The organism is Modestobacter sp. SSW1-42 (assembly GCF_046635825.1).
Classification (GTDB): domain Bacteria; phylum Actinomycetota; class Actinomycetes; order Mycobacteriales; family Geodermatophilaceae; genus Modestobacter.
In genome coordinates, this window is record NZ_JBISCA010000002.1 from 56,079 (window position 1) to 168,909 (window position 112,831).

Genomic DNA, 112,831 nt, shown 5'->3' on the forward strand with positions numbered 1-112,831 from the left:
GGGCAGCGGCTCGGGCGCGTCGGGCAGCAGCTCGCCCGGGTCGTCCGGGATGGGCGTGCTCGGGTCGATGAGGGGCTCCGGCTCAGGGAGTGGCGACACCATCCCGGCAGTCAACCAGCGACCGGGCGTCGGCGACAGGCTCAGCCGACGACGACGCCGCGCAGCACCGTGAGCCGGGGACCGGCCAGCGTGTCCAGGTCGGTGCGCGGGTCGGCGTCGTAGACGACGAGGTCGGCGGGCGCGCCCTCGCTGATGCCGGGCAGGCCGAGCCACTCGCGGGCGGCCCACGACCCGGCGGCGAGCGCGGCCTCGGCGGGCAGCCCGGCGTCGTGCAGCGCCCTGATCTCGTCGGCGACCAGGCCGTGGTCGATGCCGCCGCCGGCGTCGGTACCGGCGAACACCGGGACGCCGGCCTCGTACGCGGCCCGCACGACCGCACCGGAGCCGGCGTACAGCCGCCGCATCGTCGAGGCGTAGGCCGGGAACTTCGTCTCCCCCGCCGCGGCGAAGCCGGGGAAGTTCTCCACGTTGACCAGCGTCGGGACCACGGCGGTGCCGCGGTCGGCCATCTGGCCGACGAGCTCCTCGGTGAGCCCGGTGCCGTGCTCGATGCAGTCGATGCCGGCGGCGATGAGCGCGGGCAGCGCGTCGGTGCCGAAGGTGTGCGCGGTGACCCGGGCGCCCTCCTCGTGCGCGGCGGCGATCGCGGCGGCCAGCACGTCGTCGGGCCACTCCGGGGCGAGGTCGCCGACGCTGCGGTCGATCCAGTCGCCCACCAGCTTGACCCAGCCGTCACCGGCCCGCGCCTGCACCCGGACCTGGTCGGCGAGCTCCTCGGGCGCCAGCTCGATCGCCAGGCCAGGGAGGTAGCGGCGGGTCGCGGCGAGGTGCCGGCCGGCCCGCACGATCCGCGGCAGGTCGCCGAAGTCGTCGAGCGCCCGGGTGTCGACCGGCGACCCGCAGTCGCGCAGCGCCAGGACGCCGGCGGCCCGCTCGGTCAGCGCCTGCTCGCGCAGCCCGGCCAGGTCGGTCACGTGCCCGCCGCCGCGGGCGATGCCCACGTGACAGTGCGCGTCGACCAGCCCGGGCAGCAGGTACCCGCCCCGGCTGACCGTCTCCGCCCCCGGCACCCGCTCGAAGGTGAACCGCCCGCCGGTGACCCAGAGGTCGCGGTGCTCGCCCTCGGGGAGGACGACGCCGGCCAGGTGCAGCGCGGGGGCGGTCACCGGCTCAGCGGCCCTGGTCCTTGAACTGGCTGAAGTCCAGCTTGCTCAGGTCCGGCAGCGCCTGGCCCGGCGGCAGGCCCGGCACGCCACCGGGCATGCCGCCCGGCATGCCACCGGGGAAGCCCGCGCCGCCCATCGCACCCGGGGCGCCGATCGCGCGGCGGGCCGGCGGCTTCTTGGCCCCGCCCTTGCCCTTCTTGCCCTTGCCCCGGGAGGCGGCGGCCTGCTGCTGACGACCGCGGGCCTTCTTCGACATCGGGCCCATGCCGGGCATGCCCATGCTGCCGGCCATCTGGCCCATCATCTTCTGGGCCTGGCCGAAGCGCTCCAGCAGCTGGTTGACGTCGGTGACGCTGACCCCGGAGCCGTTGGCGATGCGCACCCGGCGCGAGGCGTTGATGATCTTGGGGGTGACCCGCTCGGCCGGGGTCATCGACCGGATGATCGCCGCGGTGCGGTCGAGGTCGCGGTCGTCGACCTGCTTGAGCTGCTCCTTCATCTGCCCGGCGCCGGGCAGCATGCCGAGCAGGTTCGCGATCGGGCCCATCTTGCGGATGGCCAGCATCTGCTCGAGGAAGTCCTCGAGGGTGAAGCCCTCGCGGCTGGCCAGCTTGCCGGCCATCTTCTCGGCCTGGTCGGCGTCGAAGGCCTGCTCGGCCTGCTCGATGAGGGTGAGGACGTCGCCCATGCCGAGGATGCGCGAGGCCATCCGCTCGGGGTGGAAGACGTCGAAGTCGGCCAGCTTCTCACCGGTCGAGGCGAACATGATCGGCTGGCCGGTGACGTGGCGGACCGACAGCGCGGCACCACCGCGGGCGTCGCCGTCGAGCTTGGTCAGCACGACGCCGGAGAAGCCGACCCCGTCCTGGAAGGCCAGCGCCGTGTTCACGGCGTCCTGGCCGATCATCGCGTCGACGACGAACAGCGTCTCGTCGGGCGAGACCGCGTCCCGGATGCCGGCGGCCTGGGCCATCAGCTCGGCGTCGATGCCCAGCCGGCCGGCGGTGTCGACGACGACGACGTCGTGCATGGTGCGCCGGGCGTGCTCGATGGACTCGCGCGCGACGGCGATCGGGTCGCCCACGCCGTTGCCCGGCGCCGGGGCGAAGACGTCGACCCCGGCCTGGCCGGCGACCACCGACAGCTGCTGTACCGCGTTGGGCCGCTGCAGGTCGCAGGCCACCAGCAGCGGGGTGTGCCCCTGCGCCTTGAGCCAGCGGCCGAGCTTGCCGGCCAGCGTGGTCTTGCCGGCGCCCTGGAGGCCGGCCAGCATGATCACCGTCGGTGACGTCTTGGCGTAGCGGATGCGGCGGGTCTCCCCGCCCAGGATGTCGACGAGCTCCTCGCTGACGATCTTGATCATCTGCTGCGCGGGGTTCAGCGCACCGGAGACCTCCGCGCCGCGGGCCCGCTCCTTGACCGCCGCGATGAACGACCGGACGACGGGCAGCGCGACGTCGGCCTCGAGCAGGGCGATCCGGATCTCGCGCGCGGTGGCGTCGATGTCCTCGTCGGAGAGCCGGCCCTTGCCGCGCAGACCGGTGAAGACCTTGTCCAGGCGGTCGGAGAGGGTCTCGAACACAGCACGTCCTCACAGCACTCGGGCGTGCAGCCGGCTGCGGCCCCACGGGGCCGGCGGACCGGCTCGGGCTCCCGGGGCCACCCCGGGGCCGTCACGCCACCTGTGTCCAGGGTAATGGCCCGCCCCGGGGAGCGGTCCGCCGTCAGGCGGCGCGGTGGTGGACCTCGGCGCGCGGGGTCGGCGACCACCCGACGACCAGGGCGGTTCCGCACTCGGTGCACGCCCACTCGGGGCAGGCGCTGCCGTCGGCGGTGTGGCCGTCGACGCAGGTGGGCTGCTCGAAGTCGGTGTCCTCGCCACAGGTGGGGCAGGGCAGGGTCTGCAGGTCGCTCATCGGGGGCCCCTCTCGTCTCGGCGCCGGTCGTCGTCCGGCACCTCGAACGTCTCACGGGGGTACGACAGGAACGGGGAGCCACCCGCCGGCGTGTCGAGCTCGCGCCCGGGCCCGGCCTCCTGCTAGCGGCCGGCCGGGTCGGGGACGTCACCGCCGGCGGCGGCCACCAGCGCCCGCTCGGCGTGCCGGCGCTGCACCGGGTCGATCGCGGTCCCGGCCGGGTCGCTGACGTAGAAGGCGTCGACGGCGTCCCCGCCGAGGGTCTCGACGGTCGCCGAGGTGACGTCGAGCCCGGCCTCGGCCAGGGCGGCGGTGAGCCGGTGCAGCAGCCCGGCGCGGTCGGTGGCGCGCACCTCGACCAGCCCGGTGATGCCGGTGGCCTCGGCGTCGAACCAGGACACCCGGGGCGGGCGCACACCGGCGGCGTCCTGGCTGTAGTCGCGCTCACGCTGCCGCAGCCGCTCGGCCAGCGGCAGCGTGCCCTCCAGAGCGGCACGGACCCCGTCGGCCAGGATCTCGGGCACCGGCGCGCGCCCGAAGTGCGGCCGCACCGCGAACACCAGCGTGCCGTGCCCCTCGGCGACGCTGACCCGGGCGGCCCGCACGTCGAGCTGGTTGAGCGCCAGCACGCCGGCGCACAGGCTGAACAGGCCCGGCCGGTCGGGGGCGCCAATGGTGACCTGCTGACCGTCCAGGACGTCCTCCACCCCGACCGTGACCGGCTCGGTGTGGCCCTCGAGCACCGGCGCCGGTGCGGTGACCTGCGGGGCGGTGGGCTCCAGCACCGGCTCGGGGACCGGCGCGCTGCCCAGCCGGGCGGCGACCCGCGCGACGAGGGCGGCCACCAGGTGGGCCTTCCACGGCGACCAGGCCGAGGTGCTGGTCGCCGCACCGTCGGCCTGGGCCAGGGCGTGCAGCAGCTGCAGCAGCGCGGCGTCGGCGCCGATCGCCTCGACCACCCGGTCGACGGTCTTGGGGTCGTCGAGGTCGCGGCGGGTGGCCACGTCGGGGAGCAGCAGGTGGTGCTCGACCATCGCCGACAGCGTCGTGACGTCGACCGGGCTGAACCCCATCCGGGCCGCCATCTCGGCCACCACCACCATGCCGACCTCGGTGTGGTCGCCGGGCCAGCCCTTGCCGATGTCGTGCAGCAGCGCGCCGACCAGCAGCAGGTCGGGCCGGTCGACGTCCCGGGTGAGCTCGGAGGCCGCGGCGGCGGCCTCGACGAGGTGCCGGTCGACGGTGAACCGGTGCCACGGGTGCCGTTGCGGCAGCGACCGCACCCGGTCCCACTCCGGCAGCATCCGGGCCAGCAGCCCCTCCTGGTCCAGCTGCTCGAGCACCGGGACGGCGCTGCGCCCGCTGGCCAGCAGCCGCAGGAAGGACCAGCGGACCTCCGGCGGCCAGGGCTCGGGCAGCGGCGGGGCGTGCACGGCCAGCACCTTGAGCGTGTACGGCGACAGCAGCAGGTCCGCCCGGGCCGCGGCGGCGGCCCCGCGCAGCACGAGGCCGGGGTCGGCGGCCGGGCGGGCGTCGCGGGCCAGCACCACCTCGTCGCCCTGGCGGACCAGCCCCTCGGCCAGCGGCTCGCGGCGCACCCGCCGGTAGCGGGCGCGGGGCCGGCGGACGAGGGCGCTGTCGACCCGGCGCCAGGTCTCGTCGGCGACGAACGCCAGCCGCCGCCCGGCCAGGCTGACCCGGCGCAGCAGCAGGTCGTCGTCGGGGACGCCGTCGGTGACCAGCCCCAGGGCGCGGGCCACCGGTGCCTGCTCCTGCCGCACCAGCGCGTCGTTGGCCCGCCCGGTGCTGGCGCGGAGGGCGTCGCGCACGTCGAGCAGGAACGCGTAGGCCTCCCCCGCGTCGGCCGGCGCCTCGTCGGCCAGCTGGGCGGCGGCCAGGGCGCGCAGCACCTGCCCCTCGCGCAGCCCGCCGTAGGCCTCCTTGAGGTCGGGCTCGAGCAGGAAGCCGAGCTCGCCGACCTGGCGGCCGCGCGCCCGGCGCAGGTCGCGCAGCTGGGGCAGCAGCCGGCCGGCGTGCTGCCGCCAGGAGGCGAGCGTGGCGGTGCGCAGGCCGGCGGTCACCGCCGGGTCCCCGGCCACGTGCCGGGCATCGAGCAGGCTCAGCCCGGCCTTGACGTCCTCGGCGGCCACCGAGACCGCCTCGGGCACGGTGCGCACCGAGTGGTCCAGCCGCAGCCCGGCGTCCCAGATCGGGTACCAGACGGCGTCGGCCAGCGCGGCGATCTCCGGCCGGCCGTCGTGCACCAGCACCAGGTCCAGGTCGCCGTGCGGGGGCAGCTCCCGGCGTCCGAGGCTGCCGACGGCCACCAGCGCGATACCGGTCGAGGCCGGCTCGGACGGCGGGCCGCCGCGCCGCCGGTCGGGGCGCGGGGTGCCGGCGAGGGCCTCGGCCAGCAGGCCGGCGAGCCACTCGTCGACCACCCGGACGCGCTCGGCGCGGGGCAGGGCGGGCAGGGCTGCGGGGTCGAGCACGGGCACCTCTCCGGAGTCCGACGGCGGGAACGGCGTCGGCCGGGGCAGCGGGTCTCCCCCACCACCCCGGCCGACGTCAGGTCACCGGGCGCGCGTCAGCGCGTGCGGCCTTGCCAGCGCCGTGCCTCAGAGGGCGTCGGCGCCGCGCTCGCCGGTGCGGACACGGACGATCTCGTCGATCGTCGTCACCCACACCTTGCCGTCGCCGATCTGGCCGGTGGAGGCGGACTCCACGACCGCGTCGACGACCCGGGCGGCGTCGGTCTCGCTGACGACGACCTCGATGCGCACCTTGGGGACGAAGTCCACCTGGTACTCCGCACCGCGGTAGACCTCGGTGTGGCCGCGCTGGCGGCCGAAGCCCTGGACCTCGCTCACGGTCAGACCGGCGATGCCGATCAGCTCCAGGGCGTTCTTGACGTCGTCGAGCTTGAACGGCTTGACGATCGCGGTGATCAGCTTCATGCGCGGGTCGCTCCTTCGGTGTTACGGGCCTCGGCACGCGCCTGGCCGGTCAGGGTCGCCGCACCACTGCCGCCCCCGAGGGAGACGAAGTCGTAGGCGCTCTCAGCATGCTCGACGGTGTCGATGCCGGTGACCTCGTCCTCCTCCGAGATGCGGAAGCCCATCGTCTTCTGGATGGCGAGGCCGATCACGTAGGTGAGGACGAAGGAGTAGGCCAGCACGGCCACCGCGCCCACCACCTGCCGCCAGAGCTGGTCGACGCCGCCGCCGTAGAAGAGGCCGTCGATGCCGGCGGGTGCGTCCTCGGTGGCCAGGAAGCCGATCAGGATGGTGCCGACGAGGCCGCCGACGAGGTGGACGCCGACGACGTCGAGCGAGTCGTCGTAGCCCAGCTTGAACTTCAGCCCGACGGCCAGGGCGCAGAGCGCACCGGCGACCAGGCCGACGACGATCGCGCCGATCGGCGACACCGAGGCGCACGCCGGGGTGATCGCCACCAGGCCCGCGACGACGCCGGAGGCGCCACCGAGCGAGGTGGAGTGGCCGTCGCGGATCTTCTCCACCAGCAGCCAGGCCAGCGCCGCGGCACCGGTGGCGACCATGGTGTTGACCCAGGCGACGGCGGCGGTGTTGTTCGCGGCCAGGGCGGAGCCGGCGTTGAAGCCGAACCAGCCGAACCACAGCAGCCCGGCGCCGAGCATCACCAGCGGCAGGTTGTGCGGGCGCATCGGGTCGCGGCCGAAGCCACGGCGCTTGCCCAGCACCAGCGCGAGCGCCAGGCCCGCGGCACCGGCGTTGATGTGCACCGCGGTGCCGCCGGCGAAGTCCAGGGCGGCCAGGTCGTTGGCGATCCAGCCACCGGTGTGGGTGACGGTGCCGTCGTCCTCGGTGACGGTGAAGTCGAAGACCCAGTGCGCGACCGGGAAGTAGACGACCGAGCTCCAGATGCCGGTGAAGACCATCCAGGCGCTGAACTTGGCCCGGTCGGCGATCGCACCGGAGATCAGGGCGACGGTGATGATGGCGAAGACGGCCTGGAAGCCGACGAACGCCATGACCGGGTAGCCGCCGGCCTCGCTGGTGGTGTCCTCCATCAGGCCCTTGAGGCCGAGGAACTCGTTCGGGTCGCCGATGAGGCCGAGGCCGGCGTCGTCGCCGAAGGCGAACGAGTAGCCGTAGAGCACCCAGAGCACGCTGATGAGCGCCAGCGCCCCGAAGCTCATCATCATCATGTTCAGCACGCTCTTCGCGCGGACCATGCCGCCGTAGAAGAGCGCGAGGCCTGGGGTCATCAGCAGCACGAGGGCGGCGCTGGTGAGGATCCAGGCGGTGTCGCCGGTGTTGACCACGGCAACCTCCTGAGGGTGTCGTCGGCCAGGGGCCGCAAGCGGGGACCCGAGGGACCTCGGGGGACGAACGCCGCCCGGAGGCGGTCAGGGCAAGACGGTGCCGACACCGTGTTTCCGCGAGCGACCTGGACGTGTTTCGCGACCGTGAACTCGCGGTCGCGTGTCGGTCCCGGATGTTCCGGCCGTGTTGCCGGTGCGCCGGAGGGGACCGTCCGTGACCGTCCGGGTGGGTCAGGTCACGCCACCCGCCGTTCACCGGAGCTTCTTGCAAGGCATGTGCAGTTGCCAACGCTGTGCAATAAGGTCGCCGCGAGCGCTGCGGGCCACCCCGCCGGCAGCCTGCGTCCACCCCACGTCCGGAGGTCCCGCGTGCACGTCCCCGATGGCTACCTCGACGCCGCCACCACCGCCGGCACCGCGGCCGTCGCCGCCGCCGGCGTGGCCCTGGCGCTGCGCGGCGCCCGCCGCGAGCTCGACGAGCGCACCGCCCCGATGGCCGGCCTCACCGCCGCCTTCGTCTTCGCGGTCCAGATGATGAACTTCCCGGTCGCCTACGGCACCAGCGGCCACCTCATCGGCGGCGCGCTCACCGCCGTGCTGGTCGGCCCGTGGACGGCGGTGCTGTGCATGACCGTCGTCCTGATCGTGCAGGCACTGGTCTTCGCCGACGGCGGGCTGACCGCGGTGGGCACCAACGTCGGGCTGATGGGCCTGGTCGCCGTCGCCGTGGGCTACGGCGCCTTCCGCCTGCTGCGCGCGGTGCTGCCGGCCACCCGCACCGGGTTGCTCGCCTCTGCCGGCGTCGGCGCCTTCCTGTCGGTGCCCGCCGCCGCGCTGGTCTTCGTCGGCCTGTTCGCCCTCGGCGGCGTCGCCGACGTCTCCGTGACCTCGGTCGCCGCCGCGATGGGCGGGGTGCACCTGCTCATCGGGCTCGGCGAGGCGGCCATCAGCGTCGCCGTCCTCGGCGCGGTGCTCGCGGTGCGGCCGGACCTGGTCCGCGGCGCCCGGCACCTGCAGCAGGCCCGGGCCCTCGCTCCGCGGCCCGAGACCGCCGGTCGGCCGGCCGCGCCGAACACCGTCGCCCCCGTCACCACCCCGGTCGACGCGCGATGACCCGCACCCGCACGTTCGTGCTGATCGGCGTGGTCGTCGCCCTGCTGATCGCCGGGGTCGGCAGCTACTACGCCAGCTCCTCCCCCGACGGGCTCGAGGCGACCGCCGCCGAGCAGGGCTTCGGCGACACGGCGCGCGACAGCGCCGCCGCGGGGTCCCCGCTCGCCGACTACCAGGCCTCCGGCGTGGACGACGAGCGGCTCTCCGGCGGCCTGGCCGGGGTGACCGGCGTGCTGCTCGTGCTCGTGCTGGCCGGCGGCCTCACGCTCGTGCTGCGCCGCCGCTCGACCGAGCCGACGACCGCGCAGCCCACCGACGCGACCGCCGGGACGCACTGAGGTGGGCGCCGGGCACGGCCCGGGCGGCGGTGGCATCTCCGCGATGTACGTCCCCGGGCACAGCCCGGTGCACCGCCTGGAGCCGCACACCAAGCTCGTCGCCGTCCTGGCGTTCGCGCTCGTGGTGGTCCTCACCCCGGTGCACGCCGGCTGGGCACCGTGGGCCTACCTGGCCTTCCTGCTGCTGCTGTTCGGCGTCGCCGCGATCGCCGGCATCCGGCCGCGGCGCATCCTGGGCGGCCTGGTCGTCGAGGTGCCGTTCGTCTTCTTCGCCGCGCTGCTGCCGTTCGTCTCCCGCGGGCCCCGGGTCGAGGTCCTGGGCCTGTCGCTGTCGGAGAACGGGCTGGCCGCCGGCGGGAGCATCCTGGCCAAGGCCACCCTGTCGGTGCTCGCCGCGACCCTGCTGGCCGCCACCACCGACCCCCGCGCCCTGCTGCGCGGGCTGGACCGGCTGCGGCTGCCCTCGGTGCTGGTGCAGATCCTCACGTTCATGATCCGGTACGCCGACGTCGTCGGCGGCGAGCTGCGCCGGATGAAGGTGGCCCGGGAGTCCCGCGGCTTCCGAGCCCGCCGGGTGGGTGCGCTGAAGGTCCTCGGCCCGGCCGCCGGGTCGTTGTTCATCCGCTCCTACGAGCGCGGCGAGCGGGTGCACCTGGCGATGCTGTCCCGCGGCTACACCGGCCGGCTGCCCACCGGCCCGGTCGCGGTCGTCGGGGGACGGTCGTGGGCGGCGGCGCTCACCCTCCCCCTGGCCGCGGTCGCCGTCCTGGCGGCAGGTTCACTGCTGGGGTGAGCACTCCCCCGCCGTCCCTCCTGGTGGACGACCTGGCGTTCGCCTACCCCGACGGCCACCAGGCGCTGTTCGGCGTCGACCTGCGGCTGGAGCCCGGCGAGCGGGTGGCGCTGCTGGGCCCCAACGGCGCGGGCAAGACCACCCTGGTGATGCACCTCAACGGCATCCTGCGCGGCGGCCGCGGCCGGGTGGAGGTCGCCGGACTGCCGGTCGAGGAGCGGAACCTCCAGGAGGTCCGCCGCCGGGTCGGCATCGTGTTCCAGGACCCCGACGACCAGCTGTTCATGCCCACGGTCGGCGAGGACGTCGCCTTCGGCCCGCGCAACCTCGGCCTGCCCGAGCCCGAGGTGGCCCGCCGGGTCGCCGACGCGCTGGCCGCGGTCGACATGGCCGGCGCCACCGACCGGCCGCCGCACCACCTGTCCTTCGGCCAGCGACGCCGGGTCGCGGTGGCCACGGTGCTGTCGATGCAGCCCGAGGTGCTGGTGCTCGACGAGCCCAGCAGCAACCTCGACCCGGCCGGGCGCCGCGAGCTGGCCGAGGTGCTCGCGTCGCTGTCGGTGACGCTGCTGATGGTCACCCACGACCTGCCCTACGCGCTGCAGCTGTGCCCGCGCTCGGTGGTGCTCGACGCCGGGGTGGTGGTCGCCGACGGCTCGACCCGCGAGCTGCTGGCCGACCGCGAGCTGCTCGCCGCCCACCGGCTGGAGCTGCCGTTCGGGTTCGACCCCAGCGCCGTCGCCTGAACCGGGCGGGTGTCCGCGCCCACGTTGCGACCGGCCCGGCCCGCCGGGTACCACTGGACGGCGCCGAACGAGCGACGCGCAGCACGAGCAGGACGGCAGGCGACATCGTGGTCGAGGGACGACGTCCCGGGCAGGACCCGTCGGACGGCGGCGGCGCCGCCCTGCCCACACCGGACTGGGCCCGGGTCTTCGACGCGGCGCCGGCACCGTTCCTGCTGCTGACCCCCGACCTGGTCATCGTCTCGGCCAACCGGGCCCGGCTCGACGCGACCGCCACCACGCTCGACGGCACGGTCGGGCGGCACCTGTTCGACGTCTTCCCGCTCAACCCCGACGACCCGGAGGGCGACGGGATCGCCAACCTGGGCGCCTCCCTGGCGCAGGCCCGCGACAGCGGCCAGCCGGTCACCATGCCGATCCAGAAGTACGACATCCCGATGCCCGACGGGACCTACGAGGAACGGTTCTGGGCCCCGCGCAACGTGCCGATCACCGACGCCGACGGGCGCGTGGTCCTGCTGCTGCACCGCGCCGACGACGTCACCGGCTACATCCGGGACCGGGACGAGGCCCGGCGCGAGGCCGCCCGCGGGCAGGACCGGGTCGAGCAGGTCGAGTCCGACCTCTTCGACCGCACCCGGGAGCTCGAGCGCACCAACGCCGAGCTGCGGGCCAGCTGGGAACGGGAGCAGCGCACCGCCCGCGCCCTCGCCGGGCTCGCCGCCACCGTCTCCGCGCTGGCTGCGGCCGAGACCACCGAGCAGCTGCTGGAACTGCTCTTCACGCACGGCCGCTCCGCCCTGCGCACCGACGCCGCCGCCGTCGCCCTCCGCGTCCCCGCCGCGACCGACCTGCGGCTGACCGCCACGGACGGCGACGGGCTGCGCTCGACCGCGCTGCCCGGGGCCTCACCCCTGCCGATGGCCCGGGCCGCCGCGGGCGAGCGGGTGCTGGTCGAGGACGTCGCCGGCGCCGGACCGGACGACGCCGCGCTCGCCGACACGCTGGGCGTGCGGTCGTGGGCGGCGCTGCCGTTGCGCGCCGGCGGCCGGCTGCTGGGCTCGTGGACGGTCGGCTGGGCGGACCGGCGCCCCTTCGAGGACGACGACGTCCGGGTGCTGGAGGCCTACGCCGCCCAGTGCGCGCAGGCCGTCGACCGGGTCGCCCGGCTGGAGGACGAGCGCCGCCGGGCGCTGGCCACCCGCAGCCTGGCCGAGAGCCTGCAGCGCTCGCTGCTGACCGACCCGCCGCAGCCGGACCACCTGCGGATCGCCGTCCGCTACCGGCCCGCCGCGCAGGAGGCTCAGGTCGGCGGCGACTGGTACGACGCCTTCCTGTCCCCCGACGGCGCCACGACCCTGGTGATCGGCGACGTCACCGGGCACGACCGCACCGCCGCGGCCGCGATGGCGCAGCTGCGCAACGTGCTGCGCGGGATCTCCTCCGCCCTCGACGGCGGGCCGGCGCCGCTGCTCGGCGCGCTGGACCGGGCGCTGCCGGCCCTGCAGATCACCACCCTGGCCACCGCGGTGCTGGCCCGGGTCGAGCAGCCCACCGGCCTCCCGACCGGCGAGCGGGCGCTGCGCTGGTCCAACGCCGGGCACCCGCCGCCGCTGCTGCTGCGGTCCGGCGGGACGGCCGAGCTCCTCGAGCGCCCGCGGGACCTGCTGCTGGGCGTCGTCCCGGAGGCGCCGCGCACCGAGCACGCCGTCCCGCTGCGCCCGGGCGACACCGTCGTCCTCTACACCGACGGCCTGGTCGAGCGCCGGGACGCGACCCTCGACGACGGCCTGGACCGGCTGGTCACCGCCGGCGGTGCGCTCGCCGGGCGGCCGGTCGAGGAGCTGTGCGACGCGCTCCTCGACCGGATGGCGCCCGACCACGCCGACGACGTCGCCCTGATCGCGCTGCAGGTCCTGCCCGGCTAGACGTTCCCGACGAGGGCCTCGGCGAAGGCCTCGGGCTCGAACGGCGCGAGGTCGTCGGGGCCCTCGCCCAGGCCGACCAGCTTCACCGGGATGCCCAGCTCGCGCTGCACGGCCACGACGATGCCGCCCTTGGCGGTGCCGTCGAGCTTGGTGAGGACGACGCCGGTGACGGTGACGGCCTCGGTGAACACCCGGGCCTGCACCACGCCGTTCTGGCCGGTCGTGGCGTCGAGGACCAGCAGCACCTCGTCGACCGGGCTCTGCTTCTCCACCACCCGCTTGACCTTGCCCAGCTCGTCCATCAGCCCGGACTTGGTGTGCAGCCGGCCGGCGGTGTCGATCAGCACGGTGTCGACCTCGCCCTCCGCGCCGGTGCGCACCGCGTCGAAGGCCACCGACGCCGGGTCGCCGCCCTCGCGCCCGCGGACGGTGAGCACGCCGACCCGCTCGCCCCAGGTCTCCAGCTGGTCGGCGGCCGCGGCGCGGAAGGTGTCGGCGGCGCCCAGGACGACGCTCTTGCCGTCACCGACCAGCGAGCGGGCGATCTTGCCCACCGTCGTGGTCTTGCCCGCGCCGTTGACCCCGACGACCAGGACGACGGCGGGGCGGCCGTCGCGCCGGTCGGTGGCCAGCGACCGGTCCAGGTCCGGCCCGAGGACCGCGGTCAGCTCCCGGACAACGAGGTCGCGCAGCTGGGTGCCCGAGGCGGTGGCCAGCACGAGGGTCTGGGTGCGCAGCCGCTGCACGATCTGGGTGGTCGCGGCGAGGCCGACGTCGGCGGCCAGGAGGGTCTCCTCGACCTCCTCCCAGTCGTCCTCGGTGAGCTTCTCGCGGGACAGGACGGTCAGCAGGCCGCGGCCCAGCGAGGACTGCGACCGGGCCAGCCGGGAGCGCAGCCGCACCAGCCGGCCGGCCGAGGGCGGCGGGGTGTCGAAGACCAGGCCGGGCTCGGGCTGGGCCGGCGGCAGCTCGACCGGCGGGGCCGGCGCCTCGGCCAGGGCGGCCGGGTCGACCGCGGTGGCGCCGGACTGCGCGGCCGGGTCGGCGGTGGTCGCCGGCGGCCGGGGACGGGTGAGCGTGGTGCCCGCCGCCGCGTCGGTGTCGAGCCGGGTGGTGCGCCGGCCGCGGCCGACGAGCAGGCTCACCCCGAGGACGAGGGCGACGACGAGGATCGCGACGGCGATCAGCACGAACTCCATGTCCACAGTCTCCCAGGAGGATGGGGCAGGCTGTGCCCCATGCCCGAGACCGTCGGCACCCGCCCGCTCCTGCTGCTCGGGCCGCTGCTGCGCCACGTCGACCCCGTGTCGGCCACCCTGTGGGTCGAGACCGACCGCCCGTGCGAGGTCGAGGTCCTCGGCCGCCGCGCGCGCACCTTCCGCGTCAACGGACACCACTACGCCCTCGTGCTGGTCGAGGACCTCGAGCCCGGCAGCGTCACGCCCTACGAGGTGCACCTGGACGGCGAGCAGGTGTGGCCGCCGGCCGGGTCGGGCTTCCCGCCCAGCCGCATCCGCACCACCGGCGGGGAGGGTGCGTTCCGGCTGGCCTTCGGCTCCTGCCGCTACGCGACCCCCACGACCGTCGACGTCCGGGACGGCATCCCGCCGGACGCCCTCGACGGCTACGCCCGGCGGCTGGCCGAGATCCCCGAGGACCGGTGGCCCGACGCCCTCGTGCTGCTCGGCGACCAGGTCTACGCCGACGAGGTCACCCCGGCGACGCGGGAGTGGCTGGCCTCCCGCCGCGACCTGGACGCACCGCCGGGGGCGCAGGCCGCGGACTTCGAGGAGTACACCCGGCTGTACGCCGAGTCGTGGGGCGACCCGGAGGTGCGCTGGCTGCTGTCGACCGTCCCGTCCTCGATGGTCTTCGACGACCACGAGATGATCGACGACTGGAACACCTCGGCGGCCTGGCGCGCGGAGGTCACCGGCTCGGACTGGTGGCAGCGCCGCATCTCCGGCGGCCTGGTCAGCTACTGGGTCTACCAGCACCTGGGCAACCTCTCGCCCGACGAGCTGGCCGGCAACGCCACCTGGCAGGCGATCGTGGCCGCGCCCGACGAGGACGCCGGCCCGCTGCTCGACGCGATGGCCCGCACCGCCGACAGCGAGCCGCACACGGTCCGCTGGAGCTACGTGCGGCACTGGGGTCCGGCGCGGCTGATCATGGTCGACACCCGGGCGGGCCGGGTGCTCACCGAGGACGACCGCCGGATCCTCGACGACGAGGAGTTCGACTGGGTCGAGGCCGCCGTCGCCCGCTCGGTCGAGGACGGCGTCGAGCACGTGCTGCTCGGGACGTCGCTGCCGTGGCTGCTGCCGCACTCGGTGCACGACCTGGAGCGGTGGAACGAGACGCTGTCGGTGCGGCACCACGGCCGGCCGGTCGGGCGGCTGGCCGAGAAGCTGCGGCAGGCGGCGGACCTGGAGCACTGGGCGGCCTTCGGGCAGTCCTTCGAGCGCCTGGGCCGGCTGATGGTGTCCCTGGGCCGCGGCGAGTTCGGGCGTGCGCCGGCGACCGCGCTGGTGCTCTCCGGTGACGTCCACCACGCCTACGCCGCGGAGCTGGTCGACCCCGGCGGACTCGACACCCGGGTCCACCAGCTGACCGTCTCGCCGCTGCACAACGCCGCCCCGCACGCGATCGAGATCGGCTTCAAGGTCGGCTGGAGCCGCTGGGCACAGGCGCTCACCGGTGGGCTGCGCCGGCTGGCCCGGGTGGAGGGCAGCGAGCTGCGGTGGCGCAAGCAGGCCGGCCCGTTCTTCGGCAACGAGCTCGGCGAGCTGGTGCTGGACGGCCGGGACGCCCGGTTCCTGCTCTGGGCGACCAGCCGGGACGACGACGGGACGCCGCACTTCACGCAGGTGCTGGACACCCGGCTGTCGTGACGGGGGTCCGGCTGGTCACGTTCAACGTCCACCACGGGGTGGGCGTCGACGGCCGACACGACCTGGACCGGCTGACCCGGCTGCTGGCCGGCACCGACGCCGACCTGATCTGCCTGCAGGAGGTCGACCGGCACTTCGGCGCCCGGAGCCAGCACGCCGACCAGGCGCAGGAGCTGGCCCGGGCGCTGGACCGGGAGCTGACCTTCGCCGCCTCCCTCGACGAGCCGGCCGACGGCCCGGGACGCCGGCAGTACGGCAACGCGCTGCTGTCCCGGCTGCCGGTGCTCGACAGCCGGGTGCACCGGCTGCCCGGCTCCGGCGAGCCGCGGACCGCGCTGCGCACCCTGGTGCAGGTCGCCGGCGGGGCGCTGTCGGTCACGACGACCCACCTGGCCAACCGGTCCCGGGCCGACCGCGCCGCGCAGGCGGCCGTGCTCGCGGAGCTGGCCGGCGCCAGCGGCGTCGTCGTCGGTGACCTGAACGCCGACGCCGGTGCGCCGGAGCTGGCGGCGCTGCGCGCCCGGCTGACCGATGCCTGGACCGCCGCCGCCGACCGCGGCGACCAGTCCCGCCGGTTCTCGCTGCACCGGGGGCAGGGCTGCACGCACCCGGTGCGGCGGCCGCGGGTGCGCATCGACCAGGTCTGGGTGCCCCCGGGCGTCGCGGTGACCGCCGCCCGGGTGCTGGACGGGTCGGCGGTCTCCGACCACCACCCCCTGCAGGTCGACCTGTCGGTCACCCCCCGCTGACCCGCAGGGCCATCTCCGCGAACATGGCCCGTCTCCCCGGCCCCTCGTCGGGGCCCACGGCGCGCGGAGCGTGCCGGGGCAGGGCGAAGGGGACCTCCCGCTAGGCGGTCTCGAGCTCGCGGAGCCGCTGGCTGATCACGCCGGTGATGCCGTCGCCGCGCATGCTCACCCCGTACAGGGCGTCGGCGATCTCCATCGTCCGCTTCTGGTGGGTGATGACGATCAGCTGCGAGGTGTCCCGCAACTGCTCGACGAGGGTCAGCAGCCGGCCCAGGTTGACGTCGTCCAGCGCCGCCTCGACCTCGTCGAGGACGTAGAACGGCGAGGGCCGGGCCCGGAAGATCGCCACCAGCAGCGCGACCGCGGTCAGCGAGCGCTCGCCGCCGGACAGCAGCGACAGCCGCTTGACCTTCTTGCCCGGCGGCCGGGCCTCGATCTCCACGCCGGTGGTGAGCATGTCCGCGGGGTCGGTGAGGAAGATCCGCCCCTCCCCGCCGGGGAACAGCGTGGCGAAGACGGTCTCGAACTCGCGCTGGGTGTCGGCGAAGGCCTCGGCGAAGACCTCGTGGATGCGGGCGTCGACCTCGCGGACCACGGTCAGCAGGTCGCGGCGCGTGGTCCTGAGGTCCTCGAGCTGGGTGGCCAGGAAGGTGTGCCGCTCCTCCAGCGCCGCGAACTCCTCCAGCGCGAGCGGGTTGACCTTGCCCAGTGCGGCCAGGTCGCGCTCGGCGCGGGAGGCCCGCTGCTCCTGGGCGGCCCGGTCGTAGGGCACCGGCTGCGGCTCGGGCTCCCCCGCCGCCTCGGCCGCGGCCACCTGGACCTGGGTGGGCGGCACCGGCGCGGCGGGCCCGTACTCGGCGATCAGGGTGGCGAGGTCGACGCCGTACTCCTCGGCCGCGCGGGCCTCCAGCGCCTCGATGCGCAGCCGCTGCTCGGCGCGGGCGACCTCGTCGCGGTGCACCTCGTCGGTGAGCCGGTCGAGCTCGGCGGTGTGCTCGCGCACCCGGGCGCGTACGACCAGCAGCTCCGCCTCGCGGCCGGTGCGCGCCTCGGCCAGCGCGTCCCGCTCGGCGGCGGCCCGGGCCAGCGAGGTCCCGAGGTGGGTGAGCGCCTCTTCCGCGCCCGCGCGCACGGCCGCGGCGACGCGGGCACCGCGCTCGCGGGCGACCCGGGCCGCGGCGGCGCGCTCGCGGGCCGCGCGCTCCTGCCGGGCCTGACGGCGCAGCGACTCGGCGCGGCCGGACAGCGACCGGGCCCGCTCCTCGGCGGTGCGCACGGCCAGCCGGGCCTCGGTCTCGGCCTGCCGGGCGGCGGCTGCCTCGGCCCGCAGCCGGTCGCGGACCTCGGTCGAGGGCTCCTCGGCCACCGGCGCGGCCTCGGCGGCGGCCAGCCGGTCCTCCAGCTCGCCCAGCCCGGTGAGCGCCTGCTCGCGGGCCTGCTCGGCCCGCACCCGGGCGGCGTCGAGCCGTTCGGCCTCGGCGAGCGCGGAGCGGGCCGCGGCACCGAGCTCGGCCAGCTCCGCGGCGGCGGCGGACCGTGCCCGGTCGGAGGCCTGCCGTGCGGTCAGTGCGGCGTCGACGTCGGCGGAGCGGGCGCCGGCGGTCTCGCGCGCCGCGGCCAGCTCGTCGGCCAGCCGGGCCGCGGTGGCGGCGGCGCGCTCGAGCCCGGCCGCGGCCTCCTCGACCCGGGCCCGCACCTCCAGCCCGGAGGGGGCGTTGGCCTGCCCGCCCACCGACCAGTCGGCGCCCAGGAGGTCGCCGGCCCCGGTGACCGCCCGCACCCGCGGGTGGACACCGACCAGCGCGACGGCCGCGGGCAGGTCGGCGACGACGGCGACCCGCTCGAGCGCGCGGGCCAGCGCGGGCCCCAGCTCGGCCGGGGCGTCGACGAGGTCGAGCGCCCAGCGGGCGCCGTCGGGCAGCTCGGGCCAGCCGTCGCGGGACACCGGGGGCAGCCCACCGGTGACCAGCAGCCCGGCGCGGCCGCCCTCGGTCTCGGCCAGGTGGGTCAGCACCCCGGCGGCCTCGGCGACCCCGGAGACGACGACGGCGTCGGCGAGCCCGCCGAGGGCCGCGGCCAGCGCGACCTCGGCACCGGGGGCGACGGTGAGCCGGTCGGGCACCGGCCCGACCACGCCCGGCAGCCCGGCGGCCAGCACGGCCGCGGCGCCGTCGGCCGGGGCGAGCCCGAGCGCCAGGGCGTCCCGGCGGGCCTGCCAGCCGGCCCGGTCGCGCTCGGCGGCGCGCTCGGCGGCGATCAGCTCGGTGACCGCGGCCGCCGCGGCGGTGTGCGCGGCGCGGGCGGCGGTGTGCGCGGCGGCGAGGTCGGAGTCGCCGCCGGCGTCGGTGTCGAGCTGGTCGCGCCGGGCGGCGAGCCGCTCCTCGGCGGCCTGTGCGCGGTCGGCGGCCTCGGCGGCGGCGACGGCCAGCCGGTCGATCTCGGCGGCGCCGGCCGCGGCGCGGGACCGCCCGGCGGCCACCTGGCCGGACAGCCGGGCCAGCTGCTCGCGGCGGTCGGCCAGGGCCCGGGCGGCGGCGACCAGCGCCCGCTCGGCCTCGGTGAGCGCGGCCTCGACGTCGGTGCGGGCGGCGACCGCGGTGGCCAGCCGTTCGCGCTCGGCGGCCAGCGAGGCGGCCAGCTCCTGCTCGGTGGTCTCGATCCGGTCGGCCTCGGCGTCGAGCTGGTCGGGGTCGCGGCCGCCGGTGGCGGCCGGCGGCGCGGCGGCCAGGTGCCGGTGCCGCTCGGCGGCCAGCTGCCCGACCCCGCGGAACCGCTCGGCCAGCGTGGACAGCCGGTACCAGCTCTCCTGGGCCGTGGCGAGCACGGGGGCGTCGACGGCCAGCTGCCGCTCCAGCGCCGACTCGGAGCGGGCCGCCACCCCCAGGGCCGCCTCGACGGTGGCCCGGCGGGCGCGGGCGGCGGTCTCGTCGGCGATGTCGGCGTCCAGGGCGTCGCGCAGGCCGACCAGGTCGTCGGCCAGCAGCCGCAGCCGGGCGTCGCGCAGGTCCGCCTGCACACCGGCCGCGCGCCGGGCCACCTCGGCCTGCCGGCCCAGCGGCTTGAGCTGGCGGCGCAGCTCGGCGGTGAGGTCGGCGAGCCGGTCGAGGTTGGCCTGCATCGCGTCGAGCTTGCGGAGCGCCTTCTCCTTGCGCTTGCGGTGCTTGAGGACCCCGGCGGCCTCCTCGACGAAGGCGCGGCGGTCCTCGGGGCGGCCGGAGAGCACCGCGTCGAGCTGCCCCTGGCCGACGATGACGTGCATCTCCCGGCCGATGCCGGAGTCGCTGAGCAGCTCCTGGACGTCGAGCAGGCGCACCTTGTCGCCGTTGATCTCGTACTCGCTCTCGCCGGAGCGGTACATGCGGCGGGTGATCGACACCTCGGTGTAGTCGATCGGCAGGGCGCCGTCGGCGTTGTCGATCGTCAGCGTCACCTCGGCCCGGCCGAGCGCCTGGCGACCGGCGGTGCCGGCGAAGATGATGTCCTCCATCTTGCCGCCGCGCAGGCTCTTCGCGCCCTGCTCGCCGAGCACCCAGGCGATGGCGTCGACGACGTTGGACTTGCCCGAGCCGTTGGGCCCCACGACCGCGGTGATGCCCGGCTCCAGCCGCAGCGTCGTGGGCGACGCGAAGGACTTGAAGCCCTTGAGCGTCAGGCTGGACAGATGCACGCAGCGACCCTAGCCACACCCACCGACAGCAACCCGGCGGTACGGCCCCCTCGCAGGGCCCCGCCGCGAGCGGAGCGAGTGGTGAGGGGCGAGGGGGCCCTCGTTCAGGCGAGGACGGCGGAGGCCTGCTCGTCGGCCATGGTCAGCAGCTCGCGGGCGATCGCGTCGTCCCGCTCCTCGCGCAGGGTGGCCAACTGCGTCTCCAGACGGCGCACCTGGGCGCGCAGTGCTGCGATCTCCGCCGCCATCCGCTGCTCGTGCGGCGCGACGACGGAACCGAACAGGGCCTTGGCCATGACTGCGCGGCCTCTCACTGGTGGAGGTGGGTCCCGTCGCACCGCCGGACGGCGGTCTGCGCGGGAGCTGACGACCTCAGGGTGACACCGGTCCCCGCGCCGGTCAACGCCGCACGGGGCCGGCTGCCGTGTCGGGGGGATGTCGTCTTGGTCACCCGGTGGTGAACCCGGACTGTCCCCGCACCGGCTCCTCGGCGCTCTCCACGCCGGTCACCGAGCCGGGCGCGGACGGACCGGTGACCTGGGCCAGCACGGCCCGGACGTCGTCCTCCGCCCCCTCCAGGACCACCTCGACCCGGCCATCCGCGCGGTTGGTCGCGGAGCCGGCCAGTCCGCGCGCGGACGCGGCCTGCTGCACCGACCACCGGTACCCCACGCCCTGCACGTGCCCGGAGACCAGGGCGACGACCCGGACGGTGCTCACGGACGGCGGGCGCGCGGCCGGGGCTGGCAGTGCGGGCAGGAGTAGCTGGAACGGTTCATGAACGACTCACGGCGGATGGGGGTGCCGCAACGCGGGCACGGGCGGTCGAGCTGCCCGTACACGGCCAGGTGCCGGGAGAAGTAGCCGCTCTGGCCGTTGACGTCGACGTAGAGCGAGTCGAACGACGTCCCGCCCTGGGCCAGGCTCTCGCCGAGCACGTCGCGGATGCCCTCGAGGAGGTCGCTGACCTGCGTGCGGGTCAGCTTGTCGGTGGGGCGGGCGCCGTGCAGGCGGGCGCGCCACAGCGACTCGTCGGCGTAGATGTTGCCCACCCCGCCGATCAGCGTCTGGTCGAGCAGCGCGCGCTTGACCTCGGTGCGCCGGCGGCGCAGTGCCGCGCTGAACGCCTCGACGTCGAAGCCGGGGTCGAGCGGGTCGATGGCGATGTGCGCCAGCCGCGGCGGGACGTCGTCACCGCCCGGGGCGTCCTCGACGGCCAGACCGCCGAACGTGCGCTGGTCGACGAAGCGCAGCTCACGGCCGCCGTCGGTGAACCGGAACCGGGCCCGCAGGTGGACTTCGTCGGGCTCGTCGGGCTTCTCGACCAGCAGCTGCCCGCTCATGCCCAGGTGGGCGACGAGCGCGCGGGCCGACGGGGTGCCGTCGGCCTCGGCGAGCGGCAGCCACAGGTACTTGCCACGCCGGTGGGCGGCGGTGAACGTGCGGCCGGTCAGGGTGGTGACGAAGTGGTCGGCGCCCTCGAGGTGCCGGCGCACCGCACGCGGGTGCCGCACCTCGACCTCGGCGACGGTGCGGCCGGCGACCCAGCGCGCCAGCCCCCGCCGGACGACCTCGACCTCGGGCAGCTCGGGCACGGCTCAGCCCGCCGTCGGTCCGCCGTCGGCAGGCGCGACCGCGTCGGGCACGGCGGACAGGGCCCGCCAGGCGGCCTCGGCGGCCTCCTGCTCGGCGGCCTTCTTGGTGCGGCCGCGGCCGGAGCCACGGACCCGCCCGGCCAGCAGCACGTCGGCGGTGAACGTCTTGGCGTGGTCGGGGCCCTCGTCGGCGACGTCGTACACCGGGGCGCCGAGCCCGAGGGACGCCCCGAGCTCCTGCAGGCTGGTCTTCCAGTCCAGGCCGGCGCCGCGGGTGGCGGACTCGGCCAGCAGCGGGTCGAACAGCCGGTGGACGATCGCCGCGGCGGTGTCCAGGCCCTGGCCCAGGTGGATCGCGCCGAGCAGCGCCTCGAGGGCGTCGGCGAGGATCGAGTCCTTCTCCCGGCCGCCGGTGGCCTGCTCGCCGCGGCCGAGCAGCAGGTGCGGGCCGATGCCGCCCTCGCCGAGGGCGCGCGAGACGCGCGCCAGTGACGTCATGTTGACCACCGAGGCGCGCAGCTTCGCCAGCTGCCCCTCGGGCAGGTCGGGGTGGCTGCGGTACAGCTCGTCGGTGACGACGAGGCCCAGCACCGAGTCGCCGAGGAACTCCAGGCGCTCGTTGGTGGGCAGGCCGCCGTGCTCGTAGGCCCAGGACCGGTGGGTCAGGGCCAGCTGGAGCAGGTCGGCGGGGATCTCGACGCCCAGGGCGTCGGCGAGCCAGGCGGTGGCCCGACCCAAGTGCTCACCGTCCGCGGACGCGCGACCACCGGCGTGCCCGGACCGGGCGCCCCCGGGAGGGGCGCCCGGTGCCGGGGACGCCGGTGCGGTGGTCGACTGCGCCACGCTGGAGGTGCTCCGGATCAGACCGCGAGGACCTGACGACCGTCGTGCTGACCGCAGGTCGGGCAGGCGATGTGCGGCGGCTTCAGCTCACGGCAGGCCGGGTTGGGGCAGGGCGCGAGCGTGGGGGCCGTGGCCTTCCACTGCGACCGACGGGCCCGGGTGTTGGACCGGGACATCTTCCTCTTCGGAACGGCCACGTCAGTTCTCCTCTGGGTCGGTGCGGCTGGCCGACCCCGGCTGGGGTCGATCCGCGCTGTCGGTGGTGTCGGTGTCGGCGAGGCGAGCGGCGAGCCCGGCCCACCGGGGGTCGATGACCTCGTGCGAGTGGTCGGCCGGCAGGTCGTCCAGCCGCTCGCCGCAGTCGACGCACAGGCCGGCGCAGTCGGGCGTGCAGGTCGGCGACAGCGGCAGGGTCAGGACGACGGTGTCCCGGACCAGCGGGGCGAGGTCGAGGGACTCGCCGTCGATGCGGCGTACCTCGTCCTCCTCGCTGGTGGCCTCGGTGGTGCTCCCGGCGTAGGCGTAGAGCTCCTGGACGTCGAGGGTGAGCGTGTCCTCGAGCGGGTCCAGGCAGCGCGCGCACTGGCCGGTGACCGGGACGTCGACCTGGCCGGAGACCAGGACGCCCTCCATCACCGACTCCAGCCGCAGCCGCAGGTGGACCGGGGCGCCCTCGGGCACGCCGATCATCTCCACGCCCCAGCCGGCCATCGCCGGGAGGGTCTTGTCCCACTCGCGCATCGTGCCGGCGCGGCGGCCGAGTTCACGGAGGTCGACCTTCCAGGCCTTCTCCAGCGCCTTCTCGGCGGCGGTGCGGGGAGCCTGGTCGGTCGCGTCGACGGGGTCGCCAGCGGGGCGCCGGGCGTCGGAGGACGCGGCGCCGTGGGCGGGCGAGGGAGCAGCAGGCATGTCAGTACTCGTCGTCATCGTCGGTGGGTTCGCCGGCGCGGGGCACCGCGCACGGAGGGCGCGCGGCACGGCAGCAGCCGGACAGAGGAACAGACTACCCGACGCCGTCACGCCGTCCGTCGACGGCGAGGCGGTCAGGGGTGCCCGGGTCCGGGGGCTGCCACGTCACCGGTCACGGTGAACGCAGGTTGGTGCGCGCCTTCTCCACCGAACGCGTCATGTGCGCCAGCGTGTTCCCGAAGTCGGCGAGCCGGGTGTCGACGTACTCGTCGACCTCGGCCCGCATCCGGGCCACCTCGGCGGCGGTCTGCGCGCCGAGCTCGTCGGCCCGGTCGACGGCGCTGCGGTACACCTCGGTCTCGGCCAGCAGCCGCTCGTGCTCGGCCTCGGCGGCGGCGATCAGCTCGGCGTGCTGCGCATGGGCGTCGGCCAGCAGCTGCTCGTGCAGCTGGCGGGCCTCGGCGACGATCGCCTCGGCCTCGGCCTCGGCCTGCCGCAGCAGGTCGTCGGCCTGGGCCTGCGCCTGGCTGAGCACCTCGTCGCGCTGGCGGCGGGCGGTGCCGATCAGCTCCTCGCGCTGCCGGCGGGCGGTGGCGACCACCTGTTCGCTCTCGCTGCGCGTGCGGCCGGTGAGCCGCTCGGCCTCGGCCTGGGCCTGCTGCAGGATCTCGGTGCGCTGCTCGACGATGGCGCCGGCCTGCTGCACCTCGTCGGGCAGGTTCTCGCGCAGGTCGTCGAGCAGGTCGAGCAGGTGGTCACGGGGCACCATGCAGGAGGCCGACATGGGCACGCTGCGGGCGTTCTCGATGACGGTGGTCAGCTCGTCGACGGTCTCGTAGAGCCGGTACACGACCTCGGTCACGGCTGCTCCCCCTCCCGGGACCGGGCCACCAGCCGGTCGTTGACCGCCGGGGGCACCAGCGAGGACACGTCGCCGCCGAAGCGGGCGATCTGCTTGACCAGGCTGGAGGACAGGTGCCCGACCTGGGGTGCGGTGGGCATGAACAGCGTCTCGATGCCGGCCAGCTCGCGGTTCATCTGGGCCATCTGCAGCTCGTACTCGAAGTCGCCCACCGCGCGCAGCCCCTTGACGATCACCGGGACGTCGTGACTGCGGCACCAGTCGACCAGCAGGCCCTCGAAGCTGGCGACCGTCACGTTGGGGCACGCCTCGACCGCCCGGCGCAGCAGCTCCATGCGCTCGTCGACGTCGAACAGCCCGGCCTTGCCGGGGTTGACCAGCACGGCCACGACCAGCTCGTCGTACAGGGCGGCGGCGCGCGTGATCACGTCGACATGGCCGTTGGTGACCGGGTCGAAGGAGCCGGGACAGACCGCACGCCTCACGGGAAGCGACCGTACCGGAGCACGGCCTCCCCGTAGCGCCGATCGCGGACCCCCTCGAGGGGTGTCGGCCACGCGAAGGCCTCCTCCCGGCTGGACCGCTCCACGACCACGACGGCGTCCGGGGCCAGCCAGCCCCGGGCGACCAGGGAGCCCAGGACGTCGAGCACCTGCTCGACCGGCGTCACGTAGGGCGGGTCGGCGAAGACCAGGTCGAAGGGGGCCGACGCCGCACCGGCCACCACGGTGGGGACGCTGCCGGGCAGCACCACCGCCCCGGGCAGCCCGACGGCGGCGATGTTGGCCCGCAGCACCGGCAGCACCCCGGCGCCGTTCTCGACGAAGACCGCCTCGTCCGCACCGCGGGACAGCGCCTCGAGCCCGAGCGCGCCGGAGCCGGCGTAGAGGTCGAGCACCCGGGCGCCGTCGAGGTCCAGCAGCGAGCCCAGGGAGTTGAACAGGCCCTCCCGGGCCCGGTCCCCGGTCGGCCGCACCCCGGTCCGGGGCACCTTGAGCGTGCGCCCACCGGCCACGCCGGAGATCAGTCGCGTCATGTCACCAGCCTCGTCCGCCGGCCCGCCCCGGGCACGCGAGGGGTGCGGAGGACGGGGTCCGTCACGCCTTCTCCAGGTACTCGGCGCGCTCGTCGAGGCTGAGCGCCGCGACCGCGGCGGCCAGCTCGGGGTGGTCGGCCAGGCCGCGGCCCCGCTCGACGAGCGCGGTGGCCTCGACCCGGGCCTCGGCGATGAGGTGCTCGTCGTCGACGAGCGACAGCAGCCGCACCCCGGAGCGACGACCGGACTGGGCGGCGCCGAGGACGTCGCCCTCCCGCCGGGTCTCCAGGTCGAGGCGGGCGAGTGCGAACCCGTCGGTGGTGGAGGCGACCGCGGCCAGCCGCTGCCCGGTGGCCGAGCTGCTGGGCGCCTCGCTGACCAGCAGGCACAGCCCGGCGTGCTTGCCCCGGGCCACCCGCCCGCGCAGCTGGTGGAGCTGGCTGACGCCGAACCGGTCGGCGTCCATGACGACCATGACGGTCGCGTTGGGCACGTCGACGCCGACCTCGACCACCGTGGTGGCGACCAGGACGTCGACCTCGGCGGCGGCGAAGGCCTGCATCCGCGCCTCCTTGTCCTCCGGGGTCATGCGGCCGTGCAGCACCTCGACCCGCAGCGACGACAGCGGCCCGGCCCGCAGCGCGTCGGCCACGTCGAGCACCGCCAGCGGCGGGCGCTTGTCGCTCGTGCCGCCCTTCGGCTCCGGCGGCGGGGCGCCGTCCTCGCCGTCGGGGCCGTCGTCGCCCTTGCCGCCGTCGTCGAGGTCGCCGATCCGTGGGCAGACGACGTAGGCCTGCCGGCCGGCGGCGACCTCCTCGCGCAGCCGGGCCCAGGCGCGGTCGAGCCAGGCCGGCTTCTCCCCCACCGGCACGACCGAGCTGGAGACGCCGCCGCGGCCGGCGGGCAGCTGGCGCAGCGTGGAGGTCTCGAGGTCGCCGTAGACGGTCATCGCCACGGTGCGCGGGATGGGGGTCGCCGTCATGACCAGCACGTGCGGCGGCCGGTTGCCCTTGGCGCGCAGGGCGTCGCGCTGCTCGACGCCGAAGCGGTGCTGCTCGTCGACCACGACCAGGCCGAGGTCGGCGAACTCGACACCCTCCTGGAGCAGCGCGTGGGTGCCCACGACGATGCCCGCGCTGCCGTCGGCGACCGCGGCGCGGGCCTGCCGGCGCACGGCGGCCTTCTGCGACCCGGTCAGCAGCTGCACCCGGGTGCCGGCCGCGTCGCCGTCGAGCTCACCCGCCCTGCCCAGCGGACCGAGGATCGCGGCCAGGCTGCGGGCGTGCTGGGCGGCGAGCACCTCGGTGGGGGCCAGCAGTGCGGCCTGCCCCCCGGCGTCGACGACCTGGGCCATCGCCCGCAGCGCCACGACGGTCTTGCCCGAGCCGACCTCGCCCTGCAGCAGCCGGTTCATCGGCTGCTCGCGGGCGAGCTCGGCGGCCAGCTCCTCGCCCACCTCGCGCTGCCCGTCGGTGAGGGCGAACGGCAGCGCGGCGTCGACGGCGTCCAGCAGGCCGCCGCTGCGGCGTGGCCGGGCGATGCCGGGCTCCAGGGCGGCGGCCCGGCGCCGGGCGGCGAGGGTGGCCTGCAGCACCAACGCCTCGTCCCACTTGAGCCGCTCGTCGGCCTGGTCGACCTGCTCCTGGCTCTCGGGCCGGTGCTTGTGCCGCAGCGCGGTGGGCAGGTCGACCAGGCCGTGACGCGCACGGACCGCCGCCGGGATCGGGTCGTCGAGCATCTGCTCCAGCGACCGCGGGTCGTCGAGCAGCAACTTGACCGACTTCTGGATCACCCAGCTGGAGACGTCCTTGCTGGCCGGGTACAGCGGCACCATCGCCCGGGCCCAGTCGTCGTCGTCACCGGTGATGATGTGGCAGTCGGGGTGGGTGAACTGCTTCTCGCCGCGCCACAGCCCCACGGTGCCGGCGAACAGGCCCCACTCGCCGACGTCGAGGTGGGCGTGCCGGTTGTTGAAGAAGACCAGCCGCATGCTGCCCGCGCCGTCGCCCACGGTGACCTCGGTGAGCGTGCCGCGGCGCTGCTGCATCCGCCGGGTGCTCACGTTCTTCACCTGCGCCAGCACGGTGACCCGGTCGCCGACCTCCAGGCCGTCGAGCCGGGTCATCTCCCCGCGCCGGGCGTAGCGCCGCGGGTAGTGGCGCAGCAGGTCGCGGACGGTGTGCAGCGACAGCTGGGTGGCCATCACCTCGGCGGTCTTGGGGCCCAGCACCCGGGTGAGCGGGGTGCCCATGGTCAGCGCCACGTCACTCCACCCCGACCAGCAGCGGCACCGCCCCGGCACCGCCGGCGTAGCGGACGACGTCGACCGTGGGGTGCACCGCGGCCAGGTGGGCGCAGACGGCGTCGCCCAGCGCGGCGTCCTCACCCACGACGACGGTGACCATCTCGCCTCCGGCGGACAGCAGCCGGTCGAGCAGGTCGCGGGCGACCGTGGCGAGGTCGGGGCCGATCACGACGACGTCGCCCTCCGCGCTGCCCAGGACGTCGCCGGCGGCGCAGCGGCCGGCGGAGGTGAGGGCGTCGTGGGCGGCGACGGTGACCTCGGCCCAGCGGGTGGCGGCGGCCGCCTCGGCCATCGCGACCACGTCGTCGCCGAAGCGGCGGGCGGGGTCCGCGACCGCCAGCGCGGCCAGGCCCTGCACCCCCGACCGGGTCGGGACGACGACGACGTCGCGGCCGTCCTCGCGGGCGCGCTCGGCGGCGCGGGCGGTGACCGCGGTGGCCTCGGCGTCGTTGGGCAGCACCACGACCTGCTCGGCGCCGGTGCCCAGCACCGCGGCGAGGACGGCGTCCTCGGTGACCTCGCCCGCCGGGGCGGTGAGCACCGCGACGCCCTCGCCGGCGAACAGGTCGGCCAGCCCGGCGGAGCAGGTGAGCGCCACCGACGCCCGGGTGCCGGCGGCCGCGGCCGGCGGACGGACCGGGGCCAGGGCGGTGACCGAGATGCGGTGCGGGCGCCCGGCCTCGATGCCGGCCTCGATGGCGGCGCCGACGTCGCCGACGTGCACGTGCACGTTCCACTCCCGGCCGCCGGGGGTGTCGACCCCGACCACGACCAGGCAGTCGCCCAGCTCGGCCAGCCGGCCCTGCAGCCGGGCCACCGCCGCCTCGTCGGAGTCGGCGAGCAGGAACTGCACCTCGCTGCCCGGCCCGGGCGCGGGGGCGGTGGGCGCGGGGACGCCGCGGTGCCGGGCCGGCCGGCGGTCGAGCGGGGCGCGGGTGGGCACGGTGCCGGTGACGGTGCCGACCAGGGCGTCGAGCACCAGGCACCAGCCGGCCCCGCCGGCGTCGACGACCCCGGCGTCGCGGAGCGCGGCGAGCTGCCCGGGGGTGGCCTGCAGCGCGGTCAGCGCGCCGTCGGCGGCGGCCCGGACGACGTCGGCGAGCAGCGCCCGGCCCCCGGAGACCGCGGCCGCGGCGGCCTCGGCGCCGGCCCGCGCGACGGTGAGGAACGTGCCCTCCTCGGGGTCGGCGACAGCGGTGTAGGCGGTGCGGGAGGCCGCCGACAGCGCCTCGGCCAGCACCCGCCCGTCGACCCGCGCGGCCCCGGCCAGGCCGTCGGCGAGCCCGCGCAGCAGCTGGGCCAGGATCGCGCCGGAGTTGCCCCGGGCACCGAGCACGGCGCCGCGGGCCAGCACGGTCCACGGCGACTCACCGCCCGCGTCCGCCTCGCGGGCGGCCTGCTCCAGCGCGGCGTTGCCGGCCTCGGCGGTCATCAGCAGGTTGGTGCCGGTGTCGCCGTCGGGGACCGGGAAGACGTTGAGCTCGTCGAGCCGCCCCCGCGCCTGGGCAAGGGTGTCGACCACGGCGCGGCTCCACCGGCCGACCGCGGCCTCGTCCAGCGCCTCCAGCACGTGCCGGAGGGTACGCGGGAGGGCCGACAGGAGCGGCGCAGCGCGGGCCCTGCCCTGCCCGGGCCGGGGTGGTCGGACGTCGTCCTCCGGGACCGTCTACAGTGGACCGAGCGTGTGCCGGGCTGGGCCGTGCCCTGGGGTGTCCTCACCCCCGGGCTCCCGGCGGGCACCGAGAACCGACTTCAGCTTCACCAATCTTCTGGGAGTGATCGACCGTGGCTGCCGTGTGCGACGTGTGTGGCAAGGGGCCCGGTTTCGGCATGGCGGTGTCCCACTCGCACCGCCGGACGCCGCGCCGTTGGAACCCGAACATCCAGTCCGTGCGGGCTGCGCTCACCGGCGGTGGCCGCAAGCGCATCAACGCCTGCACGTCCTGCATCCGCGCCGGCAAGGTCGCCCGGGTCTAGTGCTCGGGCGCCGACCACCGGCGCCGACGTACCACCCCCGCCCCGGCGGGACCGGAGACCCCGGAGGTCACTGACCTCCGGGGTCTCCGGCGTGCTCCTCAGGCCGCGCCGATGCCCAGCGCCCGGGCGGCGGTGACCACCAGCCCGACCACCGTGTCGTGTGGGACCACCGTGCTGTCGACGACCAGGTGGTAGTGCCGGGCCTCGGCGGGGTCGCAGCGGTAGAAGTGCCGGACGTAGGCGACCCGGCCGGCGTCGGCGGCGTCCCGGTCGCGCCGGACCTCGTCCTCGGGCCGCCCCGAGTGCGCCACCGCGGCGGCCAGCCGACGCTCGGGCGCGCCGTCCAGCCGCACGTGCAGCACGTCGGGGCGGCCGCGCAGCACCATCGCCGCCGCCCGACCCAGCACCACGCCCCCGGGGCCCGCGGCGATCTCGAAGAGCACCCGCTCGGTCTGCTGCCGGTAGGCGCGCTCGTCGGGCAGCGAGGAGGTGGGCAGCACGCCGCCCACCGGGTCGGGCATCGTGCCCAGCGAGCTGACCAGCCGCCACAGCCCACGGGTGATCGTCTCGTCGTTGGCCTCGGCCTCGGCGACCGGCACCCCCAGCCGGCCGGCGACCTGGGCCGGGATGACCCGGTCGTGGAAGGGCAGCCCGAGCGCCTCGGCGACGGCCGGGGCGATCTCGGCCCCGCCGCAGCCGTACGACGCCGACACCGTCACGACGCCCACGTGTCCTCCTCCACCGGCCGGTCGGCCCCCTGGTCACCGGCGTCGAGCCGCTTGCCCAGGAAGACCGCGTCGGGCGAGTCGGCGTAGACGCCGTACCCGGCGACCGGTGTGTACCCCTCGCGGGCGTACAGCGCCAGGGCCTCGGGCTGCCGGCCGCCGGAGTTGAGCACCAGCCGGGGGTGGCCGGCCGCGGCGGCGGTGCGCTCGAGCTCGGCCAGCAGCAGCCGGGACACGCCCCGCCGCCGGAAGCCCGGCTCCACGTACATCCGCTTGAGCTCGGCCGCCCCCTCGCCGGCGCGGTGCGCCCGCCAGCCACCGCAGCCGGCGGGCACCCCGTCGACCTCGGCGACCAGGAACAGCCCGTGCGGCGGGGAGAACTCGGCCGGGTCGACGACCGCCTCGTCGCGCCCGCCGTAGCGGACCACGTACTCCTGCTGGACCCGCTCGATCAGGTGCTGCGCCACCGGGTCGGCGTAGCCGACCTGCCGCAGGGTCACCCGTGCCTCAGCCGAAGTGGACATGCCCGGTCGCCTCCCCCAGTTCCTCGGCGACCCGCGCGGCGGGCACGCCGTCCACCCGGACGCCGGGCTCCCCGCCGGCCGGGACCGCGGTCACGGTGCCGATCGTCGTCCATCCTGCCGGGGGCTCGACCGCGGCCGGGAAGGTGGCCACCAGGGCGTGATCCTCGCCACCGGTGAGCACCCAGGCCATCGGGTCGCCGCCGAGCGCGGCCGCGACCTGCGCCAGCGGCCCCACCGGGTCCAGGAATCCCGCGGCCAGGGCGGCGCGGTCGAGGTCGAGGACGACCCCGCTGTCGGCGGCCAGGTGCCCGGCGTCGGCCAGCAGCCCGTCGCTGGTGTCGCACATCGACGTGGCGCCCGCCTCGGCCGCGGCCGGGCCGGCCGCGTACGGCGGGGTGGGCCGGCGGTGCGCGGAGACCGCGGCGATCGGCGAGTGGAAGCCGCGGCGCAGCACGGCCAGCCCGCAGGCCGACCAGCCCAGCCGGCCGGCGACCGCGACGACGTCGCCGGGGCGGGCCCCGCTGCGCAGCACCGGCGCCCGGCCCTGCAGGTCGCCCAGCGCGGTCACCGACAGGACGACGGCCGCGCTGTCGGGGGCGCTGGCCGAGGTGTCACCGCCGACCACCGCGGCGCCGAACCGCTCGCACTCCTCGGCCATGCCCGAGGCGACGTCCTCCAGCCACGCGGCCGGGGTGCCGGCGGGGCAGGCCAGCCCGACCAGCAGCGCGGTCGGGACGGCGCCCATCGCGGCGACGTCGGCGAGGTTGGCCGCGGCGGCCTTGTGCCCGACGTCCTCGCCGGAGGACCAGTCGCGGCGGAAGTGCCGGCCCTCGACCAGGACGTCGGTGCAGGCCACCACCCGGCCGTCGGGGGTGCGGACGACCGCGGCGTCGTCCCCGGGGCCCACCTCGGCCAGCGCCGCGGTGCCCGAGCGGGCGACCACCCGGGCGATGAGGCCGAACTCACCGACGACGCCCACGCTGTCGGCGGCGTCGGGCCGCGGGACCAGCGGCCGGGGCCGAGTCACCGGGCGCCCTGTCCCGCTGGGGTACGTTGCCGGTCTGTCCGCTGCCCGGCGAGCAGGCCGAGCCAGCAGCGGGCATCGCCCCCGCACTGCCCGAGGAAGGTCACGTCGTGGTCCACGCCTACATCCTGATCCAGACCGAAGTCGGCAAGGCAGCCGCGGTCGCCGCGAGCATCAGCGAGATCGCCGGGGTGACCAAGGCCGAGGACGTCACCGGCCCCTACGACGTGATCGTGCGGGCCGAGGCCAACAGCGTCGACGAGCTCGGCCGGCTGGTCGTGGCGCGCGTGCAGTCGGTGGACGGGATCACCCGCACGCTGACCTGCCCCGTCGTCAACATCTGAGCCCCTGAGCACGCCCGCCCCCGCCGCGCCGGAGGTCCCACCGCGGCCGCCGGCCGACCCGCTGCGCCGCGCGGCCCTGCTGTCCACCGTGGTGCTGGTGCCGCTGGTCGTCGTCCTGCTGGTCCTGGTCAACGTCCTCGGCGGCGACGGTCCCGGCGACGACGCGAGCGGCCCGGCCGTGGTCTCCGGCCAGACGGCCGACCCGCGCGGCGACCTGCCGCCGGTGCCGGTCGACACCCCGGACGTCACCCCGGCCGCCGACCTCGCCTGCCCGGTGCTGATGGGCCAGCTGCCGCTGGAGGCCGCCGGTGAGACGTCCCGGCAGGTGCAGTCCGACACCCCGTTCGCCTACGCCTGGGGCGACCCACCGGTGGTGCTGGTCTGCGGTGTCGAGCCGCCGGCCGGGTACGTGGTGGGCGGCCCCCAGACCTTCGTGATCAACGGCGTCGAGTGGTTCGTCGACACCACCGACCCGGCCGTCTCCGTGTGGACGACCGTCGACCGCAACGTGCCGGTCCAGGTGCGGGTGCCCTCGACCTCCGACAGCGCCATCCCCACGGCGCTGGGCCCGATCATCTCCACCGCGATCCCCTACGTCGAGCCCACGCCCGGACCCTGACCGGCCCCCGTTCAGGCGTTCACCGCGAGCTCGCGAGTGGTGAGGGGGGCACGGGTCCTCCCTCAGGCCGGCGGCAGGCGGTCCAGCTGGGCCCGGGTGACCGCGAGCACCTCGGTCCGGGCGGCGTCCACGTCGGCGGCGACCGCGGCCACCGACACCGTGAACGACCCGCGGGGGCACCAGGAGAACGCCGCCGGCCCGGCCATGCCCACGTCGGGCGCCGGGGTGGTGCGCAGCAGCAGCACGCAGTCCTCGGGCAGGCCGGAGGGATCGGGGTCCAGCGTGCCGCCGTAGTAGTCGGCGTCGTTGCCGGCCAGGTCGACCGCGTAGGACGCCGCACCGCCGGCGTCGGCGAACTGGTCGAGGAAGACGCTGGTCAGCTGGTCGCCCGAGCGCCAGAACCGCTCCCAGCCGCGCTGGTAGCCGTACTGGCCCAGCACGTGCTCCTGGTGCTGGGCGTCGTCGCCGTAGCGGGCGACGTCGTCGATCGTCTTCTCCCCCGCCGGCGGGTCCAGCTCGTCGTCGGGCACCCGCGGCAGCCCCGAGGGCACCTGGTCCACCAGCAGCGGCTCCAGGCCCGCGGCGTCGGTCGGCAGGGCCGGGGAGGACGTCGCGCCCGCCGTGGGCGCGGCGCCGGAGGGGGCGCACCCGGCCACGGCCGGGGCGCCGAGCAGCAGCAGCGCCGCGGTGGCGGCGGGCCCCCACCGGAGGGTCACGGTGCCTGCCCGGTCATCGCCACCGACCCTAGTCGAGCGCCGCGCGACCGGCCCCCGGGACGCTCAGCCGCGCAGGTCCGGGAGCCCGGCCAGCGCCTGCTCGAGGTCGGCGACCAGGTCGGCGGTGTCCTCGATGCCGCAGGAGAACCGCACGAACCCGCCCGGGACGGCGTCCCCGCCCCACTGCGCGCGCCGGTCGATCGTGGTGTGCAGCCCCCCGAAGCTGGTGGCGGCCAGGAAGAACCGGCTGGCCCGGATGAGGGCGACGACCGCCTCGGCGTCGGCGAGCTCGGCGGACACGACCCCGTTCTGCCGCAGCATCTGCCGACCGGCGAGCTCGTAGGAGGGGTCGCCGGGGCGGCCGGGCCAGCGCACGCCGCGCACCGCCGGGGAGGCGGCGAGCACCTCGGCCAGCGCCGCGGCGTTGGCCGCCTGCCGGGCCAGCCGCAGGTCCAGGGTGCCCATCGAGCGGTGCGCCAGCCACGCCTCGAACGGCCCGGGCGGGTTGCCGGTGGTCTTGCGCCACGCCGCGACCCGGGCGTACAGCTCACGGCCCTTCTCGGTGCGGGCGGTGCTGACGTGCCCGAGCAGGACGTCGCTGTGCCCGGTCAGCGCCTTGGTGTCGGCGGCGACGACGACGTCGGCCCCCAGCTCCAGCGGCCGCTGCCCGATGGGGGTCGCCGTGGTGTTGTCGACCACCAGCACCGCGCCCGCGGCCTGGGTGGCCCGGGCCACCGCGGCGATGTCGCAGACGTCCAGCTGCGGGTTGCTCGGGGTCTCCAGCATCACCAGCCGGGCGCCGTCCAGGTCGCCGCGGGCGGCGACCGCCCCGATCTCCAGGGTGGGCACCAGCTCGACGGTCAGCCCCAGCCGCTGGAGCTCGTCGCGGCCGAGCACGCGGCTGGCGTAGTAGCCGTCCGACGGCAGCACCACCCGGTCACCGGCCGAGGCCAGCGCGAGCACCGCGGAGCTGATCGCGGCCATGCCGGTGGCGAAGGACAGGCAGTCGCCACCGTCGAGCTCGCCGACCGCGCGCTCGAAGACCCGCAGCGTCGGGTTGTCGGCGCGGGCGTAGGAGTCGGCGCCGTTCGCGCCCGGGGGCTGGTCGCCCAGGTGGTACGGGGCGGCGAAGACCGGGGAGGGCCGCAGCGGGGTGCCCGGCACGGCCGGCTCGTCGCCGGCGTGGGCCAGGCGGGTGCCGTCGCCGAACGGGCTCAGGTCGTCAGCGGTGCTCACAGCGTCCTCCTGGGGTGCGGCAGCCGCTACTCCGGCTTGGCCTCTCGGGACATCATCTCCCGCACCATCTGCCCGGCCGACTCGCCCTCGTGGCAGACCCGGACGACGGCCTCGGTGATCGGCACGTCGACCCCGTGCGCGCGAGCCAGGTCCAGCACCGAGCGGCAGCTCTTCACGCCCTCGGCGGTCTGCCGGGTGATCTGCTCGACCTGGGCCACCGACATGCCCTGGCCCAGGTGCTCGCCGAAGGTGCGGTTGCGCGACAGCGGCGAGGAGCAGGTGGCGACCAGGTCACCGAGCCCGGCCAGCCCGGCGAAGGTGGCGGGGTCGGCGCCCAGCGCCGTGCCCAGCCGGGCGGTCTCGGCCAGGCCGCGGGTGATCAGCGATGCCCGGGTGTTGTCGCCGTAGCCCAGGCCCTCGGCGACGCCGCAGGCCAGCGCGATGACGTTCTTGACCGCCCCGCCCAGCTCGCAGCCGACCAGGTCGGGGTTGGTGTACGGGCGGAAGTAGCGGGTGTGGCAGGCGGCCTGCAGGGCCGCGGCGCGGTCGGTGTCGGTGCAGGCGATGACCGTCGCCGAGGGCTGCTCCTCGGCGATCTCCCGGGCCAGGTTCGGCCCGGACAGCGCGGCCACCCGGTCGGCGCCGGCGCCGGTCACCTCGCAGATGACCTCGCTCATCCGCTTCGTCGTCCCGAGCTCGACGCCCTTCATCAGCGACAGCAGCGACGCGTCGCCGGGCAGCAGCGGCGCCCAGCCGGTGAGGTTGGCGCGCAGCGTCTGGCTGGGCACGGCGAGCACCACGACGTCGGCGCCCTCGAGGGCCTCGGCGGCGTCGGCGGTGGCCCGCACGGCGTCGGGCAGCCGGACGCCGGGCAGGTAGTCGGGGTTCTCCCGGCCGGCCTGGATCGCGGTGACCAGTTCGGGACGGCGGGCGTGCAGGGTGACGCTGCAGCCGGCGTCGGCGAGCACCTTGGCGAAGGTGGTGCCCCAGGAGCCGGCGCCCAGCACCGCGGCGCGGGTCACGCGGCGGTCCCGGGGAGGTCGCGGCCGGCCGGGCGCGGGTGGAAGGCGGTGGGCGGCTGCTCACCGCGCAGCTCGCCGAGCTGGTCACGGACGCGGGTCATCAGCAGGTCGGTCACCTCGCGCAGGAGCTCGCCCGACAGCGGCGCGCCGGCGCGCACCGCGGCGCGCTGGGCGGAGAGGTCGACGGGCTCGCCGACCAGGTACTGCGCCGGCGCCCGCAACCGCAGGTGCAGCCGCTTGGCGTGGTAGTCGTGCACCCGCTGCGGCCCCCACTGGGCGACCGGCAGCACCGGGACGTCGGTGGTCAGCGCCAGCCGGGCCACCCCGGAGCGGGCCTGCATCGGCCACCACTCGGGGTCCCGGGTGACCGAGCCCTCGGGGTAGATGACCACCACGTCGCCGGCGTCGAGCGCGGCCTTGGCCGCGTGCACCGAGGAGCGGGCCGCGGTGGTCCCGCGGGAGACCGGGATCTGCCCGGCGGCGCGCAGGATCGTGCCGGCCAGGCCGGTGAACAGGGCGTCCTTGGCCAGGAAGTGCGGCACCCGGCCGGCGTCCCAGACCAGCCGGGCGCAGGCCAGCGGGTCGAGCACCGAGACGTGGTTGGCCACCAGAAGCGCCCCGCCCCGGGCCGGGATCCGGTCGGCGTCCCGGTACCGCAGGGAGAAGACCGCCGACGCGACCGGGTAGACCACCGCGACGCACAGCGCGAGCGCGAACGGCACCGGGCGGCGGGTCTGCCGGCGCGGGGGGCGGGGGGCGTGCCCCACCCCGGCGGGCGACTCGTCCTGCGACATCCGGCACCTCTCCCCTCGGGTCGGGCCCCTGTGTGACCCCGGTCCTGATCGTGCCCCCCGGCCCCCGGCGGCGCGCACGCGCCCCCGGGCGCGCTCAGCCCAGCGCGGCGGACCGGTGGGTGGGGCGGCCGCCGACGAGGGTCGCCAGCACCTCCGTGGCCCGCAGGCCGGCGGCGCCGTCGCGGGCCAGCACCGCCGCCGGGGGTTCGGCGACCACCACCAGGTCGGCGACGTCGCCGACCCGCACCCCGCGCCGGCCACCGCTGGCCGCGGCGAGCGCGGCGTCGAGGTCCAGGTGCTGCTCGGGGTGCCAGGCGGCGCGCTCGTCCAGCGACCGGTGCACGGCGGCGGCGATCCCGTCCCAGGGGTCCAGCGGCGCGACCGGGGCGTCGGAGCCCAGCACCAGCTCGGCACCGGCGTCGGCCAGCGCCCGGTAGGGGAAGGCGCGGGCGGTGGCGCCGGCCCAGTGCAGGTCGGCGGCGTCCCGGTCGTCGAGCGCGTGCCGCGGCTGCACGCTGGCGACCACCCCGAGCGCGGCGAAGCGCGGCAGGTCCGCGTCGTGCACCTGCTGGGCGTGCTCGACCCGACCGGTCACCCCGGCCGCGGCGAACCCGTCCAGGGCGACGGCCACGGCCCGGTCGCCGATGGCGTGCACGGCGCGGTCCAGCCCGCCGGCGGCGGCGCGGCGCAGCAGCTGCGCCAGCTCGTCGACGGGGGTGCGCAGCAGTCCGTGCGCCTCCGGCCCGGCCACGCCGGGGTAGGGCCGGTCGCAGAACGCGGTGCGGGTGCCCAGCGAGCCGTCGACGAAGACCTTGAGCGGGCCGACCCGCAGCCGGTCGGCCGCCACCGCGTCGGTGACGCCCGGCAGCGGGTCGCCGCTGCGCAGCCCCGCGGCCACCGTGGCCTCGAGCCGGTCGACCCAGACCGCGGTGCGCACCCGCAGCGGTGGTCCCCCGGGCACCAGCGCGGCCCGGCGCGCCCAGTCGGTCACCAGGTCGCCGTACTCGAAGTCGGTGACGGCGGTGACCCCGCGGGCGGCGGCCGCGGCGGCGGCGTCGAGCACCCAGCGGTCGCCGACGTCCGGGCCCACCCCGCCGGCGCGGGCGAACACCTCCATCGCCGCGTGCTCCCGGACCACGCCGCTGGGCTCGGTCACCCCGAGCAGCCGCGCGGCGGCGGTGCTGCACCAGGCGGTGTGCAGGTCGCCGCTGACCAGGACGACGGGCACGCCGGGCAGCGCGGCGTCCAGCACCGCGGCGTCGGCCGGCCCGGGCCACAGGGCGTCCCGGAAGCCCTGGCCGAGCACGAACGTCCCCGGCCCCGCTCCCGGCCCGGCGGCCGCGGCCGCCGCGACGATCGCGGCGGCCTCGGCGGCGGAGCCAGCGGCCGAGACGTCGATCCGCTGCCGGGCCGCCGCCCACTGCTCCATGTGCACGTGCGCGTCGACCAGCCCGGGCAGCAGCACGGCGCCGTCCAGGTCGAGCACGTCCGCGGCCACGGGCAGGTCCGTGCCGACGGCCGCCACCCGGCCGCCGTCCAGGAGCACGTCCTGGACCGCCTGCCCCGACCGGGCGCGGCGCAGCAGGAGCCGGCTCACCCGGCCACCTGCCCGGCGCGCCGGGCCCGGAAGACCTCCTCGGGCCACGCGGTGATGCCCCCGAGCCGGACGGACTCGGCGGTGCCGTCCGCGGCCCAGGTGTAGGTGACGGCCTCCCCCGCCGAGCCGAACCCGGCCACCGCCTCCTGGCGCAGTACCCCCGGCGCCTCCGGGGTCAGCTCCAGGAAGTCCTCGGCCGGCTCGGGGGCGCCGGGGTGCAGCAGCACCAGCCGCCCGCCCAGCAGGGCGACGTCGGTGACGCCCCAGAGGTTGACGAAGCGGCCGGCGTGCCGCGCCAGCTCGTCGGTGGGCGCCTGTGGGCCCCCGGGCGCGGCCAGCGCCAGGTCGAGCAGCGCGAACAGGCCGCGGGCCAGCGCGTCGGCGGGGCCGTCGACGGCGTTGGTGAGCACGCTGACCACCACCTGGGCCTCGGGGTCGATCCAGGTGCGGGTGATGTGCCCGGGGTAGCCACCGCTGTGCCCGACCAGCGTGCGGTCGCCCTGGGTGCGCAGGTCCATCCCCAGCCCGTAGTGCCGGGGCGGCTTCCCGTGCGCCTCGACCACCGACTCCGGCCGGCGCATCAGCCGCTTGCTGGCCTCGCTCAGCAGCGCCGGGTCGCCGGCGAAGTGCGCGGCGCCGAAGGCGGTGAGGTCGCGCGCGGTGGAGTAGAAGCCGGTCGCGGCCGCCATCGCCCGGGTGTCGACGTGCGGGACCGTCAGCCGCTCGTCCTCGCCGTCCAGCAGCCCGGTGTGCCCGGCGGCGAACTCCCCGGCGCGGGCGGGGTCCCACTCCGGGCCGGTGTCGGCCAGCCCCAGCCGGTCGACCACCGCGGCCTGCACGTGCGCGGCGTACCCGGTGCCGGTGACCGCCTCGATCGCCAGGCCGAGCAGCGAGTAGCCGATGTTGGAGTACTTGAAGTGCTCGTTGCGGTCGAACACCGCACCCTCGCCCGCGGCGATCTCCAGCAGCAGCCGCTCGTCGGGGAAGGGCTGCAGCAGCTGCCAGTGGTCGTTGTCGCCGCCGTCCCGGATGACGCCGCCCTGGTGGCCGAGCAGCTCGCGCACGGTCACCGGGGCCAGTGGCGTCCCCGCCAGCGCCGGCACGTGCGCCGCGATCGGGTCGTCCAGCCGCATCCGGCCGGCCTCCACCAGCTGCAGGACGGCGGTGGCGGTGAACGTCTTGGAGTGCGAGGCGATCCGGAACAGGTGCCCAGGTGTCAGCGGCGTTCCGGTCGACACGTCGGCGACGCCCAGCGCGGTGTCCAGCACCAGCCGGTCGCCGACCCGGACGGCGGCCTGCACACCGGGCACCCGCAGCTTCCGGCGCTGCAGCTCCAGCCACGACCGCAGGTAGGGGGCGGCGGCCGCGGCCACCTCGGCGGTCTGCTCGGGGGTGGTGCTCATGCGGGGCGCTCCTGGGCCGGGGGGACGGTTGCCGGGAGCAGACCACCACACCGGCCGACCCGCGCGGCGCCGGGGTGTGGTCACATCATCGGGGTGCAGCCGTGGTCCCTCGTCGTCCCCGCCAAGCTGCTGAGCCGGGCCAAGACCCGGCTGGCGCCGCTGACCGCCCGGTTCGGCGACGACGCACCCGCCCGGCACCGGGAGCTCGTGCTGGCGATGCTGGCCGACACCGTGGCCGCTGCGCTCGCCAGCCCGGCCGTCGCGGGCGTGCTGGTGGTGACCGACGACCCGGGCGTCGGTGACCTGGTCCGGTCGCTGGGCGCGCGGACCGTGCCCGACGAGCCCGACCGCGGGCTCAACCCCGCGCTGGCCCACGGCGCGGCCGCCGCCCGCGCCGCCGGGGCGCGGGCGGTCGCGGCGATGAGCTCGGACCTGCCGGCGCTGCGGCCCGCCGAGCTCACGGCCGCGCTGGCCGCCGTCGCCGGGCGTGGCTTCGTCGCCGACGCCGAGGGCACCGGGACGACGCTGCTGTGCGCCGCCACCGGCGGGCTGGACCCGCGGTTCGGGCCCGGGTCGGCCGCCGCGCACGCCGCCGGCGGGGCCGTGCCGCTGGACGGCGACTGGCCCGGGCTGCGCCGCGACGTCGACACCGCCGCCGACCTGGCCGCCGCCGCGGCCCTGGGCGTGGGCCCCCGGACGGCCCGTCTCCTGGCCGCCACTCCCTGGTCACCGGGGTGAGGCAGGATCGCATCGTGCCCGCCGCTCCCTCACCGCTGCCCGCCGATCGCTTCCTCAACCGCGAGCTGTCCTGGCTGGACTTCAACTCCCGGGTGCTGGAGCTGGCCGAGGACACCGACGCGCCCCTGCTCGAGCGGGTCAAGTTCCTCTCGATCTTCGCCAGCAACCTCGACGAGTTCTTCATGGTCCGCATCGCCGGGCTCAAGCGCCGGCAGAGCACGGGCCTGGCCGTCCGCTCCCCCGACGGCCTGACCATCCGCGAGCAGCTGGCCCGGGTCACCGACCGCACCCGCGACCTGGTGCAGCGCCACGCCGCGGTGTTCAACACCGACGTCGTCCCGGAGCTGGCCGAGCACGGCATCCGGATCGTGGGCTGGTCCGACCTCGACGACGCCGAGGCCATGCGGCTGCGGGAGTACTTCCGCGACCAGGTCTTCCCGGTGCTCACCCCGCTGGCGGTCGACCCGGCGCACCCGTTCCCCTACATCAGCGGGCTGTCGCTGAACCTCGCCGTCTCCGTGCGCGACCCGGAGACCGGGGCGCCGAAGTTCGCCCGGCTCAAGGTGCCCAACAACGTGCCCCGGTTCATCCCGGTCGGCGCGGGCCGGACGCAGGACACGTCCGAGACGGCGGTGTTCCTGCTGCTCGAGGAGCTCATCGCCGCGCACCTGAGCGCGCTGTTCCCCGGCCTGGACGTGCTCGACCACCACCTGTTCCGGGTGACCCGCAACGCCGACCTCGAGGTCGAGGAGGACCGCGACGAGGACCTGCTGCAGGCCCTGGAGCGCGAGCTGGCCCGGCGCCGGTTCGGCCCGGCGGTGCGGCTGGAGGTCACCGACACGATGGACCCGCAGATCCTCGAGGTCCTGGTGTCGGAGCTGGAGATCGGCAGCGCCGACGTCGTCTCGGTGCCCGGCCCGCTCGACCTGTCCGCGCTGATGGCGCTGTACGACCTGGACCGTCCCGAGCTCAAGGACGACCCGTTCGTCCCGGCCACGCACCCGCGGCTGTCCGAGGGCGAGACGCCCAAGAGCGTGTTCGCCACGCTGCGCGAGGGCGACGTGCTGCTGCACCACCCCTACGACTCCTTCGCCACCAGCGTGCAGCGGTTCATCGAGCAGGCCGCCGCCGATCCGAACGTGCTGGCGATCAAGCAGACGCTGTACCGCACCTCCGGCGACTCCCCGATCGTGCAGGCGCTGATCGAGGCCGCCCAGGCCGGCAAGCAGGTCGTGGTGCTGGTGGAGATCAAGGCCCGCTTCGACGAGGAGGCCAACATCAGCTGGGCCCGGTCGCTGGAGCGCGCCGGCTGCCACGTCGTCTACGGCCTGGTGGGCTTGAAGACCCACTGCAAGACCGCGCTGGTGGTGCGCATGGAGAACGGCGTGCTGCGCCGCTACTGCCACATCGGCACCGGCAACTACAACCCCAAGACCGCGCGGATCTACGAGGACCTCGGCATCCTCACCGCCGACGCGCGGGTGGGCGCCGACCTCACCGACCTGTTCAACACCCTCACCGGCTACTCCCGGCAGACCACCTACCGCTCGCTGATGGTCGCCCCGCACGGCATCCGCAACGGGCTGCTGGAGAAGATCCGCCGCGAGGCCCGGCACGCCGCCGAGGGCACCCCGTCCGGCATCCGGATCAAGGTGAACTCCCTCGTCGACGAGGAGCTCATCGACGCCCTCTACGAGGCCTCGCGCGCCGGGGTGCCCGTCGAGCTGCTCATCCGCGGCATCTGCGCACTGCGCCCGGGCGTGCCGGGCCTGAGCGAGAACATCCGGGTGCGCTCGATCGTGGGCCGGTTCCTCGAGCACTCGCGGGTCATCCACTTCGCCAACGCCGGGACGCCGGAGTGGTGGCTGGGCAGCTCGGACCTCATGCACCGCAACCTCGACCGCCGGGTGGAGGTGCTGCTGCGGGTCAACGACCCCGCCGCCCAGCGCCAGCTCCAGCGGGTGTTCGACCTGGACATGGCCCCCGACGTGCGCAGCTGGGAGCTGGCCGCCGACGCGACCTGGACGCACACCGGCGGGCGGGACTCCCAGGCCGAGCTGCTCGCCACCCGGGGTGAGAACGCTGGCTGACGAACCCCGGCTCATCCCGGCCGCCGGCGGGGCGCTGTGGCGCCTGGACGCCGACGGGGCGCTGGAGACGGCGCTGGTGCACCGGCACAAGTACGACGACTGGTCGCTGCCCAAGGGCAAGCTCGACGCCGGGGAGCACGCGCTCGCGGCCGCCGTCCGGGAGGTCGGCGAGGAGACCGGTCTGGAGGTCGTGGTCGGCCGGCGCAGCGTGCAGACCCGCTACGCCCACCGGCACGGCCCCAAGCGGGTCGACTACTGGGTGATGGAGGTCGTCGGCGGGGAGTTCACGCCCAACGACGAGGTCGACGAGCTGCGCTGGCTGCCGGTCCCCGAGGCCGTGCGGCTGGCCAGCCACGACCACGACCGGGCGGTGCTGGAGGACCTGGCGCGCCCCGACGTGCCGCGCGCCCCGCGGGTGCTGCTGGTGCGGCACGCCTCGGCCGGCGACCGGTCGTCCTGGGACGGCCCGGACGCCGAGCGACCGCTGGACCGCCGGGGCCGCGAGCAGGCCGCCCGGCTGGCCGCGATGCTGCCCGTCTTCGCCCCGGCCCGGCTGCTCACCGCTCCCCCGGTGCGCTGCCGGGAGACCCTCGACCCGCTCGCCGCGGCCCTCGGGCTGGCCGTGGGCGAGGCGCCGGAGCTCGGTGAGGAGCACTTCTCCGCCGACCCGCAGGCCGGCCTGGACCTGGTCGAGCAGCTGCTGGCCACCGACGACGCCGCGGGGCCGACGCTGGTCTGCAGCCAGGGCGGGGCCATCCCCTCGGTGCTGCTGGCCCTCGGCGTCCGCTGGCACGCCGGCGCGGCCGCGCTGCCCCCGCCCGCGGCCAAGGGCAGCGTCTGGGCGCTCGGCGGCACCCCCGACGCGGAGACCGACGGGCTGGTCGCCGACTACTACCGCGACTTCTCCGCCGACCCCGCCGCCTCGCGCTGACCGCCGTCCCCCGGCACCGACCAGCCCCAGGTCCCACCGGGGCGCCGTCCTCCCGCACCTGGGCAGCTGCGGGAGGACGGCCTTCGATCAGGTCACCTGATCGAACGCGCGGAGGGTCAGCGGGTGGGCAGGGCCGGCAGGGACGCCGGCTTCCAGGCCGGACGGCGGGACTCGAAGGCGGTGATGTCGTCGAGGTGCCGCTCGGTCAGGCCGACGTCGTCGAGGCCCTCGAGCAGGCGCCAGCGGGTGTACGGGTCGATCGAGAACGGCACGGTGGTGCTGCCGTAGGTGACCTGCTCGGCCTGCAGGTCGACGGTCACCGGCAGCGCCGGGTCGGCCTCGATCGCCGCCCACAGCGCCTCGACGTCGGACTCGGGCAGGACGACGGTCAGCAGCCCGGCCTTGGTCGAGTTGTTGCGGAAGATGTCGGCGAACCGGGAGCTGATGACCACCCGGAAGCCGCCGTCCAGCAGGGCCCAGTTGGCGTGCTCGCGGGAGGAGCCGGTGCCGAAGTCGGGGCCGGCGACCAGGATCGAGGCGTGCGCGTACTGCGGCTGGTTGAGCACGAAGTCGGGCTCGTTCTTCCGCCAGGCCACGAACAGCCCGTCCTCGAAGCCGGTGCGGGTGATCCGCTTGAGGTACTCGGCCGGGATGATCTGGTCGGTGTCGACGTTGCTGCGGCGCAGCGGGGCGGCGGTGCCGGTGTGCGTGGTGAAGGCGTCCATCGTCGTCAGACTCCAGCGGTCTCGAGGTCGGCCGGGGCGGTGAGCCTGCCCGTCAGTGCGGTGGCGGCGGCCACGGCCGGGGACACCAGGTGGGTGCGCCCGCCCTTGCCCTGCCGGCCCTGGAAGTTGCGGTTGCTGGTCGAGGCCGACCGCTCGCCGGGCTTGAGCTGGTCGGGGTTCATGCCCAGGCACATCGAGCAGCCCGCGCCGCGCCACTCGGCGCCGGCCTCGGTGAACACCTGGTCCAGCCCCTCGGCCTCGGCCTGCAGCTTCACCGCGACCGACCCGGGGACGACGAGCATGCGGGTGTCGGCGTCGACCTTCTTGCCCTTGAGCAGGGCGGCGGCGACCCGCAGGTCCTCGATCCGGCCGTTGGTGCAGGAGCCGAGGAACACGGTGTCGACGGAGATCTCGCGCAGCGGCGTGCCGGCGGCCAGGCCCATGTACTCCAGCGCGGACTCCGCGGCCAGCCGGTCGCTCTCGTCGGCGATGGTGGCGGGGTCCGGCACGCTCGCGCCGATCGGCAGCCCCTGCCCGGGGTTGGTGCCCCAGGTGACGTAGGGGGTGAGCGAGGCGGCGTCGATGTGCACCTCGCGGTCGAAGACGGCGTCGTCGTCGGTGCGCAGCGTCTTCCAGTGGGCGACGGCCGCGTCCCAGTCGGCGCCCTGCGGGGCGTGCGGGCGCCCGGCCAGGTAGTCGAAGGTGGTCTGGTCGGGGGCGATGAGCCCGGCGCGGGCACCGGCCTCGATCGACATGTTGCAGATCGTCATCCGGGCCTCCATCGACAGCGCCTCGATCGCGCTGCCGCGGTACTCGATGACGTGCCCCTGGCCACCGCCGGTGCCGATCTCGGCGATGACGGCGAGGATGACGTCCTTCGCGCTGACGCCGGGCGGCAGCTCGCCGTCGACGGTCACCGACATCTGCTTGGCCGGGTACTGCGGCAGCGTCTGGGTGGCCAGCACGTGCTCGACCTCGCTGGTGCCGATGCCGAAGGCCAGCGCGCCGAAGGCGCCGTGCGTGGAGGTGTGGCTGTCGCCGCACACGATCGTCATGCCCGGCTGGGTGAGCCCCAGCTGCGGGCCGATGACGTGCACAATGCCCTGGTCGCGGTCGCCCATCGGGGCGAGCCGGATGCCGAACTCGGCGGCGTTGCGGCGCAGCGCGTCGACCTGCGCGCGGCTGACCGGGTCGGCGATGGGGCTGAGGATGTCCAGCGTCGGGACATTGTGGTCCTCGGTGGCCATCGTCAGGTCGGGACGACGGACGGTGCGGCCCGCGGCCCGCAGCCCGTCGAAGGCCTGCGGGCTGGTCACCTCGTGCACGAGGTGCAGGTCGATGTAGAGCAGGTCGGGCTCGCCCTCGGTCCGCCGGACGACGTGCTCCTCGTACACCTTCTGCGCCAGGGTCTGGCCCACCGGTCCTCCTCATCGCGACCCGCTCGGTGCGGTGTCACTCACTTGTCATCTCATACAGTGAGATGCGAGTATCAGTACGTGGTACAGCCTAACCCCGTCGCCGTGTTGGACAAAGCAGTGGCCATCCTCCGCGCGGTGGCCGACGAACCGGCCAGCCTCGCCGAGCTGGTCATCCGCACCGAGCTGCCCCGCGCCACCGCCCACCGGCTGGCCACCGCGCTCGAGGCGCACCGGCTGCTGCGCCGCACCAGCGCCGGCACGTGGGCGCCGGGACCGGCGCTGTCCGAGCTCGGCCGCGGCGGGGCCGACCTCGCCGAGGTGTCGGCCCGCCCGCTGGCGGCGCTCCGCGACACCACCGGCGAGAGCGCCCAGCTGTACGTGCGCGACGGCGGCAGCCGGGTCTGCATCGCCGCCGCCGAGCGCAGCAGCGGGCTCCGCGACACCGTCCCGGTCGGCGCCCGGCTGCCGCTGACCGCCGGCTCCGCGGCACACGCGCTGCTGGCCTTCGCCCCGGCCGACGAGGTCACCCCGCTGCTGCCGTCGGCCAGCTTCACCGCCCGCACCCTGCTCGACGTGCGGCGTCGCGGCTGGGCGCACAGCGTCGCCGAGCGGGAGCCGGGCGTCGCCTCGCTGTCCGCACCGGTGCGCGACGGGGCCGGCGGCGTGCTGGGCGCCGTCTCGATCTCCGGTCCGGTGGAGCGCGTCGGCCGCCGTCCCGGGCCCGAGGTCGTCGCCGCCGTCCTGGACGCCGCGGTCTCCATCTCGCGCGCCGCACGCTGAGGCCCGGGGCCGCGCTTCCGCACGGCCGCCCCGGGCGGTAGACAGGTCGGGTGGAGCTCACCGACACCTACCAGGGCCGCGCACGCATCGCCGGGGACGGCGAGGGGGTGGGGCTCGACGAGCTCGCCCTGGCCACCCGCAACCACGGCCTGCCGCTGGAGGCCCTGCGCTGGGACGTGACCCCGCCGGGGCTGCACTACGTGCTCACCCACTTCGACATCCCCGCGGTCGACCCGGCCACCTGGGCGCTGGAGGTCACCGGCGCCGTCGAGCGGCCGCTGCGGCTGACCCTGGCCGACCTGCAGGCGCGCAGCAGCGCCTCGGCGCGGGTGCTGCTGGAGTGCGCCGGCAACGGCCGGGCACGCTTCGCGCCCCGCCCGGTCAGCCAGCCCTGGCTGCTCGAGGCGGTCGGGACGGCGGAGTGGGGCGGCACACCGCTGGCCCCGCTGCTGCAGGAGGCCGGCCTGTCCCCCGACGCCGTCGACGTGGTGTTCACCGGCGCCGACCACGGTGTGGAGCGCGGGGTCGAGCAGGACTACGCCCGCGGGCTGCCGGTCGCCGAGGCGCTGCGCCCGGACGCACTGCTGGCCTGGTCGATGAACGGCGCCCCGCTGCCGCCGCAGCACGGCGCCCCGCTGCGACTGGTGGTGCCGGGCTGGTACGGGATGGCGCACGTGAAGTGGCTGACCCGCATCGAGGTGCTGACCGAACCCTTCACGGGCTACCAGAACGCCGTCGCCTACCGGGTGGCCACCGAGGCCGGCGACCCCGGCGAGCCGGTGACCCGCATCCGCCCGCGCGCGCTGATGAGCCCGCCGGGGTGGCCGGACTTCATGACCCGGGAGCGGTTCGTGCCGGCCGGCCCGGTGACGCTCACCGGGCGCGCCTGGTCCGGCCGCGCGCCGGTCACCCGGGTCGAGGTCAGCACCGACGGCGGCGCGGGCTGGTCGGATGCCGAGCTGGCCCCGGCCGACGAGGCGCACCCCTTCGCCTGGCGGGCCTGGACCCACCGCTGGGCCGCCGAGCCGGGCACCGCGGAGCTGCTGGTGCGGGCCACCGACGCGACGGGTGAGACGCAGCCGGTGGACCAGGAGTGGAACCGCCAGGGCATGGCCAACACCCTCGTGCAGCGCGTGCCGGTCACGGTCCTGCCGTCCCGCTGAGACGGCAGCGGCCCGGTCCAGGGCTCGCCGCGAGCGTGCGAGCGCGGGGAGGAGGTCCGGGTCCTCCGGCTACGGCTTCGGCAGGTCCGAGCCGTCGCTGGTGCCCTCGCCGGCCTGCTTCTCCAGCGCCGCCGGGTCGACGACGACCGGGCGCAGCCGGAGCCACAGCACGAACACCAGGGCGACGGCGATCATGATGATGCCCGCCCACAGGTTGGCGTTCACGTCCCCGGTCTTGGCCCGGTCGGCCTCGCTGTTGTCGACGATGCCGACGACGGTCAGCACGATGCCGTAGAAGCCGATCAGCCCGGCGATCACCGTGCGGACGTCGTAGGCGCCCGCCGTGTGCTTCCGGCCCGGTGCCGGCGTGCCCGCGTTGTCGGCGGCGTGCGATGCGGTGCTCATGTCCTGCTCCTCTCGTCGACGCTGGCGACGGTCAGCGGAAGATCACGTTCAGGGCGATGACCAGCACCAGGGCGATGCCGGCCAGCTTGGTGGGCGAGGAGTACCAGGGCAGCCGGTGCGCATCAGGGTCGGTGCGCTGCTCCCTCGGCGTCTCGGAGTAGACCAGGCCGGCGAGCTCGGAGACCGGCTTGGGCGCGGTCACCATGCTGACGACGACGCTGACCACGATGTCGACGACGAACGCCGTCGCGGCGGCCACGAAGCTCGCGCCCTGACCGGACAGCGGCAGCACGCCGGTCGACAGGCCGCCGAGCGAGTCCTCGCTCAGGACGGCGACCACGACCGCGCCCAGCGTCCCGGAGACCAGGCCCGTCCAGCCGGCCGTCGCCGTCATCCGCTTCCAGAACATGCCGAGGATGAAGGTGGCGAACAGCGGGGCGTTGAAGAAGCCGAACAGCGTCTGCAGGTAGTCCATCAGGTTGCTGTAGCCCGAGGCGATGACGGCGGTGAAGATCGCGATCACGGTGGCGCCGACGGTCGCCAGGCGCCCGACCTTCAGGTAGTACTCGTCGGGGCGGTCCTTCTTGACGTACTGCTGCCACAGGTCGTAGCTGAAGACGGTGTTGAAGGCCGAGATGTTGGCCGCCATGCCGGCCATGAAGGAGGCCAGCAGGCCGGCGATCGCCACGCCGAGCAGCCCGTTGGGGAGCACGTCGCGGATCAGCAGCAGGATCGCGTTGTTGTAGTCGAAGTCCGGGTCGCCGGCCGCCTTGGCGCTGGTGACGTCGCTGACCAGGACCGCGGCGATCATGCCCGGGACGATCACGATGAACGGGATGAACATCTTCGGGAACGACCCGATGATCGGGGCGCTGCGGGCCGCCGACATCGACTTGGTCGCCATGGCCCGCTGGACCTCGACGAAGTTCGTCGTCCAGTACCCGAAGGAGAGCACGAAGCCCAGGCCGAACACGATGCCGATGGTGGACAGCACCGGGCTGTCGATGCCGGTGAGGTCGGTGCCGGGCCACGACGTCAGGTCGTTCTCGTTGCCGCTGCCGCGCACGGCGTCGGTCAGCCCACCGACGCCACCGACGCGGTGCAGGCCGATCAGCGTCAGCGGCAGCAGGGCCGCGACGATGACGAAGAACTGCAGCACCTCGTTGTAGATCGCCGCCGACAGCCCGCCCAGGGTGATGTAGCTCAGCACGATGGCCGCCGCCAGGATCAGCGAGACCCACAGCGGCCAGCCCAGCAGCGCGTTGACGATCTTCGCCAGCAGGTACAGGTTGATGCCGGCGATGAGCACCTGGGCGATCGCGAAGCTCAGCGCGTTGACCAGGTGGGCGCCGGTCCCGAAGCGGCGGCGCATGAACTCCGGGACGCTGCGGACCTTGGAGCCGTAGTAGAAGGGCATCATCACGACACCCAGGAAGAGCATGGCCGGGACGGCGCCGATCCAGAAGTAGTGGAACGTCGCCATGCCGAACTGGGCGCCGTTGGCCGACATGCCGATGATCTCGACCGCGCCCAGGTTGGCCGAGATGAAGGCCAGTCCGGTCACCCAGGCGGGCAGCGACCGGCCGGACAGGAAGAAGTCGAGGCTGTCGGACACCCGCCGGCGGGCGGCGAATCCGATGAGCATGACGACGGCGAAGTACGCGACGACGAGCGTGTAGTCGACGGCGTTCGCATCGAGACGCAGGGTCTCGTCTGCAGCGAGGACCACCAGGGTTCCCTCCAGGTCACGTTGACGGACCGCGCCTGATGTCGGCGACGGTCCCTACCTGCCGTTCATGGCGGGGCACGGTGGTGCGGCGCGGTGATCAGCAACGGGGACGCTAACACCGTGCGAGCGCGGGTCCATTTCGTTGGTCACCGAAAAGGTGACCGTGTGTGATCATCGCCACGGAGCTCGACCACGACGTCCGACAGTGGTGACACAGGTCACCACCGGTGGTGCGGTGCTCATGATGGCACCGCCGCGCTCCCGCGGCTGCCCGAGCGGAAGAGGCCGCTGAGCAGGGCCGCAGCGGCCCTGCTCAGCGGCGCCGCAGCGGCCGACCGGCGCCCGGAGACGACGAGAGCCCCCGACCCTGGTGGGTCGGGGGCTCTGCTCTGTTGTAGCCCCGAAGGGATTCGAACCCTCGCTACCGCCGTGAGAGGGCGGCGTCCTGGGCCGCTAGACGACGGGGCCCCAGAAGGTGACGCTGTACTGCTGAGCTTACCGGATGGTGCAGGTGGTGCTCTCGTGCGGTCCTGCTGTCGCTCTGTCGTGCTGAGGAGGTGGTGCTTCCTCGCTGGGGTACCAGGACTCGAACCTAGACTAACGGAACCAGAAACCGTCGGGCTGCCAATTACCCCATACCCCAAGGCCGTTCAGCACCTTTCGGCGCCGGGAGAGAACTGTACCCGATCCCTGCAGGGGGGTCGCACCCACCCCCCTGCAGGCGTGTCACCGGGTCGGGCCGGGACGGGGACCGGGCCCCGCCGGAGGACCACCGGGCGGCCCCCAGCCGGGCGCGGGCCACCCGCCGCCGGGACCTGCCGGCGGCGTCGCCCAGCCGCCCTGCGGCCCGGTCCAGGCCGGGGGCGGTCCGGCCGGCGGTCCCCACTGCGACTGCCCCCACGGGGGCTGCCCCCACTGCGGTTGGCCCCACTGGGGTTGGCCCCACTGCGGTTGAGACCACAAGAGCTGGGCCCACGGCGGCTGAGCCCACGGCGGCTGGCCCCACGGTGCGGCGCCGGCGGGCACCGGCGGCAGCTCCAGCGCGTCGCTGCGCAGCTCCAGCGCCATCCGGTCCCGGGCCAGCGCCACCCAGGCCACGAAGCCGGCCATGCCGGTGATGCCGAGCAGCGTGGTCAGCCAGCCGATCGCACCGCCGGGGTCGGCGGCCGCGGCCTGCTCCCCCAGCGCCCCGGCCAGGACGAAGATCACCACGTTGTTGACCGCGTGCAGGACGATCGCCGCCTCGAGCCCACCGGTCAGCCAGACGACGGCCGAGAAGGCCAGGCCGATGGCGAAGCGGTAGAGGAACGTCTCGAAGTCCGGCGGCAGGTGCGCGGCGGAGAACAGCGCCGCCGTGACCACCGCGGCGACGACCGCCCCGGCGCGTGGCCGACCGATCCAGCCGGCGACGGCCTGCGCCAGGTACCCCCGGAAGACGTACTCCTCGGCAGCGGCCTGCAGCGGCGTGGTGAGCAGCACCACCAGCAGCAGCCAGCCGAAGGAGTCGGCGAGCCCCGTGGTCTCCACGCCGGTCGCGACGACGCCGATGACCAGGCCCAGGACCACGGCCACCCCGAGCGTGGCCAGCGCCCGCCAGGTCCACGGCACGAACAGGCGCCAGCGCAGCCGGCCCAGCACCGAGGACGACCAGCCGATCCGCATCCCGTGCGGCACGTACCAGCACAGCCAGACGATCGGGATCGCCACGATCAGCGAGAGGTTGGTGACCAGCAGGACGCCGGGGTCGGTGAGCTGCAGCAGGGCCAGGTCGGGCACCAGCCCGGTCACCAGGGAGACCAGGAGGATCGCGAAGCTCGCCACCCCGTACAGGACGGCGAACAGCAGCAGCCCCAGCAGCGGCCGCCACCAGGCCCAGTCGCGGGACCGCATGAGCAGCTCGTAGGGCTGCCGGACGGCGTGCGGCGGCGCACCCGGCGGGGTCACCGGCCGTGGCGGGCGACCCGCTGCGGGCACCGGCCCGGGCCCGTACCCGGGGAACGGGTACGGGCCGGGCTGCAGCCACGGCGGGGGGCCGAGCGGCACCTGGGGCGGCGCCCCGTACCGGCCGGTCGGGGGCGGCCCGGTGTAGGGCTCCGGTGGGGGCCCGCCCCAGCCGCCGGTGCTCATCCGGTCGTGACGGTGCGGGCGGCCGCCAGCCGGGCGAGCGTGCGGTCCCGGCCGAGCAGCTCCATCGACTCGTACAGCGGCGGGGAGACCGTCCGGCCGCTCACCGCCACGCGCACCGGTCCGAAGGCCTGCCGCGGCTTGCGCCCCAGCCCCTCGACGAGGGCGTCCTTGAGCGCGGTCTCGATGGCCGGGGTGGTCCACTCCGGCAGCGCCTGCAGGGCGGCGGTGGCGGCGTCGAGCACCTCCCCGGCGCCGGCGCCCAGCTGCTTGTCGGCCGCGGCGGGCTCGATCTGCACCTCGTCGGTGAAGAGGAAGCCCAGCAGCCCCACGGCGTCGGAGAGCACGATCATGCGCTCCTGGGCCAGCGGCGCGATCGCGGCGAGCACGCGGGACTGCTCGGCCGTCGGCGGGTCGGCGACCAGCCCGGCGCCGGTCAGGAAGGGGGTGACCCGGGTGAGGAACTCCTCGGCCGGCAGCGCCCGCAGGTGCGTGGCGTTGATCGCCTCGGCCTTCTTGACGTCGAACCGGGCGGGGTTGGCGCTGACCCGGGTGACGTCGAAGGCCTCGACCAGCTCGGCGGTGGAGAACACGTCCCGGTCCTCGGCGATCGACCAGCCCAGCAGCGCCAGGTAGTTGGTCAGCCCCTCGGGCAGGAACCCGCGCTCGGGGTAGACGTCGAAGTTGGCCTGCGGGTCGCGCTTGGACAGCTTCTTGTTGCCCTCGCCCATGACGTAGGGCAGGTGCCCGAAGGTCGGCGTCCCGCTGGCGACACCGATGTCGGTGAGCGCCGCGTAGAGGGCGAGCTGGCGGGGGGTGGAGGGCAGCAGGTCCTCACCGCGCAGGACGTCGGTGATGCCCATCAGGGCGTCGTCGACCGGGTTGACGAACGGGTACAGCGGGGCGCCGTTGCCGCGCACCAGCACGAAGTCGGGCACGGAGCCGGCAGCGAAGCTGACCTCGCCGCGGACCAAGTCGGTCCAGCCCAGGTCGGTGTCGGGCATGCGCAGCCGCAGCACCGGCGAGCGGCCCTCGTCCCGGAAGGCGGCCTTCTGCGCGTCGGTGAGGTACCGGTCGGCGTTGTCGTAGCCGAGCTTGGGGTCCTGGCCGGCGGCCCGGCGGCGGGCGTCGACCTCCTCGTTGGTGGAGAAGGACTCGTAGGCGTGCCCGGACTCCAGCAGCCTCGCCGCGACGTCCCGGTAGACGTCGTGCCGCTCGGACTGGCGGTAGGGGCCGTGCGGTCCGCCGACCTCAGGGCCCTCGTCCCAGTCGATGCCCAGCCAGCTCAGGCTGTCCAGCAGGTGCCGGTAGGACTCCTCGGAGTCCCGGGAGGCGTCGGTGTCCTCGATCCGGAAGACCAGCTGGCCGCCGTGGTGCCGGGCGTGCGCCCAGTTGAACAGCGCCGTCCGGAGCAGGCCCACGTGCACCATGCCGGTGGGTGACGGGCAGAACCGGGTGCGCACGGTGGCGGGGGCGGTCATCGGGTGCCCGCCGTGGAGGTCGGGTCGGCGCCGGCGACGGTGCTGGTCAGGGTGCCCAGGCCCTCGATCGAGCACTCGACGCGCTGGCCGGGCCGGATGGGGCCGACACCGGCCGGGGTGCCGGTGAGCACCACGTCGCCGGGCAGCAGGGTCATGACCTGGGAGATGTGGCTGATGATGGTCGGGATCGAGAACAGCAGCTGGCTGGTGCGCCCGGACTGGCGCAGCTCGCCGTCGACGGTGCAGGTGACCGCCAGGTCGGCGGGGTCCTTGCCCACGCCGGGCAGGTCGGTCTCGATCCAGGGGCCCAGCGGGCAGAACGAGTCGAAGCCCTTGGCCCGGGTCCACTGCCCGTCGGAGCGCTGCATGTCGCGCTCGGTGACGTCGTTGCCGATCGTGTAGCCGAAGACGCTGGCGGCGGCCTGCTCCGGGGTGACCTGGCGGGCGCCGCGGGCACCGATCACCACGGCCAGCTCGACCTCGTGGTGGACGTTGGTGCTGCCGGCCGGGATGCGGATCGCGTCCCCGGGGCCGACCACCGACGTGGAGGGCTTGAGGAAGATCAGCGGCTCCTTCGGCGCCTCGCCGGTGTTCATCTCCGCCACGTGGTCGGCGTAGTTCTTGCCCACGCAGACGACCTTGCTGGGGAGGATCGGGGAGAGCAGCCGGACGTCGGCGGCGGCGAACCGCTGCCCGGTGAAGGAGATCTGGCCGAACGGGTGGCCCTCGATCTGGGCGACCTGGCCGTCCCCGTCGAGGACCCCGAAGGACATGCCGGCTGGGTGGGCGAAGCGGACGATGCGCACGTCCAGAGGTTAGTCGCGGTCCCCGATCCGGCTACCGTGCGGCATGGCCAGCCGGATCACCGCGATCGCCGTCAACTGCACGGACCCGCCCGCGCTCGCCGCCTGGTGGGCCGAGGTCCTCGGGCACGCCGTCCTCGGCACCGAGGACGGCGTCGTGACCATCGGCCCGCCCGGGCAGGAGCCCAAGGGGGCCCACCCCGTGCTGGACTTCGTCCCGGTGCCCGACCCGACGCCGGGCAGGCGCCGGCTGCACCTGGACCTCAACGCCACCGACCGGTCGCAGGCCGAGGAGCTCGACCGGCTGCTGGCCCTGGGCGCCACCCCGGTCGACGTGGGTCAGGGCCCGCTGACCGAGCAGGTGACCTGGCACGTGCTGGCCGATCCCGAGGGCAACGAGTTCTGCCTGCTGGCCAGCACGGTCGCCCCGCTCAGCGGTGGCGCACCGCGTAGGTGAGCGCGTCGACCAGGGCACGCCAGGAGGCCTCGACGATGTTGTCGTGCACCCCGACGGTGGTCCACTCCCCCGCCCCGTCGGTGCTGTCGACCAGCACCCGGGTGGTGGCACTGGTGCCGCCCTTCCACCCGAGGATGCGCACCTTGTAGTCGGCCAGCGACACCCCGGCCAGGTGCGGGTACCGGCCGACCAGCGCCTGGCGGAGCGCGTTGTCCAGGGCGTTGACCGGGCCGTTGCCCTCACCGGTGCTGATGACCCGCTCGGTGGTGCCGTCGGGGTTGGGCAGGTGCACCTTGACCGTGGCCTCGCTGACCACGGCCCCGGTGGAGGCGTGCTCCACCGACGCCCGCCAGCTCTCCAGCTGGAACAGCGGCGCCGGGGCGCCGGGCAGCTCGGCGCGCAGCAGCAGCTCGAAGCTGGCGTCGGCGGCCTCGAAGGACCAGCCCTCGGCCTCGAGCACCTTCACCTGGTCGACCACCCGGCCGATGGCGTCGCCCTGCCCGGTCACGTCCACACCGAGCTCGCGGCCCTTGAGCTCGACCGAGGCCCGGCCGGCCATCTCGGTGACCAGGATGCGCATGTCGTTGCCGACGACCGCGGGGTCCAGGTGGTTGTACAGCTCGGGGTCGACCTTGATCGCGCTGGCGTGCAGCCCGGCCTTGTGCGCGAAGGCCGAGGCGCCGACGAAGGGCTGGTGGTCGTCGGGGGCGATGTTGGCCAGCTCGGCGATGGCGTGGCTGACGCGCTTGAGCTCGGGCAGGCACGCGGCGGGCACCACCGGCAGCCCCATCTTGGTCACCAGGTTGCCGATGAGCGCGAAGGTGTCGGCGTTGCCGGCCCGCTCGCCGTAGCCGTTGGCGGTGCCCTGCACGTGGGTGACGCCGGCCTCGACGGCGGCCAGGGTGTTGGCCACCGCACAGCCGGTGTCGTCCTGGCAGTGGATGCCGAGCTTGCCGCTGGTGCGGGCGCGCACGTCGGCGACCACCCGGCCCAGGCCCATCGGCAGCATGCCGCCGTTGGTGTCGCACATGACGCCCACCTCGGCGCCGGCGGCGAAGGCGGTCTCCAGCACCTGCACGCCGTAGTCGGGGTCGGCGGCGTGGCCGTCGAAGAAGTGCTCGCAGTCGACGAACACCCGGCGTCCGTGCGCCACCAGGTGGGCGACGGTGTCGGCGACCATCGCCAGGTTCTCCTCCGGCGTGGTGCGCAGCGCCTGGCGCACGTGCCGGACGTCGGACTTGGCGACCAGGCAGACGACCGGCGTGCCGGCGTCCAGCAGCGCCTGCACCTGCGGGTCGTCGGCCACGGCCACCCCGGCCTTGCGGGTGGCGCCGAAGGCGACCAGCTGCGCGTGCCGGAGGTCGAGCTCGGTGCGGGCGCGGGCGAAGAACTCGGTGTCCTTGGGCAGCGCCCCGGGCCAGCCGCCCTCGATGAACCCCACGCCGATCTCGTCGAGCAGCCGGGCGACGGCGAGCTTGTCGGCCACGGAGTAGCTCACGCCCTCGCGTTGCGCGCCGTCACGCAGGGTGGTGTCGAAGACGTGGAAATCGGTGACGTCGACGGTGGGGACGGGCTGCTCGGCCACGGTGTCTCCCGGTGGTTTCGGTGTGGGCCCGGACATGAAAAAACCTCCCGGGGCACGGGAGGTGGGCGCGCAGTCGGTGGTGCTGACTGCGCGCTAGACGATGATCGAGCCGGTGCTGTGCATCACGGCAAGTACAGCACGCGGACGGCGGATCCGGAACGGGGCGTCCACGCTGTGGGACGCCCCGTCCGGCATCAGCCGGCCAGCGCCGCGAGGCGGTCGCCGACCTCGGTGGTGCGGATCGGGGCCTTCGGGTCGCGCGTGGACAGGTCGAAGGCGACGGCGGCGTTGACCTTCTTGGCCAGCTCCGGGCGGCCCAGGTGGTCCAGCAGCAGGCCGACCGACAGCACGGTGGCGGTGGGGTCGGCGACGCCGGTGCCGGCGATGTCGGGGGCCGAGCCGTGCACGGGCTCGAACATGCTCGGGTTGGTGCCCGAGACGTCGAGGTTGCCGCTGGCGGCCAGGCCGATGCCGCCGGTGACCGCGGCGGCCACGTCGGTGACGATGTCGCCGAAGAGGTTGTCGGTGACGATGACGTCGTAGCGGCCCGGGTCGGTGATGAAGAACATCGCCGCGGCGTCGACGTGCTGGTAGGCCACGGTGACCTCGGGGAACTCCGTGGACAGCTCCTCCACGGTGCGCGACCACAGCGACCCGGCGTGGGTGAGCACGTTGGTCTTGTGGATCAGCGTCAGGTGGCGGCGCGGGCGGGCCAGCGCGCGCTCGAAGGCGTAGCGGACGACCCGCTCGACGCCGAAGGCGGTGTTGAGGCTGACCTCGGTGGCCACCTCGTGCGGGGTGTCGCGACGCAGGACGCCGCCGTTGCCGACGTAGGGGCCCTCGGTGCCCTCGCGGATGCAGAGCATGTCGATGGCGCCGGGCTCGGCCAGCGGGCTGCGCACGCCGTCGAACAGCCGCGCGGGACGCAGGTTGACGTGGTGGTCGAGCTCGAAGCGGAGCTTGAGCAGCAGACCGCGCTCGAGGATGCCGGCGGGGACCGAGGGGTCGCCCACGGCGCCGAGCAGGATCGCGTCGTGGCCGCGGAGCTCCTCGAGCACCGAGTCCGGCAGCAGCTCACCGGTGCGCTGCCACCGCGCCGCCCCCAGGTCGTAGGGGGTTGCCTCCACGTCCGGGGCGACCGCGCCCAGGACCTTGAGGCCCTCGGCCACCACCTCGGGACCGATGCCGTCTCCAGGGACCACTGCCAGGCGCATGAGGCCAGAGGTTAGTGGGCGCGGGTACCGGAGCGTGCACCCGCACACGCCGGACGCCCCCCGCGTGGTGCTGCGGAGGGCGTCCGGGTGGTGCGGTGGTGCGCCGGGCTCAGCGCGACCGGGTGGTGCCGGTGGTCACCGGCGCTCGGTCACGGGCTGGGGACCCGCTGCTGGGCCACCGGGACGAACTGGGTCCGCCCGCGCTGGCTGTCGTTGTGCAGCACGACCACCATCGCGCCCTTGGCCGCCCCGCCGACGGTGACGTCGGCCGCGTAGGCGGCCGGGTCCTGCGTCACGGCGACCTTGGTCCCGTTCTGCGCCGGGAAGAGCACCGCCGGGGCGCCGCCGACCGTGAACGACAGGCCCGGGTGCAGCGGGTCGAAGCTCATCCGCTGCGCGGCCAGCTCCGAGGTGCCCTCGGGGCTGATCGTCGTCCCCAGGTCGTCGACCGTGCCGTAGGCGCTGGCCGACTGGACGCCGAAGGTGAGCCGGCTGGCCGCCGGGGTGACCAGCGGCATGGCCGAGACCGGGACGGGCAGGACCTGCACGTCGGTGTCGAACGCGTTGGTGTCGATCGTGCCGTCGGCGACGTTCATGAAGCCGACGTACGGGGCCGCGTCGCTGGGCAGGAGGCCGCCCTCACGGTCCTGCACGATCACCAGCGGCACGTCGTAGTCCGTGATCCGGGTCGTGGTGACCTGGTAGTCCCAGGCCCCGTCGTTCGTCGCGTCCAGGTAGACGCCGTAGTTCACGGCCGTCTGGGCCGAGGCGAACGTCCCGTGCGCGGAGATCCCGAAGTACAGGTACGGGTCCTCCGGGGAGGCCGCCACGTCGGAGGCCACGCCCACCGCGGCCAGGTCGACCGCGCGCTCCTGCTCGGACTTGTAGCAGTCCAGGCGCGCCTCCGTGGTGCACTGCGCCATCTCCGGGCTGGTGCCCAGCTGCTCGAAGACCGCACCCAGGGAGGTGTAGGAGTCCGGCGCGTACGCCGGGCCGTTGCTCACGCCACGACCCACCAGGGCGATGGTCTTCCCCGGCTGACGGTCCTGGGCGGTGAGGTTGGACGAGGGCTTGGCGTTGGAGTGCACCGGGACCCGCAGGCTCGGCGCATCCCCGGCCCGGGGCGTCAGGACGACGCGGCCGCTGGCTTCACCCAGGAACTGGCGGCCGACGTTCAGCTCGCTGTCGACGTCGACCGTGGGGTCGGCCACCTTGCGCAGCTGGTCGCGGTTCACGGTCATCGTCACGTTGACCACCGTCTTGGTGTTCGGGGCGACGGTGACCACCGACGGCTCGACCCGGTAGGTGACCCCGGGCTGCTCCGCCAGCGCCTCGTAGGCGAGCTTGTAGCTGACCGTCGTGCCGCTCTTGTTCGAGACGGTGATCTGCCGGTTCTGCACGACCTTGGGGTCGGTGGTCTCGACGACGCCGAAGGACGCCGAGACGACCCCGGTGCCGGCGCTGGCGTAGGCGAGCACCTGGTTGTCCAGGGCGGCCTTGGCGTCGATGCGACCGGCGCCCTGGCGGTTCGGCCCGTAGACCGTGCCGTCGGCGGTGTGGACGTCGTGGCCGGCGGTGTTCATCAGGTCGGCCTTGACCTCCTCGGTGGTCCACTCCGGGTGGGCCGCGCGGATGAGCGCGGTGACACCGGCGGTGGTCGGGGCGGCCATCGACGTCCCGGACAGGCTGGCGCCACCGTTGCCGGTGCCGACCGCCGCCGAGTACAGGGTCACGCCGGGCGCGGAGACGTCCGGCTTGAGGTCGCCCGCCCCGCGGCTGGACCGGGAGGAGAACGACGCGAGCAGGTCGACCTGGGCCGGGTCGTCGAGGACGGCGGCGTCCTTGAGGCTCGGGCCGAAGGTGACGGTGACCGGGCCGGCCGCGACGGCGGTGGCCAGGGCCGCGCCGTCCGTGGCGGTGGTCAGGATGCCCGGGATCTGCGGCACGCCGGTGATCCCGGTCTCCAGCAGGTCGTCGTCGCCGACGATCATGAAGCCGATCGCGCCGTGGTCGCGGGCGTTGGAGCCCTTGGCCACCGAGCCACAGGCGAAGCCGGCGGCCTGGACGAGCACGATCTCGCCGGTGTAGTCACCACTCCACGGGGTGCAGGCCGACGGGTCGTCGCCGGCCTCAGGCAGCGCGACCGGGCCGGTGATGTCGGGCTTGACGTTGCCGGCCTCGTCACGGTCGCTGTAGGCGCCCGAGCGCAGGCCCGGGCGCAGCCCCTCGGGTCCACCGCCGGAGACGACCTGCCAGCCGTCGAAGACGCCGAAGCCGTCGTTGGAGGCCGCGACGCCGATGCCGCGCGGGGCGTTGCCCGGCGAGCCGCCGATGTCGTAGTTGTCGCCGGAGTTGCCGGCCGACATGACCACGAGCATGCCGTGGGCCATCGCCTCGTTGGCGAGCGTGGCGTCGGCGTCGTCGGGCAGGCCGTAGGTCGAGCCCAGGGACAGGTTGACGACGTCGAGGTGGTCGTCGATCGAGCCGTCGCCGTTGGGGTCCATGGCCCACTCGATGGCCTGGCCGGTGACGTCGGTGGAGCCCTCGCACCCGAAGACCTTCAGGGCGTACAGCGAGGCCTCCGGCGCCATGCCGGGGCCGATCTTCATGCTCGACAGGTCGAGGGAGGCGTCGTACGGGCCGGTGTAGGTGGCGCCGTCCGCGGTGACCCCGTACCCGGCCGCGGTGCCGGCGACGTGGCTGCCGTGCCCGTTGCAGTCCAGCGGGTTGTCGTCGGGCGTGGCGACCGGCTGGTAGTCGGGGCTGGTCGGGTCGGCGTTGTAGCTGTCGCCGGCGAAGTCGCGACCGCCGACGACCTTGGCGTTGGGGAACACGCCGGCGGGCGCTGGCGCGGCCTCGGCGGCCTGGAGGGCGTCGAACTGCGCGACGTCGCCGCTGCCACCGAAGTCGGCGTGGGTGTAGTCGATGCCGGTGTCGATGATGCCGATCGACACGCCCTCGCCGGTGTTGCCCAGCTCCCGCCAGGCCTCGACGGTCCGGGTGACGGTGGCGGCGGCGGTGTTGCTGGCCACCTTGGGCGTGATCGGCAGGACGGCGGTCACGCCGGGCAGGGTGCGCAAGGCCTCGTAGTCGGCGGCGTCGGCGGCGACCGCCACACCGGAGACCACGGTGGAGGCGGTGTAGAGGACCTCGGCGCCGGCGACGACGCCGGGCAGCCCGGCCACGACCTCCCCGGTGGCGGCCTCGACGCCGGGCTGCGCGGCCCGGGCGGCGTCGGCTGCCTGCGCCTGGCCGCTCTCTGCCAGCGTCTCGGAGTAGACCTGCGAGGTGGACGGCGTGTCGATCCTCAGGAAGAACGACGTCGGGCCGCTCTCGGGCAGACCGGCCGGGCGGCCGGACCCCTGCTGGGCGGCGAGCTGGGCCTTGAGCTCGGCGAGCTGGGCCGGGCTGAGCGTGGCCTGCGCCTTGTCGGCCACCGGAGCTGCGGGGGCGGCCAGTGCGCTGCCCAGCCCGCCGGTGGTGGCGAGGGCGGCCGCGATGGCGACGACCCCCGTCCGGGCGAGCGCGTGCCGACGCCCCGCCCGGTTCGAATGAGTACTTCTCGGACCCACGTGCACCCCTGTCAACGAGAACCTCGGACGACCGGCCGCGTCCACCCGGACGGGTGAGGCGGCCCACACACACAGTTGTCGTTGCCATGGCTAACGGCCAATAGGCCGAACGGCCCAGTGGGCGCTGTCCGTGCGCGGCATCTGCCAGGACTGTGCCGGGACTGTGTCCTGCGACGGTCGCAGCGGCCAGGCCCCCCGCGTGGTCGCGCTGAACGGAGCAGTCCGTCCCGGCAGTTGACACGTTGCAACGACTCTCAATCACCTGGCCGGTGGACGGGCAGTGGCGATCAGGTGACCAGCGGCAACGACACGACGAGGCCGCGCCGTCCGGGTGGACGACGCGGCCTCGGGAGCTGCAGGTGCCGGCATGCCGACCGTGCGCTGGGGTCAGAGCGGGCTGAGGTCGGCGGCCTGGGCCTGCCGGGCGCCGATGCGGGCACCGATCTGGTCGAGCAGCTCCCCGCTGACCGGGCTGTCGACGGTGACCGCCATCAGCGCCTCGCCGCCCTGCGTCGTCCGGCTGACCTGGGCGCCGGCGATGTTGACACCGGCCTCCCCCAGCGCCGCACCGACCGCGCCGACCACGCCGGGCCGGTCGGCATAGACGAAGAAGAGCAGGTAGCCGTCGGCGGTCAGGTCGATCTCGAAGCCGCCGACCTCGGTCAGCTTGGGCACCTGGTTCTTGCCGTAGAGCGTGCCCGAGACGGTCACCTCGGCGCCGTTGGCCATCGCGCCGCGCACGCTGATCAGGTTGCGGTAGTGCGGGCTCTCGGTGCTGCTGCCCAGAGTGACGTCGAGGCCGCGCTGCTCGGCGAGCAGCGGCGCGTTGACGTAGGTGACCGGCTCCTCGACGACGTCGGCGAACACGCCCCGCAGCACGGCGAGCTGGACGACCGAGACGTCGAACTCGGCGATCTTGCCCTGCACCTCGACGTGCACCGACTGGGCCAGCCCGCCGGCGACGGCGGTGAAGACCCGGCCGAGCTTCTCGGCCAGCGGCAGGCCGGGCCGGACGTCCTCGGCGACGACCCCGCCGGCCTGGACGTTGACCGCGTCGGGGACGAACTCGCCCTGCAGGGCCAGCCGGACGCTGCGGGCCACCGCGGTGCCGGCCTTGTCCTGCGCCTCGGTCGTGGAGGCGCCCAGGTGCGGGGTGACCACGACGTTGGGCAGCCCGAACAGCGGTGAGTCGGTGCACGGCTCCTTGGCGTAGACGTCGATGCCCGCGGCGCCCACCTGCCCGGACTGCAGCGCCTCGGCCAGGGCAGCCTCGTCGACCAGCCCGCCGCGGGCGGCGTTGACGATGATCACGCCGCGCTTGGTGGCGGCGAGCTGCTCGGCCCCGATGAGGCCCAGCGTCTCGGGGGTCTTGGGCAGGTGGACGGTGATGAAGTCCGCCTCGCGCAGCAGCTCCTCCAGCGAGACCAGCCGGACGCCGAGCTGGGCGGCGCGCCCGGCCTGGATGTAGGGGTCGTAGGCGATCAGGGTGACGCCGAAGGCGGCCAGCCGCTGGGCGACCAGGACGCCGATGCGCCCCAGGCCCACGACGCCGACGGTCTTCTCGGTGACCTCGACACCGGTGAACCTCGACCGCGCCCACTTCCCCTCGCGCAGGGAGGCGTCGGCGGCGGGGATGTGCCGGGCGGCGGCCAGCAGCAGCGCGATCGCGTGCTCGGCGGCGCTGACGATGTTCGACGTGGGGGCGTTGACCACCAGCACGCCGCGCTCGGTGGCGGCGGGCACGTCGACGTTGTCCAGGCCGATGCCGGCGCGGGCGACGACCTTCAGGTCGGGCGCGGCGGCCAGCGCCTCGGCGTCGATCTGGGTGGCCGACCGGATGAGCACCGCGGAGGCCTCGGCGAGCGCGGGCAGCAGGGCCGCCCGGTCTGCGCCGTCGACGTGGCGGATCTCGACGTCGTCGCCGAGCACCTCCAGCACGCTGGGGGCGAGCTCTTCGGCGATCAGGACGACGGGCGCGGACCCCGGTGAAGTGGCTGTCACGGGTCCACAGCGTAGGGAGGCGGCACCGTGACCGGGGCGTCGGTGCCCGCGCTTCCCACTGGATGGACGGTCGGCGCTCGTCCGCCCGGGGGAACCGCCGTCCGCTGTGCTTGCCCGCCCCTGGGCGCACGGTCAAGCTGACGGCGCAGCGCCGGGACCACCGGCCCCGTGCGGAGGAGACCATGAGCAACGACCGGGACGACGCCCAGGACCGGCCGCAGCCGGACCCCTCCGGCACGGCGGGCGGTCAGCACCCGGCGGACCGGCCCTCCGCGGACCGGCCCGGCACGGACGGCGGCACCGACGGCGGGCACACCGGCGCGACGGCGGCAGGGGCGACGGCGGCCGGGGCGTCCTGGGGCCGGCCGCAGCAGGACCCGTCTCCGTGGGGTCCGCCACCGCAGTACGGCGAACCCCCGCAGTACGGCCAGCCCCCGCAGTACGGGGCACCGTACGAGCAGCAGGTCCCGCACTACGGGCAACAGGTCCCGCAGTACGGGCAACCCCCGCAGTACGGAGCGCCCTACGGGCCCTACGGGCAGCCCGCGCCGTACGGCCCCTACGGACAGCCCGCCGCGCCGGGCCGCCCGGGGACGGTGGTGACCGCGGCGGTGCTCGGCCTGCTGTACGGCGTCCTCGGGTTGTTGACCGCGCTGCTGTTCGTCCTCGGCGGGGCCTTCGCCGACGACTTCCTCGAGGCCGTCGAGGACGCCGACCCCTCGCTGGAGGGGACGCTCGGCTCGTCCGAGGTGACCTCGTTCCAGGCGGTCCTGGTGGGCTTCGCCGTGGTGGCGCTGGCCTGGGCGGTGGTGATGGTCTGGGGCAGCTTCCTGGCGCTGCGCGGGCGCAGCCGGGTGCTGCTCATGGTCGGCGGGTGGATCGCGGTCGCCGTCACCGGGCTCTTCCTGGTCCTCGGTGGCGTCGCCGCGGCGACCGAGCCCGAGGGCGGCGGCGCGGCCGGGGTCGTCTTCTTCCTGCTGGTCTTCCTGGGCGCCGTGGCGGTGCCCGTGCTGCTGCTGCTCCGGCCGTCCGCCGCCTACTTCACCGCACACCGCCGGCGCCGGGCCCTCACCCCGCGCTGAACGCACGACGGCCCCCGCAGCGCGTCGCTGCGGGGGCCGTCGTCAGGCCCTGCTCCGAGGCTCGCCCCGGGCCTGCGGGGGGTGAGGGGAGCAGGGTCCTCGATCAGCGCGCGGCGGTGCCGGTGTAGTCGTCGCTGGCGGAGACCCAGCTCATCAGCCCGCGCAGCTCGCGGCCGGTGGCCTCGATCGGGTGCGCCTCGGCGGCGGCCCGCTTGGCCTTGAAGTCCGGCGCGCCGGCGTCCTGGTCGGCGATGAAGGCCGCGGCCCAGGAGCCGTCCTGGATGGCGGTGAGGACGTCCTTCATCGACTCCTTGACCCGGGCGTCGACGACCTTCGGGCCGGAGGTGTAGTCGCCGTACTCGGCGGTGTCGGAGACCGACCAGCGCTGCTTGGCGATGCCACCCTCGTACATGAGGTCGACGATCAGCTTGAGCTCGTGCAGGCACTCGAAGTAGGCGATCTCGGGCTGGTAGCCGGCCTCGGTGAGGGTCTCGAAGCCGGCGGTGACCAGGGCCGACATGCCACCGCAGAGCACGGCCTGCTCACCGAAGAGGTCGGTCTCGGTCTCCTCGGCGAACGTCGTCTTGATGACGCCGGCCCGGGTGCCGCCGATGGCCTTGGCGTAGGACAGCGCCAGGGCCTGGGCGGAGCCGGAGGCGTCCTGCTCGACGGCGATCAGGCAGGGCACGCCCTTGCCGTCGCTGAACTCGCGGCGCACGAGGTGGCCGGGGCCCTTCGGGGCGACCATGGCGACGTCGACGCCGGCGGGGGCCTTGATGTACCCGAAGCGGATGTTGAAGCCGTGGCCGAAGAACAGCGCGTCGCCGTCCTGCAGGTTGGGCTCGACGGACTCGGCGTACAGCGAGCGCTGCACGTGGTCCGGCGCCAGGATCATGATCAGGTCGGCCTCGGCGGCGGCCTCGGCCGGCGTGACGACGCGCAGGCCCTCGGCCTCGGCCTTGGCCCGGCTCTTGGACCCCTCGGGCAGGCCGACGCGGACGTCGACGCCGGAGTCGCGCAGCGACAGCGCGTGGGCGTGGCCCTGGCTGCCGTAGCCCAGGACGGCGACGGTGCGCCCCTGGATGATCGAGAGGTCGGCGTCGGCGTCGTAGAAGATCTCGGCGGCCATGCGGTGATGCACTCCTTCATTCAGTGGAGGGCCAAAATCGCGACTTTGGCCCCGGATCAGGGGGTGGGGGTTCAGGCGGAGCGCTGGTCGACCGGGCGCAGGCTGCCCGAGCCGCTCATCGACCGCGGGCCGCGGCCGAGGGCGACCGTGCCGGACTGGGCCATCTCCTTGATGCCCAGCGGCGCGAGCACCGCGAGCAGTGCGCGCAGCTTCTCCGGCGTGCCGGTCGCCTCGATGGTGACGGTGTCGGTGTTGACGTCGACCACCCGGGCCCGGAAGAGCTCCGCGGTCTGCAGCACGGTGGTGCGGTCGGCCAGCGGTGCGCGCACCTTGACCAGCAGCAGCTCGCGCTCGACCGAGGCGCCGGCGTCCAGCTCGACGATCTTGATCACCTCGATCAGCTTGTTCAGCTGCTTGGTGATCTGCTCCAGCGGCGCGGACTCCGCCTCGGCGACGATCGTCATCCGCGACAGGTCGGGGTTCTCGGTCGGGCCGACGGCGAGGGACTCGATGTTGAACCCGCGCCGGCTGAACAGCGCCGACACCCGGGCCAGCACACCGGACTTGTTCTCGACCAGGACGGACAACGTGTGCCGTGGCATCGAGCGGTTCCTTTCAGTGGGGTCGGCCCCCTTCAGGGGCCCGCCGCGAGCGGAGCGAGTGGTGGGGGAAGGGGGTCCTTCCGCTACACCTGGTTGTCGCCGAAGTCGGGGCGCAGGCCCCGGGCGGCCATGATCGCGTCGTTGCTCGCCCCGGCGGCCACCATCGGCCACACCTGGGCGTCGGACCCGACGATGAAGTCGATGACCACCGGCCGGTCGTTGATCGCCATGGCCTTCTCGATCACCGCGTCGACGTCGTCCTCGGTCTCGCAGCGCAGCCCCACGCAGCCCAGCGCCTCGGCCAGGGTGACGAAGTCGGGGATGCGGACCTGCCGGGCTGCCGGGTCCTTGGCGCCGTGGGTGGACAGGTGGGTGTTGGAGTAGCGGCCCTCGTAGAACAGGGTCTGCCACTGCCGCACCATGCCGAGGTTGCCGTTGTTGATGACGGCGACCTTGATCGGGATGCCCTCGATCGCACAGGTGGCCAGCTCCTGGTTGGTCATCTGGAAGCAGCCGTCGCCGTCGATGGCCCACACCGTGGTGTCCGGGCAGCCGGTCTTGGCGCCCATGGCGGCCGGCACCGAGTAGCCCATGGTGCCCAGGCCCCCGCTGTTGAGCCAGGTGCCCGGCTTCTCGTACCGGATGAACTGCGCGGCCCACATCTGGTGCTGGCCCACGCCGGAGGTGTAGATCGTGTCCGGGCCGGCGATCGCGCCCAGCCGCTCGATGACGTACTGCGGCGACAGCATCCCGTCCTCGGGCCGGTCGTAGCCCAGCGGGTAGCGGGTGCGCCAGTCCTCCAGCTGCGCCCACCACTCGGTGAGCTGCGGGGTGCGCCCGGCCTCGTGCTCGGCGCGCACGGCGGTGACCAGCTCGGCGATCGTGGCCTTGGCGTCGCCCACGATCGGGACGTCGGCCCGGCGGTTCTTGCCGATCTCGGCCGGGTCGATGTCGGCGTGGATGACGGCGGCGTCGGGCGCGAAGCTGGACAGCTCGCCGGTCACCCGGTCGTCGAAGCGGGCGCCGAGGGTGATGAGCAGGTCGGCCTTCTGCAGCGCGGTGACGGCCGCGACCGTGCCGTGCATCCCGGGCATGCCCAGGTTCTGCGGGTGGCTGTCGGGGAACGCGCCGCGGGCCATCAGCGTGGTGACCACCGGCGCCCCGGTCAGCTCGGCCAGCTCGGCCAGCTCCTCGGTGGCGTGGGCCTTGAGCACGCCACCGCCGACGTAGAGCACCGGCTGGCGCGCGCCGGCGATCAGCGCGGCGGCCTCGCGGACCTGCTTGCCGTGCGGGCGGGTCGTGGGCTTGTAGCCGGGCAGGTCGATCCGCGGCGGCCAGCTGAAGTCGGTGGTCGCCTGCAGGACGTCCTTGGGGACGTCGACCAGCACGGGGCCGGGCCGGCCGGTGCTGGCCAGGTGGAAGGCCTCGGCGATCCGCTGCGGGATCTCGTCGGCGCTGGTGACCAGGAAGCTGTGCTTGGTGATCGGCATGGTGATGCCGCGGATGTCGGCCTCCTGGAACCCGTCGGTGCCGATCAGCGTGCTGGACACCTGACCGGTGATCGCGACGACGGGGACGGAGTCCATGTAGGCGTCGGCCAGCGGGGTCACCAGGTTGGTGGCCCCGGGCCCGGAGGTGGCCATGCAGACGCCGACCCGGCCGGTGGCCTGGGCGTACCCGGTGGCGGCGTGCCCGGCGCCCTGCTCGTGGCGGACCAGCACGTGGCGCACCGCGGAGTCGAAGAGCGGGTCGTACAGCGGGAGGATCGCCCCGCCCGGGATGCCGAAGACGACGTCGACGCCGACCGCCTCGAGCGAGCGCACCAGGCTCTGCGCGCCGGTGATGCCCGCGGCCGGCTCGGCGGCGGCCTCGGCCATGGTCCGGGCGACGGTCTCGACGCCGAGGGTGGCCTGCGCGGCGGCGTCCGTGGGCGTCGTCGGCGTGGCGGGGGCGGGCCCGGAGCCGGGCGCGGGCGCGGGCGCGGGCGCGGGCGAGGTGACGGTGGAGGTGCGGCCGGTGCTGGCGGTGGTGCTCATCTGGACGATCTCCCTGGGCGCGGGTGGGGTGCTGGCGCGGACGCCTGTCGCTGGGGCCAGGCGGTGCCCGGCCAACAAAAAACCCCTCGTGCCGCTGGCACGGAGGGGTGGCGCGTCGGTCGGGAGGACCGGCGCGCTAGTGGATCGCTACGAGCAGACGGGTGCGGGGCACCCCGACACTGTGCGCCCCGGGGCGGGGGCGCGTCAACCAGGTCGTCCCATCCTGTGGGACGGCCTCACTCACTCACTGGGACGGTGGCCGCCGCGAGCGGCTCCTCGGCGTCCAGCAGCCCCTCGTCGAAGGCGTCGATGACCGCGGGCAGGTCCTCGGGCTGCGTCGGCCGGCCCAGCAGGAAGCCCTGGAGGAAGCGGCAGCCCAGCGCGCGCAGCGCGGCCAGCTGGCCGGGGGTCTCCACGCCCTCGGCGACCACGTCGATCTCCAGGCGCCGGCCCAGCTCGATCACCGTGTGCACGAGCGCGGCGCTGCGGGGGTCGTCGGTGATGCCGGCCAGGAACTCGCGGTCCATCTTCAGCACGTCGACCGGCAGCCGGGTCAGGTAGGCGAAGGTCGAGTACCCGCGGCCGAAGTCGTCCAGGGAGATGACGCAGCCCATGTCGTGCAGGGTCTGCAGGTCACCGCCGGCCCGGTCGAGCTCGCCGATGAACAGCGACTCGGTCACCTCCAGCATCAGCCGGCGGGCCGGGAGCCCGGCCCGGGTCAGGGCCGCGGTCACGTCGCGCACCAGGCTGCCCGACTGCAGGTGGCGGACGCTGATGTTGACGCCCAGCTGCAGGTCCCGGCCCTGGGCCAGCAGCCCGGCGAGCTCGGCGGTGGCCTGCTCGAGCACCCACCGCTGCAGCGGGACGATGAGGCCGTCGTCCTCGGCCAGCGGCACGAACTCGGCCGGCGGGACCTCACCGAGGACCGGGTGGTCCCAGCGCACGAGCGCCTCCAGGCCGAGCACCCGGCGCTCGAGGGCGCCGACCACCGGCTGGTAGACCAGCCGCAGCTGCCCGTGGGCGAGGGCGTCGGGCAGGTCGTCGACCAGCCGGTTGCGCCGCGCGGTCGCGTCGTCGGCCGACGCCCCGTGCAGGCGCACGCAGCCCTTGCCGGCCGCCTTGGCCGCCCGCAGCGCGACGTCGGCGTGCCGCAGGCTCACCGACACGTCGTCGGTGGCGTGCAGCTCGGCCACGCCGATGCTGCACGAGACGTCGAAGACCAGGTCGGCGTCGGCCCCGGCGGTGGGCACCGACCGGTGCACGCCGGCCAGCTCGGCGACGATCCGCTCCCCCAGCACGGCCGCCTCGACCACGTCCGAGCGCACCAGGACGGCGAACTCGTCGCCGCCCAGCCGGCTGACCAGGTCGTGATCGCGCACGGTCGCCCGCAGCCGGTCGGCGACCTCGACCAGCAGCAGGTCCCCCGCCTCGTGCCCGGCGATGTCGTTGACCGCCTTGAAGCCGTCGAGGTCGAGCAGCAGCACGGCGGCGGGCTCACCCGTGGCGACCCGGTCGCGCGCCCCGGCCAGCGCCGCCATCAGCCGCGCCCGGTTGGGCAGCCCGGTGAGGTAGTCGCTGTAGGCCATGCGCTCCAGCTCCTGCTGGCTCGTGCGGGCGTCCTCGACCACGGGGGCCGCCGTCCCGGCACGCCCCGTCGACGCCGTCCGCGCGAGGCCGGCCACCGTCGCCAGCAGCACCAGCAACGCGGCCGCGACCGCCTCGGTGGCGGTCGTCGGGCGACCGGCGACCCGGCCGCCGAGCAGCAGGACAGCGCCGAGGGCGAGCGAGCAGCCGACGACGAGCGCCCGCCAGGAGACCGGGGGGACGTCCGCGGCGGCGTCCGTCCGGCGCCGGCGCGGCGCCGGCCGCGCGGGTCCGCTCACAGGACCGCCACCGGTCCGGTCAGCGGGCCGGGCAACGGGCCGGGCAGTGGACCGGGCGCGGACCCGGGCACCGGACCGGCCGCCGGGCCGCTGACACCGGGCCACAGCCGGCCGCCACCGGCCTCGAGCAGCTCGGTGAGCGCCGCCAGCCCGACCGGCCGGGACAGCAGGAAGCCCTGGGCGAACCCGCAGCCCAGGGTCTGCAGGACCGCCAGCTGACCGATGGTCTCCACGCCCTCGGCGACGACGTCCACGCGCAGGGTCGACCCCAGCGTGACGACCGCGGCGCAGACGGCGCGCACGTAGGCGTCCCGGTCGATGCGGGACAGCAGGCTGCGGTCGAGCTTGATGATGTCGACCGGCAGCCGGCCCAGTCCGGCCAGCGAGGACGCGCCGCGACCGAAGTCGTCCAGGGCCACGTGCACGCCCATCAGCCGGAGCGCGGAGACGTCGTCGCGGACCCGCGGGCCGTCGAGGGCGGACTCGGCCAGCTCGACCACCAGGCGCTCGGGCGGCAGGCCGCTGTCGGCCAGCGCGCGCGTCACGTCGGCCACCAGCGTGCCGGCGGCCAGGTGGGCGGCCGAGACGTTGACCCCCAGGCGCAGCGCGGGTCCCGACTGCGGCAGCCGCACCACCGCGCGGGTCGCCTCCTGCAGCACCCAGCGCTGCAGGTCCACGGTCATCCCGGCCCGCCCGGCCACCGGCAGGAACTCCTCGGGGCCGACGTCGCCGAGGTCGGGATGGCGCCAGCGCATGAGCGCCTCGACGCCGGCCACCCGGCGCTCGGCCAGGTCCACGACCGGCAGCCAGGCCAGCTCCAGCTCGCCGCGCTCGCGGGCCCCCACCAGGTCGTGGCGCAGCAGCTCGCGGCGGTCGCGGACGACGGTGAGCTCGGGGCGGTGCCGGCTCACCGAACCCGTCCCCGAGGTGCGGGCGTCGGCGAGGGCCAGCTCGGCGTGGTCCTGCACCTGCGCGGCGGTCAGCCCGGTGGTCAGCGGGGCCAGCCCGACGACGGCGCACAGGTCGACCAGGCCGGCGGCGGTGGGGATCGGCGCCTCGAGGACGGCCAGGCACCGGGCGGCGAGCCGGTCGACCTCGGCCTCGGTCCCGGCGGCGAGCACGGTGAACAGCTCGGCGCCGACCCGGGAGACGTGGTCGGCGCCGCGCACGGTGGCGCGCAGCCGGCGGGCGACCTCGACCACCGCGGCGTCGACGACGTCCCGGCCGGCGTCCTCGTGGACCGAGCGCAGGCCGTGCACCTCGACCAGCAGCAGGGACCGGTCGACCGGGTCCGCGGCCAGGGTCTCGTCGAGCTCCCGCTCCTGGGCCGCCCGGTTGGGCAGGCCGGTGAGCGGGTCGCAGAAGGCCAGCGTGCGCAGTTCGCGCTCCCGGGCGTGCGGGGCGGTGACGTCCCGGCCGCGCACGACCAGCGCCCCGACGTCCGGGGCGGCGCGCAGGTCGGTGACCGTGGCCTCCAGCACCCGCGAGGTGGCGCCCTCGACGAGCGTGAGGACGTGACCGGCGCCGGGCAGCGGGCCGGTGAGCCAGGCGTGCACCGCCGCGGCGTCCTCGGCGGGCACGCACCCGGTCAGCGGCCGGCCGAGCAGGTCGGGCTGGTCGGGGATCGCGCCGGTGACGCGGAGGGCGTCGTCGAGCAGGAGGACGACGTCGCCGTCGGCACCGGCCAGCGCGCGGTGGACCGACTCGCTGCGGCGCAGCCGGGCGGCGGCCCGGTCCTGCACCCGGGCGGCGAGGGCCCGCTGGACGGCGGTCAGTGCGAGGAACCCGGCGAGGGCGACCGCCGCGACCGGGGGGAGGGCGACGTCGAGGACGGCGGCGGACAGCAGCGCGAGCGCGGCGGCCACCAGGGCCAGCTGCGGCACGAGGCGCCCGCAGGACCGGAGGCGCGCCTCGTCCCCGCCGGTCGCCGGGAGGGCAGGGCGCTCCCCCGGCAGCGACGAACGACGGGTGTCCTCCACCCCAGCACTGTCGACGGATGTCCCCCCGCACCACAGGGTGCGGGGGGACGACTCACCCGTTCGGGCTGGTCACCGCTCAGCTGGTGATGGCGCCCTGGGCGGCCGAGCCGACGAGCTTGGCGTACTTGGCCAGCACACCGCGGGTGTAGCGCGGCGCCGGCGGTGCCCAGCCCTCGCGGCGGGTGGCCAGCTCGGCGTCGTCCACCAGGAGGTCCATCGTGCGGGCGGCGAGGTCGAGCCGGATGCGGTCGCCGTCCCGGACGAACGCGATCGGGCCGCCGTCGACCGCCTCGGGGGCGATGTGGCCGACGCACAGGCCGGTCGTGCCGCCGGAGAACCGGCCGTCGGTGAGCAGCAGGACGTCCTTGCCCAGCCCGGCGCCCTTGATCGCACCGGTGACGGCGAGCATCTCGCGCATGCCCGGACCGCCCTTGGGGCCCTCGTAGCGGATGACCACGACGTCGCCGGCCTGGAGCGTGCCCTCGGTGACGGCGTCCATGGCGCCCTGCTCGCCGTCGAACACCCGGGCGGTGCCCTCGAAGACGTCGGCGTCGAAGCCGGCGGACTTCACGACCGCGCCCTCCGGGGCGAGCGAGCCGCGCAGGATCGTCAGGCCACCGGTCTTGTGGATCGGGTCGTTCATCGCGTGGATGATCGCGCCGTCGGGGTCCGGCGGGGACAGCTCGGCGAGGTTCTCCGCGAGCGTCTTCCCGGTCACGGTGAGCGCGTCGCCGTGCAGCAGCCCGGCGTCGAGCAGGGCGCGCATGACCACGGGCACCCCGCCGATGCGGTCGACGTCGGTCATCACGAACCGGCCGAAGGGCTTCACGTCGGCCAGGTGCGGCGTCCGGTCACCGATCCGGTTGAAGTCGTCGAGGGTGAGGTCGACGTCGGCCTCGTGCGCGATCGCCATCAGGTGCAGGACGGCGTTGGTCGACCCGCCGAGGGCCATGACCACGGTGATGGCGTTCTCGAACGCCTCCTTGGTCATGATCTGCCGGGCGGTGATGCCCAGCCGGAGCAGCTCGACCACGGCCTCGCCGGAGCGCACCGCGATGTCGTCGCGGCGGCGGTCGGGGGCCGGCGGGGCGGCGCTGCCGGGCAGCGCCATGCCGAGGGCCTCGGCGACGCTGGCCATGGTGTTGGCCGTGTACATGCCGCCGCAGGAGCCCATGCCCGGGCAGGCGGCCTTCTCGATCGCGGTCAGCTCGTCGCGGGTGATCTTGCCGGCCGCGCACGCCCCGACGCCCTCGAAGACGTCGATGAGGGTGAGGTCCTTGTCGCCCAGGCGGCCCGGGAGGGTCGAGCCGGAGTAGACGAAGACGCTGGCCAGGTCGAGCCGGGCGGCGGCCATGAGCATGCCGGGCAGCGACTTGTCGCAGCCGGCCAGCAGCACCGAGCCGTCGAGCCGCTCGGCGAACATGACCGTCTCGACGGAGTCGGCGATCACCTCGCGGGAGACGAGCGAGGCGCGCATGCCCTCGTGGCCCATGGAGATGCCGTCGGAGACCGAGATCGTGCCGAACTCCAGCGGGAAGCCGCCGGCGGCGTGCACGCCCTCCTTGGCGCTCTTGGCCAGCCGGTCGAGCGAGAGGTTGCAGGGGGTGATCTCGTTCCACGACGAGGCCACGCCGATCTGCGGCTTGGCGAAGTCGTCGTCGCCCATGCCCACGGCGCGCAGCATCGCCCGGGCCGGGGCCTTGGCGTCGCCGTCGGTGACGTCGCGGCTGCGGGGCTTGATGTCGATGTCCCCGGCGGGTCGGCCGGAGCTGGCGGGGCGGTCCTCGACGGTCGTCACGACCGGCGATGGTAGGCCGCCGCGCACCGGCTCCGACGGGACTGGTCGCGTCGTCCCACGATCTGGGAAGATCTGCGGTCGTGGCTGTCGCTCGTCTGCGCATGAGCCGGACAGCGCTGCTGCCGGTCGCCGTCGGTTTCGCCTGCGTGCTCCCGCTGGCGGGGGTGACGCTGTGGGCGCTGCTGCTCCTGGCGGTGCCCGCCGCGATCGCCGCCTGGGTGCTGCGGGTGGGCGTCGACGTCTCCGACGACGGCATCACCGCCCGCTCGCTAGCCGGGGCCCGCACGGTGGCCTGGCCGGAGCTGTCGGGCATCCGCGTCGGCGAGCGCAAGGACCTGTGGCTGGTCACCACCGCCGGCAGCCAGGTGCGCCTGCCGGTCCTGCGCGCCCGCGACCTCCCCCAGCTCGCCGCCCTCTCCGGCGGCCGCATCCCCGACCCCGGGGCCTGACGGCCCGAGCCATCGGCCCGGTCGCAGGGCCCCGCGGCGCGCGGAGCGTGTCGTGGGGGGCGCAGGGGTCCTCTCAGTACTCGGTGACGACGTTCTGCAGCGGCTGGCCGGCGAGCACGCGTTCGAGCTGCCCGGTGACCGCGGCGGTCGCCCGGGCCTCGGTGTCGGGCACCGCGCCGCCGACGTGCGGGGTCAGCAGCAGGCCGGGCGCCGACCACAGCGGGTGGCCCTCGGGCAGCGGCTCGGGGTCGGTGACGTCCAGGGCGGCGCGCAGGCGCCCGGCGGTGAGCTCGGCCAGCAGCGCATCGGTGTCGACGACCACGCCGCGGGCGGCGTTGACCAGCAGCGCGTCGTCCTGCATCGCGGCGAGGAAGGCGGCGTCGACCATCCCGGTGGTCTGCGGGGTCACCGGCACGATGAGCACCACGACGTCGGCGTGCGGCAGCAGCCCGGGCAGCTCCTCCAAGCCGCGGACGCCGTCCCGGGCGGTGCGGGCGACGTAGGTGAGCTCGACGTCGAAGCCGGCCATCATGGCCCCGATCCGGCGTCCGATGTCACCGGCGCCGACGACGAGCACCCGGGCCCCGACCAGGCTGTGGGCGGTGCCCGGCGACCAGCGGCCCGCGTCGGCCTCGCGGACGTAGCGCGGGATGCCGCGCTGCGCGGCGAGCGCGGCGGCGACCGCCCACTCGGCGGTGGCGGGGGTGTGCGCGCCGCGGGCGTTGCACAGCGTCACGCGCTCGGGCAGCGTCCCGACGAAGGTCTCCGCGCCGGCGCTGCGCAGCTGCACCAGGCGCAGCCGGGGCAGCGCGTCGACCAGGCCCTCGGGCAGGGGGCCGCGCGGCACCAGGACCTGGGCCTGCGCCGCCTCGCCGGTGGGCAGCCCCTCGCGCAGGTCGAGCTTGTGCGCCCGTACGCGCGGCGAGACCGCCTCGACCGCCTCGGCGAGGCCGGAGGAGGGGACGAGCACGTGCAGCGTCTCGTCGGGGCCGAGGTCCAGGACGGGGGCGGGAGCGTCGGGCACGGGTCCCGACCCTAGGCGGGACCGGCGCGGTGCACCCGCCGGGGCACCCGGTGGTGCGCGTCCCCCGTCGTACTGTGGGCCGGTGGGACGGCGGAGCACGGCACCCGGGGCCCGGCGGCTGGCCGCGGTGGCCGTGGGCTGTCTGCTGCTCGCCGGCTGCGGCGGGGGCGGCTACGAGCCGGCCGGGCCGTTCCGCGAGCTGCCGCAGGGCCAGCCGCCGGAGGTCGCGCCGCCGCCGCAGGGCAACAGCGTGCCCGCGCCGCCGGCCCCGGGGTCCCCGGGCGGCGAGGACGCCGAGGGCGACCCGAACGTGGTGGCCACCGACCTGGCCGTGCCCACCGGGCTGGTGGTGCTCCCCGACGGGACGGCGGTGGTCGGCGAGCGCGACACCGGCCGGCTGCTGCAGGTGTTCCCCGACCGCTCCCCCGCCCGCGAGCTCATGACCCTGCCGGGCATCGACACGACCGGCGACGGCGGGCTGCTCGGGCTGGCGATCTCACCGACCTTCACCGAGGACGGCCTGTACTACGCCTACGTCTCCACGGCGACGGACAACCGGGTGGTGCGCTTCCCGGCGGGCGGTGCCCCCAACCCGGTGCTCACCGGCATCCCGCACGGCGAGGTGCACAACGGCGGCGGGCTGCTGTTCGGCGCCGACGGCACGCTCTACGTGGGCACCGGCGACGTCGGCGACCCGCTGCTGGCCGCGGACCCGGCGTCCCTGGCCGGCAAGGTGCTCGCCGTCGACGTGTTCGGCGAGCCGGTGGGCGCCGGCCCGGTCTTCACCCAGGGGCACCGCGACGTCACCGCGCTGTGCACCGACGGCGTCGGCCCGGTGTACGCCACCGACACCGCCGCCCCGGGCTCGCAGGGTCCCGACGAGCTGGAGGCCCTGTCCCCCGGCCGGGACGTCGCGGGCGTCGACCCGGTCATCGAGATCGCCACGGCCGACGCGGGCCTGGGCGGCTGCGCCGTCACCGGCCCCTACGTCTTCCTCGGCGCGCTCGACGGCGAGCGGGTGCACGCGGTCGAGCTGGACGGCACCGGCGCCCCGGTCGGCGAGCCGACGCCGTTCCTGCAGGGGCAGTACGGCCGGCTGCGCACCGTCGTCCTCGGGTCCGACGGGGCGCTGTGGATCACCACGTCCAACGAGGACGGCGTGGGCGCCCCGGCCGAGGACGACGACCGGGTGCTGCGCATCCTGCCGCCGGCCGGCGGCGCCAGCTCCCCGCTGTAGCGCCGGCTGCTCAGGACCCCCGGGTGAACCGGAGGACGACGTGGTCGCGGGAGTCGACCGGGTTCTCCGGCTCGAGCTCGCCCTCGGCGTACCGCTCGGCGCCGGCCCGCAGCAGCGCCCGCCAGGACGCCTCGTTCGCCGCGACCACGGGCACCAGGACGTCGGCGGCGTCGGGGTGGTCGGCGAACCCGCGGGCCACCGCCGCGGCGATCATCGCCGTCCCCAGGCCGCGGCCGCGGTCGGCCGGGGCGCCGACGAGGTAGTCGATGCTCAGCGTGCCGTCGGGCACCGGGCAGACCGCCGCCAGCTCGGCGAGCGAGGCCGGCTCGTCGGCGAACCGGTAGACCTGCACCAGCCCGAACGGCCGGCCGTCGACCAGCCCGAGGTACACCGCCGTCGGGTCGGTGCCGTCGATCGAGGGGCCGTACTGCGCCTCGACGGCGTCCGGTGACGGGTCGTCCTGCCACCAGCGGGCGACCAGGGGGTCGGCCAGCCAGCGGCCGAGCAGCGGAAGGTCGGCCCGCGCCAGCGGGCGCAGACCGACCTCGGGCAGCTCCACCTGCCCAGGCTAGGAGCCGAGCACGCGCTCCTCCAGCATCCGCTTCACGGTGGGGGCATCGGCCTTGCCGCGGGTGGTCTTCATGACCGCGCCCACGAGCGCGCCGAGTGCGGCGACCTTGCCCGACTGCACCTTGGCGATGACGTCGGGGGCGCCGGCGATCGCGGCCTCGACCGCGGCCACCAGCTCGTCGGACTCCCCCATCACGGCCAGCCCCTGGGCGGCGACGACCTGCGCCGGGTTGCCCTGGCCGGCCAGCACGCCGTCGACCACCTGGCGGGCGAGCTTGTCGTTGATGATGCCCGCGGCGATCAGCCGGCACAGCTCGGCGACCTGGGGCGGGGTGATGGCCAGCTCGCCCAACTCGACACCGGTGTCGTTGGCGCGGCGGGCGAGGTCGCCCAGCCACCACTTGCGGGCGTCGCCCGGCGCGGCGCCGGCGGCGACGGTGTCCTCGACCAGGCCCAGCGCGCCGGCGTTGGCCAGCCAGGTCATCTCGGTGGCCGAGATGCCCCACTCCTCCTGCAGCCGGGCCCGGCGGGCGGCCGGCAGCTCGGGCAGCGCGGCGCGCAGCGTCTCGATCCAGTCGGCGTCGGGGGCCAGCGGCACGAGGTCGGGCTCGGGGAAGTACCGGTAGTCGGTGGCCTCCTCCTTGCTGCGCCCGGAGGAGGTGGTGCCGGTGTCCTCGTGGAAGTGGCGGGTCTCCTGCACGACCCGGCCGCCCTCGTCGAGGACGGCGGCCTGCCGGCGCATCTCGAACCGCACGGCCCGCTCGACCGACCGCAGCGAGTTGACGTTCTTGGTCTCGGTGCGGGTGCCGAGCTCGGTGGCGCCGGTCGGGTTGAGCGAGATGTTGACGTCGCAGCGCAGGCTGCCCTGCTCCATCCGGACGTCGGAGGCGCCGAGGGCCTGCACGATCTCGCGCAGCTCGGTGACGTAGGCGCGGGCGACCTCGGGGGCCAGCGGACCGGCGCCGGGCACGGGGCGGGTGACGATCTCGACCAGCGGGATGCCGGCCCGGTTGAAGTCGACCAGCGAGTGGTCGGCGCCGTGGATGCGCCCGGTGGCGCCACCGACGTGCAGGTTCTTGCCGGTGTCCTCCTCCAGGTGCACGCGCTCGATCTCGACGCGGTAGGTCCTGCCCTCGACCTCGACGTCCAGGTGCCCGTCGACGCAGAGCGGCTCGTCGAACTGGCTGGTCTGGTAGCCCTTGGGGATGTCGGGGTAGAAGTAGTTCTTCCGCGCGAAGCGCGACCAGCTGGCGATGCTGCAGCCCAGCGCGAGGCCGATCTGGATGGTCGACTCGACGGCGGCGGCGTTGGCCACCGGCAGCGAGCCGGGCATGCCCAGGCACACCGGGCAGGTCTGGGTGTTGGGCTCGGCGCCGAACGTGGTCGAGCAGCCGCAGAACATCTTCGAGGCGGTGCCCAGCTCGACGTGGGTCTCCAGGCCGATGACCGGCTCGTAGCGGGTCAGCAGGTCGTCGTAGTCGACGAGGCGGTCGGGCGTGCTCACTTGCGCTCCTCAGGAGAGGACGGTGCCGAGCGGAAGGCGAGCAGCGCGGCTCCCCCGGTCAGCACCCCCAGGACGATGAAGACGGCGAAGACGGCGCGGCCGCTGACGGCCCAGCCGATGATGCCCGCGGCGATCACGAACAGGGTCAGGGCCCAGGCGGCCTTGAGCGCGCCGTTCACGCGCCGGCCCCGGGCAGCTCGTCGAGCAGCCGGTGGCCGCGGGCGGCGTCCTGCGCGGCCTCGAGCGCGGCGGCGACCCGGTAGCAGCGGTCGTCGGCCAGGGCGGGGGCCATGACCTGCAGGCCGACCGGCAGCCCCTCGGACAGCCCGCTGGGCACCGAGATGGCCGGCAGCCCCGCGAGGCTGGCCGGCAGGGTGCACAGGTCGGCGGCGTACATGGCGATCGGGTCCTCGACGCGCGAGCCGATCGGGAACGCCACCGTCGGGGTGGTGGGGCTGACCAGCACGTCGACGCCGGCGAAGGCCGCGGTGAAGTCGCGGGTGATCAGCGTGCGGACCTTCTGCGCCTGCGCGTAGTAGGCGTCGTACAGACCGCTGGACAGCGCGTAGGTGCCCAGGATGATCCGCCGCTTGACCTCGGGGCCGAAGCCGGCCTCGCGGGTGAGCGCCATGACCTCGTCGAGGTCGTGGCTGCCGTCGTCGCCGACCCGCAGGCCGAACCGGACGCCCTCGTAGCGCGACAGGTTGGACGAGGCCTCGCTGGGCGCGATCAGGTAGTAGGCCGGCAGCGCCAGGTCGAACGACGGGCAGGAGACCTCGACGACCTCGGCGCCCAGGCTCGCGAGCAGCTCGACCGCCTCGCGGGTGCGGGCGAGCACCCCGGGCTCGTAGCCGTCGGTGTGCCCCTCGCCGCCCAGCTCGCGGACGACGCCGACGCGGACGCCGCGCAGGTCGCCGGCGGAACCCGCGCGGGCGGCGTCGGCCAGCCCGGTGAGCGGGGAGTCGATGCTGGTGGAGTCGCGCGGGTCGTGGCCGCCGATGACCTCGTGCATCAGCGCGGCGTCGAGCACCGTGCGGGCCATCGGCCCGGCCTGGTCGAGGCTGGAGGAGAAGGCGATGAGGCCGTAGCGGGACACCGAGCCGTAGGTGGGCTTGTGCCCCACCAGGCCGGTGACGGCGGCCGGCTGGCGGATCGAGCCACCGGTGTCGGTGCCGATCGACCACGGCGCGAGGTGCCCGGCGACCGCGGCCGACGAGCCACCGGAGGAACCGCCGGGGATCCGGTCGTGGTCCCAGGGGTTGCGGGTGACCTGGTAGGCGGAGTTCTCGGTGGAGGAGCCCATCGCGAACTCGTCCATGTTGGTCTTGCCCAGCAGCACCGTGCCGGCCTCGGCCAGCCGGGTGGCGATGGTGGCGCTGTAGGGCGGCCGCCAGCCCTCGAGGATCTTCGAGCCGCTGGTGGTGGGCACGCCCTCGGTGACCACGAGGTCCTTGAGCGCGACGGGCACGCCCGCCAGCGGGCCGAGCCCGTCGCCGGCGGCGCGCGCGGAGTCGACCGCACCGGCGGCGGAGAGCGCAGCGTCGGCGTCGACGTGCAGGTAGGCGCCGAGCGCGCCGTCCTCGGCGGCGATGCGGTCCAGGTGCGCACGGGTCACCTCGACCGCGCTCACCTCGCCGGCGGCCAGCAGCCGGGACAGCCCGGCGACGTCCGTGGTCGTGAGGTCGGTGCTCACTCGGCGTCCCCCAGGATGCGCGGCACGCGGAAGCGGTCGTCCTCGGCGGCGGGGGCCCCGGCCAGCACCACGTCGCGCGGCAGGCTCGGGGTCACCACGTCGGCGCGCAGCACGTTGGTCAGCGGGACGGCGTGCGTCATCGGCGGCACGTCGGCCACCGCGGCCTCACCGACCCGCGCCACGGCGGCCAGCACCTGGTCGAGCTGCCCGGCGAACCGGTCCAGCTCCTCGTCGGTGACCGCCAGTCGGGCCAGACGGGCGAGGTGCGCCACGTCGTCCCGGGAGATGCTGCTCAAGCCGGACAACCTCACTTCGTCGACGTCGTGCTGCCGCGACCTGCGCCGCAGACATCGGGCCAACTGTACGTGGGGCAGGTCGCTCCCCCGGCCGTGCGGCGGGTTCGCCACAGCGGCCCCTGATGCGGGAGGCTCGCGGGGTCCACGATCGACGCCGATCGGCCCGTTCAGCAGGCGCACCCGGAGGCATCCGTGTCCTACCTCTTGCGGCTGGTCGTGCCCGACCGGCCCGGCACCCTCGGCGCCGTCGCCACTGCACTCGGCGACGCCGGCATCGACATCGTGTCCGTCGACGTCCTCGAGCGCGGCAACGGCGTGGCCGTCGACGACATCGTCGTCGAGCTGCCCGCCGACCGCGTGGCCGACAGCCTGATCACCGCCGCGACGGCGGTGCCCGGCGTCCAGGTGGAGTCGCTGCGCCCGTTCGCCGGGCCGATGGACACCCACCGCGAGCTCGACCTGCTGGAGGCGCTCGCCCCGGCCGGGGTCGGGACGGCGAAGGTGCTGGCCGCCGAGCTGCCGCGGGTGTTCCGCAGCGGCTGGGCGGTCGTGCTGGGCGGGACGTCGGCGGACCTGACCGTGCTCGCCGCCTCCGACGCCGCGCCGTCGCTGGAGGACGTGCCGTTGCCGTGGCTGCCGCTGACCACCCCGCTGCTGCTGCCCAGCGACGGCGACTGGGTGCCGCCGCGCTGGCAGGAGATGGCCGTGGAGATGATGGCCGCCCCCGTGGACGGCGACGGCGCCGCGGTGCTCCTCGGCCGGTCCGGCGGCCCGGCGTTCCGCCGCTCGGAGCTGCTGCGGCTGGCCCACCTGACCGGTCTGGCCGCCACCGTCGCCCGGCTCCCACCTGCCTGAGGGAGCCTCAGGCCTCCGGCACGGCCGGCTCGTCGGCGTCCGCCACCGGCTCGGCGTCCGCCACCGGCTTCTGCCGCCGGGGCGCCCGCTTCGGCTTCGGCTCCGCCGCTGCCTCCGTCTCGGCCGGCTCGGTGCCGTCGCCGATGGTGGCGACCTCGCGGGCGGCGTCCGGCCCCTGCCCGAGCAGCACGGCGAAACCGTCGTCGTCCAGGATCGGCGCCTTGACCTGCACGGCCTTGTCGTACTTGCTGCCCGGGTCGGCGCCGACGACGACGAAGCCGGTCTTCTTGGACACCCCACTGGTGACCTTGCCGCCGCGCTCCTGGATGGCGGCGATGGCCTCGTCGCGGCTGTGGTCGCGCAGCGAGCCGGTGACGACGACGGTGACGCCGGTGAGCGGGCCGGGGGCCTCGTCGACGTCGGCGTCGGCCATGCGGACGCCGGCCTGCCGCCACTTCTCGACCACGTCGCGGTGCCAGTCGACGGCGAACCAGTCGCGGACGGCGGTGGCGATGGTCGGGCCCACGCCCTCGGCGGCGGCGAGCTCCTCCTCGGTCGCGGCCATCAGCCGGTCGATCGAGCGGAACTCCCGGGCCAGCGCCTGGGCGGCGGTCGGGCCGACGTGCCGGATCGACAGCGCGACCAGGACCCGCCACAGCGGCACGTCCTTGCGGGTCTGCAGGTTGGTCAGCAGCCGCTTGCCGTTGGCGGAGAGCTCGCCGTCCTTGCGGGTGAAGAAGGCGGTGCGGCGCAGCGCCTCCTCGTCGAGGAAGAAGACGTCGCCCTCGTCGGTGAGCAGGTGCTCGGCGAGCAGGGCGATCGCCGCCTCGTAGCCGAGCACCTCGATGTCGAAGGCGCCGCGGCCGGCCACGTGGAAGACGCGCTCCCGTAGCTGGGCCGGGCAGGAGCGGGCGTTGGGGCAGCGGATGTCGGCGTCGCCCTCCTTCTCCGGGCGCAGCTCGGTGCCGCACTCGGGGCAGTGCGTCGGGAAGACGAACTCCCGCTCGGAGCCGTCGCGGGCGGCGACCACCGGGCCGAGGACCTCGGGGATGACGTCGCCGGCCTTGCGGATGACGACGGTGTCGCCGATCAGCACGCCCTTGCGCTTCACCTCGCTGGCGTTGTGCAGGGTGGCCAGGCCCACGGTGGAGCCGGCGACCTTGACCGGCTCCATGTAGGCGAAGGGCGTGACCCGGCCGGTGCGGCCGACGTTGACCTTGATGTCGAGGAGCTTGGTGGTGGCCTCCTCCGGCGGGTACTTGAAGGCGATCGCCCAGCGTGGCGCGCGACTGGTCGAGCCCAGGCGGCGCTGCAGCGAGACCTGGTCGACCTTCACCACGACGCCGTCGATCTCGTGCTCGACGGAGTGCCGCTGCTCGCGGTAGCGCTCGATGTAGGCCCAGACCGCGGGGAGGTCCTCGACCACCTCGTAGCGGGAGCTGGTGGGCAGACCCCAGGCCCGCAGCTGCTCGTAGGCCGCCGACTGGGTGGCCGGCTCGAAGCCGCGGCGGGCGCCGAGGCCGTGCACGACCATGCTGAGCGGGCGCTTGGCGGTCTCGCGGGCGTCCTTCTGCCGCAGCGAGCCCGCGGCGGCGTTGCGCGGGTTGGCGAAGGGCGCCTTGCCGGCCTCGACCAGCCCGGCGTTGACCTCGGCGAAGGCGGCGACCGGGAAGTAGACCTCGCCGCGCACCTCGAGGAACTCGGGGACGTCGTCGCCGGTGAGCTGCTGTGGGACGACGGACAGGGTCCGCACGTTGGCGGTGACGTCCTCGCCGGTGACGCCGTCGCCGCGGGTGGCCGCGCCGGTGAGCCGGCCGTTCTCGTAGACCAGGTCGATGGCCAGCCCGTCGACCTTGAGCTCGCACAGCCAGCCGGCGCCGGTGGCGCCGTCCCGCTCGGCGCGGGCGGCCCAGGCCGACAGCTCGTCGGAGCTGAAGACGTTGTCCAGGCTCTGCATGCGCTCGGGGTGGGTGACCGGGGCGAAGGTGGCGCCGAAGCCGCCGTTGACCTTCTGGCTGGGCGAGTCGGGGGTGAGCAGCGCCGGGTGGGCGGCCTCGAGCGCCTTGAGCTCGGCCATCCGCTCGTCGTACTGGCCGTCGCTGACCAGCGGCGCGTCCTGCACGTAGTAGGCGAAGGCGTACCGGTCGAGCTCCTCGGCGAGGTCTCGGTGCCGGGTGCGCGCGTCGTCGGGGACCTCGGTGAGGTCCTCCCGGTCGGCGGCGGCCTCGACCGCGGGCTGGTCGGGTCCGCCGACGGCTTCCTGCTCCACCTGGTCCGCGCTGGTCACGGTGGGCACCGTATCCGGCGGGTCCGACAGCCAACCGGGTGCAGAGCCCGGTTCACCCACGCGGGGGCCGGCCACCGGGGCAGGGCGGACGTCGTCCCGGATCACCGCAGGCAGGGACGACGTCACCTACCGGAGCGGGCCGATGAGGATCTCGGTGCCGTCGGGTCGCTACGTCCGCCATCGTCCGTCCGGCGGTCTCTCCACGCGGAACCCGTGGTGGACCTTGGTGTGGTGCCGCTCGCAGAGCAGCGCGGAGTTCTCCAACGACGTCTCCCCGCCGTTGACCCACTCGACGAGGTGGTGGACGTCGCACCAGTGCGTCGGCGCCCCGCACCCGGCGAACACGCAGTGCCCGTCCCGGTTCTCCACCGCCCGGCGCAGGTGCGACGGCACCACCCGGTGGGTGCGACCCACGTCCAACGGCAACCCGTCGGGCCCCAGCACGATCCGGGTGACCGTCGCGTCACACGCCACCCAGCGGGCCCGCGCCGCCGACAGCGTCGCGCCGAACCCGGTCCGAGCGGCGTCCGGGCCGGTGGACGGGTCGGTGAGGTCCTCGAGGTCGACGGTGACGACCACCTGGGGCTTCACCGTGCGCAGCGTCGGGAGCCCACCGGACGCGAGCTGGTTGTCGCACAGCTGCACGAAGGCATCGGCGTTCTGCTGGCTCCGGGTGCGCTCATCGCCCTTCGGCCGGTCGGCCTGCACGATCGACTCGATCGCCGCCTTCACCTTCTCCCCACCGACGGCATCCAGGTCGAAACGGCCGGTCACGCTGCCATCGGCGTGCGTGGCCACCGTGAGCCGACGCCCCTCGGTCGGATCCGGCTCCATGCCGTCAGGGTCCAGGGCGGCCTCGAACGCCCGTACCGCCACCTTCAGCACGTCGTAGGAGGCACCCGCCGCGATCTGCGCCCAGTCCCGGTCGAAGGCAGCCAGCTCGACGCCCTGCCTCTCGGCCTCGGCCACGTCCGCCGGACGCACCGCGTCCGCCACGAGGTCGACCTGCGCCGCGGTGACCTCCCCGTCGGCGAAGCCGGCGGCCAACACCGGGAAGTGCTCCAGGGCCCGCCCGGACCGCACGACCTTCGACGCGTCGTCCGAGGCCAGCCGGGCGTGGCCGATCAGCCACGACCGCATGCTCTTCAGCCCGTCGTGCTCCGCCGCCTGGGTCAGCTCGCCGTGCCGCACCGTACAGGTCAGCTCAGCCGCGACCCGGTTGCCGAGCTGCACCAGCAGCGCCGTCCGGTCCAGCACCTGCCCCTCGGACAGCATGTGCAGGTCGTCGGCAGCCAGGGCGTCGAGTGCCGACCGCAACTCGCTCACCGACACCTCCGACCTCTCCGAACACCTGTTCGAATCCTACCGGTCGGGAGTCGTGCTCACAACATGAAAGACCAGCTCAGCGGCCTGTCCACAGATCGGGCGACCCTCTGGACATGCGGCGGGGACGTCGACTCCGCAACCCGGGACCTCACTCCGGGAGCAGGTACCGGGCTGCCTCGCGCACGTGCGTCATGGCCCTCCGGGCGTACGCCGGGCTCGCCCCGGCCAGCCCGCAGGCGGGGGTCAGGGTGACGGCGGCGTGCAGGTCCTCGGCCCGGAAGCCGAGCTCGCGCCACCAGGCCTGCAGCCGGCTGGCCGTGGCCTTCGGCGCCGGCAGCGTCGCGTCGGTGCCGGGGACGACGCCCACGAACAGGTGTGTGCCGGCCTCGACAGCGGTCCCGACCGCGTCGAGGTCCTGCACCAGACCGAGGTCGAAGGAGAGCGCCGCGGCGCCGGCGGCCCGGAACAGGTCCAGCGGAGCCCGGGTGGCGCAGCAGTGGAGGACGACCGGCGTCGGCACCCGGGCCACCAGGACGGCGAGCTGCTCCTCGACGACGTTCGACTCGACGGCGGAGAGCTTGCCGAAGCCGCTGACCGTCGGCAGCCCGCCCTGCAGGACGGCGGGCACCGAGGGCTCGTCGAACTGGACGACGACGCGGGCGCCCGGCACACGGGCGGAGACGGCGGCCACGTGCGCGGCGACCCCCTCGGCCAGCGACTGGGCCAGGTCGCGCCGGGCACCCGGGTCGACGACGGCCCGGTCACCGCGGGTGCGCTCGAGCCCGGCGGCCAGCGTCCAGGGCCCGGCGACCTGCAGCTTGAACGGGCCGGCGTAGCGCTCGGCGACGTCGAAGAGCGCGTCGAGGTCGCGGTCCAGCAGCTCCTGCGCCCGCCGCAGGTCGTTGCCCGGTCGCGGGACGAGCCGCCACCCGGCAGGGGTGAGGTCGACCGCGATGTCGACGAGCAGCGCCGCCGTCCGGCCGATCATGTCCGCCCCGGCGCCCCGGCCGGGCAGCTCGGGGAGGTGCGGGAGGTCGGGCAGCTCGCCGACGACCAGCCGCACGGCCTCCACCGGGTCGGTGCCGGGCAGCGACCCGACGCCGGAGGCCGGCCCCCAGGGTGCGGGGGCCGGCCTCAGGTCGTCGGTGCTGCCGGGCTCATCGCCCGGGGTGGTGCTGTCGTCCCGGTCGTCAGTCGGCGAGGCCACGGCGACGACGGTAGCCCGCCGCCGTCAGGCCGACGCCGGCCGCCAGCAGCACCCCACCGGCGGCGAGCATCGCCCCGACCGGGGACCCGGTGTAGGCCAGCCCGCCACCGCCACCGCCACTGCTGCCCGAGCCCGCGCCGGCGACCGGGTGGGTCGACGGCGCGGCCGAGGTCGGCGCCGGAGCCGGCTGCTCGGTGGGAGTCGGCGTCGGGGTCGGCTGCTCGGTGGGAGTCGGCACCGGGATCGGCATCGGGGCCGGAGTGGGCGTCGGGGTCGGCGTCGGCGTCGGCGTCGGCGTCGCAGGCACCGGACACGCGAAGCCGGCCCCGGCCACGCCGAGCAGGCCACTGACGCCGTCCACCGTGGTCGCCGGCTCGGGCTCCGTGGTGGTGCCACCCAGCCCGGCGGCCGGGGCGGGGACCTGGTCCGCGGTGAAGGTCACCCGCTGCGCGTGGTCCGCGGCGGGCGGGGCCACCGGGGAGTCGGCCTCGAAGTACGCCACCGCGGTGTCCACGTCGACCGGGCCGGTGGCCGGGTCGGTGCCGTTGGTGAACGCGGCGAAGGAGTCACCGCCGCCGATCAGGAAGGAGTTCGCCACCACCCGGTAGCTCGTCGCCGGCTCGATCGCGGTGCCGTCGAGCGTGATCGACCCCGGGTCGACCCGCTGGCCGTAGGGCTGGGCCGGGTCGTACCGGTAGGTGAAGCCCTCGGACGTGCCCAGGATCAGCTGACTGCCGCGCCCCTGGTCGGCCTGGAACTGCTGCTCCAGGACACCGCGGATGTCCGCGCCGGTCAGGGTGACGACGTTGACCGTGTTGCCGAAGGGCTGGACGTCGAACAGCTCGCTGTAGGTGACCTCACCGGCGAGGACGTCGGTCCGCAGGCCGCCGGGGTTCATGAAGGCGAGCACCGGGTCCCCGAAGCTGGGGTCCTGCACGGCCTCCAGCTGCATCTGCGCGACGAGGTTGCCGAGGCTGGACTCCCCGTCGCGGCGGGCCGTGAAGGAGCCGTCGGGGTTCTCGGTGCCGGCACGGCGGATGTTCGCGGTGGCCTCACCGACCACCCGGTCACCGGCCTCCGCCGCCTGCGCGGTCCAGTAGTCGACGACGTCGCCGATCGCCACGTCCTCGCTCGTCCGGACGTTGAGCACGTTGCCGGCGCGGTAGTCCGCGCACAGCCGGTCCACGTCGCCGGTCTCGCCGTCCAGCACCAGCCGGATGTCGGTGAGCATGCGGCCGTAGTACTCGGCCTGGGTCACCAGCCGGGGCTGGCCCTCCGGGTCGGTGAGCATGCAGTTGTAGCCCTGGTGGCTGTGTGCGCTGACGATCAGGTCGACCGCGGCGTCGGTGTCGGCGTTGACGTCGGCGATCGGCCCGCTGAGCTGCGCACAGCCGTTGGGGTCGACGGCGTCGGCACCGGCGTTCTCGCCCCCCTCGTGCACCAGGGCGACGATGGCCTCCACGCCCTGGGCCTGCAGCTCGGGCACGTAGCGGTTGATCGACTCGGCCTCGTCGAGGAACTCGACGTCGGCGATGCCGGCCGGCGCGACGATGGTCGGGGTCGTGTCCGTGACCACGCCGATCATGCCGATCGACCTGCCGCCCCCGACCTCCACGACGGCGTAGGGCGGCAGCATCGGCTCACCGCTGTCCCGCGAGACGACGTTGGCGGCCAGGTAGGGGAAGTCCGTACCGGCGAAGGCCGCACCCGTGCTGTCGGTGAAGCAGCCGGTGACCCCCACCTCCACGAGGTCGGGGTCGCAGGCGGTGACGTCGTCACCGGCCACGCCGTCGGTGGCGCCGGACACCCGCCGGAGCTCGTCGGTGCCCCGGTCGAACTCGTGGTTGCCGACGACCGAGACGGCCATGCCGAGCGCGTTGGCGGTCTCGATCGTGGACTCGTCCCGGAAGACGCTGGACTCGAAGGGCGAGGCACCGATCACGTCACCCAGCCCGATCAGCAGCGAGTCGTCGACCGAGCCGCCGTCGGCGACGAAGCCGGCGCGGGCCCGGGTGATCGTCTCGGCCAGGCTGGCGGCGCCCCCGACGGCGACGACCTCGTCGTCCGCGGTCCCGTAGGCGCCGTCGGGACCCGCAGCGGCCGCCTCGCCGTCGTCACCGGTCGGCTGGTCGATCCGGCCGTGGAAGTCGTTGACGGTGAGGAGCTGGACCGCGACGTCCGCGGCCGGCGCCTCCTCGGCGGCGGACGCGGTGACGGGCAGGGCCAGGACGGCGGACGACGCCGCCACCAGGGCGGCGAGGGACAGGCGCGTTCGGCGCACAGGAGGTTCCTCCAGGACAGGGCGTCTGTGCCGACCGGGACGAGGTGGCACGGCGCAGAGCTGACGAGCCCCACCGGGGGGCGGGGCGCGCGTGGACCGGTCGGGACCGGTCCGTCACGGCACGCCAACCGCCTCCTCCGCGTGGGCCAAGGGGCAGCTGTGGATCGACAGCCGGCGTTCACCTGCCCGCAACGGGGCCCGCGCCCGTCCCCCGCCGGGCGCCCCACCCCCGGCCCGCCCCGTCCCGGAGCCGGTGGTGGGGCGCCCCGGCGTCAGAGCACGGTCACCGACTTGGCGAGGTTGCGCGGCTTGTCGGCGTCCCGTCCCAGCACGACGGCGACACAGCGGGCGAGGTGCTGGAGGGCGACGACGGACTCCAGCGGTCCCCAGGCCGACGGGGGCCCGGAGAGGACCGGGAAGGTGTCGGTGCCGCCGGAGCCGATCCGGATCACCCGGGCCCCGCGGGCGGCGAGCTCGGCGGCCGCGCCGGCCAGCCGGGCGGGGTCCCCGCTCTCGAGCAGGAGGACCGGTGTGCCCTGCTCGATGAGCGCGATCGGGCCGTGCTTGAACTCCCCGGCCGGGAGCGCCTCGGCGTTGCGGTAGGTGATCTCCTTGAGCTTGAGCGCGCCCTCAGCGGCGTAGGGCAGCCCGGCGCCGCGGGAGACGAAGAAGAACGACTGCGCCTCGGCCAGCTCCTCGGCGAGGGCCACCGCGACCGGGAACGACGTCGTGTGCGCGGCCGCCAGCCGGCCGGGCAGCGACCCGAGCCGCAGTCCGTGCTGGGCCACGGCCTGGCGGCTCAGTGCCCCGGTGGCCGCAGCGTGCGCGATCGCCAGCGCAGCCCCGGCGACCACCTGGGTGGTGAACGTCTTGGTCGCCGCCACCCCGATCTCGGGACCGGCGCCGGTCTCCAGAACCGCGTCGCTGCGGCGGGCGAGGGAGGAGTGCGGACGGTTCGTGATGGCCAGCACCGGCCCCCGGACGTCCTCGAGGGCGTGCAGGACGTCGGACGTCTCCCCGGACTGCGAGATCGCGACCGTGAGCACGCCGTCCGCGCCCCCGGGGACGACCAGCTCGTCGTGCTCGGAGGCGACGACGACCTCGGCGGGGACCCCACCCAGCACCCCGAAGGCGCGGGCCACCGCCTCGGCCGCGTGCCGGGAGCTGCCGCAGGCGAGGAACCGCAGCCGCTCCGGCGCGGCGAGCCCGGTCCGGGACCACAGCCGGCCGTCGGCGACCTCGGGCAGCAGTCGCTCGAGCAGCCGGCCCACCACCGCCGGCTGCTCGGCGATCTCCTTCTCCATGAAGTCGTCGTAGGCGCCGCGCTCGACGTCGTCGGCCGCCCAGTGCAGGCGGACGCTCTCCCGGTGCGGCACCGCAGCGCCGGTGGCGTCCAACCAGGTGACCTCGTCGCCGAGGACGACCACGTCGCCGTCCTGCAGGACGCTCACCGAGCCGACCGTGCCCACCAGCGCGGTGACGTCGCTGGCGGCCACGTGCCCCTCGGGACCGGAGCCGACCACGAGCGGCGAGCGGTGCGAGGCGAGGACGACGTCCCGGGAGGTGGCAGCCGTGACCGCCAGCGCCCAGGTGCCCCGCAACCGGCGGGTCGCGGCGAGGGTGGCGGCCGCCAGCGACCCGGTGCCGGCGTAGTGCTCCTCCACCAGGTGGGCGACCACCTCGCTGTCGACGTCGGAGGTGAACAGGTGCCCGCGCCCCCGCAGCTCGGCCACCAGTTCATCGGCGTTGTCGATGATCCCGTTGTGGACCACCGCGATCGCGCCCTGGCAGTCCCGGTGCGGGTGGGCGTTGGTCTCCGAGACGCTGCCGTGGGTCGCCCACCGCGTGTGCCCGATGCCCAGGCACGACCCGGCCGGCGGGGCCAGGGCGGCGAGGCGCTCCTGCAGCGAGGCGACCCGCCCCACGGCGCGGACGACGGTCAGCCCCTCCTGGCCCAGCCCGGTCACGGCGATGCCGGCCGAGTCGTACCCGCGGTACTCGAGGCGGGAGAGGGCCCCCGCCAGGAACTCAGCGGCCCGTTCCCGGCCGCGGCACGCGACGATCCCACACACTTCTACCTCCGGCGATGAGCCCGGCAGGACGGCCCGTCGGAGGACGGCCGCGCCGGGGAGGGGACGTGCGGCGCTCGGGCGCCGCGGAGGGACACCGCACGGCACCTCGCGTCGCGGACGGCGCGGTGGGCGTCGACGGGGACGGCGACGCCGCGTGCGGGGGCAGGGCGAGGGACCGCCCGGTGGACGGTCACAGCGGGTGACGTCCGGCGGGCGTGCGCGGTTCTGCGCTGCTGCTCGTCTGCTCGAGCGTCCGCCGGGGACACCGCCGGTCAGCGGGGCGTTCCTCGACCGACGGCAACGTAGCACCGCTGCGACCCAGGCGACAGAGCCGAACTGGTTCCGCTTTCGAGTAGCCGGGCGATCACGGAGAGACAAGGAACGCGGGCAAGCCGATGAGGGCGATCCGCGACCTGCAACGCAGCGTGACAGTGCGGCACAGTGCCGCCATGGGTGACACAGACCGCACCGACCTGGCTGCCCGGCTCCGGCTCGTCGACTCCCTGCTCACCGCGGCCACGGACATGATGTCCTCGCTCCAGCGCGTGCTCGCCGAGGTCCACAACGAGCTGGGCCCGGCCCGCCGCGAGGAGGAGGAGCGTCCCCGCGACGCGGAGATCGCCGAGCTCCGGCGCGAGGTGTGCCAGCTGCGCGAGGGGATGGCCTCCCGCGCGGTGATCGAGCGGGCGAAGGGCGTCCTGATGCGCGGGCACGGCGTCGGCGAGGCCGAGGCCTTCGCGCTGCTCTCCGACCTGTCACAGCGCTCGCACCGCAAGGTCCGGGACGTCGCCGCCGACCTGCTCGACGGCGCCTCGGGCCTGCCCCCGGTCGCAGCCCGGCCCACCTCCGTCCCGGCCGGGCGGCCACCGGACGGCGCGGGCGGGGACGCCGCGGGGCGGGCCCTGGTCACCGCGGCCAACGGCGCGGAGCCGGCGGGCCGCTCCTGACCCCGGTCAGGCGGTGGCGCCGACCGCGGCCTGGCCGAGCACGCGGTCGCCGCGCAGCGCGTCCGGGGCGTAGAGCACCGCGGACTGCCCCGGGGCCACCCCGCGCTGGCGCTCGTCCAGCGTGATCCGCAGCCCCCCGTCCTCGGCCGCGGACACCTCGCACGGCACCGGGGCGCCGTGCGCGCGCACCTGCACCTGCGCCCGGAAGGGCAGCTCGGGCACCGGCCCGGTCCAGGTGGGCCGGGCGGTCAGCACCTCGCCGACCTCGGCCTGCTCGGCGGTGCCGATGGTCACGGTGCGGCTCACCGGCTCGATGCCGAGGACGAACCGCGGCCGCTGGTCGCCGGCGGTGACGCCCAGCCCGCGGCGCTGGCCGATCGTGAAGCCGTACGCGCCGGCGTGGGTACCGACCGTCGCGCCGGTCGCGGCGTCGACCACCGGGCCGGGCTGCTCGCCCAGCCGCCGGGTCAGGAAGCCACGGGTGTCGCCGTCGGAGATGAAGCAGATGTCGTGCGAGTCGGGCTTGGTGGCCACCGCGTAGCCGCGCTCGGCGGCGATCTCGCGCACCCGGTCCTTGGTCATCTCCCCCAGCGGGAAGACCGCGTGGGCCAGCTGCTCGGGCGTCAGCACCCCCAGCACGTAGGACTGGTCCTTGGCCGCGTCGACCGAGCGCCGCAGCTCCCCGTCGACCAGCCGGGCGTGGTGGCCGGTGACGACCGCGTCGAAGCCCAGCGCCCGCGCCCGGTCCAGCACGGCGGAGAACTTGATCTTCTCGTTGCAGCGCAGGCAGGGGTTGGGCGTGCGGCCGGCGGCGTACTCGGCCACGAAGTCCTCGACCACGTCCTCGCGGAACCGGTCGGCGAGGTCCCAGACGTAGAACGGGATGCCCAGCTCGTCGGCCACCCGGCGGGCGTCGTGGGAGTCCTCGACGCTGCAGCACCCCCGCGAGCCGCTGCGCAGCTGCTGGCGGTCCGGGGACAGCGCCAGGTGCACCCCGGTGACGTCGTGCCCGGCCTCGACGGCCAGCGCGGCGGCGACCGCGGAGTCCACTCCCCCGCTCATCGCGGCGACCACCCTCATCGGGCACCCGCCCGGCGGGCGCGCTCGACGACGGGTCCGATCACCGCGAGCACCGCGTCGACGTCGGCCTCGGTCGAGGTGTGGCCCAGGCTCATCCGCAGCGAGCTGCGGGCGCGGGCCGGGTCGGCGCCGGTGGCCAGCAGCACGTGGCTGGGCCGGGCGACGCCGGCGCTGCACGCCGAGCCGGTCGAGCACTCGATGCCGCGGGCGTCGAGCAGCATCAGCAGCGCGTCACCCTCGGCGCCGGGGAAGGACAGGTGCGCGTTGCCCGGCAGCCGGCCGGGCCCGCCGGCCACGACGTCGTCCAGGGCGGGGCCGTTGAGCTGGACGTCGGGCACCTCGGCCAGGACGCCGGCCACCAGCCGGTCGCGCAGCGCGGTGATCCGCGCCGTGCGCTCGACCCGGTCGTCGACCGCCGCCCGGGCGGCCGCGGCCAGCCCGACGATCGCGGCGACGTCGAGGGTGCCGGAGCGGACGTCGCGCTCCTGACCGCCGCCGTGCAGCAGCGGGGTGCACTCGACGTCGCGGCGCAGCAGCAGCGCGCCGGCGCCCATCGGGCCGCCCAGCTTGTGCCCGGTCAGGGTGAGCGCGTCGACGCCGCTGGCGGCGAAGTCCACCGCGAGCTGGCCGACCGCCTGCACCGCGTCGGTGTGCAGCGGTACGCCCACCTCGTGCGCGACCACGGCGAGCGCGGCCACGTCGCTGACCGCGCCGATCTCGTTGTTGGCCCACATCACGCTGGCCACCGCCACGTCGGCGCCGTCGCCGAGGGCGTCGGCCAGCGCCTCAGGGGTGACCCGGCCGGTCGGGCCGACCGGCAGCCAGGTCACCTCGGCGCCGGCGTGCGCCTCCAGCCACTCGACGCTGTCGAGGACCGCGTGGTGCTCGGCCGGGCTGGCCACGATCCGGCGGCGCCGGTCGTCGGCGGCCCGGCGTGCCCAGTACAGGCCCTTGACGGCGAGGTTGTCGCCCTCGGTGCCGCCCGCGGTGAACAGCACCTCCGAGGGCCGGGCGCCGAGCGCGGCCGCGAGCTGCTCGCGGGACTGCTCGGCGACCCGCCGCGCCTGACGGCCGCTGGCGTGCAGCGAGGAGGCGTTGCCCACCCGGGCCAGCTGCTCGGTCATCGCCGCCAGGGCGACGGGGAGCATCGGCGTGGTGGCCGCGTGGTCGAGGTAGGTCATGGCCCGACCAGCGTAGGCGCCGCCCTCGGCGACGCGGGCGCCGATCAGGCCCTGCGGGCGGTGATCTGCGCCGTGAGCTCGGGCACCACCGTGGCCACGTCGCCCACGACGCCGAAGTCGGCCAGGGCGAACACCGGGGCGTCGGGGTCGGAGTTGACGGCGACGACGGTGTGCGCCGACCGCACCCCCGACCAGTGCTGGGCCGCGCCGGAGATCCCGACGGCGACGTAGAGCCGCGGCGTCACCCGGGTCCCCGACTGCCCGACCAGCGCCGACGGCGGGCAGAACCCGGCGTCCACGGCCGCCCGGGAGGCGCCGATCGCGGCGCCGAGGGCGTCGGCCAGCTCCTCGACCGCGGCGAACTCCGCCGCACCGGCGACCCCGCGCCCGACGGCCACGACGACCGGGGCCTCCGCGAGCGCCGGCCGCCCGCCCGGGGGCTCGACGACCCGCTTCGTGACCCTGGCCTCGCGCGCCCCCGAGAGCTCGACCGGCACGTGCTCGACCACGGCCGGGACCGGCGCGGGCACCGGGGTCAGCGAGCCCGCGCGCCAGGCGAGCACCGGCGTCCCGGTGGTGACCCGCGCCTGCACGACCGTCGTCCCGCCGAGGGCGGACCGGGTGGCCGTGCCATCGGCGGCCAGGCCGACGACGTCGGTGAGGAAGCCGCTGCCGGTGCGCACCGCCAGCCGGGCGGCGACCTCCCGGCCCTCCGCGCCGGCCGGGACGACCACCGCGGCCGGGGACCGGTCGGCGACCAGCCGGGCCAGGACGCCGACCCGCGGGCCCACCAGGTGCGCGTCGAGTGCGGGCGACTCCCCGGCCAGCACCCGCCGGGCGCCGTACCGGGCCAGCCGCTCGGCGACGGCGGCGGCGGTGCCCGGGGCGCCCAGGACGACCGCGACCGGCTCGCCGAGCACCCGGACGGCGGTCAGCGCCTCCAGCGTCGCCCGGGTCGGCTCCCCGTCCCCCGTGAGCCCGGCCAGGACCAGGACCTCCGGCACCCCGGCCGCCTCAGACGAGGGCACGGTCGGCCAGGAAGCGGACGAGCTCGGCGGTGTCGCCGGTGCGCCCCGTGGTGCGGTCCGGGCGGCCGGCGGAGACGACCCGGCTGGTCGCGGCGGCCAGGCCGACGGTCGCCGGGTCGACGTCCAGGTCGGTCAGCGTCCAGGTGGTGAGCGGCTTCGCCTGCGCGGCGCGGATGCCGGCCACCGACCGCCGCCGGGGCACCGACGGCAGCGCCCAGGTCGACACCACCGCCGGCAGGTCGGCCGCGAGCTCCCACCAGCCGTCCTCGGTCGCCCGCTCCCCCGTCACCGTCGTCCCGGTGACGGCGAGGGTCCGCAGGCCGGACAGGTGCGGCACGCCCAGCCGCTCGCCCAGCAGCGCCGCCATCACCCCGAGTGCGCCGTCGGCCGACGCCGCCCCGCACAGCACCAGGTCGAAGCCCACCCGGCGCAGAGCCGCGGCCAGGACGGCGCTGGTCTGCGGGGCGCAGGCGCCGTGCAGCGCCGGGTCGCTGACGTGCACGGCGCGGTCCGCCCCGGTGGCCAGCGCGTGCCGCAGGGCGGCGGTCGCCGGCGGGGGCCCGACGGTCAGCGCGGTGACCGTGCCTCCGGAGGCCTCGCGCAGGGCCAGCGCCGCCTCGAGGGCGTGCAGGTCGAGCGGGTCGACCACGGCGTCGGCGGTGTCGCGCACGAGGGTGCCGTCGGCGGGGTCCAGCCGGCGCTCGGCCGTCGGGTCGGGGACCTGCTTGACCAGCACGACGAGGTGCATCGGCGGACCTCCAGGCGGCTCGTCGGTCGGGGCTCACCACCGAGGCTACGCACGCCGGGGCGACGGGCGTCACACTCCGTCGGCGATCCACTCCCCGGTGCGCGCGAAGTGCTCGAGGACGGCGGTGTGCGGCGCCAGGTCCATCCCCTGGGCGGCCACCCAGGCGTCGTCGTAGTAGGTGCGGGCGTAGCGCTCCCCGCCGTCGCACAGCAGCGTGACCACGCTGCCGGTGCGCCCCGCCGCCACCATCTCGGCGACCAGCCGGAAGGCACCCCACAGGTTCGTGCCGGTCGAGCCGCCGGCCCGCCGTCCGGTGACCCGCTCCAGGTGCCGCATCGCCGCGAGCGAGGCCGCGTCGGGCACGCAGATCATCCGGTCGACGATCGTCGGCACGAACGACGGCTCGACCCGCGGGCGGCCGATGCCCTCGATCCGCGACCCGGAGCCGGTGGTGGCCGGGTCGGCGTCCCGCCAGCCGGGGAAGAAGGCCGACGCCTCCGGGTCGACGACGGCCAGCCGGGTGGGCAGCCGCCGGTAGCGCACGTAGCGGCCGATGGTGGCGCTGGTGCCCCCGGTGCCGGCGCCCACGACGACCCACTCCGGCACCGGGTGCCGCTCGCGGCCCATCTGCTCGAAGACCGACTCGGCGATGTTGTTGTTGCCGCGCCAGTCGGTGGCCCGCTCGGCGTTGGTGAACTGGTCGAGGTAGTGCCCGCCGGTGTCGGCGGCGATCCGGCGCGCCTCGTCGTAGACGGTGCCGGCGTCGCGCACCAGGTGGCAGCGGCCGCCGTGGAACTCGATCAGCGCGATCTTCTCCGGGCTCGTCGTGGCCGGCATGACCGCGACGAAGGGCAGCCCGAGCATCCGGGCGAAGTAGGCCTCGCTGACCGCGGTCGAGCCGCTGGAGGCCTCGACGACGGTGCTCCCCTCGTGCAGCTGGCCGGAGCACAGCGCGTAGAGGAACAGCGAGCGGGCCAGCCGGTGCTTCAGGCTGCCGGTCGGGTGGGTCGACTCGTCCTTGAGGTAGAGGTCCACACCCCACTCCGGGGGCAGCGGGTGGACCAGCAGGTGGGTGTCGGCCGACCGGTGCGCGTCGGCCTCGACCAGCGACACCGCCCGCTCCACCCACGCCCGGCCGCCCGGGTCGGAGCGGTCGACGTCGGAGGGGGTCGGCGGTGCGGCGGTCACCCAGGCATGGTCCCCCAGCGGGGTCAGCGGCCGGTGAAGGTGGCCCGGCCGGGGCCCCCGGTCAGGAACGAGGCCATGCCGGCGCGCTGGTCCTCGGTGCCGAACAGCCCGGCGAACAGCCGGGCCTCCAGCGCCAGCCCGGTGTCCAGGTCGCCGTCGAGGCCCTCGTCGATCGCCCGCTTGGCCGCGGCCAGCGCCAGCGGCGGGCCAGCGGCGAACTTGCGGGCCATGGCGACCGCGGTCGGGTACACCTCGTCGTCGGGGACGACGGCGTCGGCCAGGCCCATCTCCAGCGCCTCCACCGCCCCCACCTGCCGGCCGGTGAACACGAGGTCCTTGGCCTTCGCCGGGCCGACCAGCCGGGCCAGCCGCTGGGTGCCCCCGGCGCCGGGGATGACGCCCAGCAGGACCTCCGGCTGCCCCACCCGCGCGCCGGCGCCCAGCACGCGGAAGTCCGCGCACAGCGCCAGCTCGTAGCCGCCGCCCAGGGCGTAGCCGGTGACCGCGGCGATCACCGGCTTGGGCAGCCGGGCGACGGTGGTGAAGGAGGTGGTGAGCTCGGTGCCCCACGCGGCCACCTGCCCGGCGTCCAGCTGCGCCATCGCGGCGATGTCGGCACCGGCGGCGAAGACGCGCTCCCCGCCGTAGAGGACGACGGCCCGCACGTCGGCGCGCTCGCCGGCCTCCTGCGCGGCGGCGCGCAGCTCCCGGTGCAGCTGCTCGTCGATCGCGTTGACCTTCGGCCGGTCCAGCCGGATGGTGCCGACGCCGTCGGCGACCGACAGGGTGACGAACTCGGGAGCTGCCATGCCCAGCACCCTAGGACCCGCCGGGCGCGGGCACCCGGCTCAGGGGGCGGCCGGCACCGGGGCGGCGAAGCGCTCCAGCCGCATGACCTCGCCGGCGCCGCGGCGGGGCTCGAGCAGCTCCCGCGCGGGGCCGCGCAGCTGCTCGAGCGACTCCCCCACCGCCGCGCACGCCTCGTCCGAGGGCACCCGGTAGTCGCGGCTGGTGACCAGCCAGACCGAGCCGTCGCCGGCGCGGGCCGACAGCTGCGCGGCCACCGACACCGGGTCGGCGGACTCGTTGCGCTCGGAGTAGTCGGTCCAGTCGACGCGGTCGGCCGGCCGCAGGTCCGGGTAGACCACGAGGTCCAGCCCGGCCGGGGCGAGCCGGCTCACCGAGGGGCCGAGCTGGTCGGGGCAGAAGACGACGGTGTCACCGGGGGCGGCGTCCTGCAGCGCCTCGGCCACCTGGCCGGCCTGGGTCCGGTCCCTGCCGGCCGACGAGGCCGCCAGGCCCAGTCCGACGACGACGCAGCCGACGAGCAGGACGGCCGCGGTGCGGCGGCTGGGCAGCCCGACGATGCCGACGGCGACCAGCGCGAGGAAGGCCGGCAGCGCGACGCTGGTGTAGCGGCCGGAGACCGCGCTGGAGGTCAGCAGGCTGGCGACCCCGGCCACGACCAGCGTGCCCAGCGAGAGCGCCACCAGCTGCCAGCGCCCCCGGCCGCGGGACAGCCGCAGCCGGACGCCGCCGGCGAACGGCTGGGTCACCACGGCGAGCACGGCCAGGACGACGAACGTGTAGCCGAGCAGCTGCGGCAGGACCGCTGGCCCGCCGCGCCAGGCGTCCAGCGCCGTGGTGATCGAGCCGAGCCCACCGACGGCGGCCCACGGTGTCCCGGTGTGCGCGAGCTGGAAGCGCAGCGTGGGCACCCAGGGCAGGAACAGCACCCCGGCGAGCACGAACCCGGCCAGCACGCGCACCGCGGCGGCCCGGTCCCACCGCAGGGCGGCCAGCGCGACCAGGCCCGCGGCGACCAGCAGGTAGACCGCCCAGTAGTGGGTCAGCAGCAGCGCGGCCGAGGACACCCCGACCGCCACGACCGGCAGCGGGCCGGGCCGGCGCACCGCCCAGGTGACCGCCGCCGCCGCGAGCAGGGCCAGCAGCACGAGCAGCGAGTACATCCGGGTCTCGCTGGAGTAGCGGATCGCGAACGGCGAGCTGGCCAGCAGCAGGGTGAAGGCCAGCGCGACCCGGGGGCCACCGAGCCGGCGGCCCAGCACCCAGGCCAGCGGCAGCGCCAGCACGCCGAAGAGCCCGGACAGCGCGCGCACCGAGCCGGCGCTCTCGCCGAACAGCCCGATCCAGCCGTGCAGCAGCAGGTAGTACAGCGGCGGCGAGCCGTCCTGCCGGAGCCCGGTGAACAGGCCGTCGAGGTCGGAGCGGGCGATGGCCACGCTCTGCGCCTCGTCCAGCCACAGGGCCTCGGGGGCGACGAAGCGCAGCACCGTGCCGGCCAGCACGGCCAGGACGGCGGCGACCACGGTCCCGCGACCACCCCAGCCGGTGCCCTCGGACGTCCCGGCGTCCGGCTCCCGGTCCGCGGCGGTCGCCCCCGCACCGGTCACGACGTCCGGGGAGGCGCTCGGCGACTCGGACAGGGGTTCCTCCAGGCAGACGTGCCGGCCCCGGGGACGGGGCGGGCGGTGGAACGGCCCGGACCACGCCGCCCGGGGACGGGCGGTGTGTCGGACCCGGGCCGGTCGGTTCCAGCCCCGAGCAGTGTGCCGCGCGGAGCTACTCGCCCGGGGCGGCGCGCAGCCGCCACACCGTGGCGTACCCCGACGTCCCGGAGACGGCCACCTCCTCGTAACCGGCCCGGAGGTCGGCGAGCACCCGCGACGTCCGGTCGTCCGATCGTACCCAGTCCGCGGCCCGGTCCAGGCCCACCACGACGACGTAGTCGAGGTCACGTCCGGCGGCGGGCAGGTCGACGGTGGGCGGGATGCGCTCGATCCCCTCGCGTTCGGGGTCGATCGCGGCCCGGATCCCGGGCTCGGGGGTGAAGCGGACCTGGAAGTAGGGGAAGGCCGCCTCGTAGTGCCCGACGTCGACACCACCGACCTCGACCGCCAGCCGGCTCGAGACGTGCCGCAGCGTGTCGGGCTCGCGCTCCAGCGGGGCGATCGCCGCCTCGTGCCCGTCGAAGCGCAGCACCAGGAAGGTCGAGCCGGCCGGGATGTCGGCGGCCACCGAGAGCAGCTCCTCGGCGGCGCGCTCGTCCTGCAGCTGGGTGGGCAGCCGCACGAGCGCGGCCGCCGTCGCGGCCAGCACCAGCGCCCCGGCCACGAGCCGGTGCGTGCCCGCCCGGCGGGGCAGCCGGGTGGCGCAGAACAGCAGCAGCACCAGCGGCGGGAACCAGGCCAGCCGGTCGGGCAGGAAGCCGTACTCCTGGCCCAGCCGCGACGGGGTGAGCAGCACCGCCAGCGCGGCCAGCGCCGTGGACAGCCCCAGCACGGCGCGGTCGGCCCGGGCGAGCGCGGCGTCGGTGCCGTCGGCACGCGGGGCACCGCCGCGGCGCACCGCGACGACGAGCAGCGCGATCAGCGTGCCGGCGACCAGCAGCGCCGCCGGCAGCTCCCACCAGCTGCCGACGACCAGCGGCCGGTACATCGACAGCAGCCAGCCGACCCGCACCAGTGACGGCCCCCCGACCACCTCGCCGTGCTCCCCTCCTCCGGTCACCACGTACCAGCCGGTGAGCAGCACGGTCGGGGTGACGGCCAGCGCCGGGCCGGCGACGTGACGGCGCAGCGCCGGGCCCCGGCCCAGCGCGCCGCGGGTGGCCAGCAGCCTGCCGACCGCCAGCGCGCCGACCACCCCGACCGCGGCGACCTCCGGCATCAGGTGCGCCGACCAGGTGAGCAGCAGCAACAGCGCGAGCCCGACGGTGCGTAGCGCCGTCCACCCCTCGCGCGCCCGCAGCGCCACGCCCATCGCCACCAGCGACAGGGCCACGCCCCAGACGAAGTTGTAGAAGCCGTAGGCGACCAGGTGGCTGCCGGCGAACGGCAACGCGGCCACGGCGAGCCAGCCGGCCCGCCGGTCGACCCCGCGCAGCGCGTACCGGAGGCCGGCGACCAGCGCCAGGACGAAGCCCGCGACCACCACCTTCTCCGCCCAGTCCGGCCCCAGCAGCGGCAGCAGCGCCGCGAGCAGCCCGGTGGTGAGCAGGTTCGGGACCGGGCTCAGGTCGACCAGGTAGTGCTCGCGCAGCGCGTCGCCCACCACGCCGGGGTCGCCGTGGTGCAGCAGCACCCACGCGCTGTCGACGTGCGCCGGCCCGTCCTGGGTGAGCACGAGGTCGAGCAGCAGCAGCGGCGCCAGCTGCACGGCCAGGCCGACGGCGAGCAGGACGGCGGCCCAGCCGGGCCGGCCCGTCCGGCGCGCCGGTGCCGCGGTGGACCCGACCGGGTCAGGCAGCGCGCCGGGCGCTGTAGCGGCCACGCTCACGCTGGACCTCCAGCCGGATGCCGAACGCGTCCGACAGCAGCGGCGCGGTGAGCACCTCCTCGATCGGGCCGGCCGAGACCACCTCGCCGGCCCGCAGCAGCAGCCCGTGGGTGCAGCCCGGCGGGACCTCCTCGACGTGGTGGGTGACCAGCACCTGGGCCGGGGCGTACGGGTCGCGCGCCAGGTCCGACAGCCGGGCGACGAGGTCCTCGCGGCCGCCGAGGTCGAGCCCCGCGCCGGGCTCGTCGAGCAGCAGCAGCTCCGGGTCGGTCATCAGCGCCCGGGCGATCTGGGTGCGCTTGCGCTCGCCCTCCGACAGCGTGCCGAAGGGCCGGTGCGCCATCCGCGCCACGCCCCACTGCTGCATTAGCAGCGCGGCGCGGGTCAGGTCGTGGACGTCGTAGCGCTCCCGCCACCGGCCGACGACGGCGTACCCGGCGCTGACCACGACGTCGCCGACCCGCTCGCCGGGGTCGATCCGCTGGGCCAGCGCCGCGCTGGTGAGCCCGATGCGCGGCCGCAGCTCGAAGACGTCGACCGAGCCCAGCGTCTCGCCGAGGATCGTCACCTCCCCGGCGCTGGGGTGCAGCTGCGCGCCGGCCAGTTGCAGCAGCGTGGTCTTCCCGGCGCCGTTGGGGCCCAGGAGGACCCACCGTTCGTCGGGCCGGACGGTCCAGTCGACCCCGCGCAACAGGTGCGCGGTGCCCCGGACGACGTCCACACCCCGGATCTCGACGACCGGCTCAGTCCACACGCCACCCATCCAACCAACCCGCCGGACGGGACGGGCGGCCGGTGGTGGGCGAGTCGGGCACCATGCTCGGGGTGACCGCATCGACGACCGGCCGACAGGTGGAGGTGTGGCCCGGGGTCCCGGCGCCACTGGGCGCCCACTGGGACGGCACGGGGACCAACTTCGCGCTCTGGTCGGCCGGCGGGACCGCCGTCGACCTGTGCCTGTTCGACCCCGACGGGACCGAGCACCGCCAGCGGCTGCAGGAGACCACGCACCAGGTCTGGCACGGCCGGGTGCCCGGCGTCGGGCCCGGTCAGCGCTACGGCTACCGGGTGCACGGGCACTTCGACCCGGCCGTCGGCGCCCGCTACAACCCGGCCAAGCTGCTGCTGGACCCCTACACCCGCGCCGTCGACGGCGAGCTGCGCCTGGACGAGGCGCTGTTCGGGTTCGACCGGCGCGACCCGGGCCAGCCGGATCCCACCGACTCCGCGCCGTTCGTCCCGCGCGGGGTGGTCGTGCACGACTCCTTCCCCTGGGACGGCGACCAGCTGCTGCGCACCCCGTGGTCGGACACGGTGGTCTACGAGGTGCACGTCAAGGGCGCCACGATGACCCACCCCGACGTCCCGCCGGCGCTGCGCGGCACCTACGCGGGGCTCGCGCACCCGGCGTTCGTCGAGCACCTCGTCTCGCTGGGCGTCACCGCGGTCGAGCTGCTGCCGGTGCACCACTTCGTCAGCGAGCCGCACCTGCTGCGCCGCGGGCTGACCAACTACTGGGGCTACAACACCCTCGGCTACTTCGCCCCGCACGCCGCCTACAGCTCGGTGGGCTCCGGGGGCGGGCAGGTGACCGAGTTCAAGGCGATGGTCAAGGCGCTGCACGCCGCGGGCATCGAGGTGATCCTCGACGTGGTCTACAACCACACCGCCGAGGGCGACCACACCGGCCCCACCCTGTCGTTCCGGGGCCTGGACAACGGCGGCTACTACCGGCTCAACGGCGAGGACCCCTCCCGATACACCGACTACACCGGCTGCGGGAACACCCTCGACGTCCGCCGTCCGCCGGTGCTCGCGCTGCTGATGGACTCGCTGCGCTACTGGGTCACCGAGATGCACGTCGACGGGTTCCGCTTCGACCTGGCCTCGGCCCTGGCCCGCTCGATGCACGACGTCGACCGGCTGTCGGCCTTCTTCGACGTCGTCCACCAGGACCCGGTGGTCAGCACGGTGAAGCTGATCGCCGAACCCTGGGACGTCGGCGAGGGCGGCTACCAGGTGGGCAACTTCCCGCCGCCGTGGACCGAGTGGAACGGCAAGTACCGCGACACCGTCCGCGACGTGTGGTCGGGCGCGAAGGTCGGCGTGCGCGACCTGGCCTACCGGCTCACCGGGTCCTCCGACCTCTACCGCTCCGACGGCCGCCGTCCCTTCGCCTCGGTCAACTTCGTCACTGCGCACGACGGCTTCCCGATGGCCGACCTGGTCACCTACCAGGAGAAGCACAACGAGGCCAACGGCGAGGACAACCGGGACGGCGAGAGCCACAACCGCAACTGGAACTGCGGCGTCGAGGGGCCCAGCGACGACCCGGCGGTCGTGGAGCTGCGCGCCCGGCAGGTGCGCAACCACCTGGCCACGCTGCTGCTGTCCACCGGCGTGCCGATGCTGACCGCCGGCGACGAGCTCGGCCGCACCCAGGGCGGCAACAACAACGCCTACTGCCAGGACAACGAGGTCTCCTGGCTGGACTGGGCCGCGATCGACGCCGACCTGTGGAGCTTCGTCTCCCACGCGGTCGGGCTGCGCCGCAACTCCCCCGTCCTGCGCCAGGAGGCGTTCTTCGAGGGCAGCGAGGTCCCCGGCTCCGGCGGCACCCGCGACCTGGCCTGGTTCGCACCGGGCGGCGAGCAGCTGACCAGCAGCGACTGGTTCGACAACGAGCTGCAGACGGTCGGCATGTACCTCGACGGCCGCGGGCTGCGGCTGCGCGACCAGCGGGGGCGGCCGGTCGTCGACGACTCGTGGCTGATCTGGCTGCACGCCGGCGCCGACCCGGTCGACGTCGTCCTGCCCGGCGCGCCCTGGGGCGACGGGTACGAGCTGGCGCTGGCCACCGAGTACGCCACCGGCCTCCCTCCGCGCCCGACCGCCCTGCCCCCGGGCCCGACCCAGCTGCCCGGCCGGTCGGTGTGGGCGCTGCGGGTGCTGAGGACGCCGGAGCCGGTCCCCCACGCCGAGTAGACCGCCGGGACAGCACGACGCCCCCGTTCCCAGGGCGGGAACGGGGGCGCGTCACGTCGTGACCAGGTGACCCCTGGGGATCGTGAGGAGTGGGGCCCGGAGGGTCCCGGGACCGAGCGACTCAGCGGCTCACGGCTGCCGGGGACGGCTCCTGGCCGCGGTGCGGCCCGTCAGGGTCGCCGTGTGATCGTCGCCGTCCCATCCCCTACTCCGGGGTCTGCTCGAAGGTGATGACGGTCCAGCCGAGCAGCAGCCGGTCGCCGTCGGTCAGCGGGTGCGGCACGCCCGGCTCGAGCTGGGTCCACTCGGTGGCCTCGGGGCCGGCGACGTGGGTGCCGTTGAGCGAGCCCAGGTCGGTGAGCGAGACCTCGCGGCCGGCCCGCTGGATGGCGGCGTGCGCGGAGGACAGCACGTTCTGGGTGTCGGCGATCGGGACCGGGCGGGCGTTGCCGCTGGTCACCAGGTCGTGGCCGTCGGGACGGCGGCCGAGCACGAGGTCCTCGTCGACGGTGACGACCATGCCGTCGTCGAAGCGCAGCACCGGCGCGGCCGGCGGCTCGGGGCGCCAGAACGCGGTCTGCTCGCCACCGGGGGCCTGGCCGGGGGCGCGGCTGGAGCTGCCGAACCCGGCGTCGGAGCCGGCGGTGAAGGACTCGCCGCTGGGCAGCGGGCCGGCCGGCGGCGCGACGACCGCGGACGACGCGGCGGCGGCGAGCTGCAGCAGCGCACCGGAGCCGGGCACGGTGCCCTCGACGAGGTCGAGGGCGACGCCCGGCGGCATGGCCGCGGCGGGCTGGCCGGGGCCGACGTAGAGCGTCTGGCCGAGGGAGAAGCCGGTGGCGAGGGTGCAGCCGTCGACCGAGGAGCCGGAGACCGGGACGCCGTCGACGGCCGGCTGGCCCTTGCCCGACCACAGCGCGACGGCGGCGCCGGTGCCGCCGGTGGTGTCGGCGAGCACCAGGGCGAAGGACGCCGGGCCGTCGGCGAGCCGGGACACCTGCCCGGCGACGGCGGCCAGCACCCGGTCGGCGCCGGGACCCGCCACGCCCAGGCAGGCGTGCAGGGCGGCGACCAGCGCCGGCGACCCCGGGGCGTCGACCCACAGCAGGCCACCGCCACGGCGGGCGACGACAGAGTCTCCGGGGAGCACCTCACAGCGGTCGGGCATGACGGCCAGCCTAATGAGCGCGGACCCGATCCTGCGCCCGCGCGTCGGCGTGCCACGCCGGTACCTGGGCCAGTTGCGCACGACCTGTACCAGCGGTCACACCCGTCACAGCAAAAACCACACGGAGCGCTGTCGGACCAGCACTGCTGGTCACGAGCGGCTCCATCTGTCCATCTCGGCTTCTCGCCGGGCCCCAGCGCGAGCTCGCGAGTGGTGGGGCGAGGGGGTCCTTCGTCAGGCGGTGACCACCACGCCCAGTTCGGCCGGGACGGCGAGGTGCTCGTTGCGGGGCAGCACCCGCACCGTGTACCCGAACGGCCCGGTCCGGGTCAGCGGGACCGTGCCGGTGAACCAGTGCCGCGACCCGTCGCCGCCGTCGTGCTGCAGCGGCACGGTGGTGACCGCGTGCAGCCGGTCGGCGTCGTCCACCCGCCCGTAGGCCGCCTCGACCAGGACGTCGGCCGGGTTGAGCCCGGGCAGGTCGACCTCGGCGCGCAGGCCGATGCCGCCACCGATCTCCGGGGTCTCCCCCACGCCGGTGGCCTCCACGTGCCCGACCCGCACCCCCGGCCAGTGCTCCAGCAGCCGCGAGCGCCACACGGCGAGCTCGCGGGCGGCGGCGTACCCGTCGGCGGCCATCACGCGGGCGGCACCGGCCGCCGGGACGTACAGCGTGCGGACGTAGTCGCGGACCATCCGGGTGGCCAGCACCTTCGGCCCGGTCTCGCGCAGCGTCGTCCGGATCATCTCCACCCAGCGGGGCGGGACGCCGTCCGGGCCGGCCTCGTAGAAGCGGGGCACGACCTGGCGGGCCAGCAGCTCGTAGATCGCCTGCGCCTCCACCTCGTCGCGGCGGTCGGGGTCGGCCACGCCGTCGGCGGTGGGGATGGCCCAGCCGTTCTGGCCGTCGAACCACTCGTCCCACCAGCCGTCGCGGATGGAGAGGTTGAGCCCGCCGTTGAGCGCGGACTTCATCCCCGACGTGCCGCAGGCCTCCAGCGGCCGCAGCGGGTTGTTCAGCCAGACGTCGCAGCCCCAGTACAGGTGCCGGGCCATGCCGATGTCGTAGTCGGGCAGGAAGGCGATCCGGTGCCGGACCTCGGGGTCGTCGGCGAAGCGCACCATCTGCTGGATCAGCTGCTTGCCGCCGTCGTCGGCCGGGTGGCTCTTGCCGGCGATCACCAGCTGCAGCGGCCGCTCGTCGTCCAGCAGGAGGGCGCGCAGCCGCGCCGGGTCGCGCAGCATGAGGGTCAGCCGCTTGTAGGAGGGCACCCGGCGGGCGAAGCCGACGGTCAGCACGTCGGGGTCGAAGACGGTCTCGGTCCAGCCCAGCTCGGCCTCGGTCGCGCCCCGGGAGACGGCGGTGGCGCGCACCCGGCGGCGCACCTCCTCGACCAGCCGCGCGCGCAGCAGCCGGCGGGTGCCCCAGAGGACCTCGGCCGGGATCCGGTCGACGCCGCCGAAGTGCGCCGGCCCGGGCCGCCCGTCGTCGCCGTCGCCGGTCTGGGTGCCCAGCTCCACGAGCTCGCGGGCGGTCCAGGTCGGGGCGTGCACCCCGTTGGTGATCGAGCCGATCGGGACGTCGTCGGGGTCGAAGCCGGGCCACAGGTCACCGAACATCCCCCGGCTCACGTGCCCGTGCAGCCGGCTGACGCCGTTGGCCCGCTGCCCCAGGCGCAGGCCCATGTGCGCCATGTTGAAGGTGTTCGGGTCCCGCTCGGCGCCCAGCGGGAGCAGCTGGTCGACCGGGACGCCGAAGCCGGCGAAGTACCGCTCGATCAGCGCGCGCGGGAACCGGTCGATGCCGGCGGGCACCGGCGTGTGCGTGGTGAACACGGTCCCGGCGCGGACGGCCTGCAGCGCCTCGGCGAAGGTCAGCCCGTGCGACTCGGTGAGCTCGCGGATCCGCTCCACGCCCTGGAAGCCGGCGTGGCCCTCGTTGGCGTGGAACACCTCCGGCGCGGGGGCGCCGGTCAGCGAGCAGTACGCGCGCACCGCGCGCACCCCGCCGATGCCCAGCAGCATCTCCTGCCGGAGCCGGTGGTCCTCGCCGCCGCCGTAGAGCCGGTCGGTGACCCCGCGCTCGGCCGGGGCGTTCTCCTCGATGTCGCTGTCCAGCAGCAGCAGCTGCACCCGGCCCACCTGCGCCCGCCAGACGTGCGCGGACAGCGTGCGCCCCTCGGGCAGTGGGACGCTGACGACCACCGCGTTGCGCTCGGCGTCGCGCACCAGCTTCAGCGGCAGCCCGTGCGGGTCCAGCGCCGGGTAGTGCTCCAGCTGCCACCCGTCGGCCGACAGCCCCTGGGAGAAGTAGCCGGCCCGGTAGAGCAGCCCGACCCCGATCAGCGGGACGCCGAGGTCCGAGGCGGCCTTGAGGTGGTCCCCGGCCAGGATGCCGAGCCCGCCGGAGTACTGGGGCAGCACCTCGGTGATGCCGAACTCCGCGGAGAAGTAGGCCACCGCGGCCGGCGCCTCCTCCCCCAGTGACTGGTACCACTGCGGGGAGTCCAGGTACGAGCGCAGGTCGGCGGTGACCGACCCCAGGCGCTGCAGGAACGCCGGGTCGTCGGCGAGGGCGGCCAGCCGCTCGGCGGAGACCTCGCCCAGCACCCGGACCGGGTCGCCGCCGCAGCTCTCCCACAGCTGCGGGTCCAGCGCCTCGAACAGGTCGCGGGTCTCGGCGTGCCAGGACCAGCGCAGGTTGGTGACCAGCTGCGAGAGCGGCAGCAGCGCGTCCGGGAGGGCCGCGCGGACGGTGAGACGGCGGAGGGCTCGCACGGGCGCGACCCTAGCCGCGCAGCCGCCCGCGTGGCGCACCGGGAGAGACGGCGGTCACACCTGCGGACCCACCGGCTCCCTCGCACTGTGGAGCCCGCCCGGCGCCGACGTGTGCGCCGGGCGTGATCTGGATAGCGTTGCGCCGATGACTGGCCGCGCTGACCTCCGCCTCGGCATCTCTGATGTCGCCCCCGTCGTGTCCTGCGGGTCGTTCTCGACCCGTGCCGTGGTCGGCGAGCACCTGCCGATCACCGCCACCGTGTTCCGCGAGGGCCATGACGCCGTCGCGGCCACCGTGGTCCTCACCCCGCCGGCCGAACCGGGGGCGTCCGCGACCCCGGTCCTCACCCGGATGGTCAGGTTCGGTCCCGAGCCCGACCGGTGGACGGCGACCGTCGTCCCCGACCGCGAGGGGCTGTGGACCTACCAGGTCGAGGCCTGGGACGACCCGCTGGGCACCTGGCTCCACGACGTCGAGGTCAAGGTCGAGGCGGGGCAGGGCCCCGAGGAGCTCGCCAACGACCTCGAGACCGGCGCCCGGCTGCTGGAGGAGGTCGCCGCCGCCGTCCCCGACGACCACGGGGGCGTCCTCGAGCACCGCGCCGACCTCACCGCCGCCGCGGCCGCGCTGCGCGACGGGTCGCTCGAGCTCACCGCCCGGATCGCCCCGGCGCTGTCGCCGGCGCTGCAGGGGGTGCTGTACGCCCACCCGGTGCGGCGCCTGGTCACCGGCTCGCAGGTGTACGAGCTGTGGGTCGACCGCCCGCGCGCGCTGTACGGCTCCTGGTACGAGTTCTTCCCCCGCTCCGAGGGCCCCGTCGTCGGCGGCACCCCCACCCACGGCACCTTCGCCCAGGCCGCCGAGCGGCTGCCGGCGATCGCCGACATGGGCTTCGACGTCGTCTACCTGCCGCCGATCCACCCGATCGGCCACACCAACCGCAAGGGCAAGAACAACACCCTGGTGGCGCACCCCGACGACGTCGGCTCGCCGTGGGCGATCGGCAGCGAGGACGGCGGGCACGACGCCGTCCACCCGCAGCTGGGCACGATGGAGGACTTCCGGGCCTTCGTCGAGCGGACGAAGGAGCTCGGGATGGAGGTGGCGCTGGACTTCGCGCTGCAGGCCACGCCCGACCACCCGTGGGTGGCCAGCCACCCGGAGTGGTTCACCACCAAGCCCGACGGCACGATCGCCTACGCGGAGAACCCGCCGAAGAAGTACCAGGACATCTACCCGATCAACTTCGACAACGACCCCGAGGGCATCTACGCCGAGTGCCTGCGGGTCATCCGGGTCTGGGTCGAGGCCGGTGTCCGCATCTTCCGCGTCGACAACCCGCACACCAAGCCGCTGAACTTCTGGCACTGGCTGATCTGGGAGGTCAAGAAGACCGACCCCGACGTGCTGTTCCTCGCCGAGGCCTTCACCCGGCCGGCGATGATGCACCAGCTGGCCCGGATCGGCTTCACCCAGAGCTACACGTACTTCACCTGGCGGACCGAGGCCTGGGAGCTGGCGGAGTACGGCCGGGAGCTGGCCGCCAACGCGCACTACATGCGGCCGAACTTCTTCGTCAACACCCCGGACATCCTGCACGAGACGCTGCAGGTCGGCGGCCCGCCGATGTTCAAGATCCGGGCCGTGCTGGCGGCGATGATGAGCCCCACGTGGGGCGTCTACTCAGGCTACGAGCTGTTCGAGCACGTCGGCCTGCGCCCGGGCAGCGAGGAGTACCTGGACACCGAGAAGTTCCAGCTGCGTCCCCGCGACTGGGCCGCCGCCGAGGCCTCCGGGCGCACGCTCGCGCCCTACCTGCGCCGGCTCAACGAGGTCCGCCGCGCCCACCCGGCGCTGCAGCAGCTGCGCACGCTGCGCTTCCACCCGGTCGACAACCCGAACCTGCTGGTGTTCTCCAAGACCGACCCGGCCTCGGACGACGCCGTCCTGGTGGTGGTGTCGCTCAACAGCACCTACACCCAGATCGGCACCACGGCCCTGGACATGCCGGCGCTGGGCCTGGACTGGTCGGACCGGTTCGCCGTCACCGACGAGATCACCGGCGCCCACTACGACTGGGGCCAGAACAACTACGTGGAGCTGGACCCCTACCGGGAGCCGGCGCACGTCTTCACGGTGCACCGCAGCCTGCCCACCCCCGTCCCGCCGCAGTGACCCGCTGACACACTCCCGTCCTCACGCGACGGCGCCGGCCCAGTCGCCGGCCGGCGCCGTCGCCGCACCGATCCGCTTCCCCCGCAACGAACGAGGACCGAGTTCATGAGCCTCCCCGTCCCAGCACAGTCGACCCCCGGCGCGGGCGAGCAGTCGACCCTGCCCGCCCCGGGCACCGACCCCGAGTGGTTCAAGCGCGCCGTCTTCTACGAGGTGCTGGTCCGCGGCTTCGCCGACAGCAACGCCGACGGCATCGGTGACCTGCGCGGCATGATCGGCAAGCTCGACTACCTGCAGTGGCTCGGCGTCGACTGCCTGTGGCTCCCGCCGTTCTTCGCCTCGCCGCTGCGCGACGGCGGCTACGACGTCAGCGACTACACCGCGGTCCTGCCCGAGTTCGGCGACATCGAGGACTTCAAGGAGCTCATCGCCGCGACCCACGCCCGCGGCATGCGCATGATCATCGACTTCGTCATGAACCACACCTCGGACCAGCACCCCTGGTTCCAGGCCAGCCGCAGCGACCCCGAGGGCCCCTACGGCGACTTCTACGTGTGGGCCGACGACGACACCAAGTACGCCGACGCGCGGATCATCTTCGTCGACACCGAGAGCTCGAACTGGACGTTCGACCCGGTGCGCAAGCAGTACTTCTGGCACCGGTTCTTCAGCCACCAGCCCGACCTGAACTTCGAGAACCCGAAGGTGCAGGAGGCGATCATCGACGCCCTGCGCTTCTGGCTGGACCTGGGCATCGACGGCTTCCGGCTCGACGCCGTCCCCTACCTGTTCGAGGAGGAGGGCACCAACGGCGAGAACCTGCCGCAGACCCACGCCTTCCTCAAGCACGTCCGCAAGGTCGTCGACGAGAACTACGCCGACAAGGTCATGCTCTGCGAGGCCAACCAGTGGCCGGCCGACGTCGTCGAGTACTTCGGCGAGAACGGCGACGAGTGCCAGATGGCCTTCCACTTCCCGGTGATGCCGCGGCTGTTCATGGCCGTGCGACGGGAGCAGCGGTTCCCCATCTCGGAGATCATGGCGCAGACGCCGGCCATCCCGGACAACTGCCAGTGGGGCATCTTCCTGCGCAACCACGACGAGCTGACCTTGGAGATGGTCACCGACGAGGAGCGCGACTACATGTGGGGCGAGTACGCCCAGGACCCCCGCATGAAGGCCAACATCGGCATCCGCCGCCGGCTCGCCCCGCTGCTGGACAACGACCTGGACACCCTGGAGCTGTTCACGGCGCTGCTGATGTCGCTGCCCGGCTCGCCGGTCATGTACTACGGCGACGAGATCGGCATGGGCGACAACATCTGGCTCGGTGACCGCGACGGCGTGCGCACCCCGATGCAGTGGACGCCCGACCGCAACGGCGGGTTCTCCACGGCCGACCCGCAGCGCATGCACCTGCCGTTGATCGCCGACCCGGTGTACGGCTACCAGGTCACCAACGTCGAGGGCCAGCTGCGCAACACCAACTCGCTGCTGCAGTGGACCCGCACGATGATCGCGGTGCGCAAGCAGCACCCGACCTTCGGTCTCGGGACCTACGCCGAGATCAGCTCGCGCAACCCCACGGTGCTGTCGTTCGTCCGCGAGTTCGGCGACGACGTGGTGCTGTGCGTCAACAACCTCTCGCGCTTCCCGCAGCCGGTCGAGCTGGACCTGCGCCGGTTCGAGGGCTACACGCCGGTCGAGCTGACCGGGCGCGTGCAGTTCCCGCAGATCGGGGTGCTGCCGTACATGCTCACCCTCAGCGGCCACGGCTTCTACTGGTTCGAGCTCTCCAAGCCCGCCACCCCGGCGGTCGAGGAGGACGAGGGCTGGGAGACCACGGTCAGCAGCAGCGTGGCGCAGTCCCTGCTCGACGCCGGCGTCGTCGGTGCGACCGACGCCCCCGCCGGCAGCGGGGGCCTCGGCGCCGAGGCCCCGACGACCACGACGAAGCACGGAGAAGCCTGATGAGCGCGCTCACCGACATCCTCGCCGACTGGATGCCCGGGCAACGGTGGTTCGCCAGCAAGGGCCGGGAGTGGGCCGGGGTGAGCGAGGAGGGCTTCTTCCTCGACCAGTCCGACCCCGCCCTGTCCGTGCACCGGGTGCGGGTCAGCTACACCGACGGCGTCACCGAGACCTACCTGGTGCCGCTGTCGTGGCGCAGCGCCCCGGCCGAGGAGCTCGCGTCGGCCCTGGTCGGCGCCGTCCCCGGCGCGTCGGGCTCCACCTACGCCTACGACGCGATGCGCGACCGCGACGCCACCGTGCCGTGGCTGACCCACCTGGTGGCCGCGTCCACCGTGGGGCCGATGCACTTCCACCCGGCCGGGGTCGCGCACATCCCCGAGGGGCTGCCCGGCGACATCATCTCCGGCGAGCAGAGCAACACCTCGCTGGTCTACGGCGAGTCCGCGATCCTCAAGCTGTTCCGCCGGCTCGAGCCCGGGCTCAACCCCGACGTCGAGATCCACGACGCGCTGCGGCAGGCCGACAACCAGCACATCGCCCCGCTGCTCGCGCACATCGAGATCGACGAGCCGGGCCAGGAGCCCTCCACCGTCGCGATGCTGCAGACGTTCGTGGCCAACGCCAGCGACGGGTGGCGGCTGGCCACCTCCAGCGTCCGCGACCTCTACGCCGAGGGCGACCTGCACGCCGACGAGGTGGGCGGTGACTTCGCCGGCGAGAGCGAGCGGCTCGGTGAGGCGACCGCCTCGGTGCACGCCGACCTCGCCCGGGTGCTGCCCACCGAGGAGGCCGGGCGCGACTGGTACACCGCGGTCTCCGAGCAGATGAACGCCCGGCTCGAGGCGGCGCTGGCCGTCGTCCCCGACCTCGCCGCGCACGCCGAGGGCCTGCGGGCGCTCTATGCCGCGGTCGCCGGCACCGACGAGCCCGTGGTCCGCCAGCGGGTCCACGGCGACCTGCACCTGGGCCAGGTGCTGCGCACGACCACCGGCTGGATCGTGCTCGACTTCGAGGGCGAGCCGGCCCGGCCGCTGGCCTCCCGCCGCGAGCTGGACACCCCGCTGCGCGACGTCGCCGGGATGCTCCGCTCCTTCGACTACGCCGCCCGGCACATGCTCGTCGAGCAGCCGGAGGACCAGCAGCGGGCCTACCGCGCGCAGGAGTGGGCCGAGCGCAACCGGCAGGCGTTCTGCGCCGGTTACTCGGCCGCCCACGGCGTCACCCTGTCCAGCGATTCCGCGCTGCTGCGCGCCTTCGAGGCGGACAAGGCCGTGTACGAGTGTGTGTACGAGGCGCGGAACAGGCCGAACTGGCTCATGATCCCGTTGAGCTCGCTGTCCCGGTTGACGTCCGGTGACTGAGGCAGGACCTGGCTGCCAGCGGCCGGACCGGACGACGCACGTGACACCCAGAGGTACCTGGAAGGACCACCGATGAGCATCGACGACGCGGGCCAGCCGCCGACCGAGACGAACGAGCAGCCGGCCGACAAGGCCGAGCTCACCCGCGCGGTCGAGGAGACCACCGAGGCGGTGCGGGCAGCCGC

General features: G+C 75.2%; 93 protein-coding genes and 2 tRNA genes (1 of these 95 running past the window's edge). 25 read left to right on the forward strand and 70 right to left on the reverse strand.

Features of this window, described 5'->3' with window-relative positions:
• The 7 genes from ACGBYP_RS05580 to ACGBYP_RS05610 all read right to left on the reverse strand — a co-directional run.
• Nucleotides 1–102, reverse strand: the 5' portion of a protein-coding gene (locus ACGBYP_RS05580) for a hypothetical protein (RefSeq protein WP_411582286.1). The gene continues 69 nt to the left of window position 1, outside the view; only the first 102 of its 171 coding nucleotides appear in the window; the start codon lies at nt 100–102; its stop codon lies beyond the left edge, outside the window.
• 38 nt (nt 103–140) lie between these two features.
• Entirely contained in the window at nt 141–1,226 is a 1,086-nt protein-coding gene (locus ACGBYP_RS05585; protein ID WP_411582287.1) for an amidohydrolase family protein, read from the reverse strand.
• A 4-nt stretch (nt 1,227–1,230) separates the two neighbouring features.
• Nucleotides 1,231–2,808 carry a signal recognition particle protein gene (gene ffh / locus ACGBYP_RS05590; protein ID WP_411582288.1) on the reverse strand — a complete coding sequence of 526 codons (1,578 nt, stop codon included), beginning with the start codon at nt 2,806–2,808 and terminating at the stop codon, nt 1,231–1,233.
• A gap of 142 nt (nt 2,809–2,950) precedes the next feature.
• Nucleotides 2,951–3,142: a hypothetical protein gene (locus ACGBYP_RS05595; RefSeq protein ID WP_411582289.1), complete on the reverse strand. Its 192-nt coding sequence runs from the start codon at nt 3,140–3,142 to the stop codon at nt 2,951–2,953.
• A 122-nt stretch (nt 3,143–3,264) separates the two neighbouring features.
• Nucleotides 3,265–5,634, reverse strand: coding sequence for a [protein-PII] uridylyltransferase (locus ACGBYP_RS05600; protein ID WP_411582290.1), 2,370 nt, complete (start codon nt 5,632–5,634; stop codon nt 3,265–3,267).
• A 126-nt stretch (nt 5,635–5,760) separates the two neighbouring features.
• Nucleotides 5,761–6,099, reverse strand: coding sequence for a P-II family nitrogen regulator (locus tag ACGBYP_RS05605; protein ID WP_163612145.1), 339 nt, complete (start codon nt 6,097–6,099; stop codon nt 5,761–5,763).
• Nucleotides 6,096–7,448, reverse strand: coding sequence for an ammonium transporter (locus ACGBYP_RS05610; RefSeq protein WP_411582291.1), 1,353 nt, complete (start codon nt 7,446–7,448; stop codon nt 6,096–6,098). Before ACGBYP_RS05610 ends, ACGBYP_RS05605 begins: the two co-directional genes overlap by 4 nt.
• A gap of 369 nt (nt 7,449–7,817) precedes the next feature.
• On the opposite strand from ACGBYP_RS05610, the gene ACGBYP_RS05615 reads away from it, so the two are divergent.
• The 5 genes from ACGBYP_RS05615 (at nt 7,818) to ACGBYP_RS05635 (ending at nt 12,366) form a co-directional block, all read left to right on the forward strand.
• Nucleotides 7,818–8,561 carry an energy-coupling factor ABC transporter permease gene (locus ACGBYP_RS05615; RefSeq protein ID WP_411582292.1) on the forward strand — a complete coding sequence of 248 codons (744 nt, stop codon included), beginning with the start codon at nt 7,818–7,820 and terminating at the stop codon, nt 8,559–8,561.
• Nucleotides 8,558–8,899: a PDGLE domain-containing protein gene (locus tag ACGBYP_RS05620; RefSeq protein ID WP_411582293.1), complete on the forward strand. Its 342-nt coding sequence runs from the start codon at nt 8,558–8,560 to the stop codon at nt 8,897–8,899. Before ACGBYP_RS05615 ends, ACGBYP_RS05620 begins: the two co-directional genes overlap by 4 nt.
• A 43-nt stretch (nt 8,900–8,942) precedes the next feature.
• Nucleotides 8,943–9,692, forward strand: coding sequence for a cobalt ECF transporter T component CbiQ (gene cbiQ / locus ACGBYP_RS05625; protein ID WP_411582294.1), 750 nt, complete (start codon nt 8,943–8,945; stop codon nt 9,690–9,692).
• Nucleotides 9,689–10,438, forward strand: coding sequence for an energy-coupling factor ABC transporter ATP-binding protein (locus ACGBYP_RS05630; RefSeq protein ID WP_411582295.1), 750 nt, complete (start codon nt 9,689–9,691; stop codon nt 10,436–10,438). The genes cbiQ and ACGBYP_RS05630 overlap by 4 nt, the downstream gene beginning before the upstream one ends.
• A 107-nt stretch (nt 10,439–10,545) precedes the next feature.
• A complete protein-coding gene (locus ACGBYP_RS05635) occupies nt 10,546–12,366 on the forward strand; it encodes a SpoIIE family protein phosphatase (protein ID WP_411582296.1) in 1,821 nt (606 codons plus the stop codon).
• Here ACGBYP_RS05635 and ftsY read toward each other — a convergent pair.
• Nucleotides 12,363–13,565: a signal recognition particle-docking protein FtsY gene (gene ftsY / locus ACGBYP_RS05640; RefSeq protein ID WP_411582297.1), complete on the reverse strand. Its 1,203-nt coding sequence runs from the start codon at nt 13,563–13,565 to the stop codon at nt 12,363–12,365. The two genes, ACGBYP_RS05635 and ftsY, sit on opposite strands and share 4 nt — an antisense overlap.
• A 39-nt stretch (nt 13,566–13,604) precedes the next feature.
• Here ftsY and ACGBYP_RS05645 point away from each other — a divergent pair, with 39 nt between their 5' ends.
• Together ACGBYP_RS05645 and ACGBYP_RS05650 are read left to right on the forward strand one after the other, a co-directional pair.
• Nucleotides 13,605–15,260, forward strand: a complete 1,656-nt coding sequence (locus ACGBYP_RS05645) for an alkaline phosphatase D family protein (protein ID WP_411582298.1) — start codon at nt 13,605–13,607, stop codon at nt 15,258–15,260.
• Entirely contained in the window at nt 15,257–16,009 is a 753-nt protein-coding gene (locus tag ACGBYP_RS05650) for an endonuclease/exonuclease/phosphatase family protein (protein ID WP_411582299.1), read from the forward strand. Before ACGBYP_RS05645 ends, ACGBYP_RS05650 begins: the two co-directional genes overlap by 4 nt.
• Nucleotides 16,010–16,109: 100 nt before the next feature.
• Here the strand turns inward: ACGBYP_RS05650 and smc are convergent, their stop codons facing one another.
• From smc to ACGBYP_RS05710, 12 genes are all read right to left on the reverse strand, one after another.
• Nucleotides 16,110–19,676, reverse strand: coding sequence for a chromosome segregation protein SMC (smc, locus tag ACGBYP_RS05655; RefSeq protein ID WP_411582300.1), 3,567 nt, complete (start codon nt 19,674–19,676; stop codon nt 16,110–16,112).
• Between the two features lie 104 nt (nt 19,677–19,780).
• The gene (locus ACGBYP_RS05660; protein ID WP_411582301.1) at nt 19,781–19,972 is read right to left on the reverse strand and encodes a hypothetical protein; all 192 of its coding nucleotides are present in this window, start codon (nt 19,970–19,972) and stop codon (nt 19,781–19,783) included.
• 151 nt (nt 19,973–20,123) lie between these two features.
• Nucleotides 20,124–20,396, reverse strand: coding sequence for an acylphosphatase (locus ACGBYP_RS05665; RefSeq protein WP_411582302.1), 273 nt, complete (start codon nt 20,394–20,396; stop codon nt 20,124–20,126).
• The gene (gene mutM / locus ACGBYP_RS05670) at nt 20,393–21,271 is read right to left on the reverse strand and encodes a bifunctional DNA-formamidopyrimidine glycosylase/DNA-(apurinic or apyrimidinic site) lyase (RefSeq protein WP_411582303.1); all 879 of its coding nucleotides are present in this window, start codon (nt 21,269–21,271) and stop codon (nt 20,393–20,395) included. Before mutM ends, ACGBYP_RS05665 begins: the two co-directional genes overlap by 4 nt.
• Before the next feature lie 3 nt (nt 21,272–21,274).
• Nucleotides 21,275–22,009 (reverse strand): ribonuclease III, encoded by a 735-nt coding sequence (gene rnc, locus ACGBYP_RS05675; protein WP_411582304.1) that lies wholly within the window; start codon nt 22,007–22,009, stop codon nt 21,275–21,277.
• Between the two features lie 122 nt (nt 22,010–22,131).
• Nucleotides 22,132–22,311: a 50S ribosomal protein L32 gene (rpmF, locus tag ACGBYP_RS05680; protein ID WP_163612155.1), complete on the reverse strand. Its 180-nt coding sequence runs from the start codon at nt 22,309–22,311 to the stop codon at nt 22,132–22,134.
• 1 nt (nt 22,312) lies between these two features.
• The gene (locus tag ACGBYP_RS05685; RefSeq protein WP_411582305.1) at nt 22,313–23,023 is read right to left on the reverse strand and encodes a YceD family protein; all 711 of its coding nucleotides are present in this window, start codon (nt 23,021–23,023) and stop codon (nt 22,313–22,315) included.
• Nucleotides 23,024–23,195: 172 nt separating this feature from the next.
• Entirely contained in the window at nt 23,196–23,885 is a 690-nt protein-coding gene (locus tag ACGBYP_RS05690) for a hypothetical protein (RefSeq protein WP_411582306.1), read from the reverse strand.
• A complete protein-coding gene (gene coaD, locus ACGBYP_RS05695; protein WP_411582307.1) occupies nt 23,882–24,370 on the reverse strand; it encodes a pantetheine-phosphate adenylyltransferase in 489 nt (162 codons plus the stop codon). Before coaD ends, ACGBYP_RS05690 begins: the two co-directional genes overlap by 4 nt.
• A complete protein-coding gene (gene rsmD, locus ACGBYP_RS05700) occupies nt 24,367–24,921 on the reverse strand; it encodes a 16S rRNA (guanine(966)-N(2))-methyltransferase RsmD (RefSeq protein WP_411582308.1) in 555 nt (184 codons plus the stop codon). Before rsmD ends, coaD begins: the two co-directional genes overlap by 4 nt.
• Before the next feature lie 61 nt (nt 24,922–24,982).
• The gene (gene recG / locus ACGBYP_RS05705; RefSeq protein WP_411582309.1) at nt 24,983–27,184 is read right to left on the reverse strand and encodes an ATP-dependent DNA helicase RecG; all 2,202 of its coding nucleotides are present in this window, start codon (nt 27,182–27,184) and stop codon (nt 24,983–24,985) included.
• Nucleotide 27,185: 1 nt separating this feature from the next.
• Entirely contained in the window at nt 27,186–28,796 is a 1,611-nt protein-coding gene (locus ACGBYP_RS05710) for a DAK2 domain-containing protein (protein WP_411582310.1), read from the reverse strand.
• Between the two features lie 215 nt (nt 28,797–29,011).
• On the opposite strand from ACGBYP_RS05710, the gene rpmB reads away from it, so the two are divergent.
• Nucleotides 29,012–29,203 (forward strand): 50S ribosomal protein L28, encoded by a 192-nt coding sequence (gene rpmB, locus ACGBYP_RS05715; RefSeq protein WP_163612167.1) that lies wholly within the window; start codon nt 29,012–29,014, stop codon nt 29,201–29,203.
• Nucleotides 29,204–29,301: 98 nt separating this feature from the next.
• On the opposite strand, the gene ACGBYP_RS05720 is transcribed toward rpmB, so the two are convergent.
• The 3 genes from ACGBYP_RS05720 to ACGBYP_RS05730 are packed head-to-tail and all read right to left on the reverse strand — an operon-like array spanning nt 29,302 to nt 31,479.
• Nucleotides 29,302–29,931 (reverse strand): AAA family ATPase, encoded by a 630-nt coding sequence (locus ACGBYP_RS05720; protein ID WP_411582311.1) that lies wholly within the window; start codon nt 29,929–29,931, stop codon nt 29,302–29,304.
• A complete protein-coding gene (locus ACGBYP_RS05725) occupies nt 29,919–30,452 on the reverse strand; it encodes a GNAT family N-acetyltransferase (protein ID WP_411582312.1) in 534 nt (177 codons plus the stop codon). The genes ACGBYP_RS05720 and ACGBYP_RS05725 overlap by 13 nt, the downstream gene beginning before the upstream one ends.
• Entirely contained in the window at nt 30,436–31,479 is a 1,044-nt protein-coding gene (locus tag ACGBYP_RS05730; protein WP_411582313.1) for a thiamine-phosphate kinase, read from the reverse strand. The genes ACGBYP_RS05725 and ACGBYP_RS05730 overlap by 17 nt, the downstream gene beginning before the upstream one ends.
• A 107-nt stretch (nt 31,480–31,586) precedes the next feature.
• Between ACGBYP_RS05730 and ACGBYP_RS05735 the strand changes: the two genes are divergently transcribed.
• Both ACGBYP_RS05735 and ACGBYP_RS05740 read left to right on the forward strand, forming a co-directional pair.
• Nucleotides 31,587–31,820: an Lrp/AsnC ligand binding domain-containing protein gene (locus ACGBYP_RS05735; protein WP_411583667.1), complete on the forward strand. Its 234-nt coding sequence runs from the start codon at nt 31,587–31,589 to the stop codon at nt 31,818–31,820.
• Nucleotides 31,821–31,908: 88 nt separating this feature from the next.
• Nucleotides 31,909–32,439: a DUF3515 domain-containing protein gene (locus ACGBYP_RS05740; RefSeq protein WP_411582314.1), complete on the forward strand. Its 531-nt coding sequence runs from the start codon at nt 31,909–31,911 to the stop codon at nt 32,437–32,439.
• A gap of 62 nt (nt 32,440–32,501) precedes the next feature.
• Here the strand turns inward: ACGBYP_RS05740 and ACGBYP_RS05745 are convergent, their stop codons facing one another.
• The 6 genes from ACGBYP_RS05745 to ACGBYP_RS05770 form a co-directional block, all read right to left on the reverse strand.
• The gene (locus ACGBYP_RS05745) at nt 32,502–33,155 is read right to left on the reverse strand and encodes a hypothetical protein (RefSeq protein WP_411582315.1); all 654 of its coding nucleotides are present in this window, start codon (nt 33,153–33,155) and stop codon (nt 32,502–32,504) included.
• Between the two features lie 63 nt (nt 33,156–33,218).
• Complete coding sequence (locus ACGBYP_RS05750; RefSeq protein ID WP_411582316.1) at nt 33,219–34,391, reverse strand: cystathionine gamma-lyase; 1,173 nt, start codon at nt 34,389–34,391, stop codon at nt 33,219–33,221.
• A gap of 26 nt (nt 34,392–34,417) precedes the next feature.
• A complete protein-coding gene (locus ACGBYP_RS05755) occupies nt 34,418–35,413 on the reverse strand; it encodes an NAD(P)H-dependent glycerol-3-phosphate dehydrogenase (protein ID WP_411582317.1) in 996 nt (331 codons plus the stop codon).
• Nucleotides 35,410–36,207: a lysophospholipid acyltransferase family protein gene (locus tag ACGBYP_RS05760; protein ID WP_411582318.1), complete on the reverse strand. Its 798-nt coding sequence runs from the start codon at nt 36,205–36,207 to the stop codon at nt 35,410–35,412. The genes ACGBYP_RS05755 and ACGBYP_RS05760 overlap by 4 nt, the downstream gene beginning before the upstream one ends.
• 94 nt (nt 36,208–36,301) lie before the next feature.
• The gene (locus tag ACGBYP_RS05765) at nt 36,302–37,804 is read right to left on the reverse strand and encodes an amidohydrolase (RefSeq protein WP_411582319.1); all 1,503 of its coding nucleotides are present in this window, start codon (nt 37,802–37,804) and stop codon (nt 36,302–36,304) included.
• Nucleotides 37,801–39,207: a serine hydrolase domain-containing protein gene (locus tag ACGBYP_RS05770; RefSeq protein ID WP_411582320.1), complete on the reverse strand. Its 1,407-nt coding sequence runs from the start codon at nt 39,205–39,207 to the stop codon at nt 37,801–37,803. The genes ACGBYP_RS05765 and ACGBYP_RS05770 overlap by 4 nt, the downstream gene beginning before the upstream one ends.
• Before the next feature lie 93 nt (nt 39,208–39,300).
• On the opposite strand from ACGBYP_RS05770, the gene cofC reads away from it, so the two are divergent.
• Genes cofC through ACGBYP_RS05785 form a run of 3 tightly spaced genes read left to right on the forward strand, consistent with a single transcriptional unit; the run spans nt 39,301 to nt 42,966 of the window.
• On the forward strand, nt 39,301–39,945 hold the full coding sequence (gene cofC / locus ACGBYP_RS05775) for a 2-phospho-L-lactate guanylyltransferase (protein WP_411582321.1): 645 nt from the start codon (nt 39,301–39,303) through the stop codon (nt 39,943–39,945).
• A 14-nt stretch (nt 39,946–39,959) separates the two neighbouring features.
• Entirely contained in the window at nt 39,960–42,035 is a 2,076-nt protein-coding gene (locus tag ACGBYP_RS05780) for an RNA degradosome polyphosphate kinase (protein WP_411582322.1), read from the forward strand.
• Nucleotides 42,019–42,966 (forward strand): NUDIX hydrolase, encoded by a 948-nt coding sequence (locus ACGBYP_RS05785; protein ID WP_411582323.1) that lies wholly within the window; start codon nt 42,019–42,021, stop codon nt 42,964–42,966. Before ACGBYP_RS05780 ends, ACGBYP_RS05785 begins: the two co-directional genes overlap by 17 nt.
• Nucleotides 42,967–43,082: 116 nt before the next feature.
• Here the strand turns inward: ACGBYP_RS05785 and leuD are convergent, their stop codons facing one another.
• Both leuD and leuC read right to left on the reverse strand, forming a co-directional pair.
• The gene (gene leuD, locus ACGBYP_RS05790) at nt 43,083–43,691 is read right to left on the reverse strand and encodes a 3-isopropylmalate dehydratase small subunit (protein ID WP_411582324.1); all 609 of its coding nucleotides are present in this window, start codon (nt 43,689–43,691) and stop codon (nt 43,083–43,085) included.
• 5 nt (nt 43,692–43,696) lie between these two features.
• Nucleotides 43,697–45,109 carry a 3-isopropylmalate dehydratase large subunit gene (gene leuC, locus ACGBYP_RS05795; RefSeq protein ID WP_411582325.1) on the reverse strand — a complete coding sequence of 471 codons (1,413 nt, stop codon included), beginning with the start codon at nt 45,107–45,109 and terminating at the stop codon, nt 43,697–43,699.
• 78 nt (nt 45,110–45,187) lie between these two features.
• Between leuC and ACGBYP_RS05800 the strand changes: the two genes are divergently transcribed.
• Complete coding sequence (locus ACGBYP_RS05800; RefSeq protein ID WP_411582326.1) at nt 45,188–45,889, forward strand: IclR family transcriptional regulator; 702 nt, start codon at nt 45,188–45,190, stop codon at nt 45,887–45,889.
• Nucleotides 45,890–45,939: 50 nt separating this feature from the next.
• Nucleotides 45,940–47,052, forward strand: a complete 1,113-nt coding sequence (locus tag ACGBYP_RS05805) for a sulfite oxidase (RefSeq protein WP_411582327.1) — start codon at nt 45,940–45,942, stop codon at nt 47,050–47,052.
• 69 nt (nt 47,053–47,121) lie between these two features.
• Here ACGBYP_RS05805 and ACGBYP_RS05810 read toward each other — a convergent pair whose 3' ends face one another.
• The 7 genes from ACGBYP_RS05810 to ACGBYP_RS05840 all read right to left on the reverse strand — a co-directional run bounded on the left by ACGBYP_RS05810 (nt 47,122) and on the right by ACGBYP_RS05840 (nt 53,597).
• Complete coding sequence (locus ACGBYP_RS05810; RefSeq protein WP_411582328.1) at nt 47,122–47,457, reverse strand: hypothetical protein; 336 nt, start codon at nt 47,455–47,457, stop codon at nt 47,122–47,124.
• Between the two features lie 31 nt (nt 47,458–47,488).
• Nucleotides 47,489–49,186 (reverse strand): sodium:solute symporter family protein, encoded by a 1,698-nt coding sequence (locus ACGBYP_RS05815; RefSeq protein WP_411582329.1) that lies wholly within the window; start codon nt 49,184–49,186, stop codon nt 47,489–47,491.
• Between the two features lie 395 nt (nt 49,187–49,581).
• Nucleotides 49,582–49,654, reverse strand: a tRNA-Glu gene (locus ACGBYP_RS05820).
• 103 nt (nt 49,655–49,757) lie between these two features.
• Nucleotides 49,758–49,829, reverse strand: a tRNA-Gln gene (locus ACGBYP_RS05825).
• A gap of 83 nt (nt 49,830–49,912) precedes the next feature.
• On the reverse strand, nt 49,913–51,313 hold the full coding sequence (locus tag ACGBYP_RS05830) for a type II CAAX prenyl endopeptidase Rce1 family protein (protein ID WP_411582330.1): 1,401 nt from the start codon (nt 51,311–51,313) through the stop codon (nt 49,913–49,915).
• Nucleotides 51,310–52,791, reverse strand: coding sequence for a glutamate--tRNA ligase (gene gltX, locus ACGBYP_RS05835; RefSeq protein WP_411582331.1), 1,482 nt, complete (start codon nt 52,789–52,791; stop codon nt 51,310–51,312). The genes ACGBYP_RS05830 and gltX overlap by 4 nt, the downstream gene beginning before the upstream one ends.
• Nucleotides 52,788–53,597 carry a fumarylacetoacetate hydrolase family protein gene (locus tag ACGBYP_RS05840; RefSeq protein ID WP_411582332.1) on the reverse strand — a complete coding sequence of 270 codons (810 nt, stop codon included), beginning with the start codon at nt 53,595–53,597 and terminating at the stop codon, nt 52,788–52,790. Before ACGBYP_RS05840 ends, gltX begins: the two co-directional genes overlap by 4 nt.
• Nucleotides 53,598–53,640: 43 nt before the next feature.
• Between ACGBYP_RS05840 and ACGBYP_RS05845 the strand changes: the two genes are divergently transcribed.
• Complete coding sequence (locus ACGBYP_RS05845) at nt 53,641–54,051, forward strand: VOC family protein (protein WP_411582333.1); 411 nt, start codon at nt 53,641–53,643, stop codon at nt 54,049–54,051.
• Here the strand turns inward: ACGBYP_RS05845 and cimA are convergent.
• The 4 genes from cimA to serA all read right to left on the reverse strand — a co-directional run bounded on the left by cimA (nt 54,026) and on the right by serA (nt 62,423).
• A complete protein-coding gene (gene cimA, locus ACGBYP_RS05850) occupies nt 54,026–55,636 on the reverse strand; it encodes a citramalate synthase (RefSeq protein WP_411582334.1) in 1,611 nt (536 codons plus the stop codon). The two genes, ACGBYP_RS05845 and cimA, sit on opposite strands and share 26 nt — an antisense overlap.
• Nucleotides 55,637–55,830: 194 nt before the next feature.
• The gene (locus tag ACGBYP_RS05855; RefSeq protein ID WP_411582335.1) at nt 55,831–56,850 is read right to left on the reverse strand and encodes a 3-isopropylmalate dehydrogenase; all 1,020 of its coding nucleotides are present in this window, start codon (nt 56,848–56,850) and stop codon (nt 55,831–55,833) included.
• Between the two features lie 149 nt (nt 56,851–56,999).
• Nucleotides 57,000–60,428 carry a S8 family serine peptidase gene (locus ACGBYP_RS05860; RefSeq protein WP_411582336.1) on the reverse strand — a complete coding sequence of 1,143 codons (3,429 nt, stop codon included), beginning with the start codon at nt 60,426–60,428 and terminating at the stop codon, nt 57,000–57,002.
• Nucleotides 60,429–60,809: 381 nt separating this feature from the next.
• Entirely contained in the window at nt 60,810–62,423 is a 1,614-nt protein-coding gene (serA, locus tag ACGBYP_RS05865) for a phosphoglycerate dehydrogenase (protein ID WP_411582337.1), read from the reverse strand.
• Between the two features lie 182 nt (nt 62,424–62,605).
• Between serA and ACGBYP_RS05870 the strand changes: the two genes are divergently transcribed.
• A complete protein-coding gene (locus tag ACGBYP_RS05870) occupies nt 62,606–63,505 on the forward strand; it encodes a hypothetical protein (RefSeq protein ID WP_411582338.1) in 900 nt (299 codons plus the stop codon).
• Nucleotides 63,506–63,608: 103 nt separating this feature from the next.
• On the opposite strand, the gene ilvC is transcribed toward ACGBYP_RS05870, so the two are convergent.
• From ilvC to ilvD, 6 genes are all read right to left on the reverse strand, one after another.
• The gene (ilvC, locus tag ACGBYP_RS05875; RefSeq protein ID WP_411582339.1) at nt 63,609–64,634 is read right to left on the reverse strand and encodes a ketol-acid reductoisomerase; all 1,026 of its coding nucleotides are present in this window, start codon (nt 64,632–64,634) and stop codon (nt 63,609–63,611) included.
• A gap of 71 nt (nt 64,635–64,705) precedes the next feature.
• Nucleotides 64,706–65,236: an acetolactate synthase small subunit gene (gene ilvN / locus ACGBYP_RS05880; protein WP_411582340.1), complete on the reverse strand. Its 531-nt coding sequence runs from the start codon at nt 65,234–65,236 to the stop codon at nt 64,706–64,708.
• Between the two features lie 83 nt (nt 65,237–65,319).
• Entirely contained in the window at nt 65,320–67,272 is a 1,953-nt protein-coding gene (locus tag ACGBYP_RS05885; RefSeq protein WP_411582341.1) for an acetolactate synthase large subunit, read from the reverse strand.
• 236 nt (nt 67,273–67,508) lie between these two features.
• Nucleotides 67,509–69,155, reverse strand: coding sequence for a putative bifunctional diguanylate cyclase/phosphodiesterase (locus ACGBYP_RS05890; RefSeq protein WP_411582342.1), 1,647 nt, complete (start codon nt 69,153–69,155; stop codon nt 67,509–67,511).
• A complete protein-coding gene (locus tag ACGBYP_RS05895) occupies nt 69,152–71,038 on the reverse strand; it encodes a putative bifunctional diguanylate cyclase/phosphodiesterase (RefSeq protein ID WP_411582343.1) in 1,887 nt (628 codons plus the stop codon). The genes ACGBYP_RS05890 and ACGBYP_RS05895 overlap by 4 nt, the downstream gene beginning before the upstream one ends.
• Before the next feature lie 172 nt (nt 71,039–71,210).
• Complete coding sequence (gene ilvD / locus ACGBYP_RS05900; protein ID WP_411582344.1) at nt 71,211–72,932, reverse strand: dihydroxy-acid dehydratase; 1,722 nt, start codon at nt 72,930–72,932, stop codon at nt 71,211–71,213.
• A 101-nt stretch (nt 72,933–73,033) separates the two neighbouring features.
• On the opposite strand from ilvD, the gene ACGBYP_RS05905 reads away from it, so the two are divergent.
• On the forward strand, nt 73,034–73,381 hold the full coding sequence (locus ACGBYP_RS05905; protein ID WP_411582345.1) for a PH domain-containing protein: 348 nt from the start codon (nt 73,034–73,036) through the stop codon (nt 73,379–73,381).
• Nucleotides 73,382–73,454: 73 nt separating this feature from the next.
• Here the strand turns inward: ACGBYP_RS05905 and ACGBYP_RS05910 are convergent, their stop codons facing one another.
• Nucleotides 73,455–74,405 (reverse strand): NAD(P)-dependent oxidoreductase, encoded by a 951-nt coding sequence (locus ACGBYP_RS05910; RefSeq protein WP_411582346.1) that lies wholly within the window; start codon nt 74,403–74,405, stop codon nt 73,455–73,457.
• A gap of 82 nt (nt 74,406–74,487) precedes the next feature.
• On the opposite strand from ACGBYP_RS05910, the gene ACGBYP_RS05915 reads away from it, so the two are divergent.
• A complete protein-coding gene (locus ACGBYP_RS05915) occupies nt 74,488–75,642 on the forward strand; it encodes a PQQ-dependent sugar dehydrogenase (RefSeq protein WP_411582347.1) in 1,155 nt (384 codons plus the stop codon).
• Between the two features lie 10 nt (nt 75,643–75,652).
• Here ACGBYP_RS05915 and ACGBYP_RS05920 read toward each other — a convergent pair whose 3' ends face one another.
• The 5 genes from ACGBYP_RS05920 to gatC are packed head-to-tail and all read right to left on the reverse strand — an operon-like array spanning nt 75,653 to nt 79,705.
• Nucleotides 75,653–76,201, reverse strand: coding sequence for a GNAT family N-acetyltransferase (locus ACGBYP_RS05920; RefSeq protein ID WP_411582348.1), 549 nt, complete (start codon nt 76,199–76,201; stop codon nt 75,653–75,655).
• Between the two features lie 9 nt (nt 76,202–76,210).
• Complete coding sequence (gene gatB, locus ACGBYP_RS05925) at nt 76,211–77,716, reverse strand: Asp-tRNA(Asn)/Glu-tRNA(Gln) amidotransferase subunit GatB (protein WP_411582349.1); 1,506 nt, start codon at nt 77,714–77,716, stop codon at nt 76,211–76,213.
• Nucleotides 77,713–77,895, reverse strand: a complete 183-nt coding sequence (locus ACGBYP_RS05930) for a hypothetical protein (protein ID WP_411582350.1) — start codon at nt 77,893–77,895, stop codon at nt 77,713–77,715. Before ACGBYP_RS05930 ends, gatB begins: the two co-directional genes overlap by 4 nt.
• Entirely contained in the window at nt 77,892–79,409 is a 1,518-nt protein-coding gene (gene gatA, locus ACGBYP_RS05935) for an Asp-tRNA(Asn)/Glu-tRNA(Gln) amidotransferase subunit GatA (protein ID WP_411582351.1), read from the reverse strand. Before gatA ends, ACGBYP_RS05930 begins: the two co-directional genes overlap by 4 nt.
• Nucleotides 79,406–79,705, reverse strand: coding sequence for an Asp-tRNA(Asn)/Glu-tRNA(Gln) amidotransferase subunit GatC (gene gatC, locus ACGBYP_RS05940; RefSeq protein ID WP_411582352.1), 300 nt, complete (start codon nt 79,703–79,705; stop codon nt 79,406–79,408). Before gatC ends, gatA begins: the two co-directional genes overlap by 4 nt.
• Nucleotides 79,706–79,897: 192 nt before the next feature.
• Between gatC and ACGBYP_RS05945 the strand changes: the two genes are divergently transcribed.
• Complete coding sequence (locus tag ACGBYP_RS05945; protein ID WP_411582353.1) at nt 79,898–80,560, forward strand: ACT domain-containing protein; 663 nt, start codon at nt 79,898–79,900, stop codon at nt 80,558–80,560.
• A gap of 7 nt (nt 80,561–80,567) precedes the next feature.
• On the opposite strand, the gene ligA is transcribed toward ACGBYP_RS05945, so the two are convergent.
• The 5 genes from ligA to glmS form a co-directional block, all read right to left on the reverse strand.
• Nucleotides 80,568–82,847: an NAD-dependent DNA ligase LigA gene (ligA, locus tag ACGBYP_RS05950; RefSeq protein ID WP_411582354.1), complete on the reverse strand. Its 2,280-nt coding sequence runs from the start codon at nt 82,845–82,847 to the stop codon at nt 80,568–80,570.
• A 168-nt stretch (nt 82,848–83,015) separates the two neighbouring features.
• Nucleotides 83,016–84,173, reverse strand: a complete 1,158-nt coding sequence (locus ACGBYP_RS05955; protein WP_411582355.1) for a DUF222 domain-containing protein — start codon at nt 84,171–84,173, stop codon at nt 83,016–83,018.
• Nucleotides 84,174–84,321: 148 nt separating this feature from the next.
• The gene (locus ACGBYP_RS05960) at nt 84,322–85,380 is read right to left on the reverse strand and encodes a methionine synthase (protein WP_411582356.1); all 1,059 of its coding nucleotides are present in this window, start codon (nt 85,378–85,380) and stop codon (nt 84,322–84,324) included.
• Nucleotides 85,364–87,661, reverse strand: coding sequence for a bifunctional metallophosphatase/5'-nucleotidase (locus ACGBYP_RS05965; protein ID WP_411582357.1), 2,298 nt, complete (start codon nt 87,659–87,661; stop codon nt 85,364–85,366). The genes ACGBYP_RS05960 and ACGBYP_RS05965 overlap by 17 nt, the downstream gene beginning before the upstream one ends.
• 272 nt (nt 87,662–87,933) lie before the next feature.
• Nucleotides 87,934–89,733, reverse strand: coding sequence for a glutamine--fructose-6-phosphate transaminase (isomerizing) (gene glmS, locus ACGBYP_RS05970; RefSeq protein WP_411582358.1), 1,800 nt, complete (start codon nt 89,731–89,733; stop codon nt 87,934–87,936).
• A 449-nt stretch (nt 89,734–90,182) separates the two neighbouring features.
• On the opposite strand from glmS, the gene ACGBYP_RS05975 reads away from it, so the two are divergent.
• Nucleotides 90,183–90,680, forward strand: coding sequence for an ANTAR domain-containing response regulator (locus ACGBYP_RS05975; RefSeq protein WP_411582359.1), 498 nt, complete (start codon nt 90,183–90,185; stop codon nt 90,678–90,680).
• Between the two features lie 6 nt (nt 90,681–90,686).
• On the opposite strand, the gene mnmA is transcribed toward ACGBYP_RS05975, so the two are convergent.
• From mnmA to ACGBYP_RS06020, 9 genes are all read right to left on the reverse strand, one after another.
• Nucleotides 90,687–91,760, reverse strand: a complete 1,074-nt coding sequence (mnmA, locus tag ACGBYP_RS05980) for a tRNA 2-thiouridine(34) synthase MnmA (protein WP_411582360.1) — start codon at nt 91,758–91,760, stop codon at nt 90,687–90,689.
• Nucleotides 91,757–92,941: a cysteine desulfurase family protein gene (locus tag ACGBYP_RS05985; protein WP_411582361.1), complete on the reverse strand. Its 1,185-nt coding sequence runs from the start codon at nt 92,939–92,941 to the stop codon at nt 91,757–91,759. The genes mnmA and ACGBYP_RS05985 overlap by 4 nt, the downstream gene beginning before the upstream one ends.
• Nucleotides 92,942–92,985: 44 nt before the next feature.
• Nucleotides 92,986–93,969 (reverse strand): electron transfer flavoprotein subunit alpha/FixB family protein, encoded by a 984-nt coding sequence (locus tag ACGBYP_RS05990; protein WP_411582362.1) that lies wholly within the window; start codon nt 93,967–93,969, stop codon nt 92,986–92,988.
• Complete coding sequence (locus tag ACGBYP_RS05995; protein ID WP_411582363.1) at nt 93,956–94,717, reverse strand: electron transfer flavoprotein subunit beta/FixA family protein; 762 nt, start codon at nt 94,715–94,717, stop codon at nt 93,956–93,958. The genes ACGBYP_RS05990 and ACGBYP_RS05995 overlap by 14 nt, the downstream gene beginning before the upstream one ends.
• A gap of 69 nt (nt 94,718–94,786) precedes the next feature.
• Nucleotides 94,787–95,905 (reverse strand): PLP-dependent cysteine synthase family protein, encoded by a 1,119-nt coding sequence (locus tag ACGBYP_RS06000; RefSeq protein WP_411582364.1) that lies wholly within the window; start codon nt 95,903–95,905, stop codon nt 94,787–94,789.
• Between the two features lie 23 nt (nt 95,906–95,928).
• Nucleotides 95,929–96,714, reverse strand: coding sequence for an enoyl-CoA hydratase/isomerase family protein (locus tag ACGBYP_RS06005; protein ID WP_411582365.1), 786 nt, complete (start codon nt 96,712–96,714; stop codon nt 95,929–95,931).
• A 39-nt stretch (nt 96,715–96,753) separates the two neighbouring features.
• On the reverse strand, nt 96,754–98,319 hold the full coding sequence (locus ACGBYP_RS06010; protein ID WP_411582366.1) for a glycosyltransferase family 39 protein: 1,566 nt from the start codon (nt 98,317–98,319) through the stop codon (nt 96,754–96,756).
• Between the two features lie 169 nt (nt 98,320–98,488).
• The gene (locus ACGBYP_RS06015; RefSeq protein WP_411582367.1) at nt 98,489–100,204 is read right to left on the reverse strand and encodes a hypothetical protein; all 1,716 of its coding nucleotides are present in this window, start codon (nt 100,202–100,204) and stop codon (nt 98,489–98,491) included.
• Nucleotides 100,167–100,967, reverse strand: a complete 801-nt coding sequence (locus tag ACGBYP_RS06020) for an ABC transporter ATP-binding protein (protein WP_411582368.1) — start codon at nt 100,965–100,967, stop codon at nt 100,167–100,169. The genes ACGBYP_RS06015 and ACGBYP_RS06020 overlap by 38 nt, the downstream gene beginning before the upstream one ends.
• A gap of 62 nt (nt 100,968–101,029) precedes the next feature.
• On the opposite strand from ACGBYP_RS06020, the gene glgX reads away from it, so the two are divergent.
• Complete coding sequence (gene glgX, locus ACGBYP_RS06025; RefSeq protein ID WP_411582369.1) at nt 101,030–103,189, forward strand: glycogen debranching protein GlgX; 2,160 nt, start codon at nt 101,030–101,032, stop codon at nt 103,187–103,189.
• 205 nt (nt 103,190–103,394) lie between these two features.
• Here glgX and ACGBYP_RS06030 read toward each other — a convergent pair whose 3' ends face one another.
• Both ACGBYP_RS06030 and glgP read right to left on the reverse strand, forming a co-directional pair.
• Nucleotides 103,395–104,357 carry an FHA domain-containing protein gene (locus ACGBYP_RS06030; protein WP_411582370.1) on the reverse strand — a complete coding sequence of 321 codons (963 nt, stop codon included), beginning with the start codon at nt 104,355–104,357 and terminating at the stop codon, nt 103,395–103,397.
• 234 nt (nt 104,358–104,591) lie between these two features.
• Complete coding sequence (gene glgP / locus ACGBYP_RS06035) at nt 104,592–107,135, reverse strand: alpha-glucan family phosphorylase (RefSeq protein WP_411582371.1); 2,544 nt, start codon at nt 107,133–107,135, stop codon at nt 104,592–104,594.
• 145 nt (nt 107,136–107,280) lie between these two features.
• On the opposite strand from glgP, the gene ACGBYP_RS06040 reads away from it, so the two are divergent.
• The 3 genes from ACGBYP_RS06040 to ACGBYP_RS06050 all read left to right on the forward strand — a co-directional run bounded on the left by ACGBYP_RS06040 (nt 107,281) and on the right by ACGBYP_RS06050 (nt 112,646).
• Nucleotides 107,281–109,311 carry an alpha-1,4-glucan--maltose-1-phosphate maltosyltransferase gene (locus tag ACGBYP_RS06040; protein ID WP_411582372.1) on the forward strand — a complete coding sequence of 677 codons (2,031 nt, stop codon included), beginning with the start codon at nt 107,281–107,283 and terminating at the stop codon, nt 109,309–109,311.
• A gap of 105 nt (nt 109,312–109,416) precedes the next feature.
• Complete coding sequence (gene treS, locus ACGBYP_RS06045) at nt 109,417–111,282, forward strand: maltose alpha-D-glucosyltransferase (protein ID WP_411582373.1); 1,866 nt, start codon at nt 109,417–109,419, stop codon at nt 111,280–111,282.
• Nucleotides 111,282–112,646, forward strand: a complete 1,365-nt coding sequence (locus ACGBYP_RS06050) for a maltokinase N-terminal cap-like domain-containing protein (RefSeq protein ID WP_411582374.1) — start codon at nt 111,282–111,284, stop codon at nt 112,644–112,646. Before treS ends, ACGBYP_RS06050 begins: the two co-directional genes overlap by 1 nt.
• Nucleotides 112,647–112,831: the final 185 nt, after the last annotated feature.

What these genes read in the sequence shown, in the direction of transcription:
- ACGBYP_RS05830 (WP_411582330.1), bottom strand. Translation starts at nt 51,313, where the DNA reads ATGAGCACCGGCGGCTGGGGCGGGCCCCCACCGGAGCCCTACACCGGG.
- ilvC (WP_411582339.1), bottom strand. Translation starts at nt 64,634, where the DNA reads ATGGCCGCCGAGATCTTCTACGACGCCGACGCCGACCTCTCGATCATC.
- ACGBYP_RS06050 (WP_411582374.1), top strand. Translation starts at nt 111,282, where the DNA reads ATGAGCGCGCTCACCGACATCCTCGCCGACTGGATGCCCGGGCAACGG.
- ACGBYP_RS05885 (WP_411582341.1), bottom strand. Translation starts at nt 67,272, where the DNA reads ATGAGCACCACCGCCAGCACCGGCCGCACCTCCACCGTCACCTCGCCC.
- ACGBYP_RS05645 (WP_411582298.1), top strand. Translation starts at nt 13,605, where the DNA reads ATGCCCGAGACCGTCGGCACCCGCCCGCTCCTGCTGCTCGGGCCGCTG.
- ACGBYP_RS05995 (WP_411582363.1), bottom strand. Translation starts at nt 94,717, where the DNA reads ATGCACCTCGTCGTGCTGGTCAAGCAGGTCCCCGACCCGACGGCCGAG.
- rsmD (WP_411582308.1), bottom strand. Translation starts at nt 24,921, where the DNA reads ATGACGCGACTGATCTCCGGCGTGGCCGGTGGGCGCACGCTCAAGGTG.
- ACGBYP_RS05760 (WP_411582318.1), bottom strand. Translation starts at nt 36,207, where the DNA reads ATGTCGCAGGACGAGTCGCCCGCCGGGGTGGGGCACGCCCCCCGCCCC.
- cbiQ (WP_411582294.1), top strand. Translation starts at nt 8,943, where the DNA reads ATGTACGTCCCCGGGCACAGCCCGGTGCACCGCCTGGAGCCGCACACC.
- ACGBYP_RS06040 (WP_411582372.1), top strand. Translation starts at nt 107,281, where the DNA reads ATGACTGGCCGCGCTGACCTCCGCCTCGGCATCTCTGATGTCGCCCCC.
- ACGBYP_RS05620 (WP_411582293.1), top strand. Translation starts at nt 8,558, where the DNA reads ATGACCCGCACCCGCACGTTCGTGCTGATCGGCGTGGTCGTCGCCCTG.
- gltX (WP_411582331.1), bottom strand. Translation starts at nt 52,791, where the DNA reads ATGACCGCCCCCGCCACCGTGCGCACCCGGTTCTGCCCGTCACCCACC.
- ACGBYP_RS05870 (WP_411582338.1), top strand. Translation starts at nt 62,606, where the DNA reads ATGAGCAACGACCGGGACGACGCCCAGGACCGGCCGCAGCCGGACCCC.
- ACGBYP_RS05725 (WP_411582312.1), bottom strand. Translation starts at nt 30,452, where the DNA reads ATGTCCACTTCGGCTGAGGCACGGGTGACCCTGCGGCAGGTCGGCTAC.
- ACGBYP_RS05845 (WP_411582333.1), top strand. Translation starts at nt 53,641, where the DNA reads ATGGCCAGCCGGATCACCGCGATCGCCGTCAACTGCACGGACCCGCCC.
- ilvN (WP_411582340.1), bottom strand. Translation starts at nt 65,236, where the DNA reads ATGCCACGGCACACGTTGTCCGTCCTGGTCGAGAACAAGTCCGGTGTG.
- ACGBYP_RS05975 (WP_411582359.1), top strand. Translation starts at nt 90,183, where the DNA reads ATGGGTGACACAGACCGCACCGACCTGGCTGCCCGGCTCCGGCTCGTC.
- treS (WP_411582373.1), top strand. Translation starts at nt 109,417, where the DNA reads ATGAGCCTCCCCGTCCCAGCACAGTCGACCCCCGGCGCGGGCGAGCAG.
- ACGBYP_RS06020 (WP_411582368.1), bottom strand. Translation starts at nt 100,967, where the DNA reads ATGGGTGGCGTGTGGACTGAGCCGGTCGTCGAGATCCGGGGTGTGGAC.
- ACGBYP_RS05985 (WP_411582361.1), bottom strand. Translation starts at nt 92,941, where the DNA reads ATGACCTACCTCGACCACGCGGCCACCACGCCGATGCTCCCCGTCGCC.
- leuD (WP_411582324.1), bottom strand. Translation starts at nt 43,691, where the DNA reads ATGGACGCCTTCACCACGCACACCGGCACCGCCGCCCCGCTGCGCCGC.
- ACGBYP_RS05660 (WP_411582301.1), bottom strand. Translation starts at nt 19,972, where the DNA reads ATGGCCAAGGCCCTGTTCGGTTCCGTCGTCGCGCCGCACGAGCAGCGG.
- ACGBYP_RS05685 (WP_411582305.1), bottom strand. Translation starts at nt 23,023, where the DNA reads ATGCCTGCTGCTCCCTCGCCCGCCCACGGCGCCGCGTCCTCCGACGCC.
- ACGBYP_RS05855 (WP_411582335.1), bottom strand. Translation starts at nt 56,850, where the DNA reads ATGCGCCTGGCAGTGGTCCCTGGAGACGGCATCGGTCCCGAGGTGGTG.
- ACGBYP_RS05770 (WP_411582320.1), bottom strand. Translation starts at nt 39,207, where the DNA reads ATGAGCACCACCCCCGAGCAGACCGCCGAGGTGGCCGCGGCCGCCGCC.
- ACGBYP_RS05905 (WP_411582345.1), top strand. Translation starts at nt 73,034, where the DNA reads ATGAGCCGGACAGCGCTGCTGCCGGTCGCCGTCGGTTTCGCCTGCGTG.
- ACGBYP_RS05595 (WP_411582289.1), bottom strand. Translation starts at nt 3,142, where the DNA reads ATGAGCGACCTGCAGACCCTGCCCTGCCCCACCTGTGGCGAGGACACC.
- ACGBYP_RS05605 (WP_163612145.1), bottom strand. Translation starts at nt 6,099, where the DNA reads ATGAAGCTGATCACCGCGATCGTCAAGCCGTTCAAGCTCGACGACGTC.
- ftsY (WP_411582297.1), bottom strand. Translation starts at nt 13,565, where the DNA reads ATGGAGTTCGTGCTGATCGCCGTCGCGATCCTCGTCGTCGCCCTCGTC.
- ACGBYP_RS06030 (WP_411582370.1), bottom strand. Translation starts at nt 104,357, where the DNA reads ATGCCCGACCGCTGTGAGGTGCTCCCCGGAGACTCTGTCGTCGCCCGC.
- mnmA (WP_411582360.1), bottom strand. Translation starts at nt 91,760, where the DNA reads ATGAGGGTGGTCGCCGCGATGAGCGGGGGAGTGGACTCCGCGGTCGCC.
- ACGBYP_RS05810 (WP_411582328.1), bottom strand. Translation starts at nt 47,457, where the DNA reads ATGAGCACCGCATCGCACGCCGCCGACAACGCGGGCACGCCGGCACCG.
- ACGBYP_RS06005 (WP_411582365.1), bottom strand. Translation starts at nt 96,714, where the DNA reads ATGGCAGCTCCCGAGTTCGTCACCCTGTCGGTCGCCGACGGCGTCGGC.